111 protein-coding genes, 3 tRNA genes and 2 riboswitches (2 of these 116 cut by a window edge) are annotated in these 111,622 nt (G+C 64.8%); of the genes, 63 read left to right on the top strand and 51 right to left on the bottom strand.

Translation table 11 applies throughout. The features are described from left to right. The 6 genes from E8M79_RS09620 to E8M79_RS09595 all read left to right on the top strand — a co-directional run. Window positions 1–25, top strand: the 3' end of a protein-coding gene (locus E8M79_RS09620; protein WP_137151699.1) for a D-Ala-D-Ala carboxypeptidase family metallohydrolase. 452 nt of this gene lie to the left of the window's left edge; 25 of the gene's 477 nt are visible here — the last part of the coding sequence; its start codon lies beyond the left edge, outside the window; it ends in the stop codon at window positions 23–25. Between the two features lie 72 nt (window positions 26–97). Continuing rightward, window positions 98–172, top strand: a tRNA-Glu gene (locus E8M79_RS09615). A gap of 50 nt (window positions 173–222) precedes the next feature. Then, window positions 223–297: transfer RNA gene (locus E8M79_RS09610), tRNA-Glu, on the top strand. Window positions 298–475: 178 nt separating this feature from the next. Next, on the top strand, window positions 476–1,075 hold the full coding sequence (locus E8M79_RS09605) for a sigma-70 family RNA polymerase sigma factor (RefSeq protein ID WP_137151698.1): 600 nt from the start codon (window positions 476–478) through the stop codon (window positions 1,073–1,075). Next, window positions 1,072–1,740, top strand: a complete 669-nt coding sequence (locus tag E8M79_RS09600) for a ChrR family anti-sigma-E factor (protein ID WP_137151697.1) — start codon at window positions 1,072–1,074, stop codon at window positions 1,738–1,740. The genes E8M79_RS09605 and E8M79_RS09600 overlap by 4 nt, the downstream gene beginning before the upstream one ends. Before the next feature lie 2 nt (window positions 1,741–1,742). Then, the gene (locus E8M79_RS09595; RefSeq protein ID WP_171015806.1) at window positions 1,743–2,498 is read left to right on the top strand and encodes an SDR family NAD(P)-dependent oxidoreductase; all 756 of its coding nucleotides are present in this window, start codon (window positions 1,743–1,745) and stop codon (window positions 2,496–2,498) included. Between the two features lie 57 nt (window positions 2,499–2,555). On the opposite strand, the gene E8M79_RS09590 is transcribed toward E8M79_RS09595, so the two are convergent. The 7 genes from E8M79_RS09590 to E8M79_RS09560 form a co-directional block, all read right to left on the bottom strand. Beyond that, window positions 2,556–3,791, bottom strand: coding sequence for a cyclopropane-fatty-acyl-phospholipid synthase family protein (locus E8M79_RS09590; RefSeq protein WP_248304956.1), 1,236 nt, complete (start codon window positions 3,789–3,791; stop codon window positions 2,556–2,558). Window positions 3,792–3,815: 24 nt separating this feature from the next. Further along, on the bottom strand, window positions 3,816–4,601 hold the full coding sequence (locus tag E8M79_RS09585; RefSeq protein ID WP_137151695.1) for a DUF1365 domain-containing protein: 786 nt from the start codon (window positions 4,599–4,601) through the stop codon (window positions 3,816–3,818). Beyond that, window positions 4,586–5,920, bottom strand: a complete 1,335-nt coding sequence (locus E8M79_RS09580) for an FAD-dependent oxidoreductase (RefSeq protein ID WP_137151694.1) — start codon at window positions 5,918–5,920, stop codon at window positions 4,586–4,588. Before E8M79_RS09580 ends, E8M79_RS09585 begins: the two co-directional genes overlap by 16 nt. 74 nt (window positions 5,921–5,994) lie before the next feature. Continuing rightward, entirely contained in the window at window positions 5,995–7,785 is a 1,791-nt protein-coding gene (recJ, locus tag E8M79_RS09575) for a single-stranded-DNA-specific exonuclease RecJ (protein WP_137151693.1), read from the bottom strand. 38 nt (window positions 7,786–7,823) lie between these two features. Then, window positions 7,824–8,810, bottom strand: coding sequence for a class II fructose-bisphosphatase (gene glpX / locus E8M79_RS09570; protein ID WP_137151692.1), 987 nt, complete (start codon window positions 8,808–8,810; stop codon window positions 7,824–7,826). A gap of 33 nt (window positions 8,811–8,843) precedes the next feature. Then, the gene (locus tag E8M79_RS09565) at window positions 8,844–10,184 is read right to left on the bottom strand and encodes a homoserine dehydrogenase (protein WP_248305053.1); all 1,341 of its coding nucleotides are present in this window, start codon (window positions 10,182–10,184) and stop codon (window positions 8,844–8,846) included. A 295-nt stretch (window positions 10,185–10,479) separates the two neighbouring features. Beyond that, entirely contained in the window at window positions 10,480–11,691 is a 1,212-nt protein-coding gene (locus E8M79_RS09560) for an LL-diaminopimelate aminotransferase (RefSeq protein WP_137151690.1), read from the bottom strand. Window positions 11,692–12,109: 418 nt separating this feature from the next. Between E8M79_RS09560 and E8M79_RS09555 the strand changes: the two genes are divergently transcribed. Then, entirely contained in the window at window positions 12,110–13,426 is a 1,317-nt protein-coding gene (locus tag E8M79_RS09555) for a glycosyltransferase (RefSeq protein ID WP_137151689.1), read from the top strand. Between the two features lie 105 nt (window positions 13,427–13,531). Here the strand turns inward: E8M79_RS09555 and E8M79_RS09550 are convergent, their stop codons facing one another. From E8M79_RS09550 to E8M79_RS09530, 5 genes are all read right to left on the bottom strand, one after another. Beyond that, window positions 13,532–14,902: a dicarboxylate/amino acid:cation symporter gene (locus E8M79_RS09550; RefSeq protein WP_137151688.1), complete on the bottom strand. Its 1,371-nt coding sequence runs from the start codon at window positions 14,900–14,902 to the stop codon at window positions 13,532–13,534. Window positions 14,903–15,073: 171 nt separating this feature from the next. Next, window positions 15,074–15,754 (bottom strand): SdpI family protein, encoded by a 681-nt coding sequence (locus tag E8M79_RS09545; RefSeq protein WP_137151687.1) that lies wholly within the window; start codon window positions 15,752–15,754, stop codon window positions 15,074–15,076. 75 nt (window positions 15,755–15,829) lie between these two features. Further along, window positions 15,830–16,315, bottom strand: coding sequence for a 30S ribosomal protein S9 (gene rpsI, locus E8M79_RS09540; RefSeq protein ID WP_137151686.1), 486 nt, complete (start codon window positions 16,313–16,315; stop codon window positions 15,830–15,832). 1 nt (window position 16,316) lies between these two features. Continuing rightward, complete coding sequence (gene rplM / locus E8M79_RS09535) at window positions 16,317–16,781, bottom strand: 50S ribosomal protein L13 (RefSeq protein ID WP_137151685.1); 465 nt, start codon at window positions 16,779–16,781, stop codon at window positions 16,317–16,319. Window positions 16,782–16,950: 169 nt separating this feature from the next. Further along, window positions 16,951–18,024, bottom strand: coding sequence for a COX15/CtaA family protein (locus tag E8M79_RS09530; protein ID WP_248304955.1), 1,074 nt, complete (start codon window positions 18,022–18,024; stop codon window positions 16,951–16,953). Between the two features lie 78 nt (window positions 18,025–18,102). On the opposite strand from E8M79_RS09530, the gene E8M79_RS09525 reads away from it, so the two are divergent. Continuing rightward, on the top strand, window positions 18,103–18,321 hold the full coding sequence (locus E8M79_RS09525; RefSeq protein ID WP_171015805.1) for a DUF2842 domain-containing protein: 219 nt from the start codon (window positions 18,103–18,105) through the stop codon (window positions 18,319–18,321). Continuing rightward, window positions 18,314–18,607 carry a hypothetical protein gene (locus E8M79_RS09520; protein WP_137151683.1) on the top strand — a complete coding sequence of 98 codons (294 nt, stop codon included), beginning with the start codon at window positions 18,314–18,316 and terminating at the stop codon, window positions 18,605–18,607. The genes E8M79_RS09525 and E8M79_RS09520 overlap by 8 nt, the downstream gene beginning before the upstream one ends. Here E8M79_RS09520 and E8M79_RS09515 read toward each other — a convergent pair. Both E8M79_RS09515 and E8M79_RS09510 read right to left on the bottom strand, forming a co-directional pair. Next, the gene (locus E8M79_RS09515) at window positions 18,604–19,644 is read right to left on the bottom strand and encodes a polysaccharide deacetylase family protein (RefSeq protein WP_171015804.1); all 1,041 of its coding nucleotides are present in this window, start codon (window positions 19,642–19,644) and stop codon (window positions 18,604–18,606) included. The two genes, E8M79_RS09520 and E8M79_RS09515, sit on opposite strands and share 4 nt — an antisense overlap. Before the next feature lie 7 nt (window positions 19,645–19,651). Next, window positions 19,652–22,021, bottom strand: coding sequence for a GumC family protein (locus E8M79_RS09510; RefSeq protein WP_137151681.1), 2,370 nt, complete (start codon window positions 22,019–22,021; stop codon window positions 19,652–19,654). 155 nt (window positions 22,022–22,176) lie between these two features. Between E8M79_RS09510 and E8M79_RS09505 the strand changes: the two genes are divergently transcribed. The 4 genes from E8M79_RS09505 (at window position 22,177) to E8M79_RS09490 (ending at window position 26,746) form a co-directional block, all read left to right on the top strand. Next, window positions 22,177–22,728: a polysaccharide biosynthesis/export family protein gene (locus E8M79_RS09505; protein ID WP_137151680.1), complete on the top strand. Its 552-nt coding sequence runs from the start codon at window positions 22,177–22,179 to the stop codon at window positions 22,726–22,728. Between the two features lie 11 nt (window positions 22,729–22,739). After that, entirely contained in the window at window positions 22,740–23,873 is a 1,134-nt protein-coding gene (locus tag E8M79_RS09500; RefSeq protein ID WP_137151679.1) for a glycosyltransferase family 4 protein, read from the top strand. A 69-nt stretch (window positions 23,874–23,942) separates the two neighbouring features. Continuing rightward, window positions 23,943–25,466 (top strand): undecaprenyl-phosphate glucose phosphotransferase, encoded by a 1,524-nt coding sequence (locus tag E8M79_RS09495; protein WP_137151678.1) that lies wholly within the window; start codon window positions 23,943–23,945, stop codon window positions 25,464–25,466. Then, complete coding sequence (locus E8M79_RS09490) at window positions 25,463–26,746, top strand: O-antigen ligase family protein (protein ID WP_137151677.1); 1,284 nt, start codon at window positions 25,463–25,465, stop codon at window positions 26,744–26,746. Before E8M79_RS09495 ends, E8M79_RS09490 begins: the two co-directional genes overlap by 4 nt. On the opposite strand, the gene E8M79_RS09485 is transcribed toward E8M79_RS09490, so the two are convergent. The 3 genes from E8M79_RS09485 to E8M79_RS18715 all read right to left on the bottom strand — a co-directional run bounded on the left by E8M79_RS09485 (window position 26,743) and on the right by E8M79_RS18715 (window position 28,141). Next, window positions 26,743–27,720 (bottom strand): phosphotransferase, encoded by a 978-nt coding sequence (locus tag E8M79_RS09485; protein WP_248305052.1) that lies wholly within the window; start codon window positions 27,718–27,720, stop codon window positions 26,743–26,745. The genes E8M79_RS09490 and E8M79_RS09485 overlap by 4 nt on opposite strands. A 67-nt stretch (window positions 27,721–27,787) precedes the next feature. After that, window positions 27,788–27,864: transfer RNA gene (locus tag E8M79_RS09480), tRNA-Pro, on the bottom strand. A 169-nt stretch (window positions 27,865–28,033) separates the two neighbouring features. Next, window positions 28,034–28,141, bottom strand: a complete 108-nt coding sequence (locus tag E8M79_RS18715; RefSeq protein ID WP_349236040.1) for a hypothetical protein — start codon at window positions 28,139–28,141, stop codon at window positions 28,034–28,036. Window positions 28,142–28,433: 292 nt separating this feature from the next. Here E8M79_RS18715 and E8M79_RS09470 point away from each other — a divergent pair, with 292 nt between their 5' ends. From E8M79_RS09470 to E8M79_RS09430, 9 genes are all read left to right on the top strand, one after another. Continuing rightward, on the top strand, window positions 28,434–29,024 hold the full coding sequence (locus E8M79_RS09470) for an NAD(P)H-dependent oxidoreductase (RefSeq protein WP_137151675.1): 591 nt from the start codon (window positions 28,434–28,436) through the stop codon (window positions 29,022–29,024). A 34-nt stretch (window positions 29,025–29,058) separates the two neighbouring features. Further along, window positions 29,059–29,916: a type II CAAX endopeptidase family protein gene (locus E8M79_RS09465; protein ID WP_171015803.1), complete on the top strand. Its 858-nt coding sequence runs from the start codon at window positions 29,059–29,061 to the stop codon at window positions 29,914–29,916. Window positions 29,917–29,983: 67 nt separating this feature from the next. Then, window positions 29,984–31,393, top strand: coding sequence for a sigma 54-interacting transcriptional regulator (locus E8M79_RS09460; protein WP_171015802.1), 1,410 nt, complete (start codon window positions 29,984–29,986; stop codon window positions 31,391–31,393). A gap of 161 nt (window positions 31,394–31,554) precedes the next feature. Then, a complete protein-coding gene (locus E8M79_RS09455; RefSeq protein WP_137151672.1) occupies window positions 31,555–32,334 on the top strand; it encodes a 3-hydroxybutyrate dehydrogenase in 780 nt (259 codons plus the stop codon). After that, window positions 32,331–33,116, top strand: a complete 786-nt coding sequence (locus E8M79_RS09450; RefSeq protein WP_137151671.1) for an ABC transporter ATP-binding protein — start codon at window positions 32,331–32,333, stop codon at window positions 33,114–33,116. Before E8M79_RS09455 ends, E8M79_RS09450 begins: the two co-directional genes overlap by 4 nt. Continuing rightward, a complete protein-coding gene (locus tag E8M79_RS09445) occupies window positions 33,109–33,843 on the top strand; it encodes an ABC transporter ATP-binding protein (RefSeq protein WP_137151670.1) in 735 nt (244 codons plus the stop codon). The genes E8M79_RS09450 and E8M79_RS09445 overlap by 8 nt, the downstream gene beginning before the upstream one ends. A 40-nt stretch (window positions 33,844–33,883) precedes the next feature. Next, window positions 33,884–35,086, top strand: a complete 1,203-nt coding sequence (locus E8M79_RS09440) for an ABC transporter substrate-binding protein (RefSeq protein WP_137151669.1) — start codon at window positions 33,884–33,886, stop codon at window positions 35,084–35,086. A 60-nt stretch (window positions 35,087–35,146) separates the two neighbouring features. Beyond that, window positions 35,147–36,034 carry a branched-chain amino acid ABC transporter permease gene (locus tag E8M79_RS09435; RefSeq protein ID WP_137151668.1) on the top strand — a complete coding sequence of 296 codons (888 nt, stop codon included), beginning with the start codon at window positions 35,147–35,149 and terminating at the stop codon, window positions 36,032–36,034. Between the two features lie 71 nt (window positions 36,035–36,105). Then, complete coding sequence (locus tag E8M79_RS09430) at window positions 36,106–37,014, top strand: branched-chain amino acid ABC transporter permease (protein ID WP_248305051.1); 909 nt, start codon at window positions 36,106–36,108, stop codon at window positions 37,012–37,014. Window positions 37,015–37,098: 84 nt separating this feature from the next. On the opposite strand, the gene E8M79_RS09425 is transcribed toward E8M79_RS09430, so the two are convergent. The 5 genes from E8M79_RS09425 to E8M79_RS09405 all read right to left on the bottom strand — a co-directional run bounded on the left by E8M79_RS09425 (window position 37,099) and on the right by E8M79_RS09405 (window position 41,735). Continuing rightward, on the bottom strand, window positions 37,099–38,052 hold the full coding sequence (locus tag E8M79_RS09425; RefSeq protein WP_137151666.1) for a branched-chain amino acid ABC transporter permease: 954 nt from the start codon (window positions 38,050–38,052) through the stop codon (window positions 37,099–37,101). Next, window positions 38,049–38,921, bottom strand: a complete 873-nt coding sequence (locus E8M79_RS09420; protein ID WP_137151665.1) for a branched-chain amino acid ABC transporter permease — start codon at window positions 38,919–38,921, stop codon at window positions 38,049–38,051. The genes E8M79_RS09425 and E8M79_RS09420 overlap by 4 nt, the downstream gene beginning before the upstream one ends. Further along, window positions 38,918–39,625 carry an ABC transporter ATP-binding protein gene (locus tag E8M79_RS09415; RefSeq protein WP_137151664.1) on the bottom strand — a complete coding sequence of 236 codons (708 nt, stop codon included), beginning with the start codon at window positions 39,623–39,625 and terminating at the stop codon, window positions 38,918–38,920. The genes E8M79_RS09420 and E8M79_RS09415 overlap by 4 nt, the downstream gene beginning before the upstream one ends. Continuing rightward, the gene (locus tag E8M79_RS09410; protein ID WP_137151663.1) at window positions 39,606–40,340 is read right to left on the bottom strand and encodes an ATP-binding cassette domain-containing protein; all 735 of its coding nucleotides are present in this window, start codon (window positions 40,338–40,340) and stop codon (window positions 39,606–39,608) included. Before E8M79_RS09410 ends, E8M79_RS09415 begins: the two co-directional genes overlap by 20 nt. Before the next feature lie 63 nt (window positions 40,341–40,403). Then, a complete protein-coding gene (locus E8M79_RS09405) occupies window positions 40,404–41,735 on the bottom strand; it encodes an ABC transporter substrate-binding protein (RefSeq protein WP_137151662.1) in 1,332 nt (443 codons plus the stop codon). Between the two features lie 169 nt (window positions 41,736–41,904). Here E8M79_RS09405 and E8M79_RS09400 point away from each other — a divergent pair, with 169 nt between their 5' ends. Then, window positions 41,905–43,317: an amidase gene (locus E8M79_RS09400; RefSeq protein WP_137151661.1), complete on the top strand. Its 1,413-nt coding sequence runs from the start codon at window positions 41,905–41,907 to the stop codon at window positions 43,315–43,317. Window positions 43,318–43,337: 20 nt separating this feature from the next. Beyond that, on the top strand, window positions 43,338–43,961 hold the full coding sequence (locus tag E8M79_RS09395; RefSeq protein ID WP_171015801.1) for a TetR/AcrR family transcriptional regulator: 624 nt from the start codon (window positions 43,338–43,340) through the stop codon (window positions 43,959–43,961). 43 nt (window positions 43,962–44,004) lie between these two features. Here E8M79_RS09395 and E8M79_RS09390 read toward each other — a convergent pair whose 3' ends face one another. From E8M79_RS09390 to E8M79_RS09375, 4 genes are all read right to left on the bottom strand, one after another. After that, complete coding sequence (locus tag E8M79_RS09390; RefSeq protein WP_137151659.1) at window positions 44,005–45,015, bottom strand: HAMP domain-containing sensor histidine kinase; 1,011 nt, start codon at window positions 45,013–45,015, stop codon at window positions 44,005–44,007. After that, window positions 45,012–45,707, bottom strand: a complete 696-nt coding sequence (locus tag E8M79_RS09385) for a response regulator transcription factor (protein ID WP_137151658.1) — start codon at window positions 45,705–45,707, stop codon at window positions 45,012–45,014. The genes E8M79_RS09390 and E8M79_RS09385 overlap by 4 nt, the downstream gene beginning before the upstream one ends. Next, the gene (locus tag E8M79_RS09380) at window positions 45,704–47,227 is read right to left on the bottom strand and encodes a DUF4173 domain-containing protein (RefSeq protein ID WP_137151657.1); all 1,524 of its coding nucleotides are present in this window, start codon (window positions 47,225–47,227) and stop codon (window positions 45,704–45,706) included. Before E8M79_RS09380 ends, E8M79_RS09385 begins: the two co-directional genes overlap by 4 nt. Window positions 47,228–47,515: 288 nt before the next feature. Then, a complete protein-coding gene (locus E8M79_RS09375; RefSeq protein ID WP_205747897.1) occupies window positions 47,516–49,654 on the bottom strand; it encodes a TonB-dependent receptor in 2,139 nt (712 codons plus the stop codon). Window positions 49,655–49,897: 243 nt separating this feature from the next. Between E8M79_RS09375 and E8M79_RS09370 the strand changes: the two genes are divergently transcribed. The 16 genes from E8M79_RS09370 to E8M79_RS09295 all read left to right on the top strand — a co-directional run bounded on the left by E8M79_RS09370 (window position 49,898) and on the right by E8M79_RS09295 (window position 62,294). Next, window positions 49,898–50,047, top strand: coding sequence for a hemin uptake protein HemP (locus E8M79_RS09370; protein ID WP_137151655.1), 150 nt, complete (start codon window positions 49,898–49,900; stop codon window positions 50,045–50,047). An 18-nt stretch (window positions 50,048–50,065) separates the two neighbouring features. After that, window positions 50,066–51,109, top strand: coding sequence for a ChuX/HutX family heme-like substrate-binding protein (locus E8M79_RS09365; protein ID WP_171015800.1), 1,044 nt, complete (start codon window positions 50,066–50,068; stop codon window positions 51,107–51,109). Window positions 51,110–51,117: 8 nt separating this feature from the next. Then, window positions 51,118–51,984 carry an ABC transporter substrate-binding protein gene (locus tag E8M79_RS09360; RefSeq protein WP_137151654.1) on the top strand — a complete coding sequence of 289 codons (867 nt, stop codon included), beginning with the start codon at window positions 51,118–51,120 and terminating at the stop codon, window positions 51,982–51,984. Between the two features lie 13 nt (window positions 51,985–51,997). Beyond that, on the top strand, window positions 51,998–53,101 hold the full coding sequence (locus E8M79_RS09355) for an iron ABC transporter permease (protein ID WP_137153321.1): 1,104 nt from the start codon (window positions 51,998–52,000) through the stop codon (window positions 53,099–53,101). A gap of 4 nt (window positions 53,102–53,105) precedes the next feature. After that, the gene (locus E8M79_RS09350) at window positions 53,106–53,927 is read left to right on the top strand and encodes a heme ABC transporter ATP-binding protein (protein ID WP_137151653.1); all 822 of its coding nucleotides are present in this window, start codon (window positions 53,106–53,108) and stop codon (window positions 53,925–53,927) included. Further along, window positions 53,928–54,353 (top strand): hypothetical protein, encoded by a 426-nt coding sequence (locus E8M79_RS09345; RefSeq protein WP_137151652.1) that lies wholly within the window; start codon window positions 53,928–53,930, stop codon window positions 54,351–54,353. It begins immediately after the preceding gene. Window positions 54,354–54,356: 3 nt separating this feature from the next. Further along, on the top strand, window positions 54,357–55,046 hold the full coding sequence (tolQ, locus tag E8M79_RS09340; RefSeq protein WP_137151651.1) for a protein TolQ: 690 nt from the start codon (window positions 54,357–54,359) through the stop codon (window positions 55,044–55,046). A 5-nt stretch (window positions 55,047–55,051) separates the two neighbouring features. Next, entirely contained in the window at window positions 55,052–55,495 is a 444-nt protein-coding gene (locus tag E8M79_RS09335) for an ExbD/TolR family protein (protein ID WP_248304954.1), read from the top strand. Beyond that, window positions 55,495–56,412, top strand: coding sequence for an energy transducer TonB (locus tag E8M79_RS09330; protein WP_137151649.1), 918 nt, complete (start codon window positions 55,495–55,497; stop codon window positions 56,410–56,412). Before E8M79_RS09335 ends, E8M79_RS09330 begins: the two co-directional genes overlap by 1 nt. 66 nt (window positions 56,413–56,478) lie before the next feature. Next, window positions 56,479–56,835: a metalloregulator ArsR/SmtB family transcription factor gene (locus E8M79_RS09325; RefSeq protein ID WP_137151648.1), complete on the top strand. Its 357-nt coding sequence runs from the start codon at window positions 56,479–56,481 to the stop codon at window positions 56,833–56,835. After that, window positions 56,828–57,355, top strand: coding sequence for an arsenate reductase ArsC (locus E8M79_RS09320; protein ID WP_137151647.1), 528 nt, complete (start codon window positions 56,828–56,830; stop codon window positions 57,353–57,355). Before E8M79_RS09325 ends, E8M79_RS09320 begins: the two co-directional genes overlap by 8 nt. Before the next feature lie 24 nt (window positions 57,356–57,379). Further along, window positions 57,380–58,441, top strand: coding sequence for an ACR3 family arsenite efflux transporter (gene arsB / locus E8M79_RS09315; RefSeq protein ID WP_137151646.1), 1,062 nt, complete (start codon window positions 57,380–57,382; stop codon window positions 58,439–58,441). Further along, window positions 58,438–58,860: an arsenate reductase (glutaredoxin) gene (gene arsC, locus E8M79_RS09310; RefSeq protein ID WP_137151645.1), complete on the top strand. Its 423-nt coding sequence runs from the start codon at window positions 58,438–58,440 to the stop codon at window positions 58,858–58,860. Before arsB ends, arsC begins: the two co-directional genes overlap by 4 nt. 186 nt (window positions 58,861–59,046) lie before the next feature. Continuing rightward, window positions 59,047–59,517 carry a MarR family transcriptional regulator gene (locus E8M79_RS09305; RefSeq protein ID WP_137151644.1) on the top strand — a complete coding sequence of 157 codons (471 nt, stop codon included), beginning with the start codon at window positions 59,047–59,049 and terminating at the stop codon, window positions 59,515–59,517. A gap of 1 nt (window position 59,518) precedes the next feature. Continuing rightward, window positions 59,519–60,670, top strand: coding sequence for an HlyD family secretion protein (locus tag E8M79_RS09300; protein ID WP_137151643.1), 1,152 nt, complete (start codon window positions 59,519–59,521; stop codon window positions 60,668–60,670). A gap of 49 nt (window positions 60,671–60,719) precedes the next feature. Continuing rightward, window positions 60,720–62,294 carry a DHA2 family efflux MFS transporter permease subunit gene (locus tag E8M79_RS09295; RefSeq protein WP_137151642.1) on the top strand — a complete coding sequence of 525 codons (1,575 nt, stop codon included), beginning with the start codon at window positions 60,720–60,722 and terminating at the stop codon, window positions 62,292–62,294. Between the two features lie 13 nt (window positions 62,295–62,307). On the opposite strand, the gene E8M79_RS09290 is transcribed toward E8M79_RS09295, so the two are convergent. From E8M79_RS09290 to E8M79_RS09265, 6 genes are all read right to left on the bottom strand, one after another. Continuing rightward, window positions 62,308–62,901: an isochorismatase family protein gene (locus E8M79_RS09290; protein ID WP_137151641.1), complete on the bottom strand. Its 594-nt coding sequence runs from the start codon at window positions 62,899–62,901 to the stop codon at window positions 62,308–62,310. Next, a complete protein-coding gene (locus tag E8M79_RS09285; protein ID WP_137151640.1) occupies window positions 62,901–63,587 on the bottom strand; it encodes an isochorismatase family cysteine hydrolase in 687 nt (228 codons plus the stop codon). The genes E8M79_RS09290 and E8M79_RS09285 overlap by 1 nt, the downstream gene beginning before the upstream one ends. Before the next feature lie 2 nt (window positions 63,588–63,589). Continuing rightward, on the bottom strand, window positions 63,590–64,735 hold the full coding sequence (ugpC, locus tag E8M79_RS09280) for a sn-glycerol-3-phosphate ABC transporter ATP-binding protein UgpC (protein WP_137151639.1): 1,146 nt from the start codon (window positions 64,733–64,735) through the stop codon (window positions 63,590–63,592). A gap of 12 nt (window positions 64,736–64,747) precedes the next feature. Beyond that, on the bottom strand, window positions 64,748–65,569 hold the full coding sequence (locus tag E8M79_RS09275; protein WP_137151638.1) for a carbohydrate ABC transporter permease: 822 nt from the start codon (window positions 65,567–65,569) through the stop codon (window positions 64,748–64,750). 4 nt (window positions 65,570–65,573) lie between these two features. After that, window positions 65,574–66,428 (bottom strand): sugar ABC transporter permease, encoded by an 855-nt coding sequence (locus tag E8M79_RS09270; protein ID WP_248305050.1) that lies wholly within the window; start codon window positions 66,426–66,428, stop codon window positions 65,574–65,576. 198 nt (window positions 66,429–66,626) lie between these two features. Further along, on the bottom strand, window positions 66,627–67,922 hold the full coding sequence (locus E8M79_RS09265; RefSeq protein WP_137151636.1) for a sugar ABC transporter substrate-binding protein: 1,296 nt from the start codon (window positions 67,920–67,922) through the stop codon (window positions 66,627–66,629). Window positions 67,923–68,329: 407 nt separating this feature from the next. On the opposite strand from E8M79_RS09265, the gene E8M79_RS09260 reads away from it, so the two are divergent. From E8M79_RS09260 to E8M79_RS09250, 3 genes are all read left to right on the top strand, one after another. Next, entirely contained in the window at window positions 68,330–69,694 is a 1,365-nt protein-coding gene (locus E8M79_RS09260; protein ID WP_137151635.1) for an 8-oxoguanine deaminase, read from the top strand. 66 nt (window positions 69,695–69,760) lie between these two features. Then, entirely contained in the window at window positions 69,761–71,149 is a 1,389-nt protein-coding gene (locus E8M79_RS09255; protein WP_248304953.1) for an NAD(P)/FAD-dependent oxidoreductase, read from the top strand. Window positions 71,150–71,170: 21 nt separating this feature from the next. After that, window positions 71,171–72,661 (top strand): FGGY-family carbohydrate kinase, encoded by a 1,491-nt coding sequence (locus E8M79_RS09250; protein ID WP_137151633.1) that lies wholly within the window; start codon window positions 71,171–71,173, stop codon window positions 72,659–72,661. 34 nt (window positions 72,662–72,695) lie between these two features. Here the strand turns inward: E8M79_RS09250 and E8M79_RS09245 are convergent, their stop codons facing one another. Together E8M79_RS09245 and E8M79_RS09240 are read right to left on the bottom strand one after the other, a co-directional pair. After that, window positions 72,696–73,751 carry a questin oxidase family protein gene (locus E8M79_RS09245; protein ID WP_137151632.1) on the bottom strand — a complete coding sequence of 352 codons (1,056 nt, stop codon included), beginning with the start codon at window positions 73,749–73,751 and terminating at the stop codon, window positions 72,696–72,698. Window positions 73,752–73,781: 30 nt separating this feature from the next. Beyond that, complete coding sequence (locus E8M79_RS09240; protein ID WP_137151631.1) at window positions 73,782–74,555, bottom strand: SDR family NAD(P)-dependent oxidoreductase; 774 nt, start codon at window positions 74,553–74,555, stop codon at window positions 73,782–73,784. A 169-nt stretch (window positions 74,556–74,724) separates the two neighbouring features. On the opposite strand from E8M79_RS09240, the gene E8M79_RS09235 reads away from it, so the two are divergent. The 6 genes from E8M79_RS09235 to E8M79_RS09210 all read left to right on the top strand — a co-directional run bounded on the left by E8M79_RS09235 (window position 74,725) and on the right by E8M79_RS09210 (window position 81,383). Continuing rightward, complete coding sequence (locus E8M79_RS09235) at window positions 74,725–75,555, top strand: DeoR/GlpR family DNA-binding transcription regulator (protein WP_137151630.1); 831 nt, start codon at window positions 74,725–74,727, stop codon at window positions 75,553–75,555. Window positions 75,556–75,593: 38 nt separating this feature from the next. Further along, the gene (locus E8M79_RS09230; RefSeq protein ID WP_137151629.1) at window positions 75,594–76,397 is read left to right on the top strand and encodes a BtpA/SgcQ family protein; all 804 of its coding nucleotides are present in this window, start codon (window positions 75,594–75,596) and stop codon (window positions 76,395–76,397) included. A gap of 134 nt (window positions 76,398–76,531) precedes the next feature. Then, the gene (locus E8M79_RS09225) at window positions 76,532–77,740 is read left to right on the top strand and encodes an amidohydrolase family protein (RefSeq protein WP_137151628.1); all 1,209 of its coding nucleotides are present in this window, start codon (window positions 76,532–76,534) and stop codon (window positions 77,738–77,740) included. Beyond that, the gene (locus tag E8M79_RS09220) at window positions 77,740–79,317 is read left to right on the top strand and encodes a gamma-glutamyltransferase (protein WP_137151627.1); all 1,578 of its coding nucleotides are present in this window, start codon (window positions 77,740–77,742) and stop codon (window positions 79,315–79,317) included. The genes E8M79_RS09225 and E8M79_RS09220 overlap by 1 nt, the downstream gene beginning before the upstream one ends. Window positions 79,318–79,341: 24 nt before the next feature. Continuing rightward, window positions 79,342–80,169: a sulfite exporter TauE/SafE family protein gene (locus E8M79_RS09215; RefSeq protein WP_137151626.1), complete on the top strand. Its 828-nt coding sequence runs from the start codon at window positions 79,342–79,344 to the stop codon at window positions 80,167–80,169. Then, on the top strand, window positions 80,166–81,383 hold the full coding sequence (locus E8M79_RS09210; RefSeq protein ID WP_171015799.1) for an amidohydrolase family protein: 1,218 nt from the start codon (window positions 80,166–80,168) through the stop codon (window positions 81,381–81,383). The genes E8M79_RS09215 and E8M79_RS09210 overlap by 4 nt, the downstream gene beginning before the upstream one ends. 12 nt (window positions 81,384–81,395) lie before the next feature. Here the strand turns inward: E8M79_RS09210 and E8M79_RS09205 are convergent, their stop codons facing one another. Beyond that, window positions 81,396–82,295, bottom strand: coding sequence for a helix-turn-helix domain-containing protein (locus tag E8M79_RS09205; protein WP_137151625.1), 900 nt, complete (start codon window positions 82,293–82,295; stop codon window positions 81,396–81,398). Window positions 82,296–82,400: 105 nt separating this feature from the next. Here E8M79_RS09205 and E8M79_RS09200 point away from each other — a divergent pair, with 105 nt between their 5' ends. From E8M79_RS09200 to E8M79_RS09175, 6 genes are all read left to right on the top strand, one after another. Next, complete coding sequence (locus E8M79_RS09200) at window positions 82,401–83,675, top strand: extracellular solute-binding protein (protein WP_137151624.1); 1,275 nt, start codon at window positions 82,401–82,403, stop codon at window positions 83,673–83,675. A 141-nt stretch (window positions 83,676–83,816) separates the two neighbouring features. Then, complete coding sequence (locus tag E8M79_RS09195) at window positions 83,817–84,677, top strand: sugar ABC transporter permease (protein ID WP_137151623.1); 861 nt, start codon at window positions 83,817–83,819, stop codon at window positions 84,675–84,677. Then, the gene (locus E8M79_RS09190) at window positions 84,674–85,486 is read left to right on the top strand and encodes a carbohydrate ABC transporter permease (protein WP_137151622.1); all 813 of its coding nucleotides are present in this window, start codon (window positions 84,674–84,676) and stop codon (window positions 85,484–85,486) included. The genes E8M79_RS09195 and E8M79_RS09190 overlap by 4 nt, the downstream gene beginning before the upstream one ends. 11 nt (window positions 85,487–85,497) lie before the next feature. After that, complete coding sequence (gene ugpC, locus E8M79_RS09185) at window positions 85,498–86,586, top strand: sn-glycerol-3-phosphate ABC transporter ATP-binding protein UgpC (RefSeq protein ID WP_137151621.1); 1,089 nt, start codon at window positions 85,498–85,500, stop codon at window positions 86,584–86,586. A 115-nt stretch (window positions 86,587–86,701) separates the two neighbouring features. Then, window positions 86,702–88,705, top strand: a complete 2,004-nt coding sequence (locus E8M79_RS09180; protein WP_137151620.1) for an aldo/keto reductase — start codon at window positions 86,702–86,704, stop codon at window positions 88,703–88,705. Between the two features lie 229 nt (window positions 88,706–88,934). Then, window positions 88,935–89,223: riboswitch (FMN riboswitch) on the top strand. A gap of 104 nt (window positions 89,224–89,327) precedes the next feature. Next, window positions 89,328–90,305 carry a DMT family transporter gene (locus E8M79_RS09175; RefSeq protein WP_137151619.1) on the top strand — a complete coding sequence of 326 codons (978 nt, stop codon included), beginning with the start codon at window positions 89,328–89,330 and terminating at the stop codon, window positions 90,303–90,305. Window positions 90,306–90,350: 45 nt separating this feature from the next. Here the strand turns inward: E8M79_RS09175 and E8M79_RS09170 are convergent, their stop codons facing one another. Then, window positions 90,351–91,466, bottom strand: a complete 1,116-nt coding sequence (locus E8M79_RS09170) for a Gfo/Idh/MocA family oxidoreductase (RefSeq protein ID WP_137151618.1) — start codon at window positions 91,464–91,466, stop codon at window positions 90,351–90,353. A gap of 131 nt (window positions 91,467–91,597) precedes the next feature. Between E8M79_RS09170 and E8M79_RS09165 the strand changes: the two genes are divergently transcribed. The 6 genes from E8M79_RS09165 to iolB all read left to right on the top strand — a co-directional run bounded on the left by E8M79_RS09165 (window position 91,598) and on the right by iolB (window position 98,481). Further along, window positions 91,598–92,440, top strand: coding sequence for a MurR/RpiR family transcriptional regulator (locus E8M79_RS09165; protein ID WP_137151617.1), 843 nt, complete (start codon window positions 91,598–91,600; stop codon window positions 92,438–92,440). Between the two features lie 153 nt (window positions 92,441–92,593). Further along, window positions 92,594–94,495 (top strand): 5-dehydro-2-deoxygluconokinase, encoded by a 1,902-nt coding sequence (gene iolC, locus E8M79_RS09160; RefSeq protein ID WP_137151616.1) that lies wholly within the window; start codon window positions 92,594–92,596, stop codon window positions 94,493–94,495. A gap of 68 nt (window positions 94,496–94,563) precedes the next feature. Beyond that, on the top strand, window positions 94,564–96,411 hold the full coding sequence (iolD, locus tag E8M79_RS09155) for a 3D-(3,5/4)-trihydroxycyclohexane-1,2-dione acylhydrolase (decyclizing) (RefSeq protein ID WP_137151615.1): 1,848 nt from the start codon (window positions 94,564–94,566) through the stop codon (window positions 96,409–96,411). Between the two features lie 96 nt (window positions 96,412–96,507). Next, window positions 96,508–97,425, top strand: coding sequence for a myo-inosose-2 dehydratase (iolE, locus tag E8M79_RS09150; protein ID WP_137151614.1), 918 nt, complete (start codon window positions 96,508–96,510; stop codon window positions 97,423–97,425). A 62-nt stretch (window positions 97,426–97,487) separates the two neighbouring features. Further along, window positions 97,488–97,736, top strand: coding sequence for a hypothetical protein (locus E8M79_RS09145; RefSeq protein ID WP_137151613.1), 249 nt, complete (start codon window positions 97,488–97,490; stop codon window positions 97,734–97,736). After that, complete coding sequence (iolB, locus tag E8M79_RS09140) at window positions 97,678–98,481, top strand: 5-deoxy-glucuronate isomerase (protein ID WP_137151612.1); 804 nt, start codon at window positions 97,678–97,680, stop codon at window positions 98,479–98,481. Before E8M79_RS09145 ends, iolB begins: the two co-directional genes overlap by 59 nt. 61 nt (window positions 98,482–98,542) lie before the next feature. On the opposite strand, the gene iolG is transcribed toward iolB, so the two are convergent. From iolG to E8M79_RS09105, 7 genes are all read right to left on the bottom strand, one after another. Next, window positions 98,543–99,580, bottom strand: coding sequence for an inositol 2-dehydrogenase (gene iolG / locus E8M79_RS09135; RefSeq protein ID WP_137151611.1), 1,038 nt, complete (start codon window positions 99,578–99,580; stop codon window positions 98,543–98,545). Between the two features lie 227 nt (window positions 99,581–99,807). Beyond that, window positions 99,808–100,263: a MerR family transcriptional regulator gene (locus tag E8M79_RS09130; RefSeq protein ID WP_137151610.1), complete on the bottom strand. Its 456-nt coding sequence runs from the start codon at window positions 100,261–100,263 to the stop codon at window positions 99,808–99,810. A 24-nt stretch (window positions 100,264–100,287) separates the two neighbouring features. Beyond that, entirely contained in the window at window positions 100,288–100,599 is a 312-nt protein-coding gene (locus E8M79_RS09125) for an integration host factor subunit alpha (RefSeq protein WP_137151609.1), read from the bottom strand. 240 nt (window positions 100,600–100,839) lie between these two features. Next, window positions 100,840–101,817: a beta-ketoacyl-ACP synthase III gene (locus E8M79_RS09120; protein ID WP_137151608.1), complete on the bottom strand. Its 978-nt coding sequence runs from the start codon at window positions 101,815–101,817 to the stop codon at window positions 100,840–100,842. After that, window positions 101,814–102,884, bottom strand: coding sequence for a phosphate acyltransferase PlsX (gene plsX / locus E8M79_RS09115; protein WP_137151607.1), 1,071 nt, complete (start codon window positions 102,882–102,884; stop codon window positions 101,814–101,816). Before plsX ends, E8M79_RS09120 begins: the two co-directional genes overlap by 4 nt. A gap of 78 nt (window positions 102,885–102,962) precedes the next feature. Beyond that, complete coding sequence (locus E8M79_RS09110) at window positions 102,963–103,508, bottom strand: DUF177 domain-containing protein (protein ID WP_137151606.1); 546 nt, start codon at window positions 103,506–103,508, stop codon at window positions 102,963–102,965. Next, a complete protein-coding gene (locus E8M79_RS09105) occupies window positions 103,505–104,032 on the bottom strand; it encodes a ubiquinol-cytochrome C chaperone family protein (RefSeq protein ID WP_137151605.1) in 528 nt (175 codons plus the stop codon). The genes E8M79_RS09110 and E8M79_RS09105 overlap by 4 nt, the downstream gene beginning before the upstream one ends. A gap of 164 nt (window positions 104,033–104,196) precedes the next feature. Here E8M79_RS09105 and bamE point away from each other — a divergent pair, with 164 nt between their 5' ends. Then, entirely contained in the window at window positions 104,197–104,646 is a 450-nt protein-coding gene (gene bamE / locus E8M79_RS09100; RefSeq protein ID WP_137151604.1) for an outer membrane protein assembly factor BamE, read from the top strand. An 84-nt stretch (window positions 104,647–104,730) separates the two neighbouring features. Here the strand turns inward: bamE and nusB are convergent, their stop codons facing one another. From nusB to E8M79_RS09060, 8 genes are all read right to left on the bottom strand, one after another. Then, window positions 104,731–105,225: a transcription antitermination factor NusB gene (gene nusB / locus E8M79_RS09095; protein WP_137151603.1), complete on the bottom strand. Its 495-nt coding sequence runs from the start codon at window positions 105,223–105,225 to the stop codon at window positions 104,731–104,733. A 101-nt stretch (window positions 105,226–105,326) separates the two neighbouring features. Next, window positions 105,327–106,400, bottom strand: coding sequence for a bifunctional diaminohydroxyphosphoribosylaminopyrimidine deaminase/5-amino-6-(5-phosphoribosylamino)uracil reductase RibD (ribD, locus tag E8M79_RS09090; protein WP_137151602.1), 1,074 nt, complete (start codon window positions 106,398–106,400; stop codon window positions 105,327–105,329). Further along, complete coding sequence (gene nrdR, locus E8M79_RS09085; RefSeq protein ID WP_137151601.1) at window positions 106,397–106,873, bottom strand: transcriptional regulator NrdR; 477 nt, start codon at window positions 106,871–106,873, stop codon at window positions 106,397–106,399. Before nrdR ends, ribD begins: the two co-directional genes overlap by 4 nt. Before the next feature lie 8 nt (window positions 106,874–106,881). Beyond that, window positions 106,882–108,183: a serine hydroxymethyltransferase gene (gene glyA / locus E8M79_RS09080; RefSeq protein ID WP_137151600.1), complete on the bottom strand. Its 1,302-nt coding sequence runs from the start codon at window positions 108,181–108,183 to the stop codon at window positions 106,882–106,884. 121 nt (window positions 108,184–108,304) lie between these two features. After that, window positions 108,305–108,387, bottom strand: a riboswitch (ZMP/ZTP riboswitch). Between the two features lie 51 nt (window positions 108,388–108,438). Then, complete coding sequence (locus E8M79_RS09075; protein WP_137151599.1) at window positions 108,439–108,651, bottom strand: serine hydroxymethyltransferase; 213 nt, start codon at window positions 108,649–108,651, stop codon at window positions 108,439–108,441. Window positions 108,652–108,739: 88 nt separating this feature from the next. Then, window positions 108,740–109,945, bottom strand: coding sequence for a L,D-transpeptidase family protein (locus tag E8M79_RS09070; RefSeq protein ID WP_171015798.1), 1,206 nt, complete (start codon window positions 109,943–109,945; stop codon window positions 108,740–108,742). A gap of 309 nt (window positions 109,946–110,254) precedes the next feature. After that, complete coding sequence (locus E8M79_RS09065) at window positions 110,255–110,764, bottom strand: MarR family winged helix-turn-helix transcriptional regulator (protein WP_137151597.1); 510 nt, start codon at window positions 110,762–110,764, stop codon at window positions 110,255–110,257. Between the two features lie 222 nt (window positions 110,765–110,986). After that, complete coding sequence (locus E8M79_RS09060) at window positions 110,987–111,376, bottom strand: DUF6163 family protein (RefSeq protein ID WP_137151596.1); 390 nt, start codon at window positions 111,374–111,376, stop codon at window positions 110,987–110,989. 90 nt (window positions 111,377–111,466) lie between these two features. Here E8M79_RS09060 and hemB point away from each other — a divergent pair, with 90 nt between their 5' ends. Beyond that, on the top strand, window positions 111,467–111,622 hold the beginning of the coding sequence (gene hemB, locus E8M79_RS09055) for a porphobilinogen synthase (protein ID WP_137151595.1). 861 nt of this gene lie beyond the right edge of the window; the window shows 156 of its 1,017 coding nt (coding positions 1–156); it begins with the start codon at window positions 111,467–111,469; the stop codon falls past the right edge of the window.

Raw genomic sequence — 111,622 nt, 5'->3', positions numbered from 1 at the left:
CCCCGTCACTTTCTCAGGCTGTTAAAAAAAACTCGAATGAATGCGCAAATGGGTTGCGCAACACAAAACACCCAACTATACGACCGGCAGCGCTTAAGCGCCCTTCGTCTATCGGTTAGGACGGCACCCTTTCACGGTGCAGAGAGGGGTTCGACTCCCCTAGGGCGTACCATTCCTTTTCACATGGGGATGGCATAAATTGAGCGGCAGTTTCCTAGGTCCGCGCCCATCGTCTATCGGTCAGGACGGCACCCTCTCACGGTGCAGAGCGGGGTTCGATTCCCCGTGGGCGTACCAGGAACTCCTCCCCTTCCCCTTGTCAGAATCGTCCGGCCCCGCACCAGCGGCGTCTCGGCTTGGCCCATCTAGCATTCCGATTGCGCGTGGCGATGGCGGCCGTGATCACATTTTCAGCGCTACCGCTGATCCAGGGCTGAATAGACCGCGTACGAGGCTTACAGGCGCGGAGAAGCCGATGTATGCCTTGAATATGACAGACCACATCATCGGACGGACGCCCGTGCTCGTTGAGAGCGACGACTTCTCCAGCCTGCTGCTGCGTGTCGCCGAACAGCGCGACAAGGCCGCCCTGGCGGCCTTGTTCAACCATTTCGGTCCGCGCATCAAATCCATGATGCTCAAGCTTGGGTCGAGCGAGGCCCTGGCCGAGGATCTGGTGCAGGAAACCTTCGTGTCGATCTGGCGCAAGGCGGCGATGTATAGCCAGCAGCGCGGCGCGGCGAGCACATGGATCTTCACCATCGCCCGCAATCTGCGCATCGATCAGCTGCGCCGGCAATCGAACAAGCCGTACGAAGATCTCGACAATCTGGAGATGGCCAGCGACGCCCCCCTGGGCAGCAGCCTTGTCGAACAGAATCAGATCATCGCGCGGGTGACTCTCGCCCTCAAGGCACTGCCCGTGGAGCAGCAGGAGGTCGTCCGCCTCAGCTTCATCCACGATATGCCCCACGCCCAGATTGCCGAGTCCATCGGCATTCCCCTGGGTACCGTAAAATCGAGACTTCGCCTGGCCTACGAACGTCTCCGGCCCATGCTGGAAGATCTGCAATGACCATCAATCACCACCCCGATATCGCCACCCTGATGGCCTTTGGTGCCGGCACGCTCGACGAGCCCTATGCGGCCGTCGTCGCCACCCATCTGGCCATGTCCGAGGGCGGACGCGAATCGCTGCGCCACATCCAGACCATTGGTGGCGCCCTGCTCAATGACGAGCCGGCGGCCCCGCTGGGCTCTGGCGCGCTTGATCGCCTGCTCGACAGCCTCGACGACGAGGGCGACACCATGACCCTGACCAAGCGCCCGGCACCGGTTGCCGCGCCGACCGAGGATGGCCTGCCGCTGCCTTTGCAACGCTATGTTCCGGGCGGGCTGGACAGCGTGCGCTGGAAATGGACCGGGCCTGGCGTCGCCACGGCGGACCTGGCCTGGGGCAAGGATGGCAAGTCGCGCCTGATGCTGCTGCGTGTGGCCGGTGGCCGCCGCGTGCCCGAGCATGGGCATGGCGGGCAGGAACTCACGCTGATCCTGCAGGGCGCCTACAAGGATCGCTTCGGCATCTTCGCCAAGGGCGACATTGCCGATCATGACGAGGACGTGGAGCACCAGCCCATTGCCGAGCCCGGCGAGGACTGCATTTGCCTGGTGGCCGTGGATGCCAAGCTAACCTTCCAGGGGCGGCTGATGCGCGCCTTGCAGCCGCTGTTCGGCATATGAGCATGACCCCGGGCGTGGCCTGGATCATCGGCGGCGGCTCGGGCATCGGCGCAGCCGTGGCCCGCCTGCTGGCCGAGCGCGGCTGGACGGTGGCGATCTCCGGTCGCCGCGTCGACAAGCTGCAGGCGGTGGCCAGCGGTCACGCCGGCATCGTGCCCTACCCGCTCGATGTCACCGACAGCGCCGCCATCGGCGCGGCCGTCTCGGCCGTGACAGCAGCGCATGGCCGCATTGATCTGTTCATCTTCGGCGCCGCCGCCTGGCAGCCCATGGAAGCGGGCAATTACGCGCTCGACGAGTTCGAGACTGTGCTCAATACCAACTACCTCGGCGTCATCCGCATGGCCAATCCGGTCATCGCGCAGATGGAGCGCCTGGGCGGCGGGCATTTTGCCGTCATCGCCTCGGTGGCCGGCTATTTCGGCCTGCCGCGTTCGGCGGCCTATTCCTCGACCAAGGCCGGGCTGATCAATCTGCTCGAGACCATGCGGGCCGAGCTGGCGCATCGCAAGGTGGTGGTGCGGATGATCGCGCCGGGCTTTGTGAAGTCCGAACTGACCGACAAGAACGACTTCCCCATGCCGTTCCTGATGGAAACCGACGATGCCGCACGCCGCATCGTGGACGGGCTGACGCAGTCCGATCGATTCGAGATCGCCTTCCCCAAGCGCATGGTCTGGCTGATGAAGACCATGCGCTGGCTGCCCTATCCGGTGTTCTTCTGGCTCACCGAAAAAATGGTGCCCAAGGACAGCTAGTCCCCGGGCATCTCGTCAGGCCTCACTTCGTTTCGACACTATGCCCCCGCCCCGCCCTCAGGCCGGGCGGCGGTACTGATAGATGCCCACGTCGATGACGCCCTCGGCAAAGCCGGCTTCGCAATAGCTCAGGTAATAGACCCACTTGCGGCGGAATTCCTCGTCATAGCCGAGCGGGGCAATCATGGCCCAGCGTTCGAGGAAGCGCTCGCGCCACAGGCGCAGCGTGCGGGCATAGGACAGGCCGAACGTCTCGACATTCTCCAGCACCAGATTATAGCGCTCGCCGAACTCGGCCATTACCGTCTTGGTCAGCAGCATGCCGCCCGGGAAAATGTAGCGCTGGATGAAATCGGGCCCGGAGCGATAGGCGTCGAAATCCGGCTCGGCAATGGTGATGGCCTGGATGGCCGCGGTGCCGCCGGGCTTGAGCCGATCATGCACGGTCTGGAAATAGCTCGGCCAATTGTCCTCGCCCACCGCCTCGATCATCTCGATGGAGCCGATGTGGTCGAACTGGCCCTCGGTGTGGCGATAGTCCTCGAACACCAGCGTGGCGCGATCGTCCAGCCCCTGGCGGGCCAGGCGCTGCTGGCCAAACTTGAGCTGTTCGGCCGACAGGGTGATGCCGCGCAGATTGGCGTGGTAGTCGCGCGCCACGGTCTCAGCGAAACCGCCCCAGCCGCAGCCGATCTCGAGCACCGAAGAGCCCTCGGTGATCCCAGCCATGTCGGCGACGCGGCGGTATTTGGTCAGTTGCGCCTCTTCCAGGCTCTGGTCACCGGAGGTGAACACGGCCGAGGAATAGGTCATGGAGGGGTCGAGCCACTGGCCATAGAAATCATTGCCGAGGTCATAGTGCTCGGCGATGTTCTTCTTGGAGCCTTCCAGCGTGTTGCGGCGCGACAGATGGTAGTGCAGGTCGCCGGCGGCGCGGCGGAAAAAGCCTGGATTGGCCTTTTCGAACATGTCGCGATTCTGCAGGAAGAAGCGGAACAGGGCGGTGAGGTCATCGACCTCGATGTCGCCGCGCATATAGGCGGCGGCAAAACCGACGGTGCCGCGCTGCATGGCTTCGCTGAGCACCTTGAAATTGTTCAGGCGCAGCACGGCATGCTCGCCCGTGGTGGTGTTACCCACGGTGCGGGTGCGGCCATTGGGGAAAATCACGGTGATCCCGCCGTGGCTGGGCTTGCCGATCAGGGACACGCCAACGCGGTCCACCAGCCAGGACATCAGGCTGGTCCAGGGGGTTGCGCCGGTATTGGTGCTATCAATTGCTGTTTTTGTCATTGGGCAGAACGATCCAACATATCGTTACACTTGGCGCCCATTTTTCAGCTGGCGCCGCAATCCAAGCGTCGGCGGCACACCCTTGAGCCACAAAAGCAGAGCTTCCCAGTGTATGCCCGCCACCACTTTAATAGTCATAAGTGGATATGCAAGCAGGAGCTTCAAGAGCAGGCCGTCGGTGATCGACTGGCGTTCGGCATCAAAATAGGTGGTGACCAGCCCCCCCTCCGCATCGGACAGGGTAATGCCGAGGAAGAGCCTGTCGGCCGGCGGGCGCACCGTGAAGCGGTAGGTGCCGGTCATGGTATTGAAGGGCGAGACATAAAAGGCCTTGGGCTGCTCATGGGTAATCTCAGACGCCGCCGGGTCGATGGGCGCCTCGTAGAAATGGTGCTCGCCAAAGGTGTTGCGCACCTCGTAGAGCATGAAGGTCACCGCGCCCTCGGCGTTCTCGGCATAATAGACGGTGATGGGATTGAAGGCGAAGCCGAGGAGGCGCGGATAGGCCAGCATGCGGATGCGGGCGATCCCCTCGACACCCGCCGCCTTGGCCCTGCCCCGGATGAATTCTGCCAGCCTGCTGCCATCGCGCGGACCGAAATCGCGCGTGATCAACGACACAAGATTGAATCGATTCAAGGAGAAGAAGCGCAGCTTCTGATCCAAATCATCAAGCTGATCGAGATCGACCAGCAGCGAGAACACGCGGTAGCGCAGCTTGTGCTGGCGCGGCCGCATGCGCTTGTGCACGACATCACCGACATAGATGGCGCCGGGAGCAGCATCGTCCTGGTCTATTCGGCTGCCCACTGGTGGCGGTCTCCTTCGACCCAATTATGCGCAATGCGCCCGCGTGGCTCGACCACGCTCCAGGGGCGCAGCTGCGGCCCGATGCGCTCGGCAATCTCGAGGCCGGACTGCAGCCCGTCCTCGTGGAAACCATAGCCCATCCAGGCGCCGGCGAACCAGGCGCGCTGCTGGCCCTGGATCTGCCAGAGGTCGCGCTGGGCGGCGATGGCCTTGGCGTCGAACAGGGGATGCTCGTAGTCGACCTCATATTGCACCGTTCCGGGCGCAAAGTCGCGGTAGGCATTGAGCGTGACAAAGACATTGGAGCGGGTCGGCAGCGGCTGCAGCTCATTCATCCAATAGGTCAGGCTCAGATCGCGCTCGCCCTCGGCGCCGCGCAGATAGTTCCAGGATGACCACAGATGGCGGCGGCGCGGCATGAAGCTGGCGTCGGTGTGCAGCGTGGCGTGGTTGCGGGTGAAGCGGAACGCGCCCAGCACATTGCGCTCGGCCTCGGTCGGCTCGGCCAGCAGGGCCAGCGCCTGGTCGGCATGGCAGGCAAACACCACCTGGTCGAAAGCTCGGCGGCTGCCGTCGGCAAACACCAGCGTGGTGCCGGTGTCGCTGCGCTCGACGGCGCGGATATTGGCATTGAGCACGGTCTTGAACGCGGACTGCTCTGCAACACGCCGCACATATTCGCGGGCGCCGCCCTTGACCGTGCGCCAGAGCGGACGGTTGTTGACCTGCAGCAGCGAGTGATTGGCGAAAAATTCGATGAAGGTCTTGGCCGGAAAGCTCAGCATGTCGCGCGACGGCGTCGACCAGATGGCGGCCGAAATGGGCAGGATATGGTCCTGGATGAAGACGCGCGAATAGTTGAAGCGATCGAGGAACTCAGCGATCGACAGATCGTCCGGGCACTGGGCGATCTGCTTTTCGGCGGCACGGAAGAAGCGCAGGATATCGCCCACCAGCTTCCAGTGCTCAGGGCGAATGATGTTACGACGCTGGCCGAACAGGCCATTGAGATATTCGCCGGAATACTCGCGCTTGCCCTCGCAGATCGACACGGCAAAGCTCATCCAGGAATCGGCGGTCGGAACGTCGAAATGTTTGAAGAAGGCGGTCAGGTTGGGGTAGTTGCGCTCGTTATAGACGATGAAGCCGGTATCGACCGAAACTTCGCCCTCGGGCACCTTTGCCATGATGGAATTGGAGTGGCCACCCAGCCGGTCAGCCTGCTCAAAAACCGTAACATCCTGAGTCTGAGAAAGCAGCCAAGCCGCTGAAAGTCCTGAGATTCCCGATCCAATGACGGCAATAGTCGTGGCGTTCATGATCGGCTTAGTCCCCCGCTTGTGTTGTCTGTTCCTACGCAGAAGGAAACAGGCTGGATCAGACAAAAGTTTCGTCAAGCCTTGGGCTTAGCCAGATCGAGCAGGCGAAACTGCACCTGTTCGCGGCCCTGATAGTGGTCGATCCCCAGGCTGCCGGCGAAGTGGAAGCTGGTATCATTGCCGCGCAGCAGCGCATCGCCAATCTCGGTGCTGGCGGCACGGAAAGCGATGGCCTTGAGCTTGGCGCCGTCCTCGGAGACCAGCGAGAAGCTGACATGGCCGCCCTTGCCGACCACCTGGGCGAACTTGGCCCGATGGGCGGGAAAGGCAAACACCGGGCCGGGATTGCCCGAGCCATAGGGCCCTGCCCGTTCGAGATCGCGCACCAGGTCAAGCGAGGCGCCACGCGCGGTGAGCGCCGCATCGACCTTGAGCGCGCTGGCGGCGCGGGCTGCCGCAACATCGGTGGCCAGCGTATCGGCCAGGAACGAGCGGAACGGGCCGAGCTGCCCCGGTTTGATGGTGATACCCGCCGCCATGGCATGGCCGCCGCCCTTGGCGATCAGCCCGGTCTCGACGGCCTTGAGCACGGCGCTGCCCAGATCAACGCCCGGCATGGAGCGGCCCGAGCCGGTGCCGGTGCCATCGGCATGCAGCGCAATGGCAAAGGCGGGGCGCTCGAAGCGTTCGCGCAGGCGCGCCGCGACGAGGCCTACCACGCCCTGGTGCCAATTGGCCGAGGCGAGTACCAGCACGCTGGGCCCCTCGCCCGTGCCGATCTCCAGTTCCGCTACGGCGGTGGCTTCTTCGACGGCCTCGACCTCGATGCGCTGCCGCTCGGTGTTGAGTTCATCGAGCCGCGCGGCAATCGAGAGCGCATGGTGCTCGTCATCGACGGCCAGCAGTTCGGTGCCCAGCGCGGCATTGCCGATGCGGCCACCGGCATTGATGCGCGGGCCGATGAGAAAGCCCAGATGATAGGGATTGATCGGGCCGCTGATGCGCGAGGCCAAAGCAAGCGCGGCCATGCCCTTGTTGTCGCCGCGACGCGCCACTTCCAGCCCCCGCACCACAAAGGCGCGGTTGAGCCCGACCAGCGGCACCACATCGCAGACCGTGCCCAGCGCGACGATGTCGAGGAGCTTGAGCAGATCGGGAAGCCCGGTGTCGCCGCGCTGGCGCATCGCCCGGTTGATGGCGACCAGGGCCATGAAGGTGACGCCGGCGGCGCAGAGATAGCCCAGGCCCGAAATATCGTCCGGCCGGTTGGGATTGACCAGGGCATTGGCCTCGGGCAGCGCGTGGTCGGCCAGGTGGTGGTCGATCACCAGCACATCGGCGCCGCGGCTGCGGGCATGGGCAATGGGCTTGTCACTGGTGGTGCCGCAGTCAAGTGTCACGATCAGCGTGGCGCCGGCGTCGATCAACTTGTCCATGGCCGCGATATTGGGGCCATAGCCTTCAAAGATGCGGTCGGGAATATGCACCTGCGGCACGATGCCGAAATGCCGGAGATAGCGGGCCATCAGCGCACAGGAACAGGCGCCGTCCACGTCATAATCGCCGAACAGGGCAATGGATTCGCTATCGGCAATGGCCCTGGCCATGCGCTCAGCCAGGGCATCCATGGCCGTCAGCGTCGAGGGATCGGGCATCAGCGCCCTTATGGTGGGCTCGAGATAGCTCTCGGCCCCGTCCACGCCCACACCGCGCGCCGCCATGACGCGCGCCAGGATTTCCGAAACGCCGATGCGCTGGGCAATGGCCCCGGCGGTGCGGGTGGTGGTGCTGTCCAGTCGGTCGATCCACGCCCGGCCGGTGACCGAGCGGGAAACATCAAGAAATGGGCGCGGCGCATCCAGCATGGGCGAGAGGTAGGCGATTTCGACGGCCCGGTCGAGGCCTAGCGCGCGTGCTGCGCCTTGATCCAGCGGACGGTCTGGCTCCAGGAGCGCATGACGATGGTGCTGGTCACCAGCGAATTGCGGCCGATGCGCACGCCTTCGAGCAGCGAGCCGTCGGTGACGCCGGTGGCGGCAACCAGCACATCGCCCGCCGCCAGTTCGGTGACGTCATAGACCCGGTTGGGGTCCTCGATGCCCATTTCCTTGGCGCGGAGGCGCTTGTCGGGCGTGTCGAGGATCAGCTTGCCCTGCATCTGGCCGCCGATGCAGCGCAGCGCAGCGGCAGCCAGCACGCCTTCGGGCGCGCCGCCAGAGCCGAGGTAGATGTCGATGCCGGTGTCACCGGTGTTGACGGCATGAATCACGCCAGCAATGTCGCCATCGCTGATCAGTTTGACGGCAACGCCGGTGGTGCGCAGCTCCTCGATTAGGCCGGCATGGCGCGGACGATCGAGCACGATGGCGGTGATCTCGCTCAGCGGCACGCCCTTGGCCTTGGCCAATTCGGTGACATTGTCGGTTGCCGAGGCATCGATGTGCACGACGCCTGGGGCATAGTCGGCGCCGATGGCGATCTTGTGCATATAGACATTGCGGGCGACGTTGAGCAGGCCGCCGCGCTCGGCCATGGCCAGCACCACCAGGGAATCGGGCTGGTTCTTGGCGCAGAGCGTCACGCCTTCGAGCGGATCGACGGCGATGTCGACCTCAGGTCCGGTGCCGGCGCCGACGGCCTGGCCGATATAGAGATTGTCGCATTCGTTCTGCTCGCCCTCGCCGATGACGATGCGGCCGGAGATGCCAACCTGGTCGAGCTCTTCCTTCATGGCCAGCACAGCCGCGTCATCGGCGGCCTTTTCGTCACCCTTGCCGCGCCAGGCGGCAGCGGCCACAGCCGCGCGCTCGGTGACGCGCACCAGTTCCAGCGTCAGGCTGCGATGCAGATTGGCGGGCTTTGACTGGCGCTCGGTCTTGCTGAGTTTCATCTGTCCTCCCGGGGCGCGACGGGCCCCGAGCGGTCAGAGCTTCTCGATCCGGATCAATTGCGGTTCACCGACGATAAACCCGTCGGCGGCGATCTGCGCAAGTGATTCACGTACAGCCGATTCCAAAGTCTGTTGAGTGATCATCACAACTGTGCGCGTCGGCGAGCCATCGGCCGCGACCGCCTTAGCACTCAAGTCCGACCGCTGGATGACAGAATCGATGGAGATGCCGCGCTCGCCCATGCGGGTGGCAATGGCTGCCAGGGCGCCGGGCACGTCCTTGGCGCTGAGGCGAATGTAATAGCCGCCGTCATGGGCGCGCATCGGCGCCTCGCGATAGGGCAGAAGTTCCTCGCTGGGCACGCCCAGCGGCGGCACGCGGGTGCCACGGGCGATGTCGAGAATGTCGGAGAGCACCGAGGAGGCCGTCGGCGGGCCACCGGCGCCGGGACCAGCCAGCAGCAGCTCATGGACATGGTCGGTTTCAAGCGCCACGGCGTTCATCACGCCATCGACGCCAGCAATGGCGCTGCCCTTGGGCACGAAGGTGGGGTGCACGCGCTGCTCGATGCCGTCTTCGGTGCGCTGGGCAATGCCGAGCAGCTTGATCTTGTAGCCCAGGTCCGCGGCGACGCGGATATCGTGCTGGGTGATGCGCGAAATGCCTTCGACGCGGATCTTGTCGGGGGCGATTTCATAGCCAAAGCAGAGCGTGGCCAGGATCGAGAGCTTGTGCGCGGTGTCATAGCCCTCGACGTCAAAGGTCGGGTCGGCTTCGGCATAGCCGAGCGACTGCGCGTCTTTCAGGCAATCGGCAAAGGAGATGTCCTCATTGCCCATGCGGGTGAGGATATAGTTGCAGGTGCCGTTCATGATGCCAAAGACCTTGGCGATGCGGGCCGAACCCAGGCCCTCGCGCAGCGTCTTGATCACCGGAATGCCGCCGGCAACGGCAGCTTCAAAGCCGAGCTGCGCGCCGGAGTCTTCGGCCAGGCGCGCCAGGGCGACGCCATGCTTGGCCAGCAGCGCCTTGTTGGCGGTGACGACCGGGCGGCCGATTTCGAGGGCGGCCTTGACGGCGGCATAGGCCGGGCCGTCTTCGCCGCCGATCAGCTCGACGAACAGATCAATGCCGTCCGACTTGGCCAGCGCCACCGGATCGTCGAACCAGTCGAGACCCGTATTGTCGATGCCACGGTCGCGCGAGCGGGAGCGCGCAGCGACAGCGGTGACCACCAGCTGGCGGCCGAGTTTTTTGGTGAGCTCGGCGCTGTCCTTTTGCAGGATGCGCACCAGGGTCGCGCCGACATTGCCCAGCCCGGCCACGCCAATGCGCAGCGGCGGCAGGCTTTCGCCGTCGCCGAAATCCTGCATGGCCTTGAGAATACGGGTGCGGGTTTCCGAGCGCGGTTCGCGCCCTTCCCGCAGGTCGAACACGAACAGCGGATCGCCCGCAACGGTGCGGCCAAAGCGGGTCGGCGTCCAGCCGCGTGCGGCAATGAAGGTTTCGACGGCTTGGCGGAAAGACTGGATATCACTCATGGTGACGCCATCTGCATAGGAAAGTGCCTAGCCGTCAATAGGAGTTTGGTGTCGGGCTGGCGATGCCGCACCTGGAGCGCGCAAAGCAGCCCCCTCCCCGCAAACGGGGAGAGGGAGATCGGGTCAATCAGCCGGCGAGCGGCACGACATTGCCGGTGCCGGTCTTGCTGCCGAGCAGCTTCTTGATATTGCGCGCTGCCTGGCGGATGCGCTGCTCGTTCTCGACGAAGGCGAGGCGGATATACTGGTCGCCATATTCGCCAAAGCCCACGCCGGGGGCCACGCCGACGCCGGTCTCCTTGATGAGCAGCTTGGCGAATTCCAGCGAGCCGAGATGGGCAAACTGCGGCGGAATGGGCGCCCAGGCAAACATGGTGGCCTGCGGCACCGGAATATCCCAGCCGGAGCGGGCAAAGCTCTCAACCATCACGTCGCGGCGGGCCTTGTAGACCTTGCGCACTTCATCGACCACATCGTCCGAGCCGTTGAGCGCGGCGGTTGCGGCCACCTGGATGGGGGTGAAGGCACCATAGTCGAGATAGGACTTCACCCGCGCCAGGGCGGCGATCAGGCGCTCATTGCCGACGGCAAAGCCGACGCGCCAGCCGGGCATGGAATAGGTCTTGGACATGGAGGTGAATTCCACCGCAATGTCGATGGCGCCCGGCACCTGCAGCACGGACGGCGGCGGGTCGATGTCGAAATAGATCTCGGAATAGGCCAGGTCCGAGAGGATGAAAATCTCGTGCTCGCGGCAGTACTTGACCACTTCGGTGTAGAAGTCGAGGTCAGCGGTATAGGCCGTCGGATTGGCCGGGTAGTTCAGCACCAGGGCGATCGGCTTGGGGATCGAGTGGCGCACCGCCCGGTCGAGCGAGCGCATGAAATCTTCATTGGGATCGGCCGGCATGGAGCGCACGACGCCGCCGCTCATGATGAAGCCGAAGGAATGGATGGGATAGGTCGGGTTGGGCACCAGCACGACGTCGCCGGGGGCGGTGATGGCCGAAGCCATGTTGGCAAAGCCTTCCTTGGAGCCCAGCGTCGCCACGATCTGGGTGTCGGGGTTCAGCTTCACGCCAAAGCGGCGGCCATAGTAGCTGGCCTGGGCCTTGCGCAGGCCGGGAATGCCGCGCGAGGTCGAATAGCGGTGGGTGCGGCCGTCCTTGACGGTCTCCTGCAGCTTTTCAACGATGTGCTGCGGCGTCGGCATGTCCGGATTGCCCATGCCCAGGTCGATGACGTCGACGCCTTCGGCGCGGGCCTTGGCCTTGAGCGGATCGATATGGGCGAACACATAGGGGGGGAGACGGCGGATCTTGTGGAAGTCTGCGCTCATGATGTCCTCGGCGGTCCCTTGGGGACCTGAAAGCGGCCGCGACGCGCTCGGGCGCCACACCCCATGATGGGGCTGTGATTATCGCGGAATTATGATTGTTATCGGGTTAAAGTGCCCGGCTTCGGGCGCGCTCGCGGTGTTCGGCTCTTCCCGGCCCTGTGGGGCCATGCGGGAAGAGCTAGCGGGCGTTCGCGCCGGCCGCCATCATGACGGCCGCGACCACTGCACCTGCGGCGAGCGAGGCTCCAACCTTAGCAACAGTGTACAGAGACTGCATGTCCCTTGCCCTTCAGAAGCGTATTTTGTAATGAAATCGGCTATAGATAACGCCGTTCATAATTCCTCGTCGAGGACTTGTAAATGGCGCGCCCCACGCCAACCTTGGGCGCGTTGACGGCCACATGGTGAGGTTCCACACTTGAAGCGCATTGCCCTTGTCACGATCGGCACGCAAGGCGACGTTCAACCCTATCTGGCCCTTGCTGTAGCGCTCAAGGAGCGCGGCTATTCCGTGATTCTGGGCGCGTCCGAAGAGTTCCAGGACATGGTCGAGGGCTATGGAATCGAATTCCATACCCTGGGTCCGTCCATCCAGGCCTTCCTGCGCCAGCAGCGTTTTGAAAACGCCATGAGCCAGTCCCTGCTGATCAATGGCCCGTTCCTTTTGCGCCAGGGTCAGCAGATCGTCGACACAGCGGCCCGCCATGCCTGGCAGATGTGCCAGGGCGCCGACATGCTGCTGCTCAATATGAACACCAGCTTTGGCATCGACATTGCCGAGGCGCTGCGGGTGCCGGCGATCATGGTGGCCTTGCAGCCACTCAATTCGACCAGCGAATTTCCGCTGTGCAGCTATTACAGCGCCGATCTGGGTCCGGCCTTCAACCGGCTGACCTATACCGCCATGACGGTGCAGCAGATCTATTACAACCTGCCGCGCAACAAGCTGCGCCGCGAGCTGATGGGTCTGGACGCCCGCAAGAACGGCGGCTTTTTCCGCAATACCGACGGCACATCGCTGACCACGCTCTATCCCTATTCGCCGGTGGTCTCGCCGCGGCCGCGCGACTGGCCCAAGAGCGCGATTGTCACCGGCTATTGGCCGCTCAAGGACCGCACCGACTGGCAGCCGTCCGAGGCGTTCCAGAAATTCCTCTCCGAGGGCGAGGCCCCGGTCTATATCGGCTTTGGCTCGATGCCCTTTGGCGCCGAGCGCAACACCAAGATCCTCAAGGAAGCCGTCGAAATGTGGGGCGGCCGGGCCGTGGTGGCGCGCGGCTGGGGCGGCATCAATCCAGAAGACCTGCCCGACACCATCTTCGCCATCGAAAAGGCGCCGCACGACAAGCTGTTCAAATATGTCTCGGCTGTGGTGCACCATGGCGGCGCCGGCACGACGTCGGCGGGCCTGCATCTGGGGCGGCCGACCTTTGTGGTGCCGCAGTTTGTCGACCAGCCCTATTGGGGCCGTCGCGTCTATGAGATGGGCTGTGGCCCCAAGCCGGTGCGCCTGCGCAAGCTGACCTCGGAAATCCTGGCCGGCGCGCTGGCCGATCTCACCACCAATGCCGAATACCGTCGCAATGCGGCGATGGTGGCCGAGAAGCTGCAGGCCGAGAATGGGTTTGACAAGGCCATCAAGGTGATCGAGCGGGTGATGGAGAGCTACGTTCCTCGCGCCGCCAAGGTGCCCAAGGCCAAAAAGGTCAAGTCGGTGCTCAAGAAGGTCAGCTGAGCCGGCGCATCGCGCATCAACCCACTCGGCGGCTTAAGCCCGGGGTACTCTGCAAAAAGGGGAGGCTTGCGCCTCCCCTTTGTTCTTCTGCGATGGGCCCTGCCCTTACTGGGCCGGAACGGCGTCGGCGACGTCCAGCGCTTCAATGCTCTCGCCGCGCGCATAGGTCGCCTCGTCGAGAATGCCCTGGCGCTTGGCGACGATGGTCGGCACGAGCGCCTGGCCGGCGACGTTCACCGCGGTCCGGCCCATATCGAGGATCGGGTCGACCGCCAGCAGCAGGCCGACGCCTTCGAGCGGCAGGCCGAGCGTGGACAGGGTCAGTGTCAGCATGACAGTGGCGCCGGTCAGGCCGGCGGTTGCCGCAGAGCCGATAACCGAGACGAACACGATCAGCAGATATTCCTGGATGCCAAGCTGGATGCCGAAGAACTGGGCCACGAAGATAGCCGAGATCGCCGGATAGATCGCGGCGCAGCCATCCATCTTGGTGGTGGCGCCGAGCGGCACGGCAAAGGCGGCATATTCACGCGGCACGCCCAGATTCTGCTCGGTGATGCGCTCGGTCACCGGGAGCGTTCCAATCGAAGAGCGCGACACGAAGGCGAGCTGGATTGCCGGCCAGGCGCTCTGGAAGAAGCGGAGCGGATTGAGGCCATGCGCCTGCAGCAGCACCGGATAGACCACCAGCAGCACCAGGGCGAGACCAGTATAGATGGCCGCCGAGTACCACCCCAGTTGCGCCAGCGCGTCCCAGCCATAGACGGCCACTGCATTGCCCAACAGGCCAATGGTGCCGATCGGGGTCAGGCGGATCACCCACCACAGGATCTTGTGGACGATCTTGAGGAAGGAGCGGTTGAACGCCAGGAAGGGATCGGCCGCAGCGCCCACCTTGAGGGCAGCAATGCCGACCACGATGGACACCACCAGGATCTGCAGCACGTTGAAGTTCAGGCTCGTGGTCGCGCCGCTATCGCTAACGCGTGTGGAGGCCTGCAGGCCCAGGATGTTGGAGGGGATCAGGCCCTTGAGGAAATCGAGCCAGGAACCGCTCGAGGCCGGCGCCTTGGCGGCTTCGGCGGCGACGGCAGTGTTGAGGCCCGGCTGGATGATCAGGCCAAGCGCAATGCCGATGAAAACGGCGATCAGCGCGGTGATGGCGAACCACAGCAGGGTCTGCCAGACCAGCTTGGCGGCGTTATTGAGCTCGCGCAGATTGGCGATCGAGGCGACGATGGCGGTGAAGACCAGGACCGGCACCAGCGCGCGCAACAGGGACACAAAGGTTGAGCCAATGGTGGCCAGGGTCTGGACCAGCCAATTGGCATTGCCGGCTGCGTCGGGGCCCATCTGGCGGGCGACATAGCCCAGCGCCAGGCCAATGACCATGGCGACGAGGACCTGTGCGCCGAACTGGCGATAGAGCGGCTTGGGGGCACGCGGCGCCCGAGCGGAAACGGATGTTGGAGACATAATGACCTGCATGAATAGAGCGCGCACAACAATTAGGCGATGTGCATCGCAATTAGGCAGACCTTACGCCCATTCCGCACAATCTGCTGCGAACCGTTTTCCGTATCCACAGCCCCAAGCGGAAATTCGTATCGACGCCAAGGGTTTCCGGGCAATGGCGATCCTGTTGAGTCAGGTGCGGCGCAGCGCCAGCGTGGCGAGTCCGCCAATGATCACCGGCAGGGACAATGATGCCGCGAAAGCCAGGACCAATGGGCCCGGGCCAGAATCGATCCAGGCCAGCGCCAGGACGCCCACGCCGCCAAGCCCGAAGGCTATGCCGGTGAGACGATGCACCCAGCGCCAGGCCCGATCGGAGGCGATTGGCCAGGGCGCGCGCAGGCCGGCATAGGTGTGGCGTTCGGCTTCGAAGATCACCAGGGCCAGCGGCAGCAGCGCCGCGCCAAAGCCAAAGCCGATGATGCGGATGAGATCGACGTCCGAACCGACGCCAGTGAGCAGCAGGCCCATCTGGCAGGCGGCGACCAGGGCCAGCACGGCGCTCAGCGCCGGATCAAGGATATGCTGGCTTTTGGCATAGTGGTTGCGGGTCAGCGCCCGGCCGATGCCGAAGAACAGCGCCATCAGCAGCAGCTCCAGCACCGGCCCCACAGCCAGCGCTGCATTGCGCGACCAGGACCAGTCGATGGCGCTGCCGGTCCAATGGGCGGGATAGACGAAATCGGCGGGCACGCGCAGCAGCGCCACAGCGGTGATGGCGATGGTCACCGAGAACAGGAGCATGTGGAAGCGGGTGACCAGGTTCTGCATGCTGGCTAGATAGGGTGCCTGGACAACAATGCGAGGGGGCATTGCGCCCGCTGCGAAAAGAAACTGCCAAAGAAAAGGGCCGGTTTCCCGGCCCTTTGCATAATTTGGTCTGCCAGCTTAGCGCTTGGAGAACTGGAACGAACGACGGGCCTTCGCCTTGCCGTACTTCTTGCGTTCGACGACGCGGCTGTCGCGGGTGAGGAAACCACCCTTCTTGAGAACCGGGCGCAGGGCCGGCTCGAAATAGTTCAGCGCCTTGGAGATGCCGTGACGAACAGCACCGGCCTGGCCGCTGAGACCGCCGCCAGCGACCGTGACGACGACGTCGTACTGGTCAGTGCGGTCGGTTGCCACGATCGGCTGCTTGACGATCAGCTGCAGAACGGGACGGGCGAAATAGGTGGCGAACTCGCGACCATTGATGGTCAGCTTGCCCTTGCCAGGCTTGATCCAGACGCGGGCAACCGCGTTCTTGCGCTTGCCGGTGGCATAGGCGCGGCCCTGGGCGTCAAGCTTCTGCACGTGAACGGGCGCGGTGTTGACCACGGCCGAAGCGGCAGTGGAGGTGCCCAGATCTTCGAGGGAGTTGATGGTTTCGGCCATATTACTTCACCCGCGCATTCTTGGTGTTCATCGCAGCCACGTCCAGCTTGGCGGGGTTCTGCGCTTCATGGGGATGCTCAGCGCCGGGGTAGACGCGGAGGTTCTTGAGCTGGGCGCGGGTCAGCGGGCCGCCCGGCATCATGCGACGCACGGCGTTCTCGAGCACGCGCTCGGGGAAACGGCCTTCCAGGATTTCGCGGGCCGAACGGTCCTTGATGCCGCCGGGGAAACCGGTGTGCCAGTAGAACTTGTGCTGGTCCAGCTTGCGGCCGGTCAGCTTCACCTTGTCGGCATTGATGACAACGATGTTGTCGCCCATGTCCATGTGGGGGGTGAAGGTCGGCTTATGCTTGCCGCGCAGACGCGAAGCGATGATCGAAGCCACGCGACCCACGACGAGGCCTTCGGCGTCGATCAGGATCCACTTCTTTTCGATCTCGCTCGGTTTTGCCGAGTAAGTGCTCATGCTTGAATTCCCTAGATTCTTGGGGTTGCCAGCCTTCGCACAGGCGAAAACGGCGTGTTCGGCGGCTCGTGTAGGGGGGAATCCCCGCCCCGTCAAGAGGATAGATTTTCACCAACAAAATCAAGGTGTTACAGATACGGTATTATACTACCGCAACTTGAGCCCCTCCTCAGCCACCGATGCGAGCGGCGCGGCGCAGGTCGGCCAGATAGGCCACAGTGACGCCTGCCAGCATGAAGGCCAGCGCCTGGTGGCCGACCGCCAGGGAGATCGGCACGTGCATCAGCAGCGTGCCAATGCCCAGCACCGCCTGCAGCAGCACCAGAATGGCCAGCCGCGGCAGCCAGCCGTGCACGCCCGAATAGCCGCCGGCGCTGCGCTGCTGCCACAGCATCACGGCAACATAGGCGACAATGACATAGGCAATGGTGCGATGAATGAACTGCACCGTCAGGGCATTTTCGAACAGGTTCTTCCACCAGGGCTGCATCACGCCCAGACCCTCGGGCACCAGCGCGCCATCCATCAGCGGCCAGGTGTTGTAGCCCATGCCGGCGTCGAGGCCGGCGACAAAGGCCCCCGCCGCAATCTGCAGCACGATCAGCGCCAGCAGCAGCCCGGCCCAGCCGATATTGTTGCCCGCCGCCGGATCACTCACCCGGCCCGGCTCAAGCGAGCGCGGCACATAGACCAGCGCGATGAACAGCAGCGAGGCCGCCGTCAAATGCGCAGCCAGGCGATATTGCGACACCGAGGTCAGTTCGCTCAGACCCGAGGAGACCATCCACCAGCCCAGAAGGCCCTGGAAGCCGCCCAGCAGGAACAGGCCGAACAGCGGCATGGCCAGGCGCGGCGTGAAGCGCTTCTGCGCCAGGAACACCAGGAACGGCACGATGAACACCACGCCCAAGAGGCGCCCGAGCAGGCGATGGATATATTCCCAGAAGAAGATGACCTTGAAGTCATCCACGCTCATCCAGCTGTTGTTCACCTGGTATTGCGGGATCTGCTTATAGGCGTCGAATTCGGCGGCCCAATCGGCGTCGTTCAGCGGCGGGATAATGCCGGAGATCGGCTTCCAGCTGGTGATCGAGAGGCCAGACTCCGTCAGCCGTGTAATGCCGCCCACCACCACCATCACCAGCACGAAAGCGGCCATGGCATAGAGCCAGATGCGCACCGGGCGCAGCCGGTCGCTGGCATATTGGGTCTGGCTCAGTGCGGCATTGTGAACGGTGGTCACGGCATTTTCCCGGTGTCGGAGGGCGAGCCGGAGTGGTATGCCGCAACTCCCTGTCCCGCAATAGCCGCGATGCCGCACATGACTCAGCGTAACCGCAAGTTGATCGGCGTGTTCCTCATCCTGGGGTCCATCGTCGCCTGGCTCTCGATCTTCACCTCGGTCTATCTGGCGTTTCCGCCGGGCCTGCCGATCTGGGTGCTGATGCCCTATTTCATCGTCGCCGGCATGGGCTGGCTCTATCCGGCCATGCGCATCATCCGCTGGATGGCGCGGCCCGACGAGCCCCGTCGTGACTAGGTTGTTTGCCGAGCGCCTGTGGGGCGTGCCCTGGTCCGTGCTGGCGGTGCTGGCCCTGGTGATCGCGGCCATTTATGTGGTGGTCGATACCAGCGGCGGCGCTGTCGGCCTGCGCTGGTGGGTGCTGCGCTGGCTCCACAGCCTGTGCTGGCTGCTGCTTGCCCTGGCGGCTCTGGCCATGGCGCGCATCACGCCGCTGCCGCCACACTGGGCCAATGGCCTGGCCCTGGCCGGAGGCGTCGCCTATGCCATCTTCATCGCCACCAGCGTTCTCGGCCGCAGCTAGCCGGTGAAACGGCCCATGAGCGTAAAGATCGCTCCGCTTGAGAAAACATCGACATAGCGGCGCGACTGAAAGTAGCCGTTGAGCGAGACGCGCGGCAGGGCATGCAGGGATTCGCTGTGGTGCGGATAGAGCCCGCCCGGGCGTGTGGTCACCGCTGAGGCAAAGCCGAGCTCCTGCGCCAGGCCGAATTCGCGTTCCCCGGCCGACAGCGGCCCACCCAGTGGATAGGACAGATGCTGCGGCCGCTTGCCGAACTGGGCAAGCAGGATGTCGGCCGACTGCTCGATCTCGCTGCGGGCCTGATCGAGCGGGAGCTTGGCCAGTTCATAGTGATGCACCGTATGCGCGCCGATGGTGCAGAGCGGCTCACGGGCGAAGGTGGCGAGCTCACTCCAGTCCATGATCAGGCTGCGGCACTGCTGGCCGATATCATAGCCATAGGCGGCGGCAAAGCTGTGCAGCAGCACAATACGGTCCGGCTCGGGCATGCTGCGCATCTGCCAATAGAGCTGGTTGAAGGCCTCGTGCTTCTCGCGCAGCGTGCGGGTGTCGACATAGTCGGTGTCGCCACCGCTTTCGATGCCGATGGCCTGCTGGCGGGCAATGATGTCCTCGATGGCCTGCCACCACAGCTCCCCCACCCCATCAATATAGGCGGTGGGCACATAGAGGGTGAACGGCGCCTGATGCTCGCGCAGGATGGGCAGCGCATAGACCAGATTGTCCTTATAGGCATCGTCAAAGGTCAGCACCACGAAGGGCCGCCCGCGCTTGGGCGCCGCCAGGCGCTCGATGGCCTCGTCGAGGCTGACGATGTCGATATCGAGTTCCCCCATGCGCTCGATGACATAGGCCAGAAAATCCGGCCGCACCTGGAGGATCGCATTGGGCGAGAACTCGGCCGGTGCCTCCGGCAGCACGCGGTGCAGCGTAAAGATCACGCCACGCGACGACGACAGCGCCCGCAGCAGCCCCGGCAGGCGGGACAGCCAGAGGGCCTCGAACATGGCCCGGATGACGGCATATTTTACCGACATGGCCGGATCAGGCCGCGACGCGCGAGTCGAGCGCGGCGATTTCGACGGCCGCAAAGCCGGCGTCATAGAGCTGCTCGCGTGTGTCGCTGACGTCCTGCAGGTCGTCCTTGGGCCCGGCGATCAGCACGACGCGGCCATCGAGCCCCTGGAACAGCGGGAGCGTCGAGGCGAGCCCCACCTTGCCAGTCTTGAGCACGACCACTTCATAGATGTCGCCCAGCGCTTCAATCAGCGTGAAGGGCTTGGAGGAGTGGCGGGCAATGGCGCGCCCCCTGCCCCAGGGAATCTCGGCAAAGCTGTTGTCGGCCGACTTATGCACCACATCGCCAAAGCTGGCGGCATCGGTGCTGAGGTCCGTCAAGCCCAGTTCGGCGCTCGGCCGGGCGCTGCCGGCATCGACCAGTGCCACGCTAAGGCCACGGCCCAGGGCGTCGCCCACCAGCTGCTCGGCCAGCGCCTCACAATCGGCATTGGCATTGTGCGCGGCCAGCACCACCAGATGGGTACGGCCCAGCATGAGGTCAGACGCCAGGTCGTCCTTGGAGATCAGCCCGGCAAGGCGCGGCTTCGACACGGGCGCGGCCGGTTCCACCGGACGGCGCGGAGGGGCGGCGACAGAAGGCTCGGGGCGCTGCATGGCGGCCACCGGCGTCGCGTCCTGCACGTTGACCGGGCGAGCAAGTTCACTGACCAGCGCCTTGATGGTGGCCTTGGCCTCGGAGGCGCTTTCTAGCTGATCGTCAGCAACGGCCATGATCGGGTCTTGCTCCAGCGCGACAGCGGCGTCCGACTCAGGCGGCAAGGTCACCTCGGGCGCCACCACAGGCGCGAGATAGGCTGTCTCCGCCACCGGCTCGGACAGCGCCTCGGACGCAGCCTCTGCGACCGCCGGTTCTTCCCAGCGCTGTTCGGGCTCCAGCTCGGCTTCCGAGAAGGGCTGAGCATCCAGCTCGTCGAGATTGCGCTGCGGCTCGGCGGCCGGGACGATGGCGCGGCCGGAGATCAGTTCGCTGAAGACGATCAGGCCGATCTGGCCCGCCAGGGCAACAATGCCAACGGCCAGCAGGATCATCTGCGTCTTGGGCGAGGCCGGCACGACCGAGGGCGCAGCTTCGCTGACCACACGCACGTCGGGCAGTGCTGAATTGGTTTCGGTCTTGGAGAAGGCTTCGTTGTAGCGCAGCAGATAGGCTTCGAGCAGGTCGCGCTGGGCCTTGGCCTCGCGCTGCAGCCCGTCGAGCGTCACGCCGTCCTGGGTGGCCGTCGAGGCCGAGGTCTTGGTGCGGGTCAGATCTGCCTCGAGCGAGGCCTGCAGATCGCCCTCGATCTGGGCTTCGGCTTCCAGCGCATCGGCGACGCGCCGCCCTTCGGCTGATATCTGGGCGTCGAGTTCTTCGATCTGCGCGGTGATGGCGCGCATGGTGGGGTGGCTGGGCAGCAGTGTTGCGGCCTTCTGCGCCTTTTCCGAGCGCAGACGGGCCTTTTCTTCGCTCAGGTTCTGGATGACGGCAGAATCGCGGACATCGGAGACGCCCTCGATGGACTGGCCGCGATCGAGCATGCCGCGGATCAGTGCGGCGCGCGAGGCGGCCTGGTTGCGGCGCTCCTGGGCGGCATTGATCTGTCCGGCGATGGTGGACAGCTGCTGGTCGACCAGGCTGGTGTTGTTGGGACCGGTGAACAGGTCATTGCTGACCTTGTAATTGGCAACGGCGGTCTCGGCTTCCTTGACCGAAACGCGCAGGCGACCGATTTCGTCGAGCAGCCAGCCCGAGGCTTCGGCGGTGTCGGAGATCGACAGCTGGGCGCGGCGGGTCACATGGGCATAGGCCACGGCATTGGCGATGTCGGCGGCCAGCTGCGGATCCTGCGAACGCACCAGCACCGAGATGATGCGCGAGTCGCGCTCCTGGATCACCGTCATGCGGCCCAGCAGATTGTCGAGCACGGTCTCGTCGATGCTCACCGGCGTCGCCTTGCGACCCAACAAACTCGAAATCATGGCGATGGGCGAAAAGCCGCCGCCGCCCGAACCATTGAACTCGGGCACCGAACGCAGATCGAGCTGGTCAATAACCTTGAGCAGGGTGTCGCGCGACTTGATCAGCTCGATCTGGCTGGAGACGACGCCTGTCTCATTGCCATTGCTGGTGGGCGCCTGCTCGTTGGCGGCACGAGTATAGACGTTGCTGCGCGACTCCACGAGGATCGAGGCTGAGGATTCATAGAGCCTTGGCAGGAACATCATGGCCACAAAGGCCAGGGCAAGCAGCACCAGCGTCACGATGATGATCCGCGGCAGGCGCGCAATCACGGCGCCCAACACGGCCGACACATCTATGCGCGCATCGCGCACCGCCGGCGACTCATAGGTCATAGCGAACCCCCTGAAACTTGGGCTCCTTTATGGTCTTGGCGTGGTAAGCAAACCGTTAAGCGCCTTGCATCCGGCAATATTTCGGGGGTGCAGGAAGGGGTTTGTTAACCACAAACGGGCAACAGTGCGGGCAGCAAAAACACCACGGTCGTCCCATGCGCTGGCTCACCCTCATTACGCTTGCCCTTGTGCTGCCGCTGACGGCCTGCGCGACGCCGCGTCCAGTTTCCCGCGCCATCGATGTGGCCCCGCCCTATCAGCTCGACACCGGCGACACGGTGAAGGTGACCGTCTATGGCGATGCGGAACTGACCGACACCTATCGCATTGACGATAGCGGCGCCGTCGCCTTCCCGCTGGTCGGCCCAGTGCAGGTGCGCGGCGCGACCACCAAGCAGGCTGCCGGCAATATCGCTGCGGCCCTGGCCAATGGCTATATGCGCAACCCCGACGTTGCCGTTGAGGTGGCCGAATATCGTCCCTTCTTCATCCAGGGCGAGATCAAGAACGCCGGCCAGTTCCAATATGGCTATGGCATGACGATACGGGCGGCGATCAGTGCTGCCGGCGGCTATACCGAGACGGCCGACAAGGGCGGCGCGCAGGTCTATCGCCGCCAGGCCGGCCGCATGGTGCGCCAGTCGGTGAACCTGGACTTCCCCATTGCCCCCGGCGACACCATCGTGGTGGGCGAACGCTGGTTCTGACGGAGACGACGATGGCCCCGCGCAAGCTGCGTATCCTGCAGGTCATGCGGGCGCCCGTGGGCGGGTTGTTCCGCCATGTGGCCGACCTCACCCGCTGGCTCGATGCCCAGGGGCATGAGATTGGCCTCGTCGTCGATAGTCTCGCCAATGATTCCCAGACCGAGACGCTGCTCAAGGGCCTGACGCCTTATGCCAAGCTGGGCGTGCATAGCTTTGCCATGCCGCGTGTGCTGGGCGCCGGCGATCTGACCACGCCCTTTGGCGTGCGCCGACTGGCCCAGAAACTCAATATCGACGTGTTGCACGGCCATGGCGCCAAGGGCGGCTTCTATGCGCGGCTGGCCCGACTGGGCGGCGGCAAGGCAGTGGCTGTCTATACCCCGCATGGTGGCGTGCTGCATTTCGCCAAATCCTCGACCTCGGGCCGCATCTTTCATGTGCTCGAGCGTTGGCTGATGGCACAGACCGGCGCCATCGTCTTTGAAAGCGCCTATGCCAAGGCCACCTATGCGGCGCTGATTGGCGAACCCAACTGCCCCACGGCCGTGATCCACAACGGGCTGGGTGCCAGTGAGTTCATCCCCGTGCCGCCCGCGCCGGATGCGGCCGATTTCGTCTTCGTCGGCGAATTGCGCGAACTCAAGGGCGTGCATGTGCTGATCGATGCCCTGGTCGGGGTCACCCGCCCCGATGGCACGCCGGCGCGGCTGGTGATGGTCGGCGATGGCGACCGGCACGACGCTCTGGTGGCCCAGATCGCTGCGCTCGGCCTCGCCAACCAGGTCGAAATGCTGCATGCCCAGCCGGCGCGGCAGGGCTTTGCCCGGGGGCGCGTTGCCGTGGTGCCTTCACTGGCCGAATCCCTGCCCTATATCGTGCTGGAGTCCGCCGCTGCGCAATTGCCGGTGATCTCCACCCGCGTGGGCGGCATTCCCGAGATTTTCGGCAGCACGGCCGCCAGTCTGGTGCCGGCCGGCGATGCCGCGGCGCTGCGGGCCGCCATGCAGGCGACTTTGGACGATCCGGCACGTGCCCAGGCCGAGATGGTGGAGCGGCTGGCGCATGTGCAGGCGCATTTCTCGCTCGAGCGCATGGCCGGCGATATCGAGGCGCTTTATCTGTCGCTGATGCAGACATCACGCTAACGCCCCTTCACTGAGTTTAAACGCCTTGGACGGACAATACGGGCCAACGTATTGTACCGGTTGTGTTGCATGTTTCGCGTCGATCCCAAGCAAGCCGTTCTCGACCATGTTTCCAAGCAGACGGCCGCCGGCGACTCCGGCCGCGCGCTGTCGCCGGAAGCCGAGGCCATCATTGCCACCCCTGTGGAAACCACTGTCTCGGGCGCCGTGGTGGTGGGCATTGCCCAGGTCGTGGAAGCCTTGCTGCTGGCGGCCCTCGGCTATGGCATCTATGAGTTCTATGTCGAGCTGGGCCATCCGACCTTTTATGTGCCGGTGATCCTGGCCTCGTGCCTGTTGGCCAATGTGCTGTTCAACGCCGGCCGCACCCATCGCATCACGGCCTATCGCACGGTGTTCAGCCAGGTCGGCCGCGTGCTCGTGGCCTGGCTACTGGTGATGACGCTGCTGGCCGTCAGCATCTTCTTCTTCAAGGCCGGCGATCTGTTCTCGCGTGTCTGGCTGGCCAGCTGGGCCGTCGGTGGCGCCGTGCTGCTGGTGGCCTATCGCTTGGCGCTGCGCGGCCTGGTCAACCGCTGGACCCAGCTCGGCCGCCTGCGCCGCCGCACCGTGATCGTGGGCGGCGGCAAGGATGCCGAGACCCTGATCGAGCAGGTGCGCACTAGCGCCAGCAATGACATCACCCTGCTCGGCCTGTTTGATGACCGCTATGATGCGCGCTCGCCGGAAAGCGTGGCGGGCTATCCCAAGCTGGGCAAGGTGGCCGATCTGATCGAGTTCGCCCGCCGCACGCCGGTGGACCTGGTCATTGTCTCCATGCCGCTGTCGGCCGAAAAGCGCGTGCTCGACATGCTGACCCAGCTCTGGGTGCTGCCGGTCGACATCCGTCTTTCCGCCCATATGAGCAAGCTCAAGTTCACCAACCGCGCCTATTCCTATGTCGGGGACCTGGCCGTGTTCGACATGGCCGACCGGCCGATTTCGGACTGGAACCGCGTCTTCAAATGGGTGTTCGACAAGATCGTCGCCATTGTGGCGCTGGTGCTGCTGAGCCCGGTCATGCTGGTCACCGCCATTGCCATCAAGCTCGAGAGCAAGGGCCCGGTGTTCTTCCGCCAGAACCGGCACGGCTTTAACAATGAGCTGATCAAGATCTACAAGTTCCGCTCCATGCGCACCGACATGGCCGACGCCACGGCGGCCAAGCTGGTGACCAAGGATGATCCGCGCGTCACCCGCGTGGGCAAGTTCATCCGCAAGACCTCGATCGACGAGCTGCCGCAGCTGTTCAACGTGCTCAAGGGCGAGCTGTCCATCGTGGGCCCCCGCCCGCATGCGCTGCAGGCCAAGGCCGACAACAAGCTCTATTACGACGCTGTCGAAGGCTATTTCGCCCGCCACCGCGTGCGCCCGGGCATGACCGGCTGGGCCCAGATCAATGGCTGGCGCGGCGAGACCGACACCATCGACAAGATCATGCAGCGCGTGAACCACGATCTCTATTACATCGAGCACTGGTCAATCCTGTTCGACCTCTACATCGTGCTGATGACGCCGGTGTCGCTGCTGTCCAAGAACGAGAATGCCTATTGACCGATGCAGGGCGCATCGATGACCGGGTGATGGCCGGGCCCCCAGGGCTCGGCCTTGCCGTCGTGCGCGACCGCGCGATGCGCCTGCTCGATTTCATGGTGGGCCTCTGGATCTTCAGCGGCGGCATGGTGTTCGTCGAACCGGCCCCCTATGAGCTGGTGTTCATGGCCGTGCTGCCGCTGGCCTTTGTCGCCGGCATGGGCATCTACCGCTCGACCTATGGCCTGTTGGCCATCATGATCGCCTTCATCCCCTTTGCGCTGATCGCCTGTTTCCAGGTCAAATTCACCGCAATCAGCGATGCGCTGATCTTTTCCGTCGTCACCGTCTTTTTGATGCTGACGAGCTATTTCATCGCCAATTATGTCGCCGAGGCCACCGAGCGGCGCATGCGGCTGGTGATGAATGCCTATACCGCCGTGGCCGTGCTCAGCGCCGTGGTTGGCACCCTGGCCTATCTGCGTCTGATGCCGGGGGGCGACGTGTTCGTCATCTATGGCCGCGCCCGCGCCGCCTTCAACGATCCCAATGTGTTCGGGCCGTTCCTGATCCTGCCGGCCATGTTCGCGCTGCAGCGCATCCTGCTCGGCCGCGGCAGGGTGCAGATCATCGCCGGGCTGATCTATATGGCGCTGTTCGTCGGCGTTTTCGTCAGCTTCTCGCGCGCCGCCTGGGGGCATTTCGCCCTGTCGTCAGGCATAGTTCTGGCGCTGTGCTTCTGGCTGGAATCGCAGGCGCGCGACAAGGTGCGCATCATGATCATGTCGCTCTTGGGCGCCGGCATGCTGATGGCGGCCATTGCGGGGCTGCTCAGCATTCCCGCGGTGGCGAACCTGTTCGAAGTGCGGGCCGCCAGCCAGAACTATGACACGGGCGACACTGGCCGCTTTGGGCGCCAGGGCTATGCCTTCGAGCTGGCACTAGACAATCCGCTGGGCATCGGGCCGCATGAGTTCCGCAATTTGCGCGTCATCGAGGAGCCGCACAATGTCTATGTCTCGGTGCTGCACGTCTATGGCTGGGGCGGCGGGGCGATGTATTATCTGCTGGTGATCCTGACGCTGTGGCGCGGCACAAAGGCGCTGTTCAAGCCGACGCGATACCGGCTAATCATGATCCCGCTGATGGCGACGTTCACCATGCTGGTGGGGGAATCGGCCATTATCGACACCGATCACTGGCGGCATTATTTCCTGATCGTCGGGTTGATCTGGGGCATCGCCAGCGCCATCAACATGGCGCCGCGCGTCCCCAATTCTGCGCCAAAACTGCTGATCTAGTCCGGCCAGATGCGGCCGCGCAAAAAGCGCTGCGCCAGATCCAGCGTGCCCGCGGCAAAGCCGGGGCGATGGGTCTGGGCCAGCGCCGTCTCGCCATGCGAAGCGATCCAGGCCAGGAGTGCCATGCGCCGCAGCATGACCATGGCGTCCAGCACCTCGGCGGGAGGCGGCACCGCGCCGGGCACGCTGGCATAGCCCGCGCACCAGGCCGCCCGCAGCGCCGGCATGTCCGCGCGCGTCTCATGGAAGGAGATGGCGGCGGCAAAGTCATAGGCGAACCAGCAGAAGCCGCAGTCGTCAAAATCGATCAGCGTGACGTGATCGCCATCGACCAGCAGATTACCCAGCCGCATGTCGGCATGGATCAGCCCGAAGCGGTCAGCTCCCGTGCCATAGGCCGCGAGCCGTCCGGTCAGGACTGTCGAGAGCGATTCGAGCACGACACGGCTCTGGGCATCCACATCGGGCGAAAGCCGCCAGTCGCCCCAGAGCCCGTCGGGCGCCAGAATCGACTGCGCCTGCCAGGTTGGGCGTTCGAAGCCGGCCGGGCGCGTCCAGGCCCGCGCGTGACCATGCAGCAGTGCCGCATAGCGCCCCAGCGTCAAAAAGAGATCATCGAGCCGCCCTGCCCCATCAGGCTCGCTGCCCGGCAAGAAGGGGAACAGCACGGCGAGGCGTTCGCCGCCATCGGGCGTCGCAAAGGTCTGCAGCAGCGCGCCATCGTACCCGGGGATCGGCTGGGCCACCGGCAGATCGGTGTCGCGGGCCAGCGCCGTCAGCCAGTTGAGTTCGCTGACGATGGCCGGCACGGACTGATAACCGCGCCGATGCACGCGCAGGCTATAGCGCCGGCCGCCGGGGGTATCGATGCGGAAGGTGTGGTTTTCCGAGTGATTGACCAGTTCGGCGGTGCCGCCGGTCAGTTCGGGCCAGAGCGCAAGCGCAGCGGCGATATCTTGGGCGCTCAGCAGCATCACGGCATAGTCCAGCCAGCCCGAAGGCAATCGCCCCCGGCCAGCAGTTCAGCAGGTTTTGGATGAATGGTCGGAGCGGCGGGATTCGAACCCACGACCCTTTGTCCCCCAGACAAATGCGCTACCAGGCTGCGCTACGCCCCGACTGCGCGGAGACATAGAGAAGCCCGGGATTTCGCGCAACCCTGAATTTTGGTCAAACCAGAACAAACTGCGATTTCGGCTGAGGCCGCTGGGAATGGGGTGTCAGGTCCCACCGGCTGTCCCACCCTGCATAACGCCAATACTGCCGTACGCGCGCCGATCACTGGCGCTATAGCGCGCTGAGCCTTTCCAAGTATTCCCGCAGGAGGCTGGCGCCCCGCGGGCGAAAACTGGCGCCTGTGCTGGAGAGGCCCTCGATCCGATCGACCCTGAACATCCGAAAGTCATCGCGCGAGCACAGACCCGGCGGCCCGCGCCAGGTCCGTGTCGCCCATCTGGCGCACGTCCCCGCGCCCCACGGCGATCGCCCCAATCGCCAGACGGTCGAATGTCAGGTGACGCGCGCCGTGCTGTTTCTGCTGCAATAGGCCCGGCCGTGCCACATGCGCCCCGGGCGCGGGATCGGCCCTGCGCACGACGGAAATGGTGGCGATTGACCTGCGTCAACCCGCCATTGTCCGGCGGTGCTAGGCTCCTGCATCCGCACCGCCAGGAGCTTGGACAACCAGATGCGCATCTACCTGCTGTTGGGACACCCGGACACCGCCAGCTTCAACGGCGCCCTGGCCGATGCCTATGAGGCGCAGGCCAAACAGGCCGGGCATGAGGTGCGCCGGCAGAACCTTGGCGACATGGCGTTCGACCCGATCCTCTGGCATGGCTACAAGACCGTCCAGGACCTTGAGCCCGATCTGGTGACGGCCCAGCAGAACATCACCTGGTGTGATCACTGGGTGATCATCTATCCCATCTGGTGGGGCTCGGTTCCGTCCCTGCTCAAGGGCTTTTTTGATCGCGCGCTCTACTCCGGCTTTGCCTATCGCTACCACCAGGACGATCCAATGTGGGATGGGCTGCTGACCGGCCGCTCGGCCCAGGTCATCACCACATCGGACGCGCCGCGACTGTGGACCTTCATCGCCTATCGCAACAGCGATCTGGGCACGGTCAAATATGCCACGCTGCAGTTCTGCGGCGTCAAGCCGGTCAAGGTCATGCGGCTGGACCGGATCAAGGACACGACACCAGAGGAGCGGCAACACTACCTCGACCGCGTTCGCGGCAGCGTGCCCAAGGCGGCGCCGCCGCAAGCGTCATAAAGCTTTGCGGCCGCTGATCCGGGGATTTGCACAAATGGCCAAATCAGCGCTCGACCACAGGTCCGGCATGCTCGCATGGGCGGCGCGGGCACCGGTCACGGCGTTTCTCGCCGGTACTTTCCTGTGGGCATGGCTGCTCTGGGGCTATTGGGTTGTCGCCATGCCGCCAGGCGGCCTCGCGCTGTCGCCGTTCTTCCTCGTCTCAGCCATCCTTGGCGGATTGGCCCCTTCCCTGGCGGCCATTGCGGTCGCCTGGGCGCTGGGGGGCCGGTCCGGCATCGCCCGGTTGCTGGCACCCCTGGTGCGCTGGCGCGTGCAGCCCGTCTGGTATGGTTTCGCCCTGCTGACTGTGCCGACCGTCACACTGGTGATCGCTGCGCTTCAGGCCATGACCATCGGCGGTAACCGGCTCAATGACATCGGCCCCCTCCTGGCCGTCCTGGCGATCTGGCCGCTGATGGCCGCCCTGGGCGAGGAGATCGGCTGGCGCGGCTTTCTGCTCCCGCGGCTGCAGTCCCGACTGGGCACTGTCCCCGCCGCGCTGGTGATCGGCGCGATCTGGGGGCTGTGGCATCTTCCGGCCGACTATATTGCGCTCAAGGCCTATGGCGACTGGTTCATCGCGGCCTTCTTGCTCAATGGTCCCATTGTCCTGACCGCGCATGCCATCATCATGGCCTGGCTGTGGAACCGGACCGGCGGCAACCTGCTCCTTGCGGTCCTTTATCACCTGACCATTACGGCGTCTGCCATGTTGCTGCCTTCGGGCTTTGCCGACGGCGCGACGGGCGTGGCCGCTGCCGCGATCGGGGCCGGCTGCTTTTGGGTCGTCGCCATCGGCCTTCTGGTCTGGCGCCGGAGCGACTTCGCCGCGTCCGCATCGCCAACGTGATGCCGTTGCCCTGCCCGTCTGCGGGCACTAGACTCGCGGTTCCAAGCAAGCGAGGCCGGGCATGGCAATGACACCGACGACCGAACGCTGGCCGGCCGCCAATGGCCTGGCCAGTATCGAAGAGGCGGTCGGCGCGTTCAGCCTACTGCGCGACTTCTTCGAAGGCGCCATCATCGTGGATGCGCAGACGCGCATCACCTGGATGGACAAGCGCTATCGCGAACTGCTCAAGCTGGCGCCCACATTCGATCCGATCGGCCTGCCGGTGGAGGATGTCATCCCTCATTCGCTGCTGCGCCGCGTGGTGGAGACCGGGCGACCGATCCTGCTCGACATCATGAATTTCGATGACCGCCAGTTCGTGGTCTGCCGCATTCCGCTCAAGGACAGTTCGGGCGCCGTCGAAGGCGCCATCGGCTTTGTGTTCTATGACAATGTCGACTATCTGGCGCCCATGCTCGACAAGTTCGAGGCGCTGCAGAAGCAGCTGACCCGTGCGCAGGCGGCGTTGACCCGGGAGCGGCAGACCAAATATTCGCTGTCGAGCTTTGTCGGCCAGAGCGAGGCGGTGCGGGAGCTCAAGGCCATGGTGCGGCGCTTTGCGCTGCGCGACGGGGCGGCGCTTATCCTGGGCGAGACCGGCACCGGCAAGGAATTGCTGGCCCATGCCATTCACCAGCAGTCGGACCGGGCCGACGGCCCCTTCGTGGCGGTGAACATGGCCGCCGTGCCCGAGGCGCTGCTGGAGGCCGAGTTCTTTGGCGTGACGCCCGGCGCCTATACCGGTGCTGACCGCAAGGCGCGGCAAGGCAAGTTCGAGCTGGCGCATGGCGGCACGCTGTTCCTCGATGAAATCGGCGACATGCCGCTGGGCATCCAGGCCAAGTTCCTGCGGGTGCTGCAGGAAGGCGAGATCGAGGCGCTGGGCTCCAATACGGTCAAGAAAATCGATGTCCGCATCATTGCGGCAACCTCGCAGGACCTCGAGGCCAAGATCGCCGACAAGAGCTTTCGCGCCGATCTCTACTATCGCGTGGCCGTACTGACCGTGCATGTGCCGCCGTTGCGCGAGCGGCGCGAGGACATGGCGCTGCTGTGCGAAACCCTGCTCGAGCAGACCATGCGCGCTGCCGATCAGCGCGGCTGGGTGCTGACGCCGCAAGCGGTGTCCCTGCTGCAGGCCCATTCCTGGCCGGGCAATGTGCGCGAGCTGCGCAATGTGCTGGAACGGGCAGCGGCTCTCGCGCCCAGCGAAGTCATGGATGCAGCCGTGATCGCCCGGGCGCTGCCACCCGGCGTGGCGCGGTCCGGCGGACCGCTCCAGGGCCTTGCTACAGCTGTGGCCGATACCGAGCGGCAGGCGATCCTGGATGCGCTTGAGGCCACAGGCGGGCAGAAATCGGCGGCGGCCCTGCGCCTGGGCGTGTCGCGCTCGCAGTTCTACGAGAAGCTCCGGCGCTACAATATCGCCCTGTAGTCTGTCCGGAAAACCGGACAGTGTCGTGTCCGCCGCACAGGCGCGCCGACGCGGCCGGTGCGAAAAGCCCCGGCAAACCCGGTGTTCTGGACTTGGCACGGAACTTGATAGGCTCATGGCAAAAGACCGGGCCCATCATGAGGTCCGCAACAGGGTGGAGCATGACGGAAAAGCGTGTGGCATTGGTCACCGGCTCAACGAGCGGTATTGGCCTGTCGATCGCCAGCAAGTTTGCGGCGATGGGCTATGACGTGGCGATCAACAGCTTCGAGGCGGAAGCCGACGTCGCCGACGCCTTGAGCGCCCTGACCGGCTATGGCGCCAGTGTCCGCTATTTCCAGGCCGATCTGTCGCTCAGCGGCGGCGGCTATGATCTGGTGGGCGATGTGGTCTCCGCCTTCGGTCAGCTCGATGTGCTGGTCAACAATGCCGGCATCCAGAAGGTGGCGCCGATCGAGGACCTGCCGCCGGCCGACTGGGACCGGATCGTGGCCGTGAGTCTGGATTCGGCCTTTCACACCATCAGGGCGGCGCTGCCCGGCATGACGGGTCGCGGCTGGGGCCGCATCATCAACGTTGCCTCGGCACACGGGCTGCGCGCCTCCCCGTTCAAATCGGCCTATGTTGCCACCAAGCATGGCGTGGTCGGCCTCACCAAGGCGGTGGCGCTGGAGGCTGCGGAAAAGGGTGTCACGGTCAATGCCATCTGCCCGGGCTATGTCTGGACGCCCCTGGTCGCGGCACAGATCGCCGACCAGGCCCGGGTCCACGGCATGAGCGAGGAGCAGGTGGTGCGTGAAGTGATGCTGGCGCCGCAACCGACACGGCAGTTCGTGCAGCCCGAAGAGATCGCTGCACTGGCCGCCTATCTGTGCGGCGACATGGCGCGCTCGATTACCGGTTCGGCCATTTCCATCGACGGCGGGTGGACCGCCAAATGAGTGCAGCAGCCACCAGCCAGGACGCGTCGATGCCCGATGTCATTCTCTCCGCCCGCGGCCTGACCAAGCGCTTTGCCGGCTTTGTGGCGGTCAACGGGGTTGATCTCGATGTCCACCGCGGCACCATTCACGCGCTGATCGGCCCCAATGGCGCCGGCAAGACCACCTGCTTTAACCTGCTGACCAAGTTCCTGCAGCCCAGCGCCGGCACGATCGAGCTCAATGGGCGCGACATTACCCGCATGCCCGCGGCGGCCATCGCCCGGCTGGGCCTGGTGCGCTCGTTTCAGATTTCGGCGGTGTTTCCAAAGCTCACAGTGCTGGAAAATGTGCGCATCGCCCTGCAGCGGCGGCGCGGCGACAGCTTCGACTTCTGGCGCAGCCAGACGGTGCTGCACCAGCTCGACGCCGAAGCCCTGGCGCGCATCGACGAGGTCGGGCTTTCCGACTTCACCCGGGAGACGGCTGGCGAGCTGAGCTATGGCCGCAAGCGGGCGCTGGAGATCGCCACCACTTTGGCGCTGGAGCCCGAAATGCTGCTGCTGGACGAACCCATGGCCGGCATGGCGCAGGAAGACGTCGCGCGCATCTCGGCGCTGATCCGCAAGATCTCGGCCAACCGCACCATACTGATGGTGGAACACAATCTGTCCGTCGTCGCCGACCTGTCTGACCGCATCACCGTGCTGGCGCGGGGCCAAGTGCTGGCCGAGGGGGCCTATGAGGCGGTGTCCAAGGACCCGCGCGTCATCGAAGCCTATATTGGAGCGGGCCATGAGTGAGGCTATGGCCATGAGCACGGCAGGCGCTGACAGCCTGCTGGCGGTGCGCGATCTGAACGGCTGGTACGACGAAAGCCATGTGCTGCATGGCATCAATTTTGACGTGCGCCCCGGCGAGGTGGTCACGCTGCTCGGCCGCAACGGCGCCGGCAAGACCACCACGCTGCGGGCCATCATGGGCATTCTGGGCAAGCGCCAGGGCTCGGTGCGCTTTGCCGGTCGTGAACTGATCGAGCTTGAGCCGCGCCACATTGCCCGGGCCGGCATCGCCTTCTGCCCCGAAGAGCGCGGGATCTTCTCCAGCCTCTCGGTTGAGGAAAACCTGATGTTGCCGCCCCAGGTCCAGCCCGGCGGGCTGACGCGCGAGGCGGTGCTCGAGATGTTTCCCAATCTGCGCGAGCGCTTGTCCAGCCAGGGCACCAAGCTGTCCGGCGGCGAGCAGCAGATGCTGGCCATCGGCCGCATCCTGCGGACCGGCGCCAAATTCCTGCTGCTCGATGAACCCACAGAGGGCCTGGCCCCGGTCATCGTGCAGCAGATCGGCAGGACCCTGAGCCTGCTCAAGAGCCAGGGCTTCACCATTGTTCTGGTCGAACAGAACTTCCGTTTCGCGGCCTCGGTCGCGGACCGGCACTATGTGGTCGAGCAGGGACGCGTGATCGACACCATCCCCAACGCCGACCTCGCCGCCAATCTCAATAAGCTGCACGCCTATCTGGGCGTCTAGCACCAAGCCGAAAATCGGCACCATCGGGAGGAACGCAGTCATGAAACTCAAGACACTTATCCTGGCCTCGGCCACCAGCCTGTTGCTGGCAGGCACGGCCATGGCGCAAACTGCCATCAAGATCGGCGTGCTCAACGATCGGTCCGGCGTCTATGCCGACCTGTCCGGCGAAGGCTCGGTCATTGCCGCCCGCATGGCGGTCGAGGACTTTGACGCCGCCGGCAAGGGCATCACGGTCGAGATCGTCTCGGCCGATCACCAGAACAAGCCCGACGTCGCCTCCAATATTGCCCGCCAGTGGTATGACCAGGATGGCGTCGATCTGATCGTGGACGTGCCGACCTCGTCGGCGGCCTTTGCAGTCAACGAAATCACCCGCGAGAAGAACAAGATCTTCATGAACTCGGGCGCCGGTTCGGCTGACCTGACGGGCGCGCAGTGCTCGCCCAACACGGTCCACTGGACCTATGACACCTGGGCGCTGGCCCATGGCACCGGCTCGGCCATGGTGGCCGAGGGCTTTACCAAGTGGTTCTTCATCACAGCGGACTATGCCTTTGGGCAGGCCCTGGAAAAGGACACCACGGCGGTGGTCACGGCGGCTGGCGGCGAGGTTCTGGGCGCAGTGCGCCACCCCTTCCCCGGCACGGATTTCTCGTCCTATCTGCTGCAGGCCCAGGCATCGGGTGCGCAGGTGATCGGGCTTGCCAATGCCGGTGGCGACACCGTCAACACCATCAAGCAGGCTGCCGAATTCGGCATCACCCAGGCCGGCCAGGCGCTAGCGGGGCTGCTGATCTTCATCACCGACATCCATGCGCTTGGCCTGGAGACCGCTCAGGGCCTGGTGCTGACCGAGAGCTTCTATTGGGACCTCAATGACCAGACTCGCGCCTGGTCCGAGCGTTTCGCCGCGCAGAATGACGGCAATAAGCCAACCATGGTCCAGGCCGGCGTCTATGCCAGCGTGCTGCACTATCTCAAGGCGGTGGAAGCCACCGGCGGCAAGGAAACCGAAGCCCTGATGGCGGCCATGAAGTCGACCCCCACCAGCGACCCGCTGTTCGGCGAGGGCATGATCCGCGAGGACGGCCGCAAGGTGCACGACATGTACCTGTTCAAGGTCAAGTCGCCGGCCGAATCCACTGGCCCCTGGGACTATTACACCCTGCTCGCGACCATCCCGGCCGCCGAAGCCTTCCGCCCGCTCGCAGACGGCGGCTGCGCCTTCATCGCCAAATAGGACAGTGGCGCTCCGGCTCTGCCGGGGCGCCTTCCTTCTCTTGCACCGGGACCGTTTGTCATGTTCGAGCTTTTGGGCATACCGCCACAGGCCCTGTTCGGCCAATTGCTGCTGGGGCTGATCAACGGCTCATTCTATGCCCTGCTCAGCCTGGGGCTGGCTGTCATCTTCGGCCTGCTCAACATCATCAATTTCAGCCATGGCGCGCAATATATGATGGGCGCCTTCGTCGCCTGGATGCTGCTGACCTATACGGGCATCAACTATTGGTGGGCGCTGCTGATCGTGCCCATCGTGGTGGGCGCAACGGGGGTGGTGATCGAACGTCTGATGATCAGCCGGCTCTATCATCTCGACCACCTCTATGGCCTGCTGCTGACCTTCGGGCTGGCGCTGATCATCCAGGGCCTGTTCCGCAACCAATATGGCGTGTCGGGCCTGCCCTATTCCATTCCCGCGGAACTCTCCGGTGGCACCAATCTCGGCTTCATGTTCCTGCCCAATTATCGCGCCTGGGTGGTCGTGGCCTCGGTCGTGGTATGCTTTGCCACCTGGTTCGCCATCGAGAAGACCCGGCTGGGCGCCTATTTGCGCGCCGCTACGGAAAATCCCACCCTGGTGGGCGCTTTCGGCATCAATGTGCCGCGCATGATCACGCTGACCTATGGTTTCGGCGTGGCCCTGGCGGCGCTGGCCGGCGTGCTCGCCGCCCCGATCTATTCGGTCAATCCCAACATGGGCGCCGACCTCATCATCGTGGTGTTTGCGGTGGTCGTGATTGGCGGCATGGGGTCGATCCTGGGCGCGATCCTCACCGGTTTCGGCCTCGGCATCGTCGAGGGGCTGACGCGCGTGTTCTATCCCGAAGGCTCTGCGGTCGTGATCTTTGTCATCATGGCCATCGTGCTGCTTGTTAAGCCTGCCGGCCTGTTTGGAAGGACCCCGTGATGACCATGCCAACGGAAACCGGCTATCGCTCCCAGGCCGCTGCGCTGCCCGTCGGCACGCCGCGCCACCACATGGTGATTTTTGCCGTGCTGCTGGTGGTGCTGCTGCTGGCGCCGGCCGTGCTCTATCCGGTCTTTCTGATGAAAGTGCTGTGCTTTGCCCTGTTTGCCAGTGCACTGAACCTGCTGCTCGGCTTTGGCGGCCTGCTGTCGTTTGGCCATGCGGCCTTCTTCGGCCTGTCGAGCTATGTGGCCGCCTATGCAGCCAAATCCTGGGGGCTCAATCCCGAGATCGCCATTCTGCTCGGCGTGGCTGCGGCGTCTGTGCTGGGGCTGGCCATCGGCGTGCTGGCGATCCGCCGGCAAGGCATATACTTCGCCATGGTGACCCTGGCTTTCGCGCAGATGGTGTTCTTTTTCGCCCTGCAGGCGCCGTTCACCGGCGGCGAAGATGGCATCCAGGCCGTGCCGCGCGGCCGGTTGTTCGGACTGATCGACCTCAGCGCCGACCTCACGCTGTATTTCGTGGTTCTGGCCATTGTGTTCGGGGCGCTGCTGCTGATCTATCGCATCATTCATTCGCCCTTCGGCCAGGTGCTCAAGGCCATCCGCGACAACGAGCCCCGCTCGATTTCGCTCGGCTACAAGGTCCACCGCTACAAGCTGGCCGTGTTTGTCATGTCGGCCGCCCTGGCGGGCCTGGCCGGCGCCACCAAGGCGATCGTGTTCCAGCTGGCCTCGCTGACGGACGTCTATTGGACCATGTCGGGCGAAGTGGTGCTGATGACGCTGCTGGGCGGCATGGGCACGGTGTTCGGGCCGCTGGTGGGCGCCGCAGCGATCGTGACCATGCAGAACTATTTCGCCGGTTTCGGCGCCTGGGTCACCGTGCTGCAGGGGGTCATCTTCGTGGCCAGCGTCCTGCTGTTCCGCGAGGGCATTGTCGGCGTGCTGGCCAAGTGGCTCAAAAAGCCGCTCTAGCCTCACCTTGGCCATGGCGGCCGGGCGGGCGACGGAACACCCCTGCCCCGCCGCCACGCGTCTGCGCCATGGCCCGCCGTCCGGTCAATCCGCCAGGCGACGCGTGGGGAAGATCTGCCAGCCGGTGCGCGCGGCGATCAGCCCCCAGATGCCGCCCGGCATGACCAGGGGCACCAGCACGGCCGTCAGGCCCTGGAAAATCAGGAACAGGTCGCCGGCGTCGCGGAACACTTCGCGCAGCCCGAAATAGATGGCGATGCCGATAATGGGTCCCTCGATACTGCCCAGGCCGCCCACGATAACGATGAACAGCACGCGGATCTGCCAGTCGATGTCAAAGGCGCCGCTCGGGTCCACATAGAGCACCGACAGATAATAGATGGCGCCCGCGGCCGCGCAGATGGCCGCCGAGATCAGAAACGCCCCAAGCTGGTTGCGGGCTACGGCGATGCCAATGCTGGCCGCGCCCGCCTCATTGTCGCGGATGGCCATCAGGGCCAGTCCGCTCCGGCTGCGCAGCAGGGCGAAAATGCCCAGCTGGGTCACAAAGGCCAGCCCCAGGGCCAGGTAGAACACCATATCGGCGAAGGTGGCGGCGTCGATGCTGGCCGGGTTGAGCACGATGCCGCGCGAGGAGCCAACCCATTCCCATTGCGCAAACAGCAGGCGCAGGCTGTCGGCCAGCACCCAGATGCCGATGGAGAAATAGGGCCCGCGCAGCTTGCGCAGCAGCATCCACATGGCCAGGGCCACCACCAGCGCCACCAGCGCGGCCACCAGGATGCTCCAGACCGGGGCGAGCCCGGTGGTGTTTACCGTCATGAACAGCACATAGGCGCCCAGCCCGACAAAGGCGTGGTGACCAAATGACAGCAGGCCGGTATAGCCGCACAACAGGTTCCAGCCCTGCGCCATGGCCAGAACCAGCAGCACTTCCATGGCCAGGCGCCGGTCGATCGGCAGAAGCACAAGGGCCGTCGCCACGGCGATCAGGCCAAGGACGGGAACGGTCAGGCTGGACCGTGGAATGGTGATCATTTGCGCCCCCAGGCGAGGAAGGAACCGAGGTTGCTCTGGCGCAGCAACAGCACCACGAAAAAGGCCAGGTGTCCGAACAGCGGCCCGGAATTGGGATAGAGCTTGAGGCCCACCACCTGGACCACGCCCAGGAACAGGCCTCCCAGGAAGCAACCACGCAGCGACCCCAGGCCACCAATGATCACCACCTCGAAGGCGATGAGCAGGCGCTCGACGCCCGAGAACGGAGAGAACGAGCTGCGCATGGCCAGCAGCAGTCCGGCCACGGCCGACAGGGCAACGGCCAGGCCCAGCGCCGCGTTGTAGATGCGCCGCCGGTTGAACCCCAGGGTTTCAAGGATCTCATAGTCGTCCGCCGCTGCGCGGAAGGCCCGGCCGATCGTGGTGCGGGTCAGCAGCAGGTTGACCCCGACAAACAGCACCACGGCAATGGCGAAGATCAGCATCGGCAGCAGGCCAATCGACAGTCCGCCAAAGGCAAGGCCCATGGTCTGCAGCGGGCCGATGTCGATGGACTGGATATTGGCGCCATAGAGCTTGACCAGCACATTGCGCAGCACGATGGACAGGCCCATGGTGATCACCATGGCGGGGACAGGATTGGGCCCCAGCACGCGATTGAGCATGGTGGCCTGCAAGGTCCAGCCCAGCGCAAAGGCGGCGATGGCGACCACGACAATCACCACCGGCAGTGGCAGGGGCGTGACGGCGAGCAGGGTGACGCCGAGATAGGCCGCGAGCACGACGAACTCGCCATGCGCGATATTGACGATGCGCATGATGCCAAAGGCCAGCGCCAGGCCCAGGCCGAACAGGCCATACAGGCCGCCCACCATCAGGCCGTTGAGGACCGCTTCAACATAGCTCATTGGCGCCGCTCCCCAAAATAGGCCTGGCTGATAGCGTCAAGGGAGACCGCGTCTGAGGCCCCTTCGAGGGTGACGCGCCCCTTGAGCAGGCAATAGAGCCGGTTCGATGCCGAGCGGGCCCGTACGATGTCCTGTTCCACCAGGATGATGGAGACGCCCGTGGCCCGGATGCCGGCGAAACAGGCATAGATTTCGCCCACCACCTTGGGCGCCAGGCCCAGGGACAGCTCATCGCAGAGCAGCAGGCGCGGATTGGTCAGCAGGGCCCGCCCGACGGCCACCATCTGCTGCTGGCCGCCCGAGAGCTCGGCGGCATTGTGATGGCGGAACTCCCGCATGGCCGGGAACAGCGCGAACACCGCGTCCAGCGTCCAGGGGCCGGGCCGGGCCCGGGCGGCGCCCATCAGCAGGTTCTCTTCCACCGTCAGCGAGGCAAACAGCCGTCGCCCCTCCGGCACGATGGCGACACCGCGCCGCGCCACCAGGTCGCAGCGCTCGCGGGTGATGTCGTGGCCATCCAGCCGCACCGTTCCATGACGCGCGGCCGTCAGGCCGATCATGGCGCGCAGCAGCGTCGATTTGCCGGCGCCATTGGCGCCGATCAGCGCCACCGCCTCACCCTGATCGATATGCAAATTAACGCCAAAAATGGCCTGCAGGTCGCCATAAAAAACGTCAACATTCTCAAGCGCCAGCAGCGTCATCGACCGATATCCCGAGATAGACTTCCTTGACGACCGCCGCTGCCATGACTTGCTGGGGCGCCCCTTCGATCAGCTTGGCGCCGAAGTGCAGCACCAGGATGCGGTCGGCGGCGGCCATCAGGGCATGGGCGATATGCTCGATCCACAGCACCGCATGGTCACGCTTGAGCTGCTTGACCATTTCGACCAGGTCCAGCACCTCCCCTTCGGTGAGGCCACCGGCCACCTCGTCGAGCAGCAGCACCTTGCTGCCCACGCTTACCGCCTTGGCCAGTTCCAGCCGCTTGCGGTCGAGCAGCGGCAATTGCGCCGCGATGACATTGCGCTTGTCGGCCAGGCCGACGCGCTCGAGCACCTCCAGCGCGCGCTGACCGGGACGCGCGCCGGCGGCGGGGCTATGCACAATCCCTGCCAGCACGTTTTCATAGACGGTGAGCCCGGTGAATGGACGCGGCACCTGATAGGCGCGCCCGACCCCCATGCGGGCCCGCCGGTATTGCGGCCAGCGCGAAATATCCTGTCCGGCCACCGTGACCGTGCCGGAATCGGATTGGGCCGAACCGTCGAGCAGATTGAACAGCGTGGTCTTGCCGGCCCCATTGGGACCAATGATGCCCAGGCATTCGCCGGTCGAAACGGCAAGGCTTACCTTGTCGACCACCAGCTTTGCGCCATAGCGCTTGGAGACGTCAGCGACGTCCAGAACTGCGACCATCCGGCCCCTCCTCACCCTATGGGATGACCGGGAGCACACTGGGCTCCCAGTCGGTCACGGCGATCAAGCCAGGTCGGACAGCAGCTTGAACTCGTCGTCCAACGCATAGGGCGCAGAGGTGCCGTTGTGGGTCACCAGCAGGTCGTATTTGTAGGGGCCGGACTTGGCCTTGCGCCATTGCCCGGCGACCAGCGGCGTCTTGGTGATGCCGGGCACCGGCGTATTGGTGAAGTCCACCGGGCCGACCACGGTCTCCAGATTGGTGGCGGCCAGCGCCGCCCGCACCGCTTCGCGATCCTTGGGATCGCCTGATGCGACCAGCGCGTGGACGGCCACTTCCCAGATGGCATGGGTGTAGCCGAGCACGGGGGTCCACTGCGTGCCGGTGGTGGATTCCCACTCGGCGGCAAGGGCGCCCGCGGTCTGTCCGGTCAGGCTGGAGGTGAAGGGGGTCTTGGGCGACCACCAGATCTCGGTGGAGACGCCGTCGCCGCGGTCGCCCAGGGCATCGATGCCACCGGGGAACAGGAAGGCACCGGCGACGGTGACGATCTCGGGCTGGTAATTGCCCTGACCAGCTGCCCGCCAGAAGGAGGCGAAGTGGTTGGCGAACATGAAGCCGGTCAGGATCTGGGCATTGCCATCCCGGAAGGTGGCAACCTGGTTGGAGAAATCGTCGGTCTCCACCTTGAACATGCCGCCGTCGACGGTCTTGTACTTGGCCTGCGCCAGAAAGGCCGGCAGGCCGAACTGGGGATGGGCAAAGCCCTGCGCCGCCGGCTGATCCACATAGAATGTGCCCACCGTGTCGTTGAGCCGGGCGCGAACCGGCTCCCACATGCCGATATAGGCGGCACCGACATCGGCGGTGTCGAACAGGAAGTGGAAGGTCCAGGGCGTGCCGCCATTGCTATAGGCTTCCGGGCCGCCGCGAACGCCGATCATGGCGTCGGAGGGGAACAGGGTCGAGATGATCGGCGTGCGATTGATCACCGCCATCTGGCCACCTGCCACCGCGCCCAGCGCTTCAGAGGCAACAATGAGGTCCACCTTGTCGCGCGTCATCAGTTCGGTGGTGATCTGGGCGGCCACGTTGACCGAGCTCTGGCTGTCGCGCACCAGGATTTCGACCGAATAGGTCTTGCCGGCGATTTCGAGGCCGCCACCGAAGCGGGCTTCGAGCTGCGCTTTGACGAAGTCAGTCGCCTCGCCAAACAGCGCACCGGGGCCGGACAGCGCCGCCACCCAACCGATCTTGAGCGTGCTGGTCTCCTGGCCATGCACGGCCGGGAAACGCAGCGTGAAGGCCGTGGCCACGCCGGCTGCGGCGAAGCCCTTGAGCACCGAGCGGCGCGACGGCGCAGGCGCAAATGTGGTGTGGTTGATCTCAGTCATGATGTCCCCTCCCAAGGATCGTGGCCACCGTTTAGGTGATCCAATCAATTGACCAAATCATATGATTGAGATATTGCCGAGTCAATAACCTTGGTTCGGTGCCACCAAGCGTCCGCACAGACAGGCGCAGTGCAGTCCCGGACACAATTGGGCGGGAGGCCTGTTCGTCATGGGTGGAGAAATCTGGACCTGGGATTCTGTTGCGACGGCCACGGCCATAAAGGCCGGCGTCATTTCGAGCCGGGAGGCCACGCGTTCGGTGATCGACCGCATGCAGGCGGTCAATCCGGCGGTCAATGCCGTGGTCGAGGAGCTCGAGGCCGAGGCACTGGCTGCCGCCGATGCCGCCGACGCGGCCCGTGCGCGCGGCGATGCGCTGGGCCCGCTGCATGGCGTGCCGATCACCACCAAGGTCAATGTTGACATGGTCGGCCATGCCACCACCCATGGTGTGGTCGCCTTCAAGGACGCGATGGCCATGGCTGACAGCGCCTCGGTGGCCAATCTGCGGCAAGGCGGCGCGGTCATCGTGGGCCGCACCAATATCCCGACCTTCTCCTATCGCTGGTTCAGCAGCAATGCGCTCTATGGCGAGACCCGCAACCCCTGGGGGGCGACGCTGTCGCCGGGCGGATCGAGTGGCGGGGCTGCGGTGGCCTCGGCCATCGGCATCGGCAGCATTGCCCATGGCAATGACGTGGCCGGGTCCCTGCGCCTGCCCGCCGGGGCCTGCGGCATCTATGGCATGCGCCCCACGGTGGGGCGTCTGCCCAGCTACAATCCCGCCCAGGGGGCCGAAAAATCCCTGTGCCTGCAGATCGCGGCCACCGAGGGCGTGCTGGCGCGTTCGGTGCGCGACATCGCGGTCGGCCTGACTGTGCTTGAACACTATGACCACCGCGACCCCTGCGCTGTGCCGCCGTTGGCGCCCCAGCCGGGGCTGGACCAGCCCTGCCGGGTTGCGCTCTTTACCGGCGAAGCCGAATTCGGCACCCATCCCGAAGTGGCTGCGGTTCTGCGGCGCGCGGCTGGCTGGCTGGAAGACGCCGGCTATATCGTCGAAGAGGTCGCTCCGCCGCGCCTGGCCGAGATGGCCGAGCTGTGGATGGCACTGCTCTATGCCGAATGCAGCGGCAAGGTGCGCGAGTTCATGCTCTCGGTGGGCGATGACGCGTTCCGCCGCGCCTTCCATGACACCGCCGGCAACCTGCCCGTCTACGATGCCGCCGGCGAGCATGACGCCTGGGAGCGCCGGATGACCATCCTGCGCGAATGGCAGGCCTTTTTTGCCAGCTACCCCATCCTGCTGGTGCCCACAGCCTTCCAGCCGACCTTTCCGCTGCAGCATGACCAGAACGGGCTGGCGACCATGGCGACCATCATGCAGGCCTTCACGCCCCTGTCGGCCACGGCGGGGCTGGCCCTGCCCGCCATTTCTGTACCGGCCGGCATGGCACAGGATGCCCCCGCCGGGGTGCAAATCATTGCCGCACGGTTTATGGATGAGCGATGCCTGGCTGCGGCCAGGGTCTTGGAGGCCAGGATCGGGCCGACAGCCCCGATCGACCCTGTCAGGGACTGACCGCTTTGGGAGAATATCAGTTGGCGGAACAGACTACACCGCGCAAAAGCCGCCCGCGTCCGAACAGCGACGGGCGCCGCGAGCAGATTGTCAGTGCCGCTTTGCGCGTGATGATCTCGGAGGGCGTCTATCACGCCACCACCCGCAAGATCGCTGAGGCCGCCGGAGTGAATGTGGCGACGCTGCATTACCACTTCCATGACAAGGAGGAGATCATCCTCAGTGTCATGGCCGTGCTAGCGTCGAACTATCGCGGGCGGCTGGACGAGCGTTTCAGCGCGCCGCAGACCCTGCATGATCGCATCGCCGACCTGCTGGGATTTATCTGGCAAGAGATCGAGAGCGCGCCGGGCGAACAGCTGGTGCTGCAGGAAATGACGCTATACGTCCTGCGCGTCCCCCAGGCGGCCCATCTTGCCGCCGACAAGGAGCGCGAGATCAAGCAGCTCTATGCCGAGTGTCTCGGGCGGTCGAGCGACGTCTCGGCGGCCGATGCGCCCCGGATCGCTGAGCTGTCGAACTTCATCTACGCCTGCTTTGTCGGCATTCTGAACCAATGGCTGGCCACGCGCGACACGGCGCTGCTGCTCAAGACCACCAGCCAGCTGGTAACCGCCGCCCGCAGCCTATGGCCGGCGACGTAACGGGCGCTCAGGGGCATGTGTCATGCCCCACCGCCCTGCCCGGTTAGCCGGGCGGTGCATCGGTCTGTGGCGCGCGGATGCTGAAGACGGCGCCTGTCGTCGTCGGGATCAGCGCGATCTCGGCGCCGTGGGCAGCCAGCATGGCCCTGACGATGTCCAGCCCCATGCCGGTGCCACCCGTTTCGCGTCGCGTGGTGAAAAAGGGCTGGAACAGGCGGTCGCGATTGCCCTCGGAGATGCCCGATCCGTTGTCACTGACCGTGAGGGTCACCGACCTCCCATCCCCAGTGGCTGCAAGCGACAGCCGGGTGGCGCCGTGCTGGCTGGCATTGTCCGCCAGATGGCCCAGCACAATGCCCAGCGTCTCCGCTGGCAGGGCGAGAGCGATATCAGTCCCGGTCGCGTGCAGCTCGAGCCGGCCAAAGCGCGCGCCCAGATCGCGCAGCACGGCGTCCAGCGTGGTGGTGCCCGATTGCAGTGGCATCTCGGCCTGGGCCAGTTCGCGCAGCCGATCCACCAGCCGCGCCAGCCGGTCCGCGTCGGTCAGGATATTGTTGAGGAATTTGTCGCGCTCGGCCGGCGTCATGCTGTCGCCCTCGTCGCGCATCAGCTCGGCCGAGCCCCGGATCGCGGTCAGCGGGGATTTGAGCTCATGGGAAACATGGGCCGCAAAGGAGCGCATATATTCGGTCCGGTCCATCAGCTTGGACGCCAGGTCGAGGAAGGCCTGCGACAGTGTCGCCAGCTCGGCGGTGCCATAGGCGGTGGGCGGCAGAATAGCGTCGCGCCCGCCCTGGGTGATGGCACGAGCCCGCATCGCCAGCGATTCGATGGGCCGCTGCACCGCCCGGGTCAGCACATAGGCGATGACCAGCGTTGCCACCAGCGAAGCGATCAGCACACCGATCTCGAGCGTCGACAGGCCGCGTCCGCCCACCAGGCGCACCAGGACGATCAGGCCCGACGGCAGGCCGAGCACGGCCAGCAGCACGCCATAGACCACCAGCGCCAGCGACGGTCGCCACTTGCCCGGGACCTGGGGCGAACCGGTCATGACCCGGCCCCGGGCGTGGCCAGCCGGAAGCCGACGCCATGCACCGTGGTAATGATCCGCGGGCAGCCGGCAGCAACAAATTTGGCCCTTATGTTGCGGACATGGCTGTCGACGGTGCGGTCGGCGACATGGATGGAGCCGCCATAGGCGGTGGCGATCAGTTGCGCGCGCGAAAACACCATGTCCGGCCGCCCGACCAGGGCCGACAGCACGGCAAATTCCAGCGCGGTCAGTGGAATCGCCGCTTCAGCCCAGGTCACGGCATGGGCGGTGCGGTCGAGCCGCAGGGCGCCGCTGACCAGCGTGTCCGATGCGGTCGGGGCGCCATGGGCGCTGCGCTTGAGGATGGCCTTGACCCGCGCCACCAGCTCGCGCGGGCTGAAGGGCTTGCTGACATAGTCGTCGCCGCCGATTTCGAGGCCGATGATGCGGTCGACATCCTCATCGCGGGCTGACAGGAACAGGATCGGGACCTCGGAGGTCTTGCGGATGGTGCGGCAGACGTCCAAGCCATCGCGCTCGGGCAGGCCGATATCGAGCACGATCAGGTCCGGCGCATGGCGGCGCCAGGCGATCAGCGCCTCGGCTCCGTCGCGCGCCGGGATCACCTGCATGCCAGCGCGCTGCAGGGCGAAGCTGATGACGTCGCGAATATGGGGCTCATCGTCAACGACGAGTATTCTGCAGCTCATGCGGGTCCCCTGGTGACCATGCGACCGTTTTGCCGGTTCGGTGGCGCCGACGCAACCGCGTGCATGGCCAGATAGTGGTCCAGGCGCGCGGCCCGCCAATTCCAGCTGCGCCAGTCGAGCCCGCCGCGCTCGGCCATGCCGGCCAGGTCGGCGCGGTACTCGACGGCCGCGCTCCAGCGGTCGCTGCCCACCGCCAGGCGTGGAATCAGCCGGTCAAAGGCCGGGATCGCGCTGGTCCCCAGGCTGGCGAGATAGTCGATATCGATCGGCAGACCCTGCTTGCTGACATCCAGGCTGTGCTCGACATTGAAGCGGGCGATCTGGCCGTTCAGGTCCAGCATGGCCGTGCCATAGAACACGCTCACCAGCGCGAGCAGATTGGTCGCGATCAGCCAGCCATTGGATTTGCGCCACCAGATGCGCAGCAGCACCAGCACGAGCCCCACCGCCACCAGGCCCATCCAGATGCCCGCCGCCAGCCGCAGTTCGGTCAGCGAATAGGCCTCGACATAAAGCTCGAGCCGCAGCATGGCCGACAGGCACAGCAGCACATTCTGGGCAATGAACAGATAGATCAGGATGCGGATCGCCCTGTTGTCGCGGGCCGCCCCCTGCTCGCGCATGGCGGCCAGCACGAAGGCCCCGGCCAGCAGCGCCGTCACGATCAGCGGATAGGCGCCGCGATGGGCATAGTCGGCATGGCTCATGCCGCCCGGCAGTTCCACCCCACCCCAGAGATAGGTGAGATCCAGTGCGGTCTCGATGGCAAAGAGCGCGTTGAAAACCAGCAGGGACCGCAGCACCGCCGTCGTGCCGAGCCAGAGCGATTCCGGGAGCGGCGCAGCCATGGCAGGCGCGATGCGCCGCAGGCGCCGCAGCAATCTGGGGCGCAGCAGCGCCCAGAGGCCCATGGCCATGATCAGCCAGAACAACAGGCGCAGCGGATTGAGCAGCGAGAGGGCGCTGTCCAGCCGCACGCCGGACAGCATGGTCTCGATCAGGGGATTGGCCGCCGCGAACAGATAGGCAAAGACAGCGCCCAGGCCGAGCGGCACGATCCAGGCGATCAGCCAGGGCGCGGTTCGCCGCCCCAGCCGCTGCCGCAGGACCGGACCCAGCCGCACCGCGTCGCGGGCCAGTGTGGCCGGCGCCGGCAGCATGAAGCGCAGCAGGGTCGCGGGAACGCGCTCGAGCCGGTCGGGCAACAGGCGAACAGCCATCAGCGCTGCCACGCCCAGCCCGAGCATGGAGAGTCCGACGCCCGTCAGTGACGGCGCCTCAGCCAGGGGCAGCGCCAGGACCACGACGACCACAAGGCCCAGCGCGCCCTGCCTCTGCCGCCCCCGGCGCCAGGCGACACCAAGGATGGCAAGGCCGATGGCCAGGACGACCACAAACAGGTTGATGCCGGCCGCGACGTCGAACAGCAGACGGTCAGTCAGCACCACCAGAGCGATGGTGAGGCCGGTGGCCAGCAGCATCGCCTGCGGGCGTGGTGTCGGAATTGTCGGGTTCTGCATGGGTCAGGCCTCCATCAATGACGCGAAAGATGCGGCCTGTTCGCCGCTGTCCCCGGCCCGGCAAAGGCGGGACCGCGGCCAGCAGCCACCAGCTGTCGTTGACGATGCTGGCTGGCAGGTGGATGGACGATCTGGATGGGGGGCGAACAGGGGTGTGCATGCCCGCCAGAGTGCCCAGGCGGCTTGCAGATTTTGTGCAGATCCTGGTGAGAACATCAGGTTTGTGCAGCCGGCCTGTTGCGAGCGCCCCGATAGCCGAAGGGCCCCTTGCGGGGCCCTTGGTGTGGGTCAGTAGTCGAACTGCTTGCTGAGGCCGATCTTGAAGGTGCGGCCCCGTGAGCGGTCCACCGACAGGTTTTGGCGGTAGTCGGCATTGAACAGATTGTCGATACCGGCCTGGATCTGTGTGCCGGCCAGCGGGCCGGCGTCCGGCTTCCAGTTGGCAAAGAGGTCAACCGTGCCATAGCCGGTGGCTGCGCCATCGGCGCCCGAAGACGTGGGCACGATATAGGCGCCTTCGGACGCCAGGGTCGCGCGCACGCCATAGTCGAGGTTCCATTCGGCATGGCGGGCGCCGAGCGTGGCCACCAGCTTGTTCTGCGGCACGGTGGTCAGCGGCTTATTGGTCACCAGATCGTCACCGATGGTGAAGGTATAGGCCAGATTGGTGTACCAGAGGTCCGAGTTATAGGCGCCTTCGATCTCGACGCCATAGATGCGGGCCGAGGCGATATTGGCATAATAGGGCGGCGCGGCGCGACCGGCCGCCGGTGCCGTGCCGGTCGAGGCGATCAGATCGGTCAGGTCGCTATAGAACAGCGTCGTCTTGGCGCTGGCGCTGTCGCCGTCCTGGAACAGGTCATAGGTGCTGAGCGAGAAGCCGCCTTCCACCGTATTGGCCTGTTCCTTGCGCAGGTCGAGGCTGGCCAGCTTGCCTGAGCTGCCGGCACTGCCGCCGCCGGCAGCAACGGGCGCGGCCACCGAATAGAGCTCATCGATGGTGGGCATGCGTTCGGTATGGGCCACCGAGGCAAACACCGCCAGATTGTCGGTCAGCTTGTAATGCGCTGCCAGCTTGGGCGAAAAGGCGCTGCCGTCGATGTCGCGCACGCCAGCGCTGGTTGGCTTGACCCAGTGGAAATCGGCGCGCATGCCGGCAATCAGGGTCAGGCGCTCATCGTAGATGAACTCGTCCTGGGCAAACAGGCCAAGCTTGTTCTCGGTGCCCTGGGGATGGGCCGGCAGGGCCTGAGCGGTCGCCGGTCGCGTCACACTGCGGTCCAGCGTGCTGGTCTGCAGCCCAAACGTGAAATAGTTCTCGAAGTCCTCGCCGATCCACTCCACCGTGTTGTCGGCCTGCAGTTGCAGGGTGCGATAGCCATAGACGGTGTCGGCCAGCACATTGGTGCCGGTCTGGGCCGTGGGCACGCCGGTTGAGCTGCGGTGGTTGTACTGGTTGTTCTGGATGTCGGACCAGCTCAGATTGACGTTGATATCCACCCAGGGATTGTCGCTGGCCGGGTTCTCATAGGACAGCACGGCGGTCTGGTCGGTGACCTTGCGGTCGATGATGCCGAACATATCGCCCAGCGTGGAGCCGGGCGTGCCGGGACGGCTGACAATCAGGCCGCCGGCGCCGCCGGTGCCCGTCTGGGCATAGGCCTGGTTGAAGGCCTGGCTGTACCAGCGCTGATAGGAGGCGCGCAGCACCTGTTCATTGTTGTCGCCAAAGCGGACGGTGCCCTTGAGCAGTCCGCTCCAGGTGTCGAATTCGGACCCGGTCATCACCGCGCCCGAGGCCTGGGTCACATTGTTGGAGCGGCGCCAGGTGCCGGTGGCGAGCAGATCGAGATTCTCGCTGGCCCGATGCGCCAGCACCACGGAGGTCGCCGTGCCCAGGCCATTGCTGTCAAAGCTCTCCTTGACCCGCACCGCGCCGGTGGCGCCATCGGCGATGAAATCGGAGGCATCCTTGGTGGTGAAATTGATCACGCCGCCCAGCGCGCCCGCACCATAGAGCGTGGAGGAACCAGGCCCGCGCAGCACCTCGACCTGCCGATAGAGCTCGGGTTCGGAAAAGAACGAGCCCATGCGGTATTGCTCGTTGAACTTGGGCGCGCCGTCCACATTCACCACCACGCGGGCCCCGTCGGACGAGTTCTCGGTGGTGCCGATGCCGCGGATGTTGAAGGCCTCGCCCAATTGGCGCGAGCTGCCGACCATGGACACGCCCGGCACGTCCTGGAACAGTGCGCCGGTGGTCGCTGCCTGCGTGCGATCGATGTCCTGCTGGGCGATCACCGTCACGGCCTGCGGCGTGTCGATGGCCACTTTGGGGGTGCCCAGGCCGATCACCAAGCGCTCCAGCAGCGTAATATTGGTGGCATTTGCATTCTGCTGCGCCGCAGCCCCCTGCAGCCCAACCATTCCAAGCGCTATTCCGCACATCAATGCGGTTCTGCGCGACCGTACCAGCCCCATGTTCGTCTCCAATTGTTTGTGGGTGGCTGGCTGGCGGCGGCTGGCTGGCTAAAGGTGATTATTTAACTCACCTATTGCGCCTCGTAATTAATATGGCTATCAGAGTCAAGTTTTCAGCAGCACGGTAATATCCGAAATCGCGCGCTGCAACCATCTGTCACAGTTCAAAAAAATCGGCCCCAGAAGTCCATGCCCGACCCTCTGCACGAGAAATCCGCACCGCGATCCGTAACCGCCGAAGAGCTGTTTCAGGGCGCCAGCGAGATCATCGTCTGGCATGCCGGCGTCCCCTATCGCCTGCGGGTCACACGCAACGACAAGCTCATTCTCACCAAATAGGCATCTCCGGTTCCCATCATGCGAAAGACCGCCCAAGACATCCGTGCCCTGCGGGCCAAGCACCCCGACATGCGTGAACGCGACTTCGCACGCATCCATGCCATCTCCGAGGCCGAGCTGGTTGCCGCCGCCGTCGGCGAGACCGCGATCCGCCTGCGGGCCGATATCGGCACCCTGCTCAACGGCCTCACCGCCGTGGGCGAAGTCATGGCACTGACGCGCAATGAGAGCGCCGTGCACGAAAAGATCGGCCCCTATGAAAAGGTTGTCCTGGGCCCCATGGCTTCCATGGTGCTGGGCGAACAGATCGACCTGCGCATCTTCCCCAAGCCCTGGAGCCATGGCTATGCCGTGGAGAAGCGCAATGTGGACGGCAGCGTCCGCCATTCGCTGCAGTTCTTTGACGCCCAGGGCATGGCGATCCACAAGATCCACGCCCGCCCGGGCACGGATCTGGAAGCCTGGGGCGTGCTGGTCGACAATCTCCGCCACCCCGAGCAGAGCGACACGCTCGATCTGGTCGAAGCCGCACCGGCCGCAGCCAGCGGCACGCCGGCGAGCCTGGCCACCCTGCGCGAGCACTGGGCAGCGATGACCGATACGCACCAGTTCTTCCCCATGCTGCGCAAGCTCAACCTGCCGCGCCTCGACGCGCTGGAAATGGTGGGCACCGACTATGCCTGGCCGCTCGACCATGCCGCCATCACCGCGCTCTTCGAGCAGGCCGCCGCCAGCGCGCTGCCCATCATGGTGTTTGTCGGCAACCATGGCTGCATCCAGATCCATGCCGGCCCGATCCACACGGTCAGCCCGATGGGCCCCTGGCTCAATGTCATGGACGAAACCTTCCACCTGCATCTGCGGCTCGACCAGATCGTCTCGGCCTGGGCGGTGCGCAAGCCAACCGCCGATGGGCATGTCACCTCGGTCGAGCTCTATGACGCCGGGCGCGAGCTGGTCATCCAGTTCTTCGGCCAGCGTCAGGAAGGCACCGACGAGCGCGCCGGCTGGCGCGACCTGGTCGAGGCCCTGCCCGCCCTTTCCACCTCCAACGCAGCGTGATCACAGCCATGCGCTTTCCCCTTGCTTCCCTGGCGCTTGCCGCCCTGCTGTCCCTCCCCGCCGCTGCGTCGGCCGCGGAGCTGACACCCTTTGCCGATCCCTCGCGCCTGGTTTCCATCGGCGGCTCGCTGACCGAGATCATCTATGCGCTGGGCGAGGAGCGGCTCTTGGTCGCCCGTGACCAGACCGCGACCTATCCGGCTGCCGCCCAGGCGCTGCCCGATGTGGGCTATATGCGCCAGCTGGCGCCCGAGGGCGTGCTCTCGGTCAGCCCGACGGCCCTGCTGGTGATCGAGGGCAGCGGCCCGCCCGATGCGCTCGATGTGCTGGCCCATGCCGGCGTTGCCTACCAGACCGTGCCTGAGGGCTTTTCGGCCGCCGGCGTCATCGCCAAGGTGCGGGCCGTCGGCCAGGCGCTGGGCGTGCCCGACAAGGCCGAAGCGCTGGCCAGCCGGCTGGACGCCGATTTCGCGGCCCTGGCCAAGCAGACGTCCGCCATCGCCGCCCCGCGCCGCGTGCTGTTCATCCTCTCCAACCAGGGCGGGCAGATCCAGGCCTCGGGCACCGGCACGGCTGCCGATGGCATCATCGCCCTGGCCGGCGCGGTCAATGCCGTCACCGATTATCCCGGCTACAAGGCCCTCTCGGAAGAGGCCATCACCGCGGCGGCGCCCGATGTCATTCTGATGATGGACCGGGGCGGCGATCACAGCGCCTCCGATGCCGACCTGCTGGCCCATCCGGCCGTGGCCCTCACCCCGGCTGGGCGCAATAAGGCGATCTATCGCCTCGATGGCGCCTATCTGCTGGGCTTTGGCCCCCGCACGGCTGCGGCGGCTGCCGAGCTGTCGGCCCTGATCTACGGCGCGCACTGACATGGCCGGGACGATGCTGGCTCAGACCCTGGATGCCCCGCGCATCGGCCCGGCCGAGCGGCGCGCCGAGGGCGACCGCAGCCGGCTGGGACGGCTGGCCATCGTCGTCCTGGTCGGTTTGCTGCTGGTCGCCATGGCCCTGTCGATGACCACCGGCGCCTCGGGCGCCTCGGCCTGGTCCCTGCTCACCCATGGACTGGGCTGGGCCCAGGGCGATGCGGCGGCGCTGGCGCGTGATCATGCCGTGGTGCTCAATATCCGCCTGCCGCGCATGCTGCTGGGCGTGCTGATCGGGGCGGGCCTGGCCGTCTCGGGCCTGCTGATGCAGGGCCTGTTCCGCAATCCGCTGGCCGATCCCGGCCTGGTCGGGGTGTCCAGCGGCTCGGCCCTGGGCGCCGTGGGCGTCATCGTGCTGGGCACCACGGTGCTGGCGCCCGTCACCCAGGCGCTGGGCATCTTCGCCCTGCCCGTCGCGGCCTTTGGCGGCGGGCTGCTCACCACAGCCATTCTCTATCGCGTCGCCACCCGCAGCGGACAGACCGCCATTGCCACCATGCTGCTGGCCGGCATTGCCCTGGGCGCGCTGGCCGGGGCCATTTCGGGCATCCTGGTCTATGTCGCCAGCGATGCGCAGCTGCGCGACCTCACCTTCTGGGGCATGGGCTCGCTGGCCGGCGCCACCTGGGTCAAGATCGCGGCTGCCGGGCCCATCATCGCCCTGGCCCTGTGTGCCTCGGCCTTTCTGGCGCAGGGGCTCAATGCCCTCACCTTGGGCGAAGCCACTGCCGCCCATCTCGGCGTTCCAGTGCAACGCTTCAAGCGCATCACCATCCTGGCCGTGGCCGCAGCCACCGGCGCCTCGGTGGCCGTCAGCGGCGGCATCGGCTTTGTCGGCATTGTTGTGCCGCATCTGCTGCGCCTGGTCATCGGTCCCGACCATCGCTATCTGCTGCCGGCCACCGCCCTGCTCGGCGCAAGCTTCCTGCTGCTGGCCGATGCGCTCAGCCGCACCATTGTCGCCCCGGCCGAACTGCCGATCGGCATTGTCACGGCGGCCTTTGGCGGCCCGTTCTTCCTGTGGATCCTGCTGCGGCGCCGCGCCGCCTTCTCCTGGTGATGCCATGATTGCAATCGACGGGCTGGGCGTGGTGCTGGGCGGCCGCCGCATTCTCAACGACATCAGCTTTGCCGCAGCCCCGGGGCGCCTCACCGCCATCATCGGCCCCAATGGCTCGGGCAAGTCCACTTTGCTCAAGGCGCTGTGCCGCGACCATGCCTATAGCGGGCGCATCAGCATTGATGGCCGCGATATCGCCGGCATGAGCCCGCTCGAGGCCGCCTGCCGCCGCGCCGTGCTGCCGCAATCGGCCAGCCTGCCTTTCCCCTTCACCGTGCGCGAAGTGGTCGCCATGGGCGTTCGCGCCGGCCGTCCTGGCCCCCTGGGTGCGGCGCTCTATGGCCTACCGGAACGCGCGCTCGAGGCCGTCGATCTGCCCGGCTTCGGCGCCCGCTATTATGGCGATCTGTCGGGCGGCGAGCAGCAGCGGGTGCAATTGGCCCGCGTGCTCTGCCAGGTCTGGCAGCCGGTGCTCGACGGACAGCCGCGCTATCTGTTCCTGGACGAGCCTGTCTCCAGCCTCGACGTCAAGCATCAGCTCATCGTCATGGATGTGGCGCGGCGCTTTGCCGATGCCGGTGGCGGCGTGCTGGCGGTGCTGCATGATCTGAACCTGGCGTCCATGTATGCCGATGATCTGCTGGCGCTCGCCGCTGGCCGGCTGGTCGCCCATGGCCCACCGGCCCAGGTGCTGACCGACTCCACCATTGGCGCTGTGTTCGACGCGCCGCTGCGGGTCGGCGCCACGCCCGCCCCCGGCCAGCCCTTTGTGCTGCCGCAGTCGGCCCAGCTCGCCCCCTTTTCCCATCATGCCCAGGTTGCCTGAATGCGCCCGCTGTTTGCCCTTGCCGTCGTCCTTGCCACCAGCCTTGGCCCCGCCCATGCCGAGGATCGGCCGGTTGCCCCTGGCCTTGCCATCGAGCTCAATGCCGTCCAGCCCGGGGACGGCGGCTGCAAGGTGACCTTCCTGGCCGTCAACGGCTTTGCCACCGAGCTGCGCCGCGCCGCGGTGGAAACAGCGCTGTTCGACGCCACCGGCGCCATCGAGCGCATCGTCACGCTCGACTTCAAGGCGCTCAGCCCGGGCAAGAGCAAGGTGCTGCAGTTCCAGCTGGCGGGGCTCGACTGCGCCAATCTGGGGCGCGTGCTGATCAATGATATCACCGCCTGCGACGGCGATGGCCTGGCACCCGGCGCGTGCCTTGCCGGCCTGGTCACCAGTTCGCGCGCCGCCATCACCTTTGGAGTGTGACCCATGGTCCCCGCACCCCATGATTATTCCATGCTCGGCCTTTTCCTGCAGGCCGACTGGGTGGTCAAAACCATCATGATCGGCCTGTTGCTCGCCTCCGTCTGGTGCTGGGCCATCATTGCCAATCGCAGCGCCGCCTTTGCCCGGGCGCGCCGTCAGATGGGCGAGTTCGACCGTGCCTTTGCCCAGGGCCAGTCGCTTGCCGAGCTGCACCAGCGCTTTGGCAGCAGCCATGCCGGTGGTCTCGCGGCCGTGCTCGGCGCGGGCCTTGAGGAATGGGACCGCAGCCATGCCCTGCACGCCGCCACGGCCGATGGCCTGCGCGGGCGGATCGAGATCGCGCTTGATCTGGCGGTGTCCGAGCAGGCGTCGGCGCTGGAGAGGCGCCTGGGAATTCTGGCCACCGTTGGCAGCGCCGGCCCCTTCATCGGCCTCTTCGGCACTGTCTGGGGCATCATGAATGCCTTTACCGCCATCGCCAGCGCAGAGAACACCAGCCTGGCCGTGGTGGCCCCGGGCATTGCCGAGGCCCTGCTGGCCACTGCGTTGGGCCTGCTGGCCGCCATCCCCGCCGTCATCGCCTATAACAAGCTCAGCGCCGACGCCGGCCGCCTCACCTATCGCCTGGGCGCCTTTGCCGACCGCCTGGCGGCCCTGCTGTCGCGCCAGCTCGACAGCGGCAAGGCCAGCTGATGGGCATGGTCAACCATACTCTGGGCGGACGGGGCGGTCGCGGGCGCAGCCGCAGCGGCGCGCCACCGATCAGCGAGATCAACGTCACCCCCATGGTCGACGTCATGCTGGTGCTGCTGATCGTCTTCATGGTCGCCGCACCGCTGATGACCATGGGTGTGCCGGTCAACCTGCCCAAGACCGAAGCACAGGCCATGCCGATCGCGCGCAAGCCGATCACCGTCACCGTGGCAACCGATGGCGCCCTGTCCATCGATGGCAGTCCCGTGGTGATGGCCGACCTGGTCGCCACCGTCGAGACGCTGGTTGGCGAAAACACCGATGAACGACTCTATGTGCGCGGTGATGCCAGCACGGCCTATGGCGCGATCATGGAGGTGATGGGCGCGCTGTCGGCTGCCGGTCATGGCCAGATCGGGCTGATCACCGACCGCAAAGAGAGCCCCTGATGCGCTTAGCCCTGCCGGGTTCGGCCCTGGTGCATGCCGGGGCAGTGTCGCTGCTGGTCTTCGGCCTGTCCTGGCCGCAACCCGAGGATGCCGCTGCGCCGGCGCCTGTTACCGTCACCGTCGTGCCCCTTTCGACGGTGGCCAGCAATGCCAGCGCTGTGGTCGAGGCCAGCGATGCCGTCTCAAGCCGGTCGGCCGGCGGTCCGGAGACGGTCGAAGCCCGGCCTGAACCGCTCGACACCCTGACGCCCGAGCCCGTCGCGCCCCTGGCCCAGGCGGCGCTTGAACCGGTCGCCCCGGCGCCCCTGGCGCCGCAGACCATTGAGCCGCTCGCGCCTGAGCCGGTGCCCTCGCTGGTCGCCGCCCTCAGCAGCACCGACGCCCGCGTCGTGGAAACCGCCCCGGCCCCCAGTCTCGCGCCACTCGATACGCCGACCGAAACCACGCCGCCGGTCATGCCAAGGCCGCTGTCCCAGCGTCCGCCCAACCGCACGCCACCGCGCGAGGCGCCCCGGCAGACGCCAGCGCAGACGCCGCCCAAAGCCGCCGCCGCGACTGCCGGCAATGACGGCGACAGCCAGGCCGATGCCACCGCTTCGGCCGGCGGCGCGCCGCCCCGCGCTGCCAACAGTGGCAGCGGCGGCAGTGCCGAGGTGGCGCGCTATCCCAGCCAGGTCATCAACCGGCTGAAGCGGGCCATGCGCCATGGCGGCGCGCGCGGCGAACTGGTGGTGCGCTTCACCGTCACGGCCAGCGGCGCCCTCAAAAGCGTCAGCATTGCGCGCAGCTCGGGCAAGCCGGACCTGGATGCTGCGGGCCAGGCCCTGGTTGAGCGCGCCGCGCCCTTCCCGCCGATCCCGGCCGGTGCCGACCGCAGCAGCTGGACCTTCGACGTCCCCCTGGCCTTCGGCGGCTGACGCGTAACGGCCTGCACACCGCTTCAGCAGACTTGACGCCAGCGATATATCGACTATTCTGGATATATGGAATCTACAGACGCCCTTGCCGTGTTCACCGCCCTGTCGCAGCCCACCAGGCTGGCGGCCTTTGAGTTGTTGATGGCCCATGAGCCGGCCGGCGTGGCCGCGGGCGACATCGCGCGACAACTCGATATTCCGCAGAACACGCTCTCCACCCATCTGGCCATTCTGGCCCGGGCCGGGCTGGTCGAGGCCGAGCGGCAGAGCCGCTCGATCGTCTATCGCGCCGTCATCGAGCGCGCACGGCAGATCACCAGTTTTCTGGTGCAGGACTGCTGCGGCGGCCGGCCGGAACTGTGTCAGCCGCTGATCGCCGAATTCACCCCCTGCTGTGCTCCCAAGGAACCGAGCCATGTCTGACCGCGTCTATAATGTCCTGTTTCTCTGCACTGGAAATTCGGCCCGCTCCATTCTGGGCGAGGCCTTGCTCAACCATGTCGGCCAGGGCCGGTTCCACGGCTTCTCGGCCGGCTCCACGCCCAAGGGCGCGGTGCATCCGATGAGCCTTGAGGTGCTGGCAAAGGCCGGTATCTCCACCGAAGGCCTGCGCTCCAAGGCCTGGGACGAGTTCGCCCTGCCCGGCGCGCCACAGATGGATTTCATCTTCACCGTCTGCGACAATGCCGCGGGCGAAGCCTGCCCCGTCTGGCCGGGCCATCCAATGACCGCCCATTGGGGCCTTGAGGATCCAGCCGCTGTTGCCGGGCCCGAATTCAAGCAGCGTGCGGCCTTTGAGGATACGCTGCGTTTTCTGCGCAATCGCATCGCCGCTTTCGCCAATCTGCCGCTGGCCAGCCTGGACCGTCTGGCGCTGAGTTCCCGGCTCCAGGGCATCGGCGCCATGGATGGCGCGACCACCAAATCCTCCAGCCCCGCCTGACCGGCGCCAACCTGCAAGGTTCCCATGTCCATCTTTGAACGCTACCTGACGCTTTGGGTGGCCCTGTGCATCGTGGCCGGCATCGCCGCCGGCCATTTCCTGCCCGGCCTGTTCCAGGCCATCGGCGCGCTGGAATATGCCAAGGTCAACCTGCCCATGGCGGGCCTGATCTGGCTGATGATCATTCCCATGCTGCTGCGCATCGATTTCGCCAGCCTGCGCCATGTCGGCAGCCATTGGCGCGGCATCGGGGTGACACTGTTCATCAACTGGGCGGTCAAGCCCTTCTCGATGGCGCTGCTGGGCTGGCTGTTCATCGGCTGGCTGTTCCGTCCCTATCTGCCGGCCGGGCAGATCGACAGCTATATCGCCGGGCTGATTATCCTCGCCGCCGCGCCCTGCACCGCCATGGTGTTTGTCTGGTCCAACCTCACCAAGGGCGAGCCGCATTTCACGCTCAGCCAGGTCGCCCTCAACGACGCCATCATGATCGTGGCCTTCGCCCCGCTGGTGGGCCTCTTGCTCGGCCTTTCGGCCATCACCGTCCCCTGGGATACGCTGATGCTGTCAGTCGGGCTCTATATCGTGGTGCCGGTGATCGCCGCGCAGCTGCTGCGCCGCTGGCTGCTGGCCTCGGGCGGTCCGGAGGCCATGACCCGTGTGCTGGCTGTGCTGCAGCCGGTTTCGATCGCCGCGCTGCTGCTGACCCTGGTCATGCTGTTCGGCTTCCAGGGTGAACAGATCATCGCCCAGCCGCTGGTCATCCTGCTATTGGCGGTGCCCATCCTGATCCAGGTCTATTTCAACTCCGGCCTGGCCTATCTGCTCAACCGCATCAGCGGCGAGCAGCATTGCGTGGCCGGTCCGTCGGCGCTGATCGGGGCCTCCAACTTCTTCGAACTGGCCGTCGCCGCGGCGATCAGCCTGTTCGGCTTCAACTCCGGCGCTGCGCTGGCCACCGTGGTAGGCGTGCTGGTCGAGGTGCCGGTCATGCTGTCGGTGGTCTATATCGTCAACCGCTCGCGCGGCTGGTACGAGGCCGGCGCCGCCGTCAAACGCAATCCTGCAACGAGGTCCGCGCCATGAGCGTCACCATCTATCACAATCCCGAGTGCGGCACCTCGCGCAACACGCTGGCCATGATCCGCCAGTCCGGCGTTGAGCCCATCGTGATCGAATATCTCAAGACCCCGCCCAGCAGCGCCCGCATCATGGAACTGGTCCAGTCCGCCGACATGACCCTGCGCGCCGCTCTGCGCACCAAGGACACGCCCTATCAGGACCTCGGCCTGGATGACATGAGCCTGAGCGACGAGGCCCTGCTGGCCGCCATCGCCGAGCATCCGATTCTGCTCAATCGGCCGTTCGTCGAAACCCCCATCGGTACGCGGCTGTGCCGCCCGTCCGAAGTGGTGCTCGACATTCTCGAAAACCCCGAGATCGGCCCCTTCACCAAGGAAGATGGCGAAGTGATCATCGACGCAAGCGGTCAGCGCCTGCGCTGATCGCAGCCGTCGCATCGCATCTGCCCCTGCCCGACCCACGGCGCGCCCCTCCGGCGCGCCGTTTTTCTTGTGGGCTCACAGCAGCCTGGCTCCTTTTGGCATGGCAGGCATGCAGCCGCGTCATTGACTTAGCAAGTACACTTACTATATGCGCTCCTATTATAAGTGCGCTTATGGAAATGACCGATGGACGGGTTGACTGAATCGCAACGGGCGATGGGCACGCTGATGTCGGATGTGTCCCGGCTGCTGCGCCGGCGTTTTGAAGACGCGGCCAAGAGTTTTGGCGTGACGCTGCCGCAGTGGAAGGCGCTCAGCACCATACACAAACAGGGCGACATCACCCAGGTGGCGCTGTCGGCGCATCTGGACATCGACGCCATGACGCTGAGCGGCATTCTTGACCGGCTGGACAAACGCGGCCTGATCGAGCGCTTCGTGCATCCCGACGATAGCCGCGCCAAGCTGGCCCGGCTCACCCCTGCCGGCCTGGCGCTGGTCGAGCAGACCAGCCATATCGGCGCCGAAGTGTTCCAGCGGGCCATCCAGGGCCTGTCAGCAGACGATATTGCCGCGCTCAGCCAGCATCTTGGCCGGGTCCGCACCAATCTTATTGACCATAACCAAGACCTTGCCCAAACAGGGAAAGCCTCCTGACATGAATGCACGCGTGACCCCACCGACCCAGGCCCAGGCCGCTCCGGAAACCAAGCTGCGCCCGGTGCCGGCCACGCCCGCCGTCGAGGCGCCCGCGGCGGCTGCCCCAGCCCCCGAAGCCGCGGCCAAGCGCCGTGGCGGCGGCCGCTTTGTGCTGATGGCCGGCGTGCCCCTGCTGCTGCTGGCCGGCGGCGGCTGGTTCTGGCTCACCGGTGGCCGCTATGAAGAGACCGACAATGCCTATGTGCAGCAGGCCAAGCTGTCGCTGAGCGCCGATGTCTCGGGTCGCGTCTCCGAGGTGCGGGTCACCGACAATCAGGTGGTCGAGGCGGGCGATGTGCTCTTCATCATCGATCCCAGCCCGTTCAAGATCGCCCTCAGCCAGGCCGAGGCGGCTCTGGCCTCGGCCCGCGTCAATGTCGAGCAGCTCAAGGTCAGCGTCGGCACTGCCAAGGCTCAGATGCAGGCCGCCCAGGCGACGCTGGCCATTCGCCAGTCGACCTTCGATCGCACCAAAAGCCTGGTGAACCAAGGCGTTAACGCCAATTCTTCGCTCGATGATTCCAGGCTCGCCCTGCAGCAGGCCCAGACCGCGGTCGATCTGGCCAACCAGCAGCTCGCCGCTGCCACGGCGGCCCTGGCCGGCGACGCCAGCATTGCCACCGACGATCATCCCATGGTGCTGGCGGCGCTCGCCGCCGTCGAACAGGCGCAGCGCAATCTGAGCAAGACCACCGTTCTGGCCCCGGCCGACGGCATTGTCTCCAATGTGTCGAGCCTGAATGTCGGGCAGTTCATCGCGGCCGGCGCCATGATCGCGGCGCTGGTGGAAACCAGCGACACCTGGGTGCAGGCCAATTTCAAGGAAACCCAGCTGGCCGCGCTTGAAGTGGGCCAGATCGTCGATGTCCGGCTCGATGCCTATGCCGAGCCGCTGCATGGCCATGTCGAGAGCTTCAGCGCTGCCACGGGCTCCGAATTCGCCCTGATCCCGGCGCAGAATGCCACCGGCAACTGGGTCAAGGTGGTGCAGCGCGTGCCTGTGCGCATTGCCCTCGACGACACTGGCGGCGAGGTGCTGCGCACCGGCATGAGCGCCACCGTCACGGTCGATACCGGCCGCTCGACGCTGGACAAGCTGCGCGGGCTGTAAGCGGCGCGCCCGGGTTTGGTCCGGGCACACTCCCCCTCTGGAGGCCCTCATGGCCAGCACTATTCCGCCGACACTTTCGGCCCCGGCCGTCGTGGTCAAGAACAAGACGCTGCTCACCGCCGCGCTGATGCTGGCCACCATCATGCAGGTGCTCGACACCACAATCGCCAATGTGGCGCTGCCGCATATGGCCGCCTCGCTCGGCGCGGCGCAGAACGAGATCACCTGGGTCCTGACCTCCTATATCGTGGCCGCCGCCATCGCCACGCCGCTCACCGGCTGGCTGGCTGACCGGCTGGGCCAGAAGCGGCTGTTCCTGATTGCCGTCATCGGCTTCACCGTGGCCTCGGCCCTGTGCGGCATTGCCACGAGCCTGCCCGAAATGGTGCTGTTCCGCGTGCTGCAGGGCCTGTTCGGCGCCGTCATCGCGCCGCTGGCGCAGACCGTGCTGCTCAACATCAATCCCAAGGAGAAGATCGGCCAGGCCATGGCCATCTATGGCATGGGCATCATGGTGGCCCCCATCATCGGGCCGACCCTGGGCGGCTGGCTCACCGAGAGCTTTGACTGGCGCTGGGTGTTCCTGATCAACCTGCCAGTGGGCGTGGCGGCCGTGGTGATGCTGTTCACCTTCATGCCCAAGACCGAGATCAAGCTGCGCCGCTTCGACTTCTTCGGCTTTGGCATGCTGGCGCTCAGCGTCGGTGCGCTGCAATTGATGCTCGATCGCGGCGCCGACAATTTCTGGTTCGCCTCGACCGAAACCTGGATCGAGCTGGGCCTCGTCATCGCCGGTCTCTGGGTCTTCATCATCCATTGCCTGACCGATGAAAATCCCTTCATCGACATCCGCATTTTCAAAGACCTGAACTTCATGCTGGCGTCGGTGATGATGTTCGTGGTGGGCATCACGCTGTTCTCCGGCCTTGCCCTGCTGCCGCCGTTGCTGCAGTCGCTGATGGGCTATCCGGTGATCTTTTCGAGCGTCATCATGGCGCCGCGCGGCGTCGCGACCCTGGTGTCGATGATGATCGTGGGGCGCCTGAGCGGCAAGGTCGACGCCCGCATCATGATGATGTTCGGCGTGGTCTGCATGGCCTGGTCACTCTATGAAATGACCAAGTTCAGCCTGCAGATGGATTTCTGGCCCGTGGTTACCACTGGCATGCTGCAGGGCTTTGGCATGGGGTTCCTGTTCGTGCCGCTCTCGACCATGGCCTTTGCCACCATCGCCCCCCGCTTCCGCGGCGACGCCACCTCGATGTTCGCCCTGGTGCGCAACATGGGCCAGGGCGTCGGCATCTCGGTGGTCACTGCCGTGCTGTCGAGCATGATGCAGGTCAACCATGCCGAGCTGGCCGCCCGCATCACCGCCACCTCGCAGAATGTGATGAACCAGATGCCGGGCCTGTTGGTGGGCAACCCGCAGATCACCGCCATCGTCAATGGCATGGTCACCCAGCAGGCGGCCATGCTGAGCTATCTCGACGATTTCTGGCTGATGCTATTACTCAGCCTCGCCGTCGTGCCGCTGATCCTGCTGATGCGCGGCCCCAAGAAGGCTGCCCGGCCGCAGACCGAAGAAGAAAAAGCCCTCGAACGCGCCCACGCCATGGCGGACTAGTCCTGGCACTGGCCTAAGCTGGATTGAGCGCCGCGCGCACCGCGGCCAAATCGGCGACGGCGCCGAACAGGCCATTGCCAAAAATGGTGATGCGCAATTGCGCTGCGTGGCGGGCAGGCGTGGTGCCGGCGCAGGCATCGGAAATGGCCAGGCACTCAAAGCCCATGTCATTGGCCGTGCGCTGGGTGGCATGCACCAGCCCATCGGTCGGCAGGCCGGCAATCAGCAGGTTGCGGATGCCGGCAGACCGCAGACTGGCTTCGAGCCCGGTCCGGTAGAAGGCATTGTCGCCGGCATGGGTGATGATCTCGGCATCTTCGGGCAGCGCGATATCGCGGGCCCATTGCCAGGCCGCCGGCGCCGCATCGCTGTCCGGCCCCGCCTCCCGTCGCGCTGCATAGATGGCGATGTCCTGCTCATGGGCCAGCAACAGCAGGTCGCGCGCTGCCAACACGGCCTCGCGGGCCTGCAGTGCATCGACGGCGCATTGTTGCAGCCCAAGCAGCAAAAGCGCCGTGTCCCCGCTGGACCATTGCCCGTCAAACGGCCAGCTATAGGGGTCTGCCGCGACGCTTTTGTGGGCCAAAGCCGGGCCGGAACGCGGCATCACCCGCCCCTCCCAGCGCCAGCGATCACCTGCCGGAAGGCGAACCTGTCAGATATCTTTCCCCAACGTCCCCCAAAGGCGCTGAGGATGTCGAGCGTCGCCAGATGGTTCTGCGTCTCCACCGCCGCCGTGCAATCGGCCAGCAGGACGCATTCGAATCCGCGCTCGAAGCCATCGCGGATGGTGGATTGCACGCAGCAGTCCGAGGTCACCCCAGTCACCACTAGGCACGTGATACCCAGCGCCCGCAACTGGTCCTCGAGGTCAGTACGATAGAAGGAGGATTTGCCGGGCTTGTCGATGATGATCTCCCCCGGCCGTGGCGCCAGTTCGGGGATGATCTGCCAGCCCGGCTCGCCCTGCACCAGGATGCGGCCGCTGGCACCGCGGTCGCCAATGCCCAGCCCATGCGCCCGTGTGCGCCATTGCTTGTTGGCCGGCAGGTCGGAGAGATCGGGCTTGTGGCCCTCGCGGGTATGCACCACCACCATGCCCGCCGCCCTTGCATCGGCCAGTGCCTCGGCGATCGGGCCGATCACCGCCCGGGTATTGGATACATCCTCACCCAATTGGTCGACCCAGCCGCCGGGCGCGCAGAAATCGACTTGCATATCGATGATGACCAGCGCCGAGCGGCGCACATCAAACGGCTGGATCGAGGGCCAGAACGGCGCTGAAAGCCCCATCGCTACAAGGCCATGCCGGTATCGGCGTCGAAGAGGTGAATGGCGGCGGGATCAACGGCAAAGCTCAGGACATCACCCGGCGCGATGGCCAGCACGCCGTCGATCATCGCCCGCATGCGGGGGCGGATGGCCTTGAGATCATCCTCCTCCTCGGCGACGCTGGCCTGCACCAGATTGGCCGCATCGACATCGAGCTGTACCAATAGCGTCGCGCCCAGATCCTCGACAAAGGCCGTGCGCGCCGCGATGATGCCCATGCCCTCCGTGGCTTCGGTCAGCTTCAGCGCCTCGGGGCGAATGCCGACGATCACCTTGCGGTCGTGATAGGTCGCCGCCCGCGCGGCAAAGGCGCCCAGCGGCAGGGTGAAACTGCCCAGCTTGACCACTGGCGCGCCATCCACCTGCCCCACCATCCCTTCAAAGAAATTGATCGGCGGCGAGCCGATGAAGCTGGCGACGAAGAGGTTGACCGGGTGGTCATAGAGATTGCGCGGCGTATCGAGCTGCTGCAACGCGCCCTTGTTCATCACCGCCACGCGGTGGCCCATGGTCATGGCCTCGACCTGGTCATGCGTCACATAGACGGTGGTCACGGCGCTCATGCGCTGCAGCTTGGCGATTTCGGCGCGCATCTGTCCGCGCAGCCGCGCGTCGAGATTGGACAGCGGCTCATCCATCAAAAAGGCATTGGGCGAGCGCACCAGGGCCCGGCCCATGGCGACGCGCTGGCGCTGGCCGCCCGACAGCTTGGCCGGCTTGCGCTCGAGATAGTCGGTGAGCTCGAGCAGTTCGGCGGTCTTTTTCACCTTGGCGGTAATCTCGTCGCGCGACATGCCGCGGACCTTGAGGCCAAAGCCGATATTGTCGGCGACGCTGAGGTGCGGATAGAGCGCATAGCTCTGGAACACCATGGCGATGTTACGGTCGCGCGGCGCCAGATCATTGGCGCGCTCGCCATTGATCAGCAGTTCGCCGCCCGAAATATCCTCCAGCCCCGCGATCATGCGCAGCGCCGTGGTCTTGCCGCAGCCGGAGGGACCGACCAGCACCATGAACTCGCCATCAGCGATATCGAGGTTCAGGTCGCGCACGGCGGTGTGGCCGCCCTCGTAGCTCTTGAACACATTGCGGAACGAGATTTGCGCCATTGCGATGGGCTCCTACTGCACGCCGTTGGTGGCGCCCTGAACGAAATAACGGTTCAGGAACAACGCCATCAGGACGATGGGAATGGTGGAGAAATGCGCCAGGGCGCCGAGCGAGCCCCAGGTGATGTCCTTGGTGCCATAGGCGGTCAGCAGGGCCACCGACAGCGGCTTGGAATCCAGCGTGGTCAGGAACATGGGGTATAAAAAGTCGTTCCAGGAGAACATCACGCAGAACAGCACGCAGGCGATGATGCCCGAGCGCGCCGCCGGCACGGCCACCTTGAAGAAGGCGCCCAATTGCGTGCAGCCATCGGTCAGCGCCGCCTCTTCCATGTCGCGCGGCAAGGCGCGGAAATAGGAGAACATCATCCAGGTGACAAAGGCGCAGTTGAGCATGGTGTTGATGATGACCACCGCCCACCAGCTGCCCAAGAGACCAATGTCGCGCATCATCAGGTAGAACGGGATCAGCGAGGCGATCGCCGGCACCATGCGGATGGCGAGGAAGAAATAGGCAAAGCCGGTGGCATAGCGCGACCGCGACCGGGCCAGCGCATAGCCACAGGGCACGCCCAGCAGCAGCGACAGCACGGTCGTGCCCGCGCTGATCGCCACCGACGAGCGCAGCAGCGACACAACGTCGAAATAGCCAAAGATATTGCGGAACTGGTCGAGCGTCGGCTGGAAGTCGAGCCGCGGCGGGATCGAGAAGATCTGGTTGGACGGCTTATAGGCCGTGGTGATCAACCAGACCACCGGCAGCAGCATCACGATAGTGATGAGCAGCACTGCCGTGCGCTCGGCAAAGACCTGACGTCCGGAAACCTGAGCCATGGCGCTACTTTCCGTTGATGCGCACATCGGCGCGGCGCACCACCAGCAGCAGCACGGCGGCCATGCAGGCGATGAAGAGAATGGTGATGTTGCCGATGGCCGAGGCATAGCCGATGTTGAAGAACTGCAGCCCCTCCTTCACCGCCAGCACCATCAGGGTGTTGGTGGCGTCATTGGGCCCGCCGCCGGTGGTCACGAACACCGAGTCGAACACGCGGAAGGCGTCCATGGTGCGCAGCACCAGCGCCAGAAAGATCGATGGCAGCATCAGCGGCAGCACAATCAGGGTGAAGCGCTGCCAGGCGGTGGCGCCATCAGCGCGGCCGGCTTCGAGCACATCGGCCGGCAGGGATTTGAGCCCGGCGAGCAGGATCAGCGCCATCAGTGGCGTCCATTCCCAGCAGTCGATCAGGATCAGCACCCAGAGCGCGGTGCCAGAATCGGTGAGCAGGCCGGTGCGCGGGCCAATGCCGGCATTGGCCAAATAGTAGCCGATCAGCCCATAGTCTGCGCCCAGCAGGGCCTTGTAGATCAGGCCCACCACCAGCGGGGTAATCGTGGCCGGGATCAGCAGGAACGCCAGCGCGATGCGGTTGAAGCGGCTGTCGCGCCACAGCAGCATCGCCAGGCAAAAGCCGAAAAACAGCTGCAGGCTCACGCTGGTGAGGGTGAACTGGAAAGTATTGAGGATCGCCTGCCGCGCGCCGCGGTCTTCGAAAATGGCGATGTAATTATCCAACCCAATGAATTTGGTGCGGGCTGGGCGGATCAGGTTGTAGCGAAAAAAACTGTACCAGAAGCCCTGCGCCAGCGGCCAGACGCCGACAATAAGCACATAGAGCACGGCGGGCGCGGCCATGAAAAACAGGAAGAAACGGCGGCTGTCGGTAAAGCTGCGGGGCCGCGAGAGCCAGCCAAGGCGCGGTGTCTGCGTGCGCGGCTGCACACCGGTTGATGAGGTCTGGCTCATTGTGGTCAAATTCCTGGCCCATCGGGCCGCTCGTCCAGTCGGGAAGCCCCTCGCCTTTCTGGCGAGGGGCCGCGATCGTGGTTTGGCCTAGAACAGCTCTTCGGCCTTGGCCTGCGCTTCGTCGAGTGCGGCCTGCGGTTCGACAGCGCCGGACAGCACGGCATTGACTGCCGAGCCCAGGATGTCCTGGATTTCCGGATATTCCGGGATACGCGGACGGTAGTCGCCATTGCCGTTTTCATAGGTGGTGGCGATCACGGGCAGGAAGTCGAACTTGGCCAGCAGGTCCGGATCGGTCATCTGGCTGATGCGCATGAACGAGCCAGCGCCATCCAGGTTGAACTCCTTGTGGATGGGCTTGGACACCAGCCACTTGATGAAGGTCCAGGCGGCTTCCTGCTGCTTGGCGTCAACGTCGGCATTGATGGCCATGCCCCAGCCGCCCACGCCATATTCCGGCGCCACGCCTTCGCCGACCGGCGCAGTGGCAATGCCCACCTTGCCCACGACATTGGAAATGGCCGGATCGGAATAGCCCGGCGCGCCGACCGACCAGGTCTGCATCATCGCGGCAATGCCCTGGCGGAAGCTCTCTTCACGCCCGCCCCAGTCATATTCGATGGCACCCGGAGGGGCGGTGTCGGCGAACAGTTCCTTATAGACGGCCAGGCTCTTGACGTTTTCCGGCGAGTTGAGCGCCGGCATGCCATCGGCACCCAGGATCGAGCCGCCCATCTGGCTGTTGTACTGCATCCAGTCCTGCGCCACGGCGGCGCCCATCTGGCCATTGGCGACAAAGCCATACTGGTTCTTGGCCGGGTCGGTCAGCGTCTTGGCGTCGGCGACCATTTCTTCCATGGTCTTGGGGACATCAAGGCCTGCGGCTTCGAACAGATCCTTGCGATAGGCCAGCACGTTGGCATAGGCGGCAAAGGGGAAGGCGACATATTTGCCGTCATACTGGCCCAGCGATTCCAGGATCACCGGATAGATGTCGTCCAGTTCGAGTTCGGCCGCGTCACGCTTGACCCAGTCGGTCAGGTCCACCGAATACTGGTTTTCGGCATAGGCGCCGGCCCAGACGATATCCATGGTCACCAGATCATAGCCCTTGGTGTCGCCCACGAAATCGGCGGTGGTCTTGGTCAGCAGGGTGCCGTAGTCCATGATCTCGACCTTGAGATCGGCACCCGTGGCTTCCTTGAACTCGGGAGCCAGCTTGGCCAGCACGGCGCCGAACTGGTCGTTCTGCGAGGCCAGCGTCAGCGTTACGCCCGCCAGGGGCTTGTCCTGCCCATAGGCCGTGGTGGCCAACAGCGCCAGCAGGCTGGCGCCCAGAACACTTGTCGTCTTTGACAGTCGGAAATTGGCAATCTTCGTCATCTGCACCCTGCCCTTCGGGATTGTTGCACAACCGAGGGCAAAGCTATCTGAGCGATTGGCGCTGTCAAACATAATTTCACATTTCTTGCAGTAAATCTAACTCATATGAACATAACAGATCAAAATCTTCGCAGGCTGCATAAATAAGCAGCAAATCTGGTTCTGAACCGCTAGGCGGAACGCCTGACTCCTTTGATCGCCGGAAGCTATTGCAATGCGGTGATTTTGCCCGAGCCGACTCCTCCAAAAGCGACCAAATATCAGGCAGATAGCATGAAAGTCGCTCGAAGGCCCATCAGCCTCCCGAGCGCGTAATCCGGCCGAATCCGCAAAAATAACAAAATCACACACTTTACAACGAACAGGCGCCCGTTATGGTTCCTCTACACAGAGTTGGAACCCCGTTCATGGCCGAAACCGCCGCTGGACTATGGATCAAAGCGCCGCTGGCCATGCTCGCCGACGGCGCCGGCAATGGGCTGGTGGTGCGCGATGGCCGCATCGTTGAACTGGTCCCCACCGGGGCCGTTCCCACCCTGCCCTATGCGCAGAGTTTTGACGCCAGCCGCCATGTGGTCATCCCGGGCCTGGTCAATACCCATCACCATATGTTCCAGACGCTGACGCGCGCCCATCCGGCGGCGATCAACAAGTCGCTCTGGCCCTGGATCAAGGCGCTCTACCCCATCTGGGCGCGCGGCATGCGGCCAGATGCCTTCCGCACCGCCTCGCAACTGGCCATGACCGAATTGATGCTGTCCGGCTGCACCTGCGCCTCGGACCATCAATATCTGTTCACGCCGGGCCTCGAAGACGCCATGGACATCCAGGCCGAGGAAGCCGGGCGGCTGGGCCTGCGCATGACGCTGACCCGCGGCGCGATCGACCTGATGGCCGGCGATGGCGAACAGGCCGTGGCCCCGCGCGCGGTGATCCAGAAGACCGACGCTATTCTGGCCGACTGCGAACGCATCCTCGGCCGCTATCACGACCGTTCCGACGGCGCCATGCTGCAGGTGGCGCTGGCCCCCAATGCGCCCTTCGATGTCAGCTTCGAGCTGATGGTGGAGACGGCGCGACTCTCGGCCCAGACCGGCTGTGGCCTCCATACCCATCTGGTGGAAACCCGCGCCGAGGCCGATTTCGTGCGCAGCGAGCATGGCTGCGACGCGGTGGACTTCCTCGATCAATGCGGCTGGCTCAATGAGCGGGTCTGGCTGGCCCATGGCATTCATTTCGATGATTCCGAGGTCGCGCGCCTCGGGAAGCATGGCGTGGGCATCTGCCATTGCCCGACCTCGAACATGGTCTTGGCCTCCGGCACCTGCCGCACCAAGGATCTGGAGGCCGCCGGCTGCAAGATCGGGCTGGGCGTCGATGGCTCGGCCTCCAATGACAATTCCAACCTCATGGAAAGCCTGCGCCACGCACTGATGCTGGGCCGGCTGACCTATGGCGCTGAAGCCATCACCCATCTGGACGTACTCAACTGGGCCACCGAAGGCTCGGCGGCGTGCCTGGGGCGCAGCGATATTGGCCGCATTGCCGTGGGCAAGCAGGCGGACCTGGCCTTTTTCACCCTCGATGAGCTGCGCTTTTCCGGCGCCGGCGATGCGCTGGCGGCCCTCGTGCTGTGCGGCGCCCACCATGCCGATCGCGTCATGGTGCAGGGCCGCTGGACCGTCGAGGACGGCCAGCCCGTCGGAATCGATCTCGCCCGGCTGCGCCATGAGCATGGCGCCGCCGCCAAAGCCTTTGCCGAAAGCCTTTAGACCATGCCCCATCCTGCGACCGCCCTGTCTCAAACTCCGCCGGCCCTAGCCGCTCTCGAAGCGCAGGTGCGCCGCGATCTCGCCAGCATCGAGGTGCCGCTGCGCCCCTGGGTGCCCGAGCGCCGCATGGCCAGTGGCGAGATCCTGACCGATGTGGTCATCGTCGGGGCCGGGCTGTCGGGCCTCGCCATTGCCTTTGGCCTGATGCGCCAGGGCGTCACCCGCCTGCGCGTGCTCGATGCAGCGCCGGTGGGGCGCGAGGGGCCCTGGGTCACCTCGGCCCGCATGCGCACGCTGCGCTCACCCAAAACGCTGAGCGGGCCCGACCTGGGCGTGCCATCGCTGACCTATCGCGCCTGGCACGAGGCCATGTTCGGCGCCGCCGATTGGGACAATCTGGACAAGATCGATCGCTGCACCTGGATGGATTACCTGGTCTGGTTCCGAGATGTGGTCGGCATCACCGTCAGCAATGACACCCGCCTCTGTTCCATCACCCCAGCCGATGACCATATCGCCCTGACGCTGGAAACGCCCGACGGCCTTGCAGTCCTGGGCTGTCGCAAGGTGGTGCTGGCCACCGGCATCGAAGGGGCCGGCGGGTTGCATGTGCCGCCGCTGATTGCCAAGAGCCTGCCGCGCGAGCGTTGGACGCATAGTGGCGAGCTGCTCGACCTCGATCGCCTCACGGGCAAATCCGTCGGCGTCATCGGCGCCGCCGCCTCGAGCTTTGACTGGGCCGTGGCCGCGCTCGACGCCGGCGCCGCCCAAGTCACCATGCTGGCGCGCAGTGCCGCCCTGCCGCAGACCGAGATCCTGGACTGGTCCAACTTCCCCGGTTTCCTCAACCACTTCGCCGATCTTGATGATGCGTTGCGTTACCAGTTCGCGCGCCGCATGTTCGCCTTCAAGACGCCGCCGACCATGGAAATGTACACTCGCGCCACCGCCAGCCCGGCCTTCCGCTTCGTGGGCGGCGCGGCGCTCGAATCGGCGGCGATGGATGGCGACAGCATTGCCCTCACGGCCGGCGGCCAAAGCTACCGCTTCGATCATCTGCTGCTGGGCACAGGCTATGCCGTGGACATCAGCCAGCGCCGCGAACTGACCGGCCTGATCGACTCGATCGCCCTATGGTCAGACCGCTTCACCCCGCCGGCCGACAGCATTGACCGCGACCTCTTGGCCTATCCCTATCTGGGCCCGGCCTTTGAGTTCACCGAGAAAGCGCCGGGAACTGCGCCATTTCTCCGTGACATCCACATCTTCAACAATGGCGCCGTGCCCAGTCTCGGGCCGGTGTGCAATGGCATCACCGGGCTGAAATCGGGCGTGCCCAAGCTGGTCAGCGGCGTCACGCGCGGCCTGTTCCTCGCCGATGCGGCGCTGCACTATCGGTCACTCGATGGTTACGCCAAGGTCCATTTCGATCCCGCCGCCGCAGGCCTTGCCTGAGCGGCCCAACCGGACGGTTTCATGCCCCAACCAGACATCGTGATCGGCCTTGATATCGGCACGACCTCGACCATCGCCACCGCCGTGCGAATGCCCGACCAGATCCTGGCCGTGGCCAGCCGGCCGGTGACCCTGTCCTCGCCGCAGGCGAGCTGGGCCGAGGAGGATCCCCACCAATGGTGGGACAATGCGGTGGCCGTGCTGCGCGAGATCCTGAGTGCCATCGATCCGGCCTCCGTCGCCGGCCTCTGCACCACCGGCATGCTGCCCGCCGTGGTGCTGCTTGATGACGCTGGCACTCTGCTGCGCCCCTCGATCCAGCAGAGCGATGGCCGCTGCGGCGCCGAGGTCGACGCCATGCGCGCCGAGCTCGACGAGGCCGCCTTCCTCAAGCGCACCGGCAATGGCATCAACCAGCAGCTCGTCGCCGCTAAGATGCGCTGGATCGCGGGCCACGAGCCCGAGGTCTTTGCCCGCATCGGCACGGTGTTCGGCTCCTATGACTATATCAACTGGCGCCTCACCGGCGTGCGCGCCGTCGAGCAGAACTGGGCGCTGGAGGCGGGTTTCACCGATCTGGCCAGCGGCGCCATCGCCGATGATCTGGTGGCCCTCGCCGGCATTGCGCGCAGCGCCGTGCCGCCGCGCAGCGTCTCGCATGTGCAGATGGGCACCATCACTGCTGAAGCCGCCGCGCTGACTGGCCTGCCCGAGGGCCTGCCGATCTTTGGCGGCGCGGCCGATCATATCGTCTCGGCTCTCGGCGCCGGCATCACCGCGCCGGGCGATATCCTGCTCAAGTTCGGCGGTGCCGGCGACATTGTCGTGGCCACCGACAAGCCAGTCCCCGATGCCCGGCTCTATCTCGATTATCATATGGTGCCAGGGCTTTACGCGCCCAATGGCTGCATGGCCTCGTCGGGTTCCGCGCTCAACTGGCTGGGCGAACTCATCGCGCCCACGGCCGACGGCAACAAGCCGCATCAGGCGCTCGATGCGCTGGCGGCAAGCATTCCGCCCGGCTCGGATGGCCTCATCTGCCTGCCCTATTTCCTGGGCGAAAAGACGCCCATCCACGATCCCCTGGCGCGCGGCAGCTTTGTCGGGCTCAGTCTGGGCCATGGGCGCGGCCATCTCTGGCGCGCGCTGCTCGAGGCCGTGGCCTATGGCTTCCGCCACCACATGGATGTGCTGGTCGAAATCGGCCACAGCCCGCGCCGCTATGTCGCTTCCGATGGCGGCAGCAAGAGCCGGGTGTGGATGCAGATCACCGCCGATGTGCTGGGCGCGCCGGTCACCCTGCTGGACAATGCGCATGGCTCCTCGGTCGGCGCGGCCTTCGTCGCCGCCATCGGCACCGGCCTTGCCACAGACTGGAGCGCCGTAACGGCCCTGTCGCAGCTCGGCGAGACGCTGCAGCCCGATATGGCGGCCCACGCCATCTACAATCGCGGCTACCAGCGCTATCGCGACCTTTACGAGCATCTGGCGCCCTATTTCCACGCCGTCTGAGGCCAGCCCGGAGCGCAAGCCCCGGGCCGCTATGTCAGGCGATGAGCCCCACTCGGCGCGCCGCGACGACCTTGTAGAGCCGGTCCCCGGTCAGCTTGAATTCCTCGAAGGCCGAGAAGGTCAGCGAATGGTCATGCTCGTCATCGGAGGCCACCGCCGCAGCGGCGATTTCGGCATCCGATGGCAAGGGCAGATTGCGCCAGGCCTCGAGCGTCGCCGCATCAGGCAGGTCCGGCATGCCGATGCGCACATAGAGCGCCATCACCACTTCCCACCAATGCGCCACCAGCGCCTGTGGCTGGTCGAGGTGCGGCGCCACCAGCCGCAGCCAATGGCTGCCGGTCACCGCATGCAGCGCCTCAAAGGTCATGGTGGCGGCATAGACCGCCAGCGACGCCGCGCGCACCTGATCGAGCAGATCATCCGCCGGCTGCAGCCGCCCGACGAGGCCCCGGAACGCCGGGACACTGCCCATGTGCTCGATCCATTTCCACAGCAGCGTTGATTCCACCGTGATGCCGCGGAAACTGGGCTCGGCCGGCATGGCCAGCACCAGCTCGGCGGCGCTATTGGTCGGTGCGCCGACGCGGTCGGGGCGCGGAAAGGCCAGATAGGTGGCCGCCCAATAGCCCAATGAAATGCCGATTTCGGTGTCGTCACGCCGCAACACTGCATAGGCCAATCGCATCAGCCCATGGGTCGCCGAAGCGGCCACACCAGGGAAGAGTTCGGGCAGATAGCGCCGGATCGCCTCAACGCCGCCGATGCGCCAGACCACGTCGGCGAAGAAATCGCGCAGATCGGTTTCCCGCTCGCGATGGCCGATGGCCGTGCGCCAATTGGCTTCGGTCAGCGGCGCCACCGGCGGCGGCGGGAACGGCACGGCATGGGCGGTGTTGTAATGCACGGCATATTCATCCAGCCGCTCGGGGCTGGCGCCCAGCCGCCCCATGGCTTCGAGCACCATGGGCAGGTGGTTGGCCAGCAGCACGGGGAATTCCCCGCTGCGCTGGCCGATCTCGGCAATCAGCGGCCGCAGCCGCGCGGCAGCGCGCGGGTGGCGGCCGATTTCGGTACCAGTATAGTCCATGTCCAATCCCTCCGGTCAGCTCTGGGCGGCTCAGTCCATGCGCACGCCGCCGGTGACATTGATGCCCTGCCCGGTCATGAAGCGGGCGGCGTCGGAAGCGAGGAATTTCACCACCACGGCGACGTCCTCGGGCTCCTCGATGCGGCCCATGGGGGTCAGCGTCACATATTCCTGGCGCACGGCCTCGGGCGTCATGCCGCGCAGCTCGCCTTCCCAGATGATTTCGCGCTCCTGCATGCCAGTGCGCACAAAGCCGGGGCAGACGGCATTGACGCGGATGCCGCTGGGCGCCAGTTCGCGCGCCAGGCCTTGCGTCCAGCCGAGCACGGCGAACTTGCTGGCCGAGTAATGCGCCAGCAGCGGCGCGCCGACCTTGCCGGCCAGCGAGGCGGTGTTGACGATGATGCCCTTGCGGCCCGTGGCCTGGAAATGCCGCACCACGATCTGGTTGCACAGGAACACGCCCCTGGCGTTGACGTCCATGTTGAAGTCCCAGTCCTGGTCGGTCAGATCGACCGAGCGCTGCATGGTCGAGACCCCGGCATTGGCGCACAGAATGTCGATGCCGCCCTGAGCCGCAATCACGCCGTCCATGGCCGACTGCACCGCCGAACGCTCGCGCACATCGATGGCGCCGGAGAAGGCATTGGCGCCCAATTCGCTCGCCAGCGCCGCCGCGCGGGCGGGGTCGAGATCGAGAATTGTCACCCGCGCGCCGGCGGCGTGAAACTCCCGCACAATGGCCGCGCCAATGCCGGACGCGCCGCCCGTCACCACCACTGATTTGCCCGAAAACTCCGACATTCCGCCTCCAAAAGCCTCTTAACAGCGGCCGCACAGCAGTGTCGGCCCATTCACTTTGCACTTTTGAACATTATATAACATAATACAACCTTTATTCGTGTGAACTCCTGTGTTAGGCAGGGTGTCAACGATCCATCAAAGCGGCAGGCAACAGGCCGGGTGTGCAAAAATGACCAATAACGAAGACGACGCGAAATCAGCACAGGCGGAGGGCAGCAACGGCAACACGAAACTGCCGGCGGCGCTGCGCCATGCGCGCATCATGTCGGCGTTTGAAAAGGATGGCTTTGTCTCGATCACCAGCCTGGCGGAGGAGCTGGGCGTTTCGGGGATGACGGTGCGGCGCGATCTGGACCTGTTGGGCAAGCGCGGCCTGCTCGAGCGCACGCATGGCGGTGCCGTGGCCGCCGGCCAGATGGTCTATGACGAGGACGAGCCGGCGTTCGAGCAGCGCATGCGGCGCAATGCGGCCGAGAAGTCCACCATCGCCCAGGCGGCCGCAAAGCTGGTGGCGCCCGGCGAGTCGGTTGGCCTTGATGTCGGCACATCCATTCTGGCGCTGGCCACGGAGTTGGCGCCGCGCAAGGATCTGCGGGTCTTCACCAATAATCTGCGCGTCGGCATGCAAATGGCCGAGGGCAATAGCTCGGTCTATATCCTGGGCGGCCAGGTGCGCGTGCCCGAGTTCTCCGTCATCGGCCCCCAGGCCATCGAAGGGCTCAAGAGCCATTTCCTTGACCGGGTGTTCCTGGGCGTCTCGGGCATTGATGCCAATGGGCTCTATGACTATTCGCCCGAGGACACCGAGGTGAAGCGCGCCTTTGTCGAGAGCGGCGGCTGCGTCGTGGTGCTCTGCGACTCCTCCAAATTCGGGCGCCGCGCCCTTTCCCGCATCGTGTCGCTGGACCGGATCAATATCCTGATCACCGACGCAGAGCCCCCCCAGGATCTCGCCCAGGCGCTGGCCGAGGCGGGCGTTCAAACCATCATTGCCGGCTGACAGTTCGTCACGCCCACCGACCGGAGTTCACAGGACCAATGGATCTGTTCAATCGCAGCCAAAAGACCGTCATCGCCATGGCTCACATCGGCGCCCTGCCCGGCGCGCCGCTTTATGATGCCGATGGCGGCATGGATCGGCTGATCGAGAATGTCATCAAGGATGTCGAAAAGCTCCAGGATGGCGGTGTGGATGCGATCATGTTCGGCAATGAGAATGATCGGCCCTATGAGCTGACGGCGTCCGTCGAAAGCGCCATCGCCATGACGGCGGTGGTCAGCGCGGTCAAGCCGCTGCTCAAGGTGCCATTTGGCGTCAATTTTCTCTGGGACCCCTATGCCACGGTGGCCATTGCCGCCACCACCGGCGCCAGCTTTGCCCGCGAGATCTTTACGGGCCTGTTCGCCTCCGACATGGGCCTGTGGGAGCCCAATGCCGCCAAGGCGCTGCGCCTGCGCCGCCAGCTCGGCCGGCCTGATCTCAAGCTGATGTTCAACATCAATGCCGAGTTCGCCGATTCCCTCGATACCCGCTCCATCGCCCTGCGCGCCAAGAGTGCGGTGTTCTCCTCGCTCGCCGATGTGCTGCTGGTCTCCGGGCCGATCACCGGCCAGCCGGCGGAAATGTCAAATCTCAAGAGCGTGCGCGACGCCATGCCCGATACCCCGCTGTTCGCCAACACCGGCGTCAATATCGACAATGTCTCCGACATCATGGCCATCGCCGATGGCTGTGTCATCGGCACGCATTTCAAGGTCGATGGCGACACCTGGAAGGCTGTCGATGGCGAACGCGTGCTGCGGTTCATGGACCGGCTGCGGGGCCTGCCCACCGCGGCCTAGCTGTCATGCCTCTGATCAGACCATGCGCGGAGCGGGACGGCGCCATGTGCCTGAAGCAGCCGCGCAGGTCTCGCCTTTGCGTGAGCCTGCGATAGGCTGACCGCACAGACTCCAAACTCAATGGGGAAACCAGCGTGACGGATCTCGATGCCATTTTCCGCAATGCCACGCTGGTCAGCGGCGAACGCGCCCATGTCGGCATTGCCGCCGGGCTGATCGCCGCCGTCATTCCGGCCACTGAGCCGGCGCCGTCGGCGGGCGAGGATATTGACCTTGATGGCGCCATGCTGGTGCCCGGCTTTGTCGAGGGGCATATCCATCTCGACACCAGCTTTTATGGCGACGCCTGGAAGCCCCACCTGCCCTGCACCAATGGTTTTGACGTACGCGAGCGCGTCGCCTTCCAGATGCAGAACATCGCCAGTGCCGCGCCCATGGACCAGCGCGCCCGCAACCAGCTCGATCTCTGCATTGCCCAGGGCAGCACCAGCATGCGCAGCCATGTGATGATCGATGCCGATGTCGGCCTTGGCCATCTCGAAACCATCCTGGCTGTCCGCGAAGAGTATGCCGAGCTCATCGATATCGAGCTGGTGGCCTTTCCGCAGAGCGGGATCCTCGCCAGTCCCGGCACGGCGCAGCTGATGGACGCGGCCATTGCACTGGGTTGCGACCTCGTTGGCGGGCTAGACCCCGCCAGTTTCGACCGCGACATCGAGGGGCATCTCGATGCGGTGTTCTCAATTGCCGAGCGGCGCGGCGTCGGCGTTGACATTCACCTGCATGACGGCGGCTCGCTGGGCCTGTTCACCATCGAACAGATCGCGGCTCGCACGCGCCGTCTCGGTCTCGGCGGGCGCGTCGCCATCAGCCATGCCTATGGACTGGGCGATATTGCGCCCGAGCAGCAGCGCCGCATCGCGACTAATCTGGCGGAAGCGGGCGTCGCCATCATGACCAATGCGCCGGGCGCAGTGAACTTCCCGCCGGTGACCATCTTGCGCCAGGCTGGCGTCACCGTGTTCAGCGGCTCGGACAATATCCGCGACAGCTGGTGGCCCTATGGCGATGGCGACATGCTGCGCCGCGCCAATATCATCGGCTATCGCTCGGGCTTCTATGAAGATTGGGAACTGGCCTCGGCCTTTGACGTGGTGACCTCGGCCGGCGCCAAGGCGCTGGGCCTTTCCGGCTATGGCATTGCCCCCGGCTGCAGGGCCGATTTCGTGACTTTCCGGGCCCAGCATGTGCCCGAGGCCGTGGTGGCCGTGCCGGGCGGCCGCTCGGTTTACAAGTCCGGGCGCCTCGTGGCGCGCGACGGCAAGCGCGTGGGAGTGAACTGATGCTCGAAACTGCCCTGGGCTTTGCTGGCGCCTTCACCGCGCCCCACCGCGCCGCGGCCCTCACCGGCCGCGATATTCTTAGGGCTGGCGGAAGCGCCGTCGAGGCCATGGTGGCCGCTGCCGCCACGATTGCGGTCGCCTATCCGCATATGAACGGGCTGGGCGGCGATGCCTTCTGGATCATCCATCGCCCCGGCCAAGACCCGGTCGCCATTTCCGGCGCCGGCCGCGCGGCCGCGCTGGCCACGCCCGAACGTTATGCCGAACGCGGCATCAGCACCATTCCTGCCCGCGGCCCGGATGCGGCGCTGGTTGTCCCCGGCGCCGTCGCCACCTGGCAAGCCGCGCTGGCTTTGGCACCCGGTCGCTTCAGCCTTGCCGACCTGCTGGCCGACGCCATTGCCCTGGCCAAGGCCGGCGTGGCGGTGACCCCGCTGCTCGCCCGCACCAGCCAGGCCAAGGCCGCTGAACTGGCTGGCGTCACCGGCTTCTCCGCCGTGCATCAGCCGGGCGGCAAGCCGCATCACGCCGGCGACCGCTTCGTGCAATCCGGCCTTGCCGCCACGCTGGAACAGCTCGTGCAAGCCGGGCTCGACGATTTCTACCGTGGCGACCTCGCCGCCACCCATGGCGCCTTTCTGGCGCAGGCCGACAGCCCGCTGCGCGCCAGCGACTTCGCCAGCTACCGCGCGGAAACCGGGGCGCCGCTTGGCGTCACCACGTCGGCCGGCACCATCTATAATATTCCCCCGCCCACCCAGGGCATTGCCACGCTGATTGCTTTGGCGACCTTTGACCGGCTGGGCATCACCGAGGCCGATGGCTTTGCCCATATTCATGGCATGGTGGAGGCCACCAAGCGCGCCTATAGCCTGCGCAACCGCCATGTGGCCGACCCCGATTTCATGAGCGTTGACCCGCAATCCTGGCTCAGCGGCGCCGCGCTCGATGCGCTGGCCGCCGGCATCCACCCCAGCCGCGCCACGCCCTGGCCGGAGCCCTCTTCGCCGGGCGACACCATCTGGATGGGTGCCGCCGACAAGGACGGCAATGTGGTCAGCTTCATCCAGAGCCTTTACTGGGAATATGGTTCGGGCCTCACCTGCCCGGCCACCGGCATCACCTTTGAAAATCGCGGCGCCGGCTTCTCGCTGCGCCCCGGCCCCAATCAGCTCGCCCCCGGCAAGCGGCCGTTCCACACGCTCAATCCCGGCATGGCCCGCCTCAAGGATGGGCGCGTGCTCGCCTTCGGCACCCAGGGTGGCGAGGGCCAGCCGCAGACCATGACGGCGCTCTATTCGCGCTATGTGCAGTTCGGCCAAGGCCTGCAGGCCGCCATCACCGCGCCGCGCTGGCTGCTGGGCACCACCTGGGCCGATACCACCACTACGCTCAAGCTCGAAAGCCGTTTCGATCCGGCCCTTGTCCAATCCCTCGCCGATGCCGGTCATGTCACCGAAACTGTGGGCGCCTTTGACCCCATGATGGGCAATGCCGGGGCCGTGGTGCATCATGGCACTGGCCTGATGGAAGCGGCCACCGATCCCCGCTCGGATGGCGATGCCATCGCCTTCTAACCCGTCCAATCCAGAAAGCCCGCCATGGACCTGAGTTTTTCGCCGCTCGAACTGATGTTGCTGCTCGGCGGGCTGGGCGTCGCCTCGATCATCGCCGGGCTCGTGGCGGGCCTCTTGGGCGTGGGCGGCGGCATTGTCATCGTGCCGGTGCTGTTCTGGATCTTCGGCTTCACCCATTTCCCCGATGATCTGGCCATGCACATGGCCGTGGCCACCTCGCTGGCGACGATCATCTTCACCTCCATTGTCTCCATGCGGGCCCATCACAAGCGTGGCGCGGTGGATTTTGACCTGCTCAAGCGCTGGGCGCCGGCCATGGCCGTGGGCGCGCTGGCTGGCGGGCTGGCGGCGCGCTTCTTTGAGCCGGCAGTGCTGACCGGCATCTTTGGCGTCGTCGGCCTTGCCGTCGCGGCCAACCTCGCCACCAAGCGCACGCTGGTCATCGGCCCCGCCCTACCCGCCACGCCCATCCAGGTCACGCTGGCCACGGTGATCGGCTTTGTCTCGGCGCTCATGGGCATTGGCGGCGGCACGCTGGGTGTGCCGACGCTGGCGGCCTTTTCCTATCCCATCCATCGCGCCGTGGGCACCGCGGCGGCCTTTGGCGTGGTTATCGCCATTCCCGCCGCCATCGGCTTTGTCATCTCGGGCTGGGATGTGCCGGGACGCCCGCCGCTGTCGCTGGGCTATGTGAGCCTGGTCGCAGCGGCGATCATCCTGCCCTTCACCACTTTTTTTGCCCCCATCGGCGCGCGGCTGGCGCATGCGCTGGAACCGATCTGGGTCAAGCGCGCCTTTGCGCTGTTCCTCGTGATAACCGCCGGCAAGATGCTCTATTCGAGCCTGACATGATGCCCGATCTGGTCATCGCCAATGCCCGCCTACCCGGCCAAGCGGCGGCCATGGATGTGGCGCTTGCCGATGGCCGCATCGCCGGCATCGCCCGCCATATTCCGTCCGACGCGCCGCGCCACGATGCCAATGGCGCCCTGCTTGTGGCCGGCTTTGTCGAGTGCCATATCCATCTCGACAAGGCCGGCATTCTGCATCGCGCCAGCATTGTGGAAGGCACGCTCAAGGAGGCCGTGGCCGAAACCGCCCGTCTCAAGGCCGCCTTCACCACCGAGGATGTCTATGCCCGCGCCGCCGCTGTTGTCGAACAGGCGATCAGCCATGGCACCATGGCCATGCGCACCTTTGTCGAGGTCGATCCCCGCGCGGGCCTACGCTCCTTTGAGGCCATCAAGGCGGTGCGCGCCGCCTATGCGCAATCGATCGACATCGAGATCTGCGCCTTTGCGCAGGAGGGGCTGACCAACGAGCCGGAGACGCAAGCCTTGCTCGAAGCCGCCCTGTCGGACGGGGCCGATCTCGTCGGCGGCTGCAGCTATACCGATCCCGACCCGGCCGAGCATATCCGCCGCATCTTCGCCCTGGCCGAGCGCTTCGGCGTCGCGGCAGATTTTCATGTCGATTTCGATCTAGCGCCGACCGGCTCGGACCTGCCGGCCATTATCGCCGAAACCGAGCGCCTGGGCTGGCAGGGGCGCGTTGCCTGCGGTCATGCCACCAAATTCTCCACCTGGGCTCCGACCGAGCGCGACGCCATGGCCGATCGCCTCGCAGAAGCCGGTATCGGCGTCGTCGCCCTGCCCGCCACCGATCTCTTTCTTCTCGGCCGCAGCGCCGAAACCCTGGTGCCGCGCGGCGTGGCGCCGCTGATGGCGCTGGCGGCGCGCGGCGTGGTCACGGCGGTCGCCACCAATAATGTGCTCAACCCCTTCACGCCCTATGGCGACGCCAATCTGCTGCGCATGGCCAATCTCTTCGCCAATGTGTCGCAGTTGGCGCGCGATGATGATCTGGAAGCGGCCTTTGCCATGATTGGCGCCCGCCCGGCGCAGCTGCTGGGACGTCCACATGTGCTCACTGTGGGCGCTGCGGCCGATCTGGTGCTGCTCGATGCGCCTTCGGGCGCCGATGCAGTGCGCCGCTGTGCGCCCGTTCTCGTCGGTTGGAAGCGGGGCCGGCTCAGCTTTGAGCGACCGCCAGCCATCCTGCGCTGATCGCAGACTGTCTCAGCTGGCGCGCAGGCGGAGCGTGGTGCTGGGGCGCACGCGGCCATCCCTACGGAAATCGGTCGGCGACATGCCGGCAATCTTGCGGAACGACTTGTTGAAGGCGCTGAGCGAGCCAAAGCCGCTATCCATGGCCACCTGCAAGACATTGGCGTCTTCCTGCATCAGCAGGGCCTGGGCATAGCTCAGGCGCATCAGGTTGACATAGTCGTTCAAGGTCATGCCGGTAGACTTCTTGAACACGTTCATCGCGTATTTGGGGTGGATATCGGCCGCTGATGCAATGTCGGCGGAATCGATGTCCTCGCGGAAATTCTCGGCGATGAAATCGCAGATGCGCACCACAATCGGCGAGGACTGGTGGTCCAGCCCTTCCACCGTCAGCCCGGTATTGGCGGCGTCGGGCAGCAGCCGGTAGGGGTCAAAGCGGATGCGCTCGATGCGCAGCAGCAGCTCGTCCACCGCCATGACCGCCTTCATGGGGTCGCCCGAGCGCGCATATTCGTTCCATCGCGAAAAATTGAGAGAGTCGGCGATGTCGGTGGCGTGGGTCACCAGGGTGGCGCCCTGCATCAGCCGGGCCTGCACGTCGCGCGGCAGCCGCAGGCGGAAGAAGTGCACCAACGGCAGATGGCCGCCCGTATAGACCAGATCGTCGGAGCAATCGTCGAGCTGATGCGGCAGCCCGCCCCAGAACAGGGCCATATCCCCTTGCTGGAACAGCATCTCATGGCTGCTCATCTTATAATGGGCCCAGCCGCGGACGATGTAATTGACCTCGACCTGGGCGTGCCAGTGCGGCGCGCGCATAATCAGCGGCGTTGCATGGAACATGCTGAGCGCAGTGGGCTTGCGCTCCACGCCATTGGCGACGGGCTCGTAATAGCCCCGGTCTGCCATCTTACTTTCCGCCAACTCTGCATACCCTTTTGGTGGGACGCCACCAACTATTCAGATAGCTTAGAAAGCGCTCATCGCAAGAGCAACCTAAAAGGGAGGATGAATATGAACCGTATTGCTTCGCGTCGTGGACGCGTGCTCGCCCTGGCTTTGGCCGGTGTCAGCTTTCTCAGCGTCGCCGCAGCCTCGGCCGGAGAAATCTCGGTCTGGGTGTGGGACAAGGCGTTCAATGGCGACACCATGCGTGAAGCCGGTGCGCTCTACACCGCCGATCACCCGGATGTGACGTTCAACGTCGACGATACCGCCAGCCAGGACGATATCCGCGCCAAGCTGCAGACGCAGCTGCTGGCCGGCAGCACCGAAGGTCTGCCCGACATCGTGCTGATCCAGGACGATATCGCCCAGAAGTATCTGCAGTCGTTCCCAGGCGCTTTCGAGCCCCTGTCGGATTCGATCGATATGTCCCTGTTCGCCCAGTACAAGGTTGCTGCCGCGACCCTGGACGGCAAGTCCTACTCGGTGCCGTTCGACTCCGGCGTGACCGGCCTGTTCTACCGTTCGGACTTCCTGCAGGAAGCCGGCTTCACCGCCGCTGACCTCAAGGACATCACCTGGGATCGCCTGATCGAAATCGGCAAGGTGGTCAAAGAAAAGACCGGCAAGCCCCTGCTCGACCTCGACCTCAATGACACCGGCGTCATCCGCATGATGATGCAGTCGGCCGGCGAGTGGTATTTCAACGCTGATGGCAGCCTGCACATCACCGACAATGCCGCGCTCAAGAAGGCGATCGAAACCTACGCCAAGCTGTACCAGAACGATCTGGTGAAGCCGGTTTCCGGCTGGGCCGAATACACCGGTGCCTTCACCTCGGGTGAAGTGGCCGTGGTTCCGGTTGGCGTGTGGATCACCGCGACCATCAAGGCCAATGCCGATCAGTCCGGCAAGTGGGGCGTTGCGTCGATCCCGCGTCTGGATATGGAAGGCGCTGTCAATGCCTCCAACCAGGGTGGCTCGAGCTGGTTCGTGCTTTCGTCTTCGGACAACAAGGAAGAGACCATCGACTTCCTCAAGACCGTCTGGGCCGGCAATGACGACTTCTACCAGGACATCCTGATCAAGCGCGGCGCTGTTGGCTCGCTCCTGTCGGCGCGCAATGGCGAAGCCTTCAAGGCATCCGACGAGTTCTTCGGCGGCGCACCGGTCTGGCAGGAGTTCTCGACCTGGCTGTCGCAGGTCCCGAGCGTTGACTACGGCACCTTCACTGCTGAAGTCGACGCTGCTGTCCAGGCTCAGATGCCGGGCATCATCGCCGGTGGCGATATCGATGCAGCCCTGCAGGCCATCAACGACCAGGCCCAGCAGCAGATGCAGTAACCTCCCCGACGAAAGAGGGTTCCGGCCCGCTTTCGCATGGGTCGGGCGCCAGCCAATGGCGCCCGACCTTCGGCAATTGTATCGGTTGTGCATCAGGGAGGGTGACAATTGGCGCAGGCAAGACTGCATCGCAGGGAACAGATGACCGGCTGGGCTTTTATCGCCCCTGCCCTGATCCTGCTCGGACTGTTCATGATCTATCCCATCGTCTGGTCGCTCTGGATGAGCTTCCAGGTCGGCAAGGGGATGAACCTCAGCTTTGGCGGCTTCGCCAATATCCTCAGGTTGACCAAGGACGCGGTGTTCATTCGGGCCCTGGGCAACACCTTCACCTTCTTCATCTTTCAGGTCCCGATCATGATCGTGCTGGCGCTGCTGTTCGCAGTGGCGCTCAATGACGCGACGCTGAAATTCCGCGGCTTTTTCCGCACGGCGATCTTTCTGCCCTGCGCCACCTCGCTGATCGCCTATTCCACCGTGTTCAAGTCGATGTTCGCCATCGACGGCGTGGTCAACCAGACGCTGATGGAGCTGCACCTGATCACGGCGCCCATCTCCTGGCTCGGCGACCCCTTCTGGGCCAAGGTGCTGATCATCATGGCCATCACCTGGCGCTGGACCGGCTACAACATGATCTTCTACCTGGCGGCGATGCAGAATATCGACCGCTCGATTTATGAAGCCGCCCGCATCGACGGCGTGCCGGCCTGGGCGCGCTTCCGCTACCTCACCATTCCCATGCTCAAGCCGGTGATCCTGTTCACCACCGTGATCTCCACCATCGGCACGCTGCAGCTGTTCGACGAGGTCTATAACTTCAGCGCCGGCTCGGGCGGACCCTCCGATTCCACGCTGACGCTCTCGCTCTATATCTACAACCTGACCTTCAAGTTCATGCCCAGCTTTGGCTATTCGGCCACGGTGTCCTGGGTCATCGTGGTGCTGGTGGGTATCCTGAGCTTCCTGCAGTTCCTGGTGGCACGCGATCGGAGGACGTCATGACCTTTGCCATGCTCCGTCGCGGCATCGTCTATGTGCTGCTGTCGCTGGCAGCCTTTGTCTCGGTGTTCCCGTTCTACTGGATGGTGGTCGGCGCCACCAACACCTCGGCCGAGATCATCAAGGGCAAGACCTCGCTGGGGTCGGCCCTGATCACCAATGCCACCGCCTTTTTCACCCAGGTCGATGCTCTGCGCATCTTCTGGAACTCCGGTGTCATTGCCGTCGTCGCCACGGCGCTGACGCTGCTGGTGTCGTCCCTGGCCGGCTACGGCTTTGAGATGTTCCGCTCGCGGCTGCGCGAGAAGCTGTTCGGCTTCCTGCTGCTGCTGCTATCGATCCCGTTCGCAGCCATGATGGTGCCGCTGTTCGTGATGTTCAGCCAGGCCAAGCTGGTCAACACCTTCACGGCCGTGATCCTGCCCACCATCGCCTCGATCTTCATCATCTTCTATTTCCGCCAGGCCACGAAGGCCTTCCCGCGGGAGTTGCGCGATGCCGCCAAGATCGACGGCCTCAAGGAATGGCAGATCTTCCTTTATGTCTATCTGCCGGTGATGCGCTCGACCTATGCGGCGGCCACCATCATCGTCTTCATGGCCAATTGGAACAATTACCTGTGGCCGCTGGTGGTGCTGCAGACGGCCGAGAACAAGACCATCACGCTGATCCTGTCGGGTCTGACGGCGGCCTATACGCCCGATTATGGCCTGATCCTGTTCGGCACGGTGCTCGCCACGCTCCCCACCCTCATCATCTTCTTCCTGCTCCAGCGCCGCTTCGTTGAAGGCATGCTGGGCGCGGTCAAATAAGGTTCACCACCATGAGCAGTCTCAAGCTTACGGACGTTCACAAGAGCTACGGGAAACTCGAAGTCATCAAGGGGGTCGACCTCGAAATCCAGTCCAAGGAATTCGTGGTCTTTGTCGGTCCCTCCGGCTGCGGCAAGTCCACCCTGCTGCGCATGATCGCCGGGCTCGAACACATTACCTCCGGCGATCTCGAGATCGGCGGCGTGCGCATGAATGATGTCGACCCATCCAAGCGCGGCATCGCCATGGTGTTCCAGTCCTATGCGCTCTATCCCCATATGACGGTGCGCGAGAACATGGGCTTTGCCCTGCGCTTCGCCGGCGTCGCCAAGGACCAGATCGCCAAGCAGGTCAACGAGGCCGCCCGCATCCTGGCGCTAGAGCCCCTGCTCGACCGCCTGCCCAAGGAGCTCTCGGGCGGGCAGCGCCAGCGCGTCGCCATCGGTCGCGCCATCGTGCGCAATCCGCAGGTGTTTCTGTTCGACGAGCCGCTCAGCAACCTCGACGCCGAGCTGCGCGTGCACATGCGCATCGAGATCGCGCGCCTGCACAAGGAGCTGCAGACCACCATCATCTATGTGACGCACGATCAGGTGGAGGCCATGACGCTGGCTGATACCATCGTGGTGCTGCGCGATGGCATCATCGAGCAGGTCGGCAAGCCGCTCGACCTCTATGACAATCCGGCCAATTTGTTCGTCGCCGGCTTCATCGGCTCGCCCAAGATGAACTTCATGGCCGGCGTGGTCACCGCCTCGGGCCATGGCGGGGTGACGGTGGAGCTGACCAACCAGGGCAAGGCCCATGTCGTCCTGCCGCTCAGCGGCCCTGCCCCGGCCGTCGGCGCCGCGGTGACCGTGGGCGTGCGCCCTGAGCATTTCGGGCTGGCCGGCAGCGGCGGCCCCGAGATCACCGTGGCCATCGACGTCGCCGAGCATCTGGGCTCCACCAGCTATATCTACGCCAATACCAAGAGCGGCGAGCAGATCATCATCGAGCGCGAAGAGTCGCGTCACGAGCTGGGCCATGAGTCCATCACGGTGGCCATCGACCCGGCCAAGACCTTCCTGTTCTCCGCCGCCGGCGAACGCCTGCGCTAGGCCAACGCGTTTTTGACGGCACGGCGGGCCCTTAGGGGTCGTCGTGCCGCCCGTTCATCCGCAAATGCCGCGTCCCACCGTTTTTCCGGGCGCGACCCATCCATAGGACACTCAAATGACTAGCAAAATCCGCTGGGGCATCATCGGGCCCGGTAGCATCGCCAAGGCCTTTTTCGGCGGCGTCAACGGCAGCCAGCATGGCGTTATTGCCGCCATCGCCACCCGCGATCCGAGCAAGCCGAACCTGGCCACCGATTTCCCCGGCATCCGCGTCGTGCATGGCTATGACGCCCTGCTGGCCGATCCCGAGATCGACGCCGTCTATATCGCCGTGCCGCATACCGGCCACGCCGAATGGGCCATCAAGGCCGCCCAGGCCGGCAAGCATGCGCTGGTCGAAAAGCCCTTCGCCCTCTCGGCCCACGAAATCAGCGCCGTGCTGCATGCGCACAAGAAGGCCGGCACCTTTGCTGGCGAAGCCTTCATGTATCGCCTGCATCCGCAGACCGCCAAGCTGCTTGAGCTGATCAAGTCCGGCGTCATCGGCGAAGTCCGCATGATCCAGTCGAGCTTCGGCTTCTCGATGGGCAAGTTCCAGCCCGGCCACCGCCTGTTCGCCTCTGACCTCGCCGGCGGCGGCATTCTGGACGTCGGCGGCTATCCGGTCTCCATGTCCCGTCTGATTGCCGGCGCGGCCCTGGGCAAGCCCTTTGCCGACCCGATCAAGGTCGCCGGCACTGCCAAGCTCAATGCCGAAGGCACTGACGACTGGGCTGCTGCCGTCCTCACCTTCGAGAATGGCATTGTCGCCCAGGTGTCCTGCGCCGTGATGGCCAATCTCGACAACGTCCTGCGCATCCATGGCTCGGACGGCCGCATCGAAGTGCCGGACTTCTGGTTCGCCGGTGGCGACCGCACCCTGGGTCTAGGCAAGATCGACATCATCAAGAACGGGGTGACCGAGACGATCAGCGTGGGCGAACAGCGCCACGTCTATTCCTTCGAGGCCGATGCCGCCGCCGAAGCCATCCTGGCTGGTCGCCAAGAACTCTCCGCCCCCGGCATGAGCTGGGACGATAGCCTGGGCAATGCCCGCGTGCTCGACAAATGGCGCAAGGATGCGGGCATCGAATATTCGGTCGAGACCGCTGCCAAGCGCGTCACCACGCTGGACAACCGCAAGCTGGGCGCCAACACCGGCGTCATCCCCAAGCGCTCCATTCCGGGCCTCTCCAAGCAGGCCTCGGCCGTGGCCCTGGGCTTTGAGGATTTCACCACCTTTGCCTCCGGCGCGATCCTCCTCGATGCGTTCTGGGAAAAGGGCGGCAATATCTTTGACACCGCCTTTGTCTATGGCGGCGGCTATACCGAAAAGCTGTTCGGCCAGTGGCACCGCAATCGCGGCACGCGTGAGCAGGCCGTGCTGATCGGCAAGGGCGCGCATAGCCCGCTGTGCTACCCCGACGTCATCGGCAAGCAGCTCACCCAGTCGCTGGATCGCCTGCAAACCGATTATGTCGACGTCTATTTCATGCACCGCGACAACACCGATGTGCCGGTGGGCGAGTTCGTCGACGCCATGGATGCCGAGGTCAAGAAGGGCCGCATCCGCGGGCCGTTCGGTGGCAGCAACTGGACCAAGGAGCGCTTTGACGAGGCCGTGGCCTATGCCGAACGCACCGGCAAGACCAAGCCGATGGCCCTCTCCAACAATTTCGCCCTCAGCGAAATGCTGGTGCCGATCTGGGATGGCTGCGTCACCGCCTCCACCGATGATTGGAAGGCCTGGCTCAAGGCCCGTCAGGTCACCAATTTCTCCTGGTCCAGCCAGGGCCGCGGCTTCTTTACCGACCGTGCCGGTCGCGACAAGCTCGATAACGAAGAGCTGGTCCGCTGCTGGTACAATGACACCAACTTCGCCCGTCGCGACCGCGCCATCGAGCTGGCCAAGCAGCTCGGCCAGAACCCGATCCACATCGCCCTGGCCTTCGTGCTGGAGCAGGATTTCCCATCCATCCCGCTCATCGGGCCGCGCACCCTGGGCGAACTCGACGACAGCCTCAAAACCTTCGACTTCAAGCTGACGCCCGAGCAAGTGGCTTGGCTCGACCGCGGCTAGAGGCTGGGGAGCGTTGAATAGGAAGAGGGCCCCGGTGGGGCCCTTTTTTTGTTCGGTGGGAAGTGGGTGTCGACTGAGAGACGTCCCTGGTTCTTCTCCCGCGCGTCGCCGCATTAGGCCGAACAGATTTTCTTCACTGTTCGCACAAGACGCACAGTTACACCAAGGTGCGTGCTTGTCTGCCCTGACGGCCTGGCTTATGTTCATCGTTGCGGGACGATAAAGCCCGCAATGTTCTCAGGGCGGGGTGCAATTCCCCACCGGCGGTAAAGGCGGCAACGCCAAGCCCGCGAGCGCTTCGCGCTATGAGGCTGCCCGATGTTCGCTGCCGCGAGTCAAGTGGCGGTGTTTTCGAGAACCGGAGCGGAGCGTACTCTAAGGTACGTGAGCACCGGAAGCGCAGGAAACGCCGCAAATTGGCCGGGGCAGTAGAAGAGCGGGCGGGCTCAGAGGCGAAGGTCAGCAGATCCGGTGCAATTCCGGGGCCGACGGTATAGTCCGGATGAAAGAGAACGGGACCAACGCTGGCGCGCCGGCGTCTGCACCGCTTTGCGGGCGCAGATGTGGGCCGTGGCGAGCCTTCCCGTAACCCTGAGGAAACTGGTTACGGAAAGGATTATTCATGAACCACGTTTCCTCCCCATCGACCAACGGCGCCGCAACAGGCGCCCTGTTCATGGTCATCGCGAGCCTGGCCTTCGCCGGCTCCAACCTGCTGCAATCGGCCCTGCCCACCCCCGTCGAATATGGCGGCTATGGCATGAGCTCGACCGGCATGGCCTTCTGGCAATATCTGATTGCCTCGATCCTGGCCCTGCCCCTGATCTTCCGCATCGGTATCGACAAGCTGCGCACCACGCGGCCGCTGCTGCATGAAATCCGCGCCTTCGTCTCGGCGCTGGGTGTGCATGTGTTCGTCTATGGCTTCGCCACCGGCGTACCGATCTGGCAAATGGTGACCCTTTTGGCCACCGGCCCGCTGTTCATTATCCTGGCCTCAACGCTGTTCCTGGGCGAGCGCGCCTCCAGCGCCCGCATCCTCGCCGCCCTCGTCGGCTTTGTCGGCGCCATCCTGATCTCCGGGGTGGGCGCTGAGGGCCTCACCTGGTCGACGCTGATCCCGATCCTGGCCGCCGCGCTCTGGGCCACCACGGACGTTTTGACCAAATATCTCTCCCGCACGGAAGCGCCGGAGACACTGACCATCTCGCTGCTCGTGCTGGTGACGCCCAATCACCTGCTGATCCTGCTGGCCGTCAATGCGCTGGCTTGGCTGGCCCCCGCCGCCCTGCCGGCGGGCCTTGCCACGGGCTTCCCATTCGCCCTGCCCTCGGGCGATGCGCTGTGGCTGCTGCTGCTCTTGGGCGCTCTCACCGGCGCCGCGCAATATCTGCTGAGCTATGCCTATAAGGTCGCCGACGCCACCTATCTGCAGCCGTTCGGTGACCTCAAGGTGCCGCTGAGTGGCCTCTTGGGCTGGATCATCCTCGGCCAGGTGCCCTCGGTCTGGTTCTGGCCCGGCGCGCTGATGATCCTGGCCGCGTCCAGCTTCATCCTCTGGGTCGAGGGTCACGAGACAAGCCAGCCGAGCCTGGCCTAAACCCACCGCCGGCCCTGCCCACACGCGGGGCCGGCGTTCCCATCGCTAGAGGCTGACCCAGGCCTGTTCGGCCTGGCTCCTGGCCATGGCATGCACCGCCCGCTCGATGCCCAGGCCAGCCTCAAAATCGATCACCCGGGCCGGCTCGCCCGCAATGGCGCGCAGCAGTTCGTGGCATTCGATCAGCTTGAGGTCATTGAACCCCAGCCCATGGCCGGGCGCGGGAATGAAGCGGTCATAGGGCGCGTGCTGCGGCCCGGCCAGAATGGTGCGAAAACCCTGCGTGGCCGCATCGCCATCGGCCAGAAAAAGCTGCAGCTCGTTCATGCGCTCCTGATCATAGACAATTGAGCCCTTGCTGCCGAAGATCTGCAGCGCGATGCGCCCCTTGCGGCCCCAGGCCGAGCGATTGAGCGCCATCACCCCACTGATCCCCTCGCCGATGTCAAAGAGTATGCTGGCGATGTCGAAGGTTTCGACAGCCCTGCGGTTTCCCTCCCGTGTGGGGCGGTCGGCATAGGGTTTTGAGAGATGGGCGAAGACGCGGGTGACCGGACCAAAGAGTTGCAGCAGCAGGCTCAGCGGATGCACGCCGAAATCGTCCAGCGCGCCATAGCCGGAGCTGGCCTCGCTCTTCCAATAGAACAGCGCTTCGGGGTCGGCCATGAAGTCCTCGTCCATTTCGAGCCGGACGTGGTTGACGATGCCGATGCTGCCGGCATCGAGGATCTCGCCGATCTGCCGCATCAGCGGGTTCTGGATGTAGTTGTAGCCCAGGATGGCGATGCGGCCGCTGGCGCGGGCGGCCTCTGCCATGGCTTCGGCATCGCGCAGGCTCACCGCCATGGGCTTTTCGCACCAGACGTGCTTGCCGGCCTTGAGCGCGGCAATCGCCATTTCGGCGTGGAAGGCATTGGGCGTGGTCACCGAGACCACATCGACCTCGGGGTCGGCGATCAGCGCGCGCCAGTCGCCGGTTGCGCGTTCAAAGCCGAAGGCATCGGCGCGCTGGCGGGCGAAATCGGCGTCGGTCTCGGCCAGATGCACCAGGCGCGGCCGTGGCCCGTCGCCAAACACGGCCTTGACGCCGTTCCAGGCCAGCGCATGGCACTTGCCCATATAGCCGGTGCCGATCAGGCCCACGCCGATAGTTGCTGTCATCGCATCCTCCCATGCTGGGGGACAAAATAGTCCATTTGTTCCAATCCCGGAATTGGCTTTGTGTTGGCACTTGATTGCTCGGCGCGATTGGAGATTATGGGGCCGACCACGCGCCAGCAGCGAGCCATGCGATGACCGATGCCGCCGAAAAAGCCGAACCGCCGCAGGACTTTGATTCCCTGCGCGTGGCCATCCTCGAACGGCGGAGCGAATTGCCCAAGCGGCTGACCCAGGTGGCCGCCTATGCGCTCGATCATCCGGACGAAATCGCCTTTGGCACCGCCGCCAGCATTGCCGCCTCCGCCAATGTGCAGCCCTCAACGCTGGTGCGCTTCGCCCAGCATTTCGGCTTCGACGGCTTCTCGGGCCTGCAGCTGCTGTTCCGGGCCCGACTGCGGGAGCGCACCTCGTCTTACGAAGACCGGCTGCGGACGCTGGAGCAGAACGGTCCGGCTTTGGCCGAGAGCACGACGATCTTCAATGGCTTTGTCGCAGCTGCGCATCGCTCCATCGATGCCGTGGCTGCGGCGGTGGACCCGGCGGCCTTTGAGCGGGCGGTGACCCTCCTGGCGCAGGCCGACACCATCTATCTCATCGCCAAGCGGCGCTCTTATCCCATCACCAGCTACATGGCCTATGCGTTCGGCAAGCTGAAGGTGCGCTCGCAACTGGTGGGAACCTCGGCCGGCATTGATGATGATCTTCTGGCCATGGCCACACCGCGAGATGCGGCCTTTGCCATCAGCTTTTCGCCCTATGCTTCCGAGAGCGCGGCCCAGGCCCGCTCCATGGCGGCGCGCGGCATCCCGGTGGTGTCGCTGACCGATTCGGCCTTCTCCCCGCTCAGCGAATGTTCGCGCGAGTGGTTCGAGGTGGTGGAAGCCGATCATGCCGGCTTCCGCTCGCTGTCGGCCAGCATGGCCTTTGCCATGGCGCTGACCGTGAGCATTGCCGAAAAGCGGCGCCGCGGCTGACGTTTCGCATTTGGAATGTACATTCCATATTGACGGATATTCGAAACCGATGTTTCATGCCGGCCAACCAGCCTGCTGGACAATTCAACATCGGCCGAAGGCCATTTGGGGAGGACGGCGTCCGCGCCTGCCCGCCCCGAAAAAGGAATAACTATGCTCGACGTGATCACGATCGGCCGCGCTTCGGTCGACCTTTATGGCCAGCAGATCGGCACTAAGCTCGAAGACATCGGCAGCTTCGCCAAATCGGTGGGCGGCTGCCCGGCCAATATCGCGGTGGGCACGGCGCGGCTGGGGCTGAAGTCGGCGCTGATCACCCGCGTGGGCAATGAGCAGATGGGTCGCTTCATTCGCGAGCAGCTGGCCCGCGAAGGCGTCGAGACCGCTGGCATCGCCACCGATCCGGAGCGCCTGACCGCCCTGGTGCTGCTCTCGGTCGAGGCCGAGGGCGTGTCGCCGATGATCTTTTATCGCAGCGACTGCGCCGATATGGCCCTGTCGGAAGACGATATCGACGAGGCCCTGATCGCCTCGGCGAAATCCATCGTCGTGACCGGCACGCATTTCTCCCGCGCCAATAGCGAAGCGGCGCAGAAGAAGGCGATCCGCATCGCCAAGGCCAATGGCGCCAAGGTGGCGTTCGACATCGACTATCGCCCCAATCTGTGGGGCCTGGCCGGCCATGAAGCCGGCTTCTCGCGCTATGTCGCCTCTGACGTGGTGTCACAGAAATACAGGTCCATCCTACCCGATTGCGATCTGATCGTGGGCACCGAGGAAGAGGTGCTGATCGCCTCGGGCGAGGCCGATCTGCTGGCTGCACTCAAGACCATCCGGTCGCTCTCCAAGGCCACCATCGTGCTCAAGCGCGGCCCGATGGGCTGCATCGTCTATGATGGCGCTATTCCCGATGACCTCGAAAAGGGCATTGTCGGCAAGGGCTTCCCCATCGAGGTATTCAACGTGCTGGGTGCCGGCGACGCCTTCATGAGCGGCTGGCTGCGTGGCTGGCTGCGTGGCGAATCCCACGCCACCAGCGCCACCTGGGCCAATGCCTGCGGCGCCTTTGCCGTGTCGCGCCTGCTCTGCTCGCCGGAATATCCGAGCTGGACCGAGCTCAGCCATTTCCTCAGCAAGGGCAGCAGCGAACGTGCCCTGCGCAAGGATGCCGAACTCAACCATCTGCACTGGGCCGCCAATCGCCGACGCCAGATCCCCAGCCTGATGGCCCTGGCGATCGATCATCGCAGCCAGCTCGAAGACATGGCCGGCGGCGATGCCACCGCGCTGGCCCGCATTCCGGCGTTCAAGGCGCTGGCCGTGCAGGCGGCCCTGCGCATTGCCGATGGCCGCCCCGGCTTCGGCATGCTGCTCGATGACAAATACGGCCGCGACGCGCTGTTCGCTGCTGGTTCGCTGCCCGATTTCTGGATCGGCAAACCGATCGAGCTGCCCGGCTCGCGCCCGCTCAAGTTCGAATTCAGCCAGGATCTGGGCTCGCGCCTGGTCGATTGGCCGGTGGATCACTGCATCAAGGTACTGTGCTTCTATCATCCTGACGACGATGCCGCGCTCAAGCAGCAGCAGATCGAGACTCTGCGCACCGCCTATGAGGCCGCCCGCAGAATCGGCCGCGACCTGCTGATCGAGATAATCGCCGGCAAGCATGGCGTGCTGGGCGAGGACACCATCGCCCGCGCCATGACCGAAATCTATGACGCCGGTCTCAAGCCGGACTGGTGGAAGCTCGAACCGCAGACCAGCGCGGCCGCCTGGGCCGCCATCGACACTGTGATCGAGACGCGCGACCCGTGGTGCCGAGGCGTGGTGCTGCTCGGGCTCGAAGCCAGTCACGAGGCACTCGAAGCCGGCTTCACCCTGGCCCGCGGCTCGCGCACCGTGCGCGGCTTTGCCGTCGGTCGCACCATTTTCGCCGATGCGGCCCGCCAGTGGCTGGCCGGCAGCATGAGCGACGACGCGGCGGTGGACGACATGGCGCAGCGCTTCGGCGCGCTGGTCGCAGTCTGGGAACGGCTGGGCCAAAGCGCCGCGTAATACGCCGCGCACAAGCATGCTAGAATAACAGCAAGGCGCCCGACGCGCCCACGACGAGGATCAAGGCGATGAGCCCCAAGACAGTTCGACTAACGATGGCCCAGGCCGTGGCCCGGTTCCTGACCATGCAGAAGACCGAGATCGATGGCGAGATCATGCCGATCTTTGGCGGCATCTTCGCCATTTTCGGCCACGGCAATGTCGCCGGCATCGGCGAGGCGCTGCATGGCATAAAGGACACGCTGCCCACCTATCGCGCCCAGAATGAGCAGGGCATGGCCAATGCGGCCGTGGCCTATGCCAAGGCCAGCTTCCGCCAGCGCTTTATGGCCTGCACCACCTCGATCGGCCCCGGCGCGCTCAACATGGTCACGGCCGCCGCGCTCGCCCATGTCAATCGCCTCCCCGTGCTGCTGCTGCCCGGCGATGTCTTTGCCAATCGCCTGCCCGACCCGGTGTTGCAGCAGGTGGAAGACTGGGGCGATGGCAGCGTCACCGCCAACGACTGCTTCAAGCCGGTCAGCCGTTATTTTGACCGCATCACCCGCCCCGAGCAGATCATCCCGGCCCTGCGCCGAGCCATGCAGGTGCTGACCGATCCGGCCGAATGCGGCACGGTGACCCTCAGCCTCTGCCAGGATGTGCAGGCCGAGGCCTATGACTATCCCGAGAGCTTTTTTGCCGAGACGGTCTGGCGCGTGCGCCGGCCGATGCCCGATGCCGACGAATTCGCTGCCGCCGCAACGGCGCTGCTGCACGCCAAAAAGCCGGTGATCATCGCCGGTGGCGGCGTGCTCTATTCGCAGGCCAGCACGGCGCTGCGCAATTTTGCCGAGCGCTATGGTGTGCCCGTGCTCGAGACCCAGGCCGGCAAGTCCAGCCTGCCGCATGACCATGCGCTCAACATGGGTTCGGTCGGCGTTACCGGTACCTCCGCCTCCAATAGCCTGGCCGAGGAGGCCGATGTGGTGCTGGCCGTCGGCACGCGCCTCCAGGATTTCACCACGGGTTCCTGGGCGCTGTTCAAGAACGATGATCTCAAGATCATCGGCCTCAACGTCCAGCCCTTCGATGCGCACAAGCACCGCGCCCTGCCCCTGGTGGCCGACGCCAAGGCCGGGCTCGATGCCCTCAATCAGGCGCTGACCGGCTGGCAGGTCGAGAGTGCCTGGACCAATAAGGCCAAGGCCGGCAAGGACGTCTGGCTGGAGGCCGCCGACAAGGCCACGGCCACCACCAATGCCGAGCTGCCCTCGGACGCCCAGGTGATCGGCGCCGTGCAGCGCGCGCGTGAGAATGCCGTGCTGGTCTGCGCGGCCGGCGGCCTGCCGGGCGAGCTGCACAAGCTGTGGAAGGCCAATGGCCCGGGCAGCTACCACATGGAATATGGCTTCTCGACCATGGGCTACGAGATCGCGGGCGGCCTCGGCGTCAAGCTGGCGCGGCCGCAGGACGATGTCGTGGTGATGGTCGGCGACGGCAGCTACATGATGATGAACTCGGAAATCGCCAGCTCGGTCATGCTCGGCGCCAAGCTCACCATCGTGCTGCTCGACAATGCTGGCTATGGCTGCATCAACCGGCTGCAAATGGCGACCGGTGGCGCCAACTTCAACAATCTGTTGAAGGACACCCACCATGTTACGCTGCCCGGAATCGATTTTGCCGCGCATGCCGCCGCCATGGGCGCCCTCACCCGCAAGGTCAGCTCCATCGCTGAGCTGGAAACGGCGCTGCAGGAGACCGAAGCCAATGACCGCACGACCGTCATCGTGATTGACACCGATCCGCTTGTTACCACCGATGCCGGCGGACACTGGTGGGATGTCGCCGTGCCGGAAGTGAGCGATCGCCCGCAGGTCAATGCCGCGCGCGAAGCCTATGTGAAGGCCCTCAAGGCACAGCGCGCCGGCTAATCACCGCCGCCTCCTATCCTCAATGTCATTCCGGCCCGCGCTGGAATGACATTGCCAATTTGACGACGCCCAATGGGCCAGAATTCGGAGCATAAAGTGAAAGCAAAACTCGGCATGTCGCCCATCGCATGGTGGAACGACGATCTGGTGGAACTGAGCGACGACGTCTCGCTGGAAGAATGCCTGCGCCAGTCGCGCTCGGCGGGCTTTACCGGCATGGAAAAGGGCCGCCGCTTCCCCGACGATCCCGATGTCATGCTGCCCATCCTCAAGGCCGCCGACGTGACGCTGTGCGGTGGCTGGTTCTCGGGCACACTGGTCGAGGAAGACTTGGCGGCGAACAAGGACCGCATCGCGCCGATGATCGAGCTGTTCAAGGCGGTCGACGCGCCCTGCATCGTCTATGGCGAAGTGGGCCGCTCCATCCAGGGCAAGCGCGAGATCCCGTTGGCGCAGAAGGCCAAGCTCTCGGACGACGAGATGAAGGCCTATGCGCGCAAGGTCACCGAGTTCGGTGAATGGTGCGCGGCCCAGGGCATGCCTCTCGCCTATCACCACCATATGGCGGCCGTGGTCGAGACCGAAGCTGAGCTCGATGCGTTCATGAAGCATTCGGGCGCCGGCATTCCGCTGCTGCTCGATGCCGGCCACCTGGCCTTTGCCGGCGGCAATGTGCTGCGCGCCATCGACAATCACCACGCCCGCATCACCCATGTGCACGTCAAGGACGTCCGCATGGATGTGATCAACAAGCTCGACCGCACCAAGCAGTCGTTCCTTGATGCCGTGGCGCTGGGTGCCTTCACCGTGCCGGGCGATGGCTCGCTCGATTTCGGCGCCATCGTGCAGAAGTTTGCCGACTATGGCTATGAGGGCTGGTTCGTCGTCGAGGCGGAGCAGGATCCCAAGGCCAATCCGCCGCTCAAAATGGCCCAGGTCGGCCACAAGGAGCTGATGCGGGTGATGACGGCGGCCGGCTACACCGTCGAAACGCAAGGCTTCCCCAAGGGGTGAGTTTTGTCCCTGCCCTGTGCTAAGAGCTAGCCAGACGCAATCGAAAATGAAGGCAGGTCGGCGTGAAGGCAAATGAAGTAAGCTGGTTCCGCCCGCTGTGGCGGCGCCTGGCAGTGGCGGTGTTTTTGACCATCTGGCTGGCATGGGAACTGCTCTGGACCAAGGACCAGTTCTGGGCCTTCCTGGTCGGGGCCGCCCTGCTCTACGCGCTCTACAACTTCTTCTATGCGTTCCCCAAGGAGGACCCCACCAATGGCGAACAACCCCAACCTCCGCGTCCGCCCGAAGGGAACGACGGGACTGGTGCATGATGTCACGCCGGCCAATGCCGGCTGGACTTACGTCGGCTTTGCCCTGCACAAGTTGAACGAAGGCCAGGTTGCCGGCGGCGACGCCGGCGCCAATGAATTGTGCCTGGTGCTGGTGAGCGGCAAGGCACGCATCTCGGTGGACGGCGTCGATCTCGGCGTTATCGGCGAGCGCATGAGCCCCTTCGAGGGCGCGCCCTGGGCGGTCTATGTGCCGCTGGGCAGCGAATGGGTGGCCGATGCCACCACAGCGGTCGAACTGGCGGTCTGTGCGGCGCCTGGCGGCGGCAATTACACCGCGCAGGTGATCCCGCCGGGTCGCCACCCCCGCATTACCCGCGGCAAGGGCGCCAATGTGCGCCATGTCTACAACATCATGCCCGAGGACGACGGCGCCGCCAATTCGCTCCTGGTGGTCGAGGTCATTACCCCGCAGGGCAATACCTCGTCCTATCCGCCGCACAAGCATGACCAGGATAACCTGCCGCATGAAAGCCAGCTGGAAGAGACCTATTTCCACCGGCTCAACCCGCCGCAGGGCTTTGCCATGCAGCGCGTCTATACCGATGACCGGAGCCTGGATGAAGCGCTGGTGATCGAAGATGGCGATGTGACGCTGGTACCCAAGGGCTACCACCCTGTCGCCACCACGGCCGGCTATGACCTCTATTATCTCAACGTCATGGCCGGGCCCAAGCGGGTGTGGAAATTCCACAATGCGCCGGAACACGAATGGCTGCTGAAATAGTCCAAATGAAAAGGCCGCCCAATGGGCGGCCTTCTTGTCTCAGGTGTCAGATGCCCGGGCCTCAGCGGCCCTGGAACACGCTCTTGTCGGCCATCACGCCGGTGATCTCGCTGACCTTGACGGCGCGACCTTCCTGGATGGACTTCAGCGCCGCATCGGCCAGGGCCAGGGCGATCAGGCCGTCGATGCCGCTGGGCGAGGCCGGGGACTTCGATTCCACCGCGTCGATGAAGGCGGTGATCTCAAGCGCATAGGCCTCGGTATAGCGCGTCATGAAGAAGTCATGCAGCGGCGGACGGGTATAGCCCTTGGCATTGGCCACTTCGATGGAGACCGGACGCTGGTTCTCGGCGGCAACGGCGCCCTTGGAGCCATGCACTTCGATGCGCTGGTCATAGCCATAGGTGGCGCGGCGCGAGTTGGAGATGGTGGCATGCTTGCCCGAGGCCGTTGCCAGCATCACCGAGACACTGTCGTGGTCGCCGGCTTCGCCAATGGCCTTGTCGACCAGTACGGAAGCCTGGGCCGAGACGGTCTCGATCTCTTCGCCGAGCAGGAAGCGGGCCATGTCAAAATCATGGATGGTCATGTCGCGCAGGATGCCGCCCGAGCGCTTGATATAGTCGACCGGCGGGGCGCCGGGGTCGCGGGAGATGATGGTGACCATCTCGACATCGCCAATTTCGCCCTTGGCGATCACGTCATGCACAGCCATGAAATGGGGATCGAAACGCCGGTTGAAGCCAACCATCAGCGTGCCGCCTTCGGCATCAACGACCTTGAGGCAGGCCTTGACGCGCTCGACGCTGAGGTCGATCGGCTTCTCGCAGAAGATGGCCTTGCCGGCCTTGGTGAACTGCTCGATCAGGTCGGCATGGGTATCGGTGGGGGTGCAGATCACCACCGCATCGATGTCCTTGGCCGCCAGGATGTCGGCGATGGAGCGCACTTCGCAGCCATACTGGCCGGCGAGATCGGTGGCGGCCTTCTCGAAGGCGTCGGCCACAGCCACGAGCTTGGCCTTGGGATTGGACGACACGGCCTTGGCATGCACCTTGCCAATGCGGCCAGCGCCAAGCAGGCCGAAACGAACGGTCATTTGGTAGTCTCCGGTATGCGCGCGAACAGCGCGGGTCAGTCTCACTCAGGCCAGGCCGCAGCGGGCGACAGCATTGCACTGGCCGCGCGGCGAGATAGCGTCGAAACCACGGCTTGCACCCGGTTTCGGCCCGGGGCAATTGACACGATGGTTCTGTTCCGAAGTCAATACGGAATGATCATTCCAAATGTCGCAGCACCCGTTCGTTGCAGGGCCGCGACAGGCCATCAGGCTTCGCGGGCACGCTCGAGGATGCGTTTGCACTCGAGCAGCTCGCGCAGCACATCGGACAGCTTGTCGCGCGACTCCCGATCGAGCGCCGGGCTGCTGAGCATCACGGCGTCTTCGATCTCGGCCTCGTCGCCGGCGGCCTCGGCCTGTTCGATCAGCGGCAGGATGTCTTCGAGCGGCTTGCCCTCGCCCACCGCGATCACATAGCGGCTGCCCTGATCCTTGAGGATGCGCTGCACGCCCTTGATGGTGAAGCCCTGATCATAGAGCAGATGGCGGATGCCGCGCAGCAGCAGCACATCGTCGGGACGATAGTAGCGCCGCCCACCACCGCGCTTGAGCGGCTTGATGGTGCTGAAACGGGTCTCCCAGAAGCGCAGGACATGCTGAGGCAGGTCCAGCTCTTCAGCCGCTTCAGAGATTGTCCGGAAGGCGTCTGGCGACTTGTCCACGAAGGCTGAGACTCGCTGGATGGCTTATTTCCCAGCACCAACCATAGATTTGTTGATCTTGGACTTCAACACGTTGGACGGTTTGAACACAAGAACCTGCCGGGGCAGGATGGGCACTTCCTCGCCCGTCTTGGGGTTGCGACCGATACGCTCATTCTTGGAGCGCACCTGGAAGGACCCAAATGAGGACAGCTTGACATTGGAGCCCGCGATCAGCGCATCGCCGATCAGTTCGAGCACTCGTTCGACCAGTTCCGCGGACTCCGTTCGAGACAGGCCCACCGAACCATAGACAGCTTCTGCGAGATCAGCGCGTGTTACCGTTTTTTGCGTCATTCAAAACCCCGTTTCGCCCGAATGGTTGTCTCCCGTTGTCCGATACCCCGGTTGGGCCATGGCAAGATGGTCACAACCAAGCCTGGGGCGGCAATGTATCAAACCGCAGGATTATGTCCGTTCAGTCGGCGTAGTTCGACCCGCATCTATAGTTTGTGAGGCCGATCCAACACCGCATCCTCCACCCAAGGAAGACACTAACGCCTTGAAACGCCTCAGGTCAATCGCGGCTGATCACGCTCACCAGCGAATGAGGGAGGCGCCCCAGGTGAAGCCGCCGCCCATGGCTTCGAGCATGACCAGGTCACCCTTTTTGATCCGCCCGTCGGCCACGGCGGCGCTGAGCGCCAGCGGCACAGAGGCAGCGGAGGTGTTGGCGTGAATATCCACCGTCATGATCACCTTCTCGGGCGGCAGGCCGAGCTTGGCACCTGCCCCTTCGATGATGCGCTTGTTGGCCTGATGCGGCACGAACCAGTCGAGGTCCGCGACGGTATAGCCGGCCTTCTCAAGCGTGGCGTAGACCACGTCGGTGATCTTGCCCACCGCATGGCGGAAGACTTCGGGACCCTGCATATGCACATGACCCGTGGTGCCGGTGGTGGAGGGGCCACCATCGACATAGAGCTTTTCCCAATGGTGACCGTCCGAGCGCAAGGCCGAGGCCAGCACGCCCTGTTCGGGGGCGTCGTCGTCGAGCTCGATCTTTTCGAGCACCACTGCGCCAGCACCATCACCGAACAGCACGCAGGTGGTGCGGTCGTTCCAGTCCAGCAGGCGCGAGAAGGTTTCGGCGCCAATGACCAGCGCACGGGTCGCCAGGCCATTCTTGATATAGCTGTCGGCCGTTGCGACGGCATAGACAAAGCCCGAGCACACCGCCTGCAGATCAAAGGCCATGCCATGGTGCATGCCCAGCTTCATCTGCACCAGCGTCGCTGCTGCCGGAAAGGTATAGTCCGGCGTGGTGGTGGCAACCACGATCAGGTCGATATCGTCGGGCGTGACGCCAGCGGCAGCCATGGCGCGCTTGGCAGCCTCGACTGCCAGATCGGAGGTGAACTGCCCCTCGGCCGCAATATGGCGCTCCTTGATGCCGACCCGTTGCTGGATCCACTCATCGGAAGTGTCGACCATGGTGGCCAGTTCAGCGTTGGTGAGCACCCGTTCAGGCAGGTAGCCGCCGACACCGCGGATAATGGTACGCGTCTTGGTCACGCCGGTTTTGCCTCGGGTTCTGAGTCAGGGGCGGCTTGTACCGCCTTGATGGGAAAGCGCTTCATGGTCTCGCCGATCTTGTCGATCAGCCGGCTGCGGGCCATTTCATAGGCCAGGCTCAGCGCACTCTTGTAGCCGATCTCGTCGGTGCCGCCATGGGATTTGATGACAATGCCGTTGAGCCCCATGAACACGCCGCCGTTAAGGGTACGCGGATCCATGCGGCGGCGTAGCGCATTGAGCGCCGACATGGCAAACAGCGCGCCGATGCGGCTCATCAAGCTCGATTTGAGCGCGCTGCGCAGATAGTTGGCCACCTGTCGAGCGGTGCCTTCGGCGGTCTTGAGCGCGATATTGCCGACAAAGCCTTCGGTCACCACCACGTCGACGGTGCCCTTGCCGATGTCATCGCCTTCAACAAAGCCGTGATAGGTGAAGCCGGCGCCGCTGGCCTCGGTGAGGATGCGCCCGGCTTCCTTGATCGATTCCAGGCCTTTGACCTCTTCTGTGCCGACATTGAGCAGACCCACGGTGGGGGACTGGTCGTCGAACAGACACCGCGCCAGGGCGGAGCCGAGGATGGCGTAGTCGACCAGCTGCTGGGCGTCGGCGCCGATGGTGGCACCCATGTCGAGCACAACGATATCGCTGCGCAGGGTCGGCCAGATCGCGGCAATGCCGGGCCGCGAAATGCCCTCCATGGGGCGCAGGCAGAAGGTGGCCATGGCCATCAGCGCGCCGGTATTGCCGCCCGAAATGGCCACGTCGGCCTCGCCGTCCTTGACGGCCTGGATGGCCATCCACATTGAGGAGGTGCCGCGGCCCTTGCGCAGAGCCTGGCTGGGCTTTTCATCCATGGCGATGACGACGTCGCAGTGTCGCACGCTGGAGGCAGCCTTGAGGGCCGGATAATCCTCGATCAGCGGGGCGATATCGTCCTGGCGGCCATGGAAGATGAACCGGGCATTCTTGCGCTCTTTGAGCAGCAGATAGGCGCCATGGATGACAGCGCGCGGTGCGTTGTCACCGCCCATGGCATCCACTGAAAGTGTTATTGTATCGGTCATTTCCGCCCGTTTTCGGCCTGCTCGGCAGGCATGCGAACATATCTCATCGGCGAGTCGGTGCAAGCCCTGCGCCCCAAACTAGGGCTTGGTGTCACTGTTCTTCTTCAGTTTGTTGAGTGCAGCGAAGGACCCGGACTCGGCCGGCCCGAGATCAACGCCCAAAGTGTCCAGACTCTCGCCCGGCAGGCGCGGATAGGGATCGATAGCCAGCGACAGCGTCTCGACCAAAAGGGCACTGAGATCAACTTCGGACCCGTCGATATGGTCTGGGAAATCATCGTCCTCGAGATCGATAAAAACCTCCGAGCCGGGCGTGGGCACATGGCCGGTCTGCTCGGGCAGGAAGATACGGTCGACCGGTTCGTCGATGTCCTGGGCCACCGGCTCGAAGGAGACCACCGACGGCTGCACGATGCGCGCGACCAGTCGCCCCTGGGCGCGGATGCCGCCACGGAACGGCACGACGATCAGCTCGGCCGCAAAGCGCTCGACGGCCGAGAGCTGGAGTTCGGTGGCCAGGGTCGCCAAGGTCTCGGCATCGAGATTGACCGACAGGCTACGACCTGCCGACGGCAGGCGGTCGATGCGCACTATGGCGTCGAACAGGGGCTGGTCTGCGCTCATGCGGCGTCCTCGAAGTGAATGGTTCCGGCGATGAGCGCCTCGGCCGGCTGGCCGGCGAGCGCGCGATCCTGCTTCATCATATAGTCCGCCAGGGCCGCGACATGCGGGCCGCGGGCATCGTCATAGACGTTGCGCGACAATACGCCCTCAAGGGCCAGCGGGTCCTGCGCATCCATAGCCGCATTGATGGCAGCAAGCAGGCCGAAGAAAAGATTGCCCATCTTCTGGATCTTTTTGGGCACACCCAGATCGCCCACGCCCATTTCGCGCAGCGACCGGTCCATGTCCTTGAAGAACAGATCGAACACCGCCTGGCTGAAGTCCTTGCCGGGACCGGCGTCGGCGCGCAGGCGCCGGAACAGCAGCGCCATATGCAGGCTGATCATGTCAAAACGTCCGGTGACGGTGTCGGGCACCAGCCAGTCGGCGTAGAAGCGAGGTTGCCGGGATTGCGCCACAATAGCGTTATAGATCGCGTAGACGGGCGCAGGGTCGGATTTCTTGCGGAACAGGCTCAGGATCATGGGATTGCGTTCCGCTTTGTGATTGGCCTACCGGGGCAAAACCGCTAACCGGATCAATGCCAGCTTGCCAGAGGGACACCTTGGCAGCTACACATTCCGGCGGTTGAAGCGTCGCCGCCATATAGCCGTGCCTATAGTCGAGAGCCATCGGGAAAGTCAAATTCATGCACCTGCGCACCGTTTCCGGTTCCATCGCGCCCCTCGCCGCCCTTGCCCTGATGACGCTGGCCCTGACGGCCTGCACCAGCAGCACGGCGCTGGTGACCTCGCGCACGCAGGGTTATGAGATTTCCGACAGCGCCCAGGCGCAGATCCGCTCCGGCCAGAGCCAGCAGTTGGTCCAGCTGGTGCTCGGTTCGCCGCAGTCGACCAATGCCTTTGGTGACCAGACGGCCTGGTACTATATCCAGACCAAGGTGCGCCAGACCGCGTTCGGCATGACGATGATCGATTCGCGCACCGTGCTTGCCGTCTATTTCGACAAGAACAAGAAGGTGATCGACAAGGCTGTCTATTCGCTCAAGGACGGCAAGTCGGTGACCATCGAGACGCGCCGCACCCAGTCGTTCGGCGAAGACCGCACATTCATCGACCAGATCCTGCAGTCCTTCTAGGACCAGCCCGCATTGCAAAGACAAAAGCCCCGGGTGACCGGGGCTTCTTTGCATTTGGCGCTTTGAGTGTCGGTGGCCAGTCGATCAGATCGACTTGGTCAGGTCCGAGCCGGCTTCGCGAGCAATGGCGTCGAGCGTGGCATTGACCAGGCCACTGGCGTCATCCTCGTAGAAGGCCTTGGCGACATCGACATATTCGGTGATGACGACGCGCGGCGGAATATCCTTGCGGCGCAGCAGCTCGAACGCGGCAGCGCGCAGGATGGCGCGCAGCGTGGCGTCAACGCGTTCCACCGGCCAGCCGTCAGAAAGGGCGCGATCGACTGCCGGATCGATCGCCAACTGGTGCTTGGTGACGCCGGTGACGATCTGGCGGAAGAAGTCGGCATCAGCCGGGAGATATTGCTCGCCCTCGATCTCGCGACCGAGATGGAAGCTGCCAAACTGGGCCAGCGTGTCCTCCAGCGTCGCGCGGCCAATATCCATCTGGTAGAGCGCCTGAACCGCGGCAAGCCGGGCGGCGCCGCGCTGGTTTGCAGGACGATCCACCTGTGGATCACGCTTGGGGGCATCAGCCATTCAATGTCACTCTGTTGGTTCCGGGCCGTGGCGCCGGGCGGCAAGGGCCAACCCCATAGTCGCCCCCGTCGTGAACTTCAATACAATAGGCGTGGCAGGCGCTATGCGGAGCGCCGATAGATGGTGATTTTTGCGCCGTCACCGCCCTGTTCGCGCTCCGGCATCAGGTCGGCCGCCAGCAGCAGGTCGGCGATGCGCCCGTCGGGCGTTGCCGGCGGACCACCCTGCCCGGCCTGGTCGAGGGTCACAAGGCTCACCGCATCGACAAGCTCGGCCTCCAGCATGGCGGCCAGCAGTTTCGGGCCGGGCTCGAGCTGAACAGAGCGGGCGCCGCGCTTGGCGAGGGCCGCCAGGGCTGCGGTCAGGTCCGGACGCCCAGTCTTGCCGGCGACGCGGATAACTTCGACCGAGACCGGCGCATCCACCGGCGTATTGGTCTCTGCAATCACCGCCGTGCGATGGCCAGTGAAGCCGCCAATCAGGCTCATGCGCCGGTCAACGCCGCTGGCGCCGGCCAGGACGACACGCAGGGGCGTCCGCGTCTCCAGTCCCGATCGGGCAATCGCCGGCACAGCGGGCCTTGTGCGGGCGCCAGCAGCGCCCATGACGATGGCGTCGGCGTGGGCGCGTTCGAGGTCGAGCCAGTCCCGTGCAGCGCCCGAGGCCGGATCGAGAAGCGTATCGTCGCGCGCGACGACCAGCACTGCCGTGACAAAGGGGCGCTGGGTCGCGTGGTGGCGGGTCTGGCCGGCATGCAGCTGTGCCGAGGGCGCATGATGGGCAAAGACCACCTCGACACCGGCCGACTCCAGCCTGGCCTCGGCGACACCGCGCTGCTCGGGATCGGGATTGGCCATGCCAATGACTACACGCATCACGCCGGAGCGCACGATGGCGTCAACGCAGGGCGGCGAGCGGCCCCAACTGGCGCAGGGTTCCAGCGTGACATAGAGCGTGGCTCCGGCCGCGTCGAAGCCGGCCTGATCGAGCGCCACGGCCTCGGCATGCGGGTGGCCGCCACGCGCGGTGACGGCCCGGGCAACCAGCGCATTGTCCATTGGGTTGACGACCAGCGCGGCAGCGGCGGGATTGTCCGCCGTGGTGCCGCGTACCTGAGTGGCCAGACGCACGGCGGCATCGAGCCAGCGCAGGTCCGCTGGGGTGGCGGCGGTCAATCCTCTTCCCGCAGGACGCCCTGCCCTTCGGCCAGTTCCGCCAGGAAATTGCGGAAGTCATCGGCGGCGGAGAAATTCTTGTAGACCGAGGCGAAGCGCACGAAGGCCACGTCATCTAGGCCCTTGAGGCCATCCATGACGAATTCGCCGATTTGGTCTGAGGTGACTTCGACATCGCCAAGGCTTTCGAGCTGGCGGACGATGCCGGAGATCATGCGTTCGATGCGGTCGGTTTCCACCGCGCGCTTGCGCAGCGCGGTATAGACCGAGCGGGCGAGTTTTTCGCGATCAAAGGGCACCTTGCGGCCGCTCTTTTTGACCACGGTGAGGTCGCGCAACTGCACCCGCTCGAAGGTTGTGAAGCGGCCGCCGCATCCATTACAGACGCGACGGCGGCGAATGGCGCCCGAATCCTCGGTCGGCCGGCTGTCCTTGACCTGCGTATCGTCGTTGCCGCAATAGGGACAGCGCATGATGGACCTTACTGACCGTAGATGGGGAAGCGGTCGGTGAGCGCCTTGACCTTGGCGCGGACCTGGGCCTCGACGGCGCCATTGTTGTCCTCGCCATTGGCCTTGAGGCCATCGAGCACTTCGATGATCAGTTCACCGATTAGCTTGAACTCGGCCTCGCCGAAACCGCGCGACGTGCCGGCCGGTGTGCCCAGGCGAACGCCCGAGGTGATGGCCGGCTTTTCCGGGTCGAACGGCACCGCATTCTTGTTGCAGGTGATGTGCGCCCGCTCCAGCGCCGCCTCGGTCGCCTTGCCGGTCAGGCCCTTGGGGCGCAGATCGACGAGCATGAGGTGGTTGTCGGTTCCGCCGGTGACGATATCGACGCCGCCCTTGACCAGGGTCTCGGCCAGCACTTTGGCATTGGCCACGACCTGGGCTGCATAGGCCTTGAACTCGGGCTGCAGCGCTTCCTTGAATGCGACGGCCTTGCCGGCGATGACATGCATCAGCGGGCCGCCCTGGATGCCTGGGAAGATGGCCGAGTTGATCTTTTTGGCGATGGCTTCGTCATTGGTCAGGATCAGACCGCCGCGCGGGCCGCGCAGGGTCTTGTGCGTGGTGGTGGTGGCCACATGGGCATGCGGGAACGGGCTGGGATACTGCCCGCCGGCCACAAGGCCAGCGACATGCGCCATATCCACGAAGAGGATGGCGCCGACTTCATCGGCGATGGCGCGGAATTCGGCCCAGTCAAGCACGCGGGAATAGGCAGAGAAACCGGCCACGATCATCTTGGGCTGGTGTTCGCGGGCCAGGGTGCGGACCTGTTCCATATCGACCAGACCGTCCTGCTTGCGCACGCCATACTGGATGGCATTGAACCACTTGCCGGACTGGTTCGGCTTGGCGCCATGGGTCAGGTGACCGCCGGCGTCCAGCGACATGCCCAGAATGGTGTCACCGGGCTGGATCAGCGCCTGATAGACGCCCTGGTTGGCCTGAGAGCCGGAATTGGGCTGCACATTGGCATATTCGACGCCGAACAGCTGCTTGGCGCGCTCGATGGCCAGCGTCTCGGCGACGTCAACATATTGGCAGCCGCCATAGTAGCGACGGCCCGGATAGCCCTCGGCATACTTATTGGTGAGCACGGAGCCCTGGGCCTCGAGCACCGCCTTGGAGACGATGTTCTCGGAGGCGATCAGTTCGATCTCGCCCTGCTGGCGATCCAGCTCATTGCCAATGGCCGTGGCCAGCTCCGGATCGGTGTCGGCAATCGAATTGGTGAAGAAATTGGGGAACAGCGAGGGGGCTGTGGTGGCGCTCATGGGACAAGAACCTCGCAAGGGGCGAAACAGATTGGCGTGCTGGTGGCTTTATCACGCCACGAAGCGCGATTCCAAGGCCGGGACGGGTGGGATAATAGCATGGGGGCTCCCCTGTTGAACAAATGGGTGCCCAGGCGAGCGGCTCTACAAGGTTCGCGTTCCCCGATGGTTACCCATCTCTTCTCGCCAGTCGCGCGAACGCGGCATTTATGGCGCAGAATGCCGCGCAGCGAAAGGGAAAAAACGCGGCGCTGTTCAGGCAAACTTGCCGGGGTTGGTGGGCGGCGTTGGGGGCGCCTCAGCCAGTTTGCGGCGCAGCTTGGCCAGCGCCAGCTGCTGCATCTGGATGCGCGTCGCGACCAGGGGAGCGATGACAATCACCTCGGTGCCGGAATCGGCATCGATGGCGGCCACGCGCATCTGCCGGCCGACCTGTGCAAATTCGAAATAGACCTCGCCCTGCCCCATGGTGGCAGTCTAGCAGGATTCTGTGGCGCGCCAAACAGCGACGCCCTCCACATGGGAGGGCGTCGGGAGACTTTTGGCAAACAGGAGATCAGGCCGTTTCGAAGCTGACCTTGCCCTGCTCATCGAACTTATAGACGTCGTCACGGAAGCTGACGGTGCCCTGGCGATTGGCCCAGGCGGTGATGTAGGTGGTGTGCAGCGGCACCCGGGCCTTGCACTCCACATCCAGGCGCTGGTTGGACTCGAAAGTCGCGTCGACCTTGGCCTGGTCCCAGTCGCCATTGTCGCGCAGCAGCCAGTTGACCAGCGTGTTGACGCCCTCGACGCGCACGCAACCGGAGGAATGGAAGCGCGCATTCTCGTCGAACAGCGCCTTGGCCGGCGTGTCGTGCAGATAGCAGTCATAGGGGTTGAAGAAGTTGATCTTGCAGTGCCCCATGGAATTGGCGGCGCCGGGCTCCTGGCGATACATGTAGTTGATCGCATTGCCCAGATTGTTCCAGTCGATGCTGGCCGGCGAGATCTCGTTGCCGCTGCCGTCATAGATATGGATGTTCTGCTTGGCCAGATATTCCGGATCCTCTTTCATGTACTTGGTCAGATCGCGCTCGATCAGCGACTTGGGCACATGCCAATAGGGGTTGAAGTTGATCTGGGTAACCTTGGAGGCCATGATCGGGGTGGCGCGATCAACGCGACCAACCACGGCGGTGTGGCGCTGCTCGACCATGCCGTCGTTGACGGCCTCGATGGTGGCGGCCGGAATATTGACCACGACATAGCGCGGGTTGAGATTGGCGGCCATGCTCTGAACGCGGGTATAGTTCAGATAGAGCTGCTGCAGGCGCTGCTGGGCGGGCACGGCCATGGCATACCAGGTGGCCTCGTCAACCTGGCCGGTGATAACCAGACCATGCCGGGCCTGGAACTTGCGCACGCCAGCGTCGGTCGCCGCATCGACGATGTCGCTGACGTTCTGCACCATTTCCATGTCGCCCGAGGAAATCAGGCGGCGCTTGAGCGGAATGACGCCGCGGCCGGTCTGGCCGAGCTGCAGGCGGAAGGCTTCCTGCGGGATCTCTTCCCAGCCGCCGGCGGCCACGAAGGGCTCGTACTGGGAAATGGCCATCTGCAAATTATAGACAGTGTCAAACGACAGAATGGGCTCGTTGGTGGCAATCAGCGCCTCGGCGGCTGTGGTGTTGCCGCCCTTGTCGGCGTCGCGCAAGACGCGATTGCGCTCGAACAAATCGAACGTGGAGTCGCTTTCCTGCGCCCGCAGGACCGCCGGCATCGCCAGGGAGGCCCCTGCGATCGCGGAATAGCGAAGAAGAGAACGTCGATTAAGCCGCATTGATTCACCCGAAATGTCTGGCCGCCAGAACAGTTGGATTAATTACCATCGCCACGCACCGGTCACAACGCAGTCAAGCGCATGTGAACCAGTCCACAGCAAAGTCGATGTCTAATCTGGTAATGGTTTCCAAGCCCGTAATGGCACCGTTTGCCGGCGATTTGGGGCGAAAATGCGAACGCCGACCCTGGCGGGCCGGCGTTTCGGAGACAGTGTGGCACTGCCGCAACAGTGGGGTCGCCGCGCGCCCTAGAGCTTGTAGAGGATCTGGTCGACCCAGAAGCGTTCGAGGCGGGCGAGAGCCTTGTTCAGGCCATCGAATTCATCATCGCCCAGGCCGCCGACCTTGTCGATCGACTTGAGGTGGCGATCATAGAGCTCGTCGATCACCTCGGCCACTTCCTCGCCCTTGGGGGTCAGCTTGATGCGGACCGAACGGCGATCGGAACGCGAGCGCTCCTGGAAGATATAGCCGGTCTGGACCAGCTTCTTGAGATTGTACGAGACGTTGGAACCCAGGTAGTAGCCACGCGAGCGCAGCTCCCCGGCGGTCAGTTCGGCATCGCCGATGTTGAACATCAGCAGGGCCTGTACCGGATTGATGTCGTCCCAGCCCATGCGGTCGAACTCATCCTTGATGAGATCGAGCAGGCGGCGATGCAGACGCTCAACCCGGGAAACAGCTTCCAGATAAAGCGGCTTCAAGCTCTGGGTGCCTTCCGGGGCCACGGCCTCGGCTGCGTTGGATTTGAATGCCATTTAAGCCTCACTGTCTTTAAGTCTGTGCGATTTTTCGCATCTCATGAGCCTAAAATACGGCGACCATTCTAAGATCGCCCTAAGCAGCGTGATTAAAAGCATCTTACTGGAATGCAATGAGAATTTGGCTTTATGCTTCGTTACACCAGTAGAGAAAATTGTAACCTTACGCGGGTGTGAACGCCACCAAAGCGTAACAAAAGCCTGACCGGCAAGGATGAGTCAGTCGCCGGCGTGGGCGCGGCGCTGGCGCTGCCGGAGCACGAAGATGATGATGATCGAGACCAGCAGAACCAGGCGCAGGGCAAAGCCCACGGCCGACATGGCAACGTCGGTGCTGCCGGCCAGATAGAGCGCCAATTCGATGCCGGTAGCGCCCAGCAAGAGCACAGCGCCCCAACTCGCCTTGATCCACAGGCCTACGGCCGCGAACAGCCGCGCCAGCGCGAAAATGGCCAGATAGACAAAACCGGTCATGCCCATGGCCGTCAGCGGACTGGTGGCGCCCAGATTGACGCCCAGCAGGCGCGCAGCGTCGCTCAGGCCCAGCATCAGGCTGAGGATGGCGATGATGCGGATATAGATGCCGATGGCGGGTGCTGTCAGTTCCATGGCGGTTTTGTACCTGCATGGCGGGGATGCGACAAGCCGGAGCTTGGAGTGCCGCACGGGCGCTGCTAAACCGCTGGCAACACGGAGACGATGATGAGCGAGCCCTGGACCAAGCACGATATGGACTTTCTGGGCGGGCGCCGCCTGCGCCGCACGCGCCGCGCCGGCTGGAGCCGCGCCATGGTGCGCGAGACGGTCCTGACGCCGGCCGACCTGATCTGGCCGCTGTTCGTCATCGAGGGCCAT

The organism is Devosia sp. FKR38 (genome assembly GCF_005222805.1).
In the GTDB taxonomy this organism is placed as follows: domain Bacteria; phylum Pseudomonadota; class Alphaproteobacteria; order Rhizobiales; family Devosiaceae; genus Devosia.
This window is presented reverse-complemented; position numbering and strand designations above follow the sequence as displayed.

Bases quoted from the DNA above. Each gene is read 5' to 3' on its own strand.
- arsB (WP_137151646.1), top strand. From the start codon at position 57,380: ATGTCCATCTTTGAACGCTACCTGACGCTTTGGGTGGCCCTGTGCATC.
- E8M79_RS09290 (WP_137151641.1), bottom strand. From the start codon at position 62,901: ATGCCGCGTTCCGGCCCGGCTTTGGCCCACAAAAGCGTCGCGGCAGAC.
- nrdR (WP_137151601.1), bottom strand. From the start codon at position 106,873: ATGCGCTGTCCCTATTGCGGCAACGACGATACGCAGGTCAAGGACAGC.
- E8M79_RS09305 (WP_137151644.1), top strand. From the start codon at position 59,047: ATGGACGGGTTGACTGAATCGCAACGGGCGATGGGCACGCTGATGTCG.
- ugpC (WP_137151639.1), bottom strand. From the start codon at position 64,735: ATGGCGCAAATCTCGTTCCGCAATGTGTTCAAGAGCTACGAGGGCGGC.
- E8M79_RS09075 (WP_137151599.1), bottom strand. From the start codon at position 108,651: ATGGGGCAGGGCGAGGTCTATTTCGAATTTGCACAGGTCGGCCGGCAG.
- recJ (WP_137151693.1), bottom strand. From the start codon at position 7,785: ATGCTGGATGCGCCGCGCCCATTTCTTGATGTTTCCCGCTCGGTCACC.
- E8M79_RS09595 (WP_171015806.1), top strand. From the start codon at position 1,743: ATGACCCCGGGCGTGGCCTGGATCATCGGCGGCGGCTCGGGCATCGGC.
- E8M79_RS09285 (WP_137151640.1), bottom strand. From the start codon at position 63,587: ATGGGGCTTTCAGCGCCGTTCTGGCCCTCGATCCAGCCGTTTGATGTG.
- bamE (WP_137151604.1), top strand. From the start codon at position 104,197: ATGCACCTGCGCACCGTTTCCGGTTCCATCGCGCCCCTCGCCGCCCTT.
- E8M79_RS09360 (WP_137151654.1), top strand. From the start codon at position 51,118: ATGCGCTTTCCCCTTGCTTCCCTGGCGCTTGCCGCCCTGCTGTCCCTC.
- E8M79_RS09415 (WP_137151664.1), bottom strand. From the start codon at position 39,625: ATGACGCTGCTGGCGCTTGAGAATGTTGACGTTTTTTATGGCGACCTG.
- E8M79_RS09265 (WP_137151636.1), bottom strand. From the start codon at position 67,922: ATGACGAAGATTGCCAATTTCCGACTGTCAAAGACGACAAGTGTTCTG.
- E8M79_RS09550 (WP_137151688.1), bottom strand. From the start codon at position 14,902: ATGTCTCCAACATCCGTTTCCGCTCGGGCGCCGCGTGCCCCCAAGCCG.
- E8M79_RS09245 (WP_137151632.1), bottom strand. From the start codon at position 73,751: ATGGACTATACTGGTACCGAAATCGGCCGCCACCCGCGCGCTGCCGCG.
- glpX (WP_137151692.1), bottom strand. From the start codon at position 8,810: ATGAAACTCAGCAAGACCGAGCGCCAGTCAAAGCCCGCCAATCTGCAT.
- ugpC (WP_137151621.1), top strand. From the start codon at position 85,498: ATGAGCAGTCTCAAGCTTACGGACGTTCACAAGAGCTACGGGAAACTC.
- E8M79_RS09440 (WP_137151669.1), top strand. From the start codon at position 33,884: ATGAAACTCAAGACACTTATCCTGGCCTCGGCCACCAGCCTGTTGCTG.
- E8M79_RS09270 (WP_248305050.1), bottom strand. From the start codon at position 66,428: ATGGCCGCGCCCGCCGTGCTCTATGTGCTTATTGTCGGCGTCTGGCCG.
- E8M79_RS09500 (WP_137151679.1), top strand. From the start codon at position 22,740: ATGGCCCCGCGCAAGCTGCGTATCCTGCAGGTCATGCGGGCGCCCGTG.
- E8M79_RS09370 (WP_137151655.1), top strand. From the start codon at position 49,898: ATGCCCGACCCTCTGCACGAGAAATCCGCACCGCGATCCGTAACCGCC.
- E8M79_RS09215 (WP_137151626.1), top strand. From the start codon at position 79,342: ATGGACCTGAGTTTTTCGCCGCTCGAACTGATGTTGCTGCTCGGCGGG.
- E8M79_RS09300 (WP_137151643.1), top strand. From the start codon at position 59,519: ATGAATGCACGCGTGACCCCACCGACCCAGGCCCAGGCCGCTCCGGAA.
- E8M79_RS09275 (WP_137151638.1), bottom strand. From the start codon at position 65,569: ATGGCTCAGGTTTCCGGACGTCAGGTCTTTGCCGAGCGCACGGCAGTG.
- E8M79_RS09560 (WP_137151690.1), bottom strand. From the start codon at position 11,691: ATGAGCGCAGACTTCCACAAGATCCGCCGTCTCCCCCCCTATGTGTTC.
- E8M79_RS09365 (WP_171015800.1), top strand. From the start codon at position 50,066: ATGCGAAAGACCGCCCAAGACATCCGTGCCCTGCGGGCCAAGCACCCC.
- E8M79_RS09470 (WP_137151675.1), top strand. From the start codon at position 28,434: ATGCGCATCTACCTGCTGTTGGGACACCCGGACACCGCCAGCTTCAAC.
- E8M79_RS09460 (WP_171015802.1), top strand. From the start codon at position 29,984: ATGACACCGACGACCGAACGCTGGCCGGCCGCCAATGGCCTGGCCAGT.
- E8M79_RS09235 (WP_137151630.1), top strand. From the start codon at position 74,725: ATGACCAATAACGAAGACGACGCGAAATCAGCACAGGCGGAGGGCAGC.
- E8M79_RS09400 (WP_137151661.1), top strand. From the start codon at position 41,905: ATGGGTGGAGAAATCTGGACCTGGGATTCTGTTGCGACGGCCACGGCC.
- E8M79_RS09070 (WP_171015798.1), bottom strand. From the start codon at position 109,945: ATGCCGGCGGTCCTGCGGGCGCAGGAAAGCGACTCCACGTTCGATTTG.
- E8M79_RS09230 (WP_137151629.1), top strand. From the start codon at position 75,594: ATGGATCTGTTCAATCGCAGCCAAAAGACCGTCATCGCCATGGCTCAC.
- E8M79_RS09600 (WP_137151697.1), top strand. From the start codon at position 1,072: ATGACCATCAATCACCACCCCGATATCGCCACCCTGATGGCCTTTGGT.
- E8M79_RS09320 (WP_137151647.1), top strand. From the start codon at position 56,828: ATGTCTGACCGCGTCTATAATGTCCTGTTTCTCTGCACTGGAAATTCG.
- E8M79_RS09295 (WP_137151642.1), top strand. From the start codon at position 60,720: ATGGCCAGCACTATTCCGCCGACACTTTCGGCCCCGGCCGTCGTGGTC.
- tolQ (WP_137151651.1), top strand. From the start codon at position 54,357: ATGGTCCCCGCACCCCATGATTATTCCATGCTCGGCCTTTTCCTGCAG.
- E8M79_RS09125 (WP_137151609.1), bottom strand. From the start codon at position 100,599: ATGACGCAAAAAACGGTAACACGCGCTGATCTCGCAGAAGCTGTCTAT.
- E8M79_RS09425 (WP_137151666.1), bottom strand. From the start codon at position 38,052: ATGATCACCATTCCACGGTCCAGCCTGACCGTTCCCGTCCTTGGCCTG.
- iolC (WP_137151616.1), top strand. From the start codon at position 92,594: ATGCTCGACGTGATCACGATCGGCCGCGCTTCGGTCGACCTTTATGGC.
- rpsI (WP_137151686.1), bottom strand. From the start codon at position 16,315: ATGGCCGAAACCATCAACTCCCTCGAAGATCTGGGCACCTCCACTGCC.
- E8M79_RS09170 (WP_137151618.1), bottom strand. From the start codon at position 91,466: ATGACAGCAACTATCGGCGTGGGCCTGATCGGCACCGGCTATATGGGC.
- iolG (WP_137151611.1), bottom strand. From the start codon at position 99,580: ATGACCGTTCGTTTCGGCCTGCTTGGCGCTGGCCGCATTGGCAAGGTG.
- E8M79_RS09420 (WP_137151665.1), bottom strand. From the start codon at position 38,921: ATGAGCTATGTTGAAGCGGTCCTCAACGGCCTGATGGTGGGCGGCCTG.
- E8M79_RS18715 (WP_349236040.1), bottom strand. From the start codon at position 28,141: ATGTTCAGGGTCGATCGGATCGAGGGCCTCTCCAGCACAGGCGCCAGT.
- rplM (WP_137151685.1), bottom strand. From the start codon at position 16,781: ATGAGCACTTACTCGGCAAAACCGAGCGAGATCGAAAAGAAGTGGATC.
- E8M79_RS09195 (WP_137151623.1), top strand. From the start codon at position 83,817: ATGACCGGCTGGGCTTTTATCGCCCCTGCCCTGATCCTGCTCGGACTG.
- E8M79_RS09605 (WP_137151698.1), top strand. From the start codon at position 476: ATGTATGCCTTGAATATGACAGACCACATCATCGGACGGACGCCCGTG.
- E8M79_RS09385 (WP_137151658.1), bottom strand. From the start codon at position 45,707: ATGAGCTGCAGAATACTCGTCGTTGACGATGAGCCCCATATTCGCGAC.
- glyA (WP_137151600.1), bottom strand. From the start codon at position 108,183: ATGAGCGCCACCACAGCCCCCTCGCTGTTCCCCAATTTCTTCACCAAT.
- E8M79_RS09405 (WP_137151662.1), bottom strand. From the start codon at position 41,735: ATGACTGAGATCAACCACACCACATTTGCGCCTGCGCCGTCGCGCCGC.
- E8M79_RS09105 (WP_137151605.1), bottom strand. From the start codon at position 104,032: ATGATCCTGAGCCTGTTCCGCAAGAAATCCGACCCTGCGCCCGTCTAC.
- E8M79_RS09350 (WP_137151653.1), top strand. From the start codon at position 53,106: ATGATTGCAATCGACGGGCTGGGCGTGGTGCTGGGCGGCCGCCGCATT.
- E8M79_RS09545 (WP_137151687.1), bottom strand. From the start codon at position 15,754: ATGCCCCCTCGCATTGTTGTCCAGGCACCCTATCTAGCCAGCATGCAG.
- E8M79_RS09465 (WP_171015803.1), top strand. From the start codon at position 29,059: ATGGCCAAATCAGCGCTCGACCACAGGTCCGGCATGCTCGCATGGGCG.
- E8M79_RS09190 (WP_137151622.1), top strand. From the start codon at position 84,674: ATGACCTTTGCCATGCTCCGTCGCGGCATCGTCTATGTGCTGCTGTCG.
- E8M79_RS09485 (WP_248305052.1), bottom strand. From the start codon at position 27,720: ATGCTGCTGAGCGCCCAAGATATCGCCGCTGCGCTTGCGCTCTGGCCC.
- E8M79_RS09410 (WP_137151663.1), bottom strand. From the start codon at position 40,340: ATGGTCGCAGTTCTGGACGTCGCTGACGTCTCCAAGCGCTATGGCGCA.
- E8M79_RS09175 (WP_137151619.1), top strand. From the start codon at position 89,328: ATGAACCACGTTTCCTCCCCATCGACCAACGGCGCCGCAACAGGCGCC.
- E8M79_RS09455 (WP_137151672.1), top strand. From the start codon at position 31,555: ATGACGGAAAAGCGTGTGGCATTGGTCACCGGCTCAACGAGCGGTATT.
- E8M79_RS09205 (WP_137151625.1), bottom strand. From the start codon at position 82,295: ATGGCAGACCGGGGCTATTACGAGCCCGTCGCCAATGGCGTGGAGCGC.
- iolB (WP_137151612.1), top strand. From the start codon at position 97,678: ATGGCGAACAACCCCAACCTCCGCGTCCGCCCGAAGGGAACGACGGGA.
- E8M79_RS09450 (WP_137151671.1), top strand. From the start codon at position 32,331: ATGAGTGCAGCAGCCACCAGCCAGGACGCGTCGATGCCCGATGTCATT.
- E8M79_RS09375 (WP_205747897.1), bottom strand. From the start codon at position 49,654: ATGGTTGGGCTGCAGGGGGCTGCGGCGCAGCAGAATGCAAATGCCACC.
- E8M79_RS09355 (WP_137153321.1), top strand. From the start codon at position 51,998: ATGCTGGCTCAGACCCTGGATGCCCCGCGCATCGGCCCGGCCGAGCGG.
- arsC (WP_137151645.1), top strand. From the start codon at position 58,438: ATGAGCGTCACCATCTATCACAATCCCGAGTGCGGCACCTCGCGCAAC.
- E8M79_RS09505 (WP_137151680.1), top strand. From the start codon at position 22,177: ATGCGCTGGCTCACCCTCATTACGCTTGCCCTTGTGCTGCCGCTGACG.
- E8M79_RS09525 (WP_171015805.1), top strand. From the start codon at position 18,103: ATGACTCAGCGTAACCGCAAGTTGATCGGCGTGTTCCTCATCCTGGGG.
- E8M79_RS09580 (WP_137151694.1), bottom strand. From the start codon at position 5,920: ATGAACGCCACGACTATTGCCGTCATTGGATCGGGAATCTCAGGACTT.
- E8M79_RS09445 (WP_137151670.1), top strand. From the start codon at position 33,109: ATGAGTGAGGCTATGGCCATGAGCACGGCAGGCGCTGACAGCCTGCTG.
- E8M79_RS09220 (WP_137151627.1), top strand. From the start codon at position 77,740: ATGCTCGAAACTGCCCTGGGCTTTGCTGGCGCCTTCACCGCGCCCCAC.
- E8M79_RS09250 (WP_137151633.1), top strand. From the start codon at position 71,171: ATGCCCCAACCAGACATCGTGATCGGCCTTGATATCGGCACGACCTCG.
- E8M79_RS09345 (WP_137151652.1), top strand. From the start codon at position 53,928: ATGCGCCCGCTGTTTGCCCTTGCCGTCGTCCTTGCCACCAGCCTTGGC.
- E8M79_RS09200 (WP_137151624.1), top strand. From the start codon at position 82,401: ATGAACCGTATTGCTTCGCGTCGTGGACGCGTGCTCGCCCTGGCTTTG.
- E8M79_RS09165 (WP_137151617.1), top strand. From the start codon at position 91,598: ATGACCGATGCCGCCGAAAAAGCCGAACCGCCGCAGGACTTTGATTCC.
- E8M79_RS09515 (WP_171015804.1), bottom strand. From the start codon at position 19,644: ATGTCGGTAAAATATGCCGTCATCCGGGCCATGTTCGAGGCCCTCTGG.
- nusB (WP_137151603.1), bottom strand. From the start codon at position 105,225: ATGGCTGATGCCCCCAAGCGTGATCCACAGGTGGATCGTCCTGCAAAC.
- E8M79_RS09495 (WP_137151678.1), top strand. From the start codon at position 23,943: ATGTTTCGCGTCGATCCCAAGCAAGCCGTTCTCGACCATGTTTCCAAG.
- E8M79_RS09325 (WP_137151648.1), top strand. From the start codon at position 56,479: ATGGAATCTACAGACGCCCTTGCCGTGTTCACCGCCCTGTCGCAGCCC.
- E8M79_RS09060 (WP_137151596.1), bottom strand. From the start codon at position 111,376: ATGGAACTGACAGCACCCGCCATCGGCATCTATATCCGCATCATCGCC.
- E8M79_RS09430 (WP_248305051.1), top strand. From the start codon at position 36,106: ATGGTGATTTTTGCCGTGCTGCTGGTGGTGCTGCTGCTGGCGCCGGCC.
- E8M79_RS09390 (WP_137151659.1), bottom strand. From the start codon at position 45,015: ATGACCGGTTCGCCCCAGGTCCCGGGCAAGTGGCGACCGTCGCTGGCG.
- E8M79_RS09180 (WP_137151620.1), top strand. From the start codon at position 86,702: ATGACTAGCAAAATCCGCTGGGGCATCATCGGGCCCGGTAGCATCGCC.
- E8M79_RS09510 (WP_137151681.1), bottom strand. From the start codon at position 22,021: ATGACCTATGAGTCGCCGGCGGTGCGCGATGCGCGCATAGATGTGTCG.
- E8M79_RS09330 (WP_137151649.1), top strand. From the start codon at position 55,495: ATGCGCTTAGCCCTGCCGGGTTCGGCCCTGGTGCATGCCGGGGCAGTG.
- E8M79_RS09065 (WP_137151597.1), bottom strand. From the start codon at position 110,764: ATGGCATTCAAATCCAACGCAGCCGAGGCCGTGGCCCCGGAAGGCACC.
- E8M79_RS09380 (WP_137151657.1), bottom strand. From the start codon at position 47,227: ATGCAGAACCCGACAATTCCGACACCACGCCCGCAGGCGATGCTGCTG.
- plsX (WP_137151607.1), bottom strand. From the start codon at position 102,884: ATGACCGATACAATAACACTTTCAGTGGATGCCATGGGCGGTGACAAC.
- E8M79_RS09240 (WP_137151631.1), bottom strand. From the start codon at position 74,555: ATGTCGGAGTTTTCGGGCAAATCAGTGGTGGTGACGGGCGGCGCGTCC.
- E8M79_RS09110 (WP_137151606.1), bottom strand. From the start codon at position 103,508: ATGAGCGCAGACCAGCCCCTGTTCGACGCCATAGTGCGCATCGACCGC.
- E8M79_RS09210 (WP_171015799.1), top strand. From the start codon at position 80,166: ATGATGCCCGATCTGGTCATCGCCAATGCCCGCCTACCCGGCCAAGCG.
- E8M79_RS09590 (WP_248304956.1), bottom strand. From the start codon at position 3,791: ATGACAAAAACAGCAATTGATAGCACCAATACCGGCGCAACCCCCTGG.
- E8M79_RS09435 (WP_137151668.1), top strand. From the start codon at position 35,147: ATGTTCGAGCTTTTGGGCATACCGCCACAGGCCCTGTTCGGCCAATTG.
- E8M79_RS09565 (WP_248305053.1), bottom strand. From the start codon at position 10,184: ATGCAGGATTTCGGCGACGGCGAAAGCCTGCCGCCGCTGCGCATTGGC.
- iolD (WP_137151615.1), top strand. From the start codon at position 94,564: ATGAGCCCCAAGACAGTTCGACTAACGATGGCCCAGGCCGTGGCCCGG.
- E8M79_RS09260 (WP_137151635.1), top strand. From the start codon at position 68,330: ATGGCCGAAACCGCCGCTGGACTATGGATCAAAGCGCCGCTGGCCATG.
- E8M79_RS09335 (WP_248304954.1), top strand. From the start codon at position 55,052: ATGGTCAACCATACTCTGGGCGGACGGGGCGGTCGCGGGCGCAGCCGC.